The sequence below is a fragment of the Photobacterium arenosum genome, assembly GCF_014841115.1.
Taxonomy (GTDB): domain Bacteria; phylum Pseudomonadota; class Gammaproteobacteria; order Enterobacterales; family Vibrionaceae; genus Photobacterium; species Photobacterium arenosum.
Map to the genome: position 1 here is coordinate 57,672 of NZ_JACYTP010000004.1, position 115,343 is coordinate 173,014.

The window sequence follows — 115,343 nt, forward strand, 5'->3', positions numbered from 1 at the left end:
ATAACCTGGGTATGTCTCAGCCAGCGGTGAGTAATGCCGTCGCGCGACTGAAAACGACCTTTGACGATGAGCTGTTCATTCGCCATGGAAGGGGAATCCAGCCTACCACCAGAGCCAAGCAATTATTTGGTCCCGTGCGTCAGGCGCTACAGCTTATTAAAAATGAATTGCCGTCTTCGACTTTCCTGCCGGAAACATCGAACCGCTTGTTCCGCCTGGCGGTGTGTAATCCGCTGGATATCCGTTTCGCACCCCATATTCTGCGTCAGCTGGGCGATCTGGCCCCCAAGGCACAGGTGGCGCTGGAAGCGGGTATTGAAAGTGACATGGTGCAGAAATTGCGCTATCAGGAACTGGATTTCGTTATCGATTATCTTCGTTTCGATGATCAGGGCTTCACGTCTACTGAATTGTTTAAAGACGAGCTGGTGGTGGTCGCCGCCGGTAACCACCCGCGCATTCAGGGGACGCTGAGTGCCGGCGAGTTCGTGGCTGAAAAGCATGCTGTGCTTCAGCCAGTGCAGGGAGCGCGAGGGTTTGCAGAGGCCGTGTACCATCAGGCGCCGGGCTGTCACGCTGCCTATCAGGGCGGGAGCCTGAGCAATATGATGTACGTGGTCGGCCAGTCCGATCTGATTGCTGTGATGCCAAAATGGCTGGCGCAATCCATGGCGGATACCTTGTCGCTCCAGCTGATGACACTGCCGTTTGAAGGTAAAACCATCAGCGGTTATCTGAGCTGGCATGACTCATCGCAAAAAGATAAGGGCCACCAGTGGCTGCGCGATCAGCTACTGGCTATCTGTGATCAAGTCACCTGCTAAATCTCGCAGCGTCTACTGTGTTGAATACGGCTATTTCTCTTCGGGGAAACAGCCGTTTCTTTTTTTCGGGCTCAGGAATTGAGTGCGGATTGTCGCCGAATTGTTTTATGCCATCTTAAGGAGTGAGAGCCATGCAGCATTCTGCCTGTCACTCTGATGATCTCTGTTGCCTTTTGATGTCCGATCAGTAGACTCTCCGCTCCTTCAGCGAACAGCTGTAAGCTAATTTCATGACAGAGCCGTTTATGTCACAACTTGACTACCACATAGTTCACCGTATTCAGCACCAGATCGCCCGTTTGGGGAGCCGTATCGCGCTTCGCTATCATCATGATGGCCAGTGGCGGGACATCAGCTGGCAGACGCTGGGTGAGCAGATTCACCAGCTCTCACTGGCGTTGCTGGCTCAGGGCATCGGCGTTCAGGATAAAGTCGGGATTTTTTCGCCCAGCATGGCCCGCTGGACGGTCGCCGATCTGTCGACCTTGTACCTGCGCGGGGTGACGGTGCCGATTTATCCGACCAGTACCGCTCAGCAAGCGGCTTATATCATCAATAACGCCGACATCAAGGTACTGTTCGTGGGCGAAGCCGCCCAACTGGATGCGGTATTGCAGATAGCGGCAGAGTGCCCGCAGCTGGAACGTATCGTGCTGATGGATGGGCACAGTGACCATACCGATCATGCTTTGGTGTGTGATTACCAGCAGTTTGTCACTCAGGGTAGAAGCGGGGATGAAGAGGTGCTGCAGGCCCGTCTGGCAGATTGCCGGATGGATGATTTGCTGACGCTGATCTACACCTCTGGCACCACAGGTACGCCCAAAGGGGTGATGCTGGATTACGCCAATATAGCTGCGCAGCTGCAAGGCCATGATCAGAGACTGGCCCTGAGTGAAGGGGATGTCTCTTTGTGTTTCCTGCCATTGTCCCATGTGTTCGAACGCGCCTGGAGCTTCTATGTGTTGCACCGCGGTGGTATCAACTGTTATCTGACCGATACCAATGCCGTGCGTGAGGCGCTGGTGGAAGTGCGTCCGAATGTGATGTCAGCGGTGCCGCGTGTTTACGAGAAAATTTACGGTGCGGTGCAGGCCAAAGTGGCCAAAGCGCCTGTTCACCGCCGGGCGCTGTTTCACGCCGCGCTGGCCATTGGTCACCGTATGGCGGCATGCCGGCAGCAGAACCGGCGGCCGGCGGTCTGGTTAAACATCGCCCACAAAGCGGCAGACAAGCTGGTGCTGTCAAAGCTGCGTGATGTGCTGGGCGGACGCATTAAGTTCATGCCTTGCGGCGGCGCCAAGCTGGATGCCGGTATCGGACGTTTCTTTCATGCCATAGGCATCAACGTCAAGCTGGGCTACGGGATGACGGAAACCACGGCCACCGTCTCCTGCTGGGACGATATGGGTTTTAACGCCGATTCGATTGGTACCCTGATGCCCGGTGCGGAAGTGAAAATCGGTGAGAACAGTGAAATTCTGGTGCGCGGGCCCATGGTGATGCGCGGGTACTACAAGCTGGCGGAAGAAACCGCCGCGAACTTTACCCCGGACGGTTTCCTGAAAACCGGTGATGCCGGCGAATTCGATGCACAGGGGAATCTTTTCATCACCGACCGGATTAAGGAGCTGATGAAAACCTCAGGCGGTAAGTATATTGCGCCTCAGGTGATTGAAGGCGCGATCGGCAAGGATACGATGATCGAGCAAATCGCGGTGATTGCCGATGCCCGCAAGTTTGTTTCTGCCCTGGTGGTGCCTTGCTTCGACACCCTGGAAAATCACGCCCGCGAGTTGAATATCAAGTATCACAACCGTCTGGAGCTGCTCAGGCACAGCCAGATTATGGCCATGGTCGAGAAACGCATTGCCGAGTTGCAAAAAGATCTCGCCAAGTTTGAGCAGGTGAAAAAGTTTACGTTACTGCCCAAGGCATTCTCTATGAATGATGGAGAGCTGACACCGACGCAGAAGCTGCGCCGCAAGGTGATCCTTCAGCGCTATCATCAGCAGATTGAAGCCATGTATCACGAGAACCCGCGGCAGGAGCCACCGAAGCGTTAAGCGGCTACAGTCCGAAATCCTTTCCGCAACCAGCGGCCTGCCGACAGGCCGTTGTCTTACCTGTCATACTCTCGCCTGCCTTTTTCATGATTTTCTGTCAGCATTCCTGCTTTGTAACGGATAGAGATGGGTGTATATGCTGATTTTTTAATGTGATTTTGGTTCATTATCCCGCTCTGTGTTTATTCTCTGGCCGTTAATAAGGTTATTTATAGTCAGTACAGAAAATAACCACGAAATAGCTATGGGGAATGGACGCCAGCGGTTAAAAAACGTTAAGGTGGCGACTGGGTTACTGCTGGTGGGAATGTCCATTGGCAGTCACATAGTACGAAAACACACTGGATTTCTTTAGGCTAAAGATAAGCCCTAACTATGTTATACCCGTCTGTACCACTGACACTGTTGGTCTGCTCCCTACCGCTGTCTTGCTGACGGCGACGAATGTTAAGCAAACCCGTTCGGTATGCTGGCGTAACCCGGTATGACTGCCCTTCTGCTGCTGCGGCACAGAAAGACAGCCCCAGCTCGCCATTATACCTGGCACACAAGGTCAGATGCTCCGGTACAGATGCAGGTATACGCAACCTGGAGACAAGAATATGGAAATGTTGTCCGGCGCTGATATGATCGTCCGTTCGATGATCGACCAAGGCGTGAAGCATATCTTCGGTTACCCTGGCGGTTCTGTTCTGGATATTTATGATGCGCTGCATGAAAAGAGCGACATCGAGCACGTATTAGTGCGCCATGAGCAAGCAGCTGTTCACATGGCTGACGGCTATGCCCGCGCTACAGGTGACGTCGGCGTTGTACTGGTGACATCCGGTCCGGGTGCAACCAACGCCATCACAGGTATTGCCACCGCGTATATGGATTCAATCCCTATGGTGGTACTGTCCGGTCAGGTTATGAGCCACCTGATTGGTAACGATGCTTTCCAGGAATGCGACATGGTCGGTATTTCCCGTCCGGTTGTTAAACACAGTTTTCTGGTGCAGCGAACAGAAGATATTCCGGCCATCATCAAAAAAGCCTTTTACATCGCAGCCAGCGGCCGTCCCGGACCTGTGGTAGTTGATATCCCTAAAGACATGCTGGATCCGTCAAAAGCCTATCCGTACCAGTACCCGGAAGCGATCAGCATGCGCTCGTACAATCCCACCCTGCAGGGCCACAAAGGTCAGATCAAGCGTGGCGTGAAAGCCTTGCTGGCCGCTAAGAAGCCGGTGCTGTACGTGGGTGGCGGTGTCATCATGTCGAACAGTGAGCAGCAAGTGCTGGCACTGGCAGAAAGCCTGAATATTCCTGTGGTCAGTACCCTGATGGGGCTGGGCGCTTTCCCCGGCACGCACCATAACAGCGTGGGTATGCTGGGTATGCATGGTACCTATGAAGCGAATATGACCATGCACAATGCTGATCTGATTTTTGGTATCGGCGTCCGGTTTGATGACCGTACCACCAATAATCTGGAAAAATACTGTCCGAACGCCACCATCATGCATATTGATATCGACCCGTCGTCGATTTCGAAGACAGTTAAAGCCGACATTCCGATCGTCGGCTCGGCAGATGCGGTGCTCAACAGCATGCTGAAACTGCTGGAAGAGCAGCAGGACAGCAACGATAAAGCCGCGATGGATGAATGGTGGAGCGAAATAGAATCCTGGCGGGCACGCAAGTGTCTGAGCTACCAAACTGACAGTGACCGCATCAAGCCTCAGCAAGTCATTGAAACGGTTTATAAATTAACCAATGGCGATGCTTACGTGGCATCGGATGTGGGTCAGCACCAGATGTTTGCGGCCCTGTATTATCCGTTCGACAAGCCGCGGCGCTGGTTAAACTCCGGTGGTCTGGGCACCATGGGCTTTGGCCTGCCGGCGGCGATGGGCGTGAAGTTCGCCTTTCCTGATGCGGAAGTTCTCTGCGTGACCGGTGACGGCAGTATTCAGATGAATATCCAGGAATTGTCGACCGCCCTCCAGTACGACATTCCGGTGAAAATCATTAACCTGAATAACCGTTTTCTGGGCATGGTAAAACAATGGCAGGACATGATTTATCAGGGCCGCCACTCGCACTCCTACATGGATTCAGTGCCTGATTTTGCCGCTATTGCAGAAGCTTATGGCCATGTCGGTATCCGAATTTCGGATCCGGCGAAGCTGGAAAGTGAGCTGGAACGCGCTTTAGCAATGAAAGATAAGTTAGTCTTTGTCGATATCAGCGTGGATGAAACAGAGCACGTTTACCCAATGCTGATCCGAGGCGGATCCATGAGTGAAATGTGGCTGAGTAAAACGGAGAGAACCTAATGCGCAGGATTGTATCAGTATTATTAGAAAACGAACCAGGTGCACTTTCACGCGTGGTGGGGCTGTTCTCCCAGCGTGGTTACAACATTGAATCTTTGACTGTGGCACCGACGGATGACCCGACGTTGTCGCGGCTGAACATCACCACCAGTGTGGAAGATGCGGCGCTGGAGCAGATCGAGAAGCACTTGCACAAGCTGATCGATATTCTGAAAGTCAGTAATGTGACCGACTCTGAACATGTTGAGCGTGAACTGATGCTGGTGAAAGTTAAAGCCAGCGGTTATGCCCGTGCCGAAGTGAAGCGGACATCGGATATTTTCCGTGGTCAGATTGTGGATGTTACCAGCCAGATTTATACCGTTCAGCTGGCCGGCACCAGTGACAAACTGGATGCGTTTTTGGACGCGGTCAGCGAAGCGACTGAAATCATTGAAGTTGCCCGCAGCGGCGTGGTCGGCATTGCCCGCGGTGAGCGTTCACTGAAAGCCTGATCCTTCCAGCAAAATACCTTCCTTTTCAAGCCCGCCAGGCAATACCTGGCGGGCTTTTTCGTAGTGGCCTTTTTTGTCGATATTAGACTAAAGTCTAATAAGGAGTGCGGAGACATTTTCGGTTGACCGTGTGGCTGTGCCATTGGATTTCAGATGTTTTCTATCTGGCAGACAGCATGCGTGGAGGGCAGGTCGATGTTCAATACCGTTTTAGTTCGTTGTATGGCATTGTTGCTGTGTTGGCTCGGCTTTCACGTCAGTGCCTTGTATTTCCTGCTGGCTGTCTTGTTACTGAATACGCATCACAAGGAAATCTTTGGCTGGTGAACCTTTTGCCGGGTAACGCGAAACAGTCGGGCAGATAAACAAAACGGGAGCCGAAGCTCCCGTTTTCTATGCGCCTTGCTAAATGCAGCAATTGCCGTGACGGCTGAAATTACAGTACGTGTACCGAGGCAGTGTTAGTCGTGCCTGAAGGTACCAGCGCACCAGAGACCATGACCACGATATCGCCTTTTGCACCCAGACCAGACTCCAGCGCCAGCGCTTTACCGCGTGCGTAGAAGGCATCAGTGCTTTCGATGGCATCGACAACCACTGGCGTGACGCCTTTAGTCAGGCACAGCTGAGCGGCGGTTTTGGTGTTAGTGGTGATAGCCAGAATGTTGGCCGTCGGGAAGTACTTACGCACAGAGCGGGCAGACTTACCGGCTTCGGTCGCTACAACAATCAGTGGCGCATTCAGTTTCTCGGATGTGTCTACCGCACCTTTACAGACGGCTTCAGTAATACGCAGGCGAGGGCTGTCCAGGCGCGCACTCAGTGACGCACGCATTGCTGAGTCGGTACGGGCACAGATTTGCGCCATGATGGTCACGGCTTCAATCGGGTATTTACCTTTCGCGGACTCACCAGACAACATCACGGCATCCGTACCGTCCATGATGGCGTTGGCAACGTCACCGGCTTCCGCACGGGTCGGACGCGGGTTCTTGATCATAGAATCCAGCATCTGAGTGGCAGTGATGACCACTTTACGGGCGCGGTTACATTTCTCGATCATCATCTTCTGTGCGAAGATCACTTCTTCAACCGGGATTTCGACACCCAGGTCGCCACGGGCAACCATGATGCCGTCAGAAGCTTCCAGAATCGCGTCGAAGTTATCAACACCTTCCTGGTTTTCGATTTTAGAGATGATCTGGATCTTCTCGCCGCCGTTGGCGTTCAGCAGTTCGCGGATTTCATTAACGTCTTCTGCTTTACGGATGAAAGAAGCGGCAACGAAGTCAACGCCTTGCTCACAACCGAATTTCAGGTCGGCTTTGTCTTTCTCAGCCAGTGCCGGCAGTTTGACAGACACGCCAGGCAGGTTCACACCTTTGTTTTCGCCCAGATCGCCGTTGTTCAGTACACGGCATTTCACTTCTGTGTCGGTCGTCGCCAGCACTTCCATTTCGATCAGGCCATCGTCAACCAGGATAGTGTCGCCTGCGCTCAGATCGTTGGCAAAACCAGGGTAAGTCACGGCCACGCGGTCTTGGTTACCGACAACTGTGATATCAGTGGTGAAAGTAAAGTCCTGACCAGCTGTCAGTGAAACGTCTGCGCCGCCTTCCAGTTTGATGGTGCGGATTTCAGGCCCTTTGGTATCCAGCAAAATGGCTACAGGTTGACCGGTTTGCGCCATGACTTCACGAACGTTCTGGATACGCTGACCGTGCTCGGCGAAATCGCCGTGCGAGAAGTTCAGACGCATAACGTTCATACCGGCGTTAACCAGTTTGGTCAGCATTTCAACAGATTCTGTCTTAGGACCAATCGTGCAGACGATTTTGGTTTTTTTCATTGAGAATATTCTCCGAGAACTTGAAGGAAACTTCTGGCGCTTTTATACCTCAAAGGGGTGATCTGTTGATGTTGAATCATAGCTACAAAATGAGATCATGATCGTGTTTTTATCAACAAAGTCCTGAAAGGTATCACTGAGCCATACAAATTGTTTGGCAACATTACTTGCTTTATAAAAGCAGTTGCATTGCTTTGATAAAGCTGACGAAAAGGCTTACAGACTGACTGAATCGTCGACACAAGGGCTGTGGAGATCCGCTGCCAGTGCCACAAAGTGGCTGAATTAACAAGGTCGTAAGTATAGCAGAGTTTCTTTTCCTTACCAGCATGTGAGTTGTGTCAACTTTTTGACCCGACCAGATATCTATGCGTCTGATTCCTCGATAAAAGCCACAGACGATAAGGCATTGACCCACTCATCAGCAGGATTGGGGGCTCACCCGGCCGAAAAAAGATTTTTATCAAATAACCAATTCTGTTGAAGCAAGATGGCTGTTTCATGACAGGCGCTGAATTTTATGAGGTTTTGGCCTGCTTACCATGCTGTGGAGCAAATATCTGCTGAAAAAGCGCCGCCAGAGCAACCCGTTAAACCACAGCCTGACAAAACCGTGAAAGACGCTGAACCGACCGCGGCAGCACAACAGGCGGTGGCAACAGCGGCCAGTGCGCCAACAGGCGTGAAAGCCCAAGAGAAAGTCGAGGCGATCACAGCGCCTATGCATGGTCAGATCAGGCGCTGGTTAAACGGGCCGAGCCTCTGCCCAGGCCGCCGTCCGGTATGGCGGGTGAGCGCTTGACCTTTACCGTCCCGATCAGCTTTCGGCGCTCAGGGTAAGACGGAGGGGCGCTCGTTCGTGAAGTCTACAGCCAGCCGCTCTCGCAATAGACGAGATGGGCTTTGGGCTCAGCTGACAGTACGATAGAACGGCCTTGTAAAGCCTGTTGATAGTGTTGCTGCCGCTGTTCGTCTTCAGGTTGCCATTGCTCGGGAAAATCTGACTGAAACTGTGCCAGAGTGGTTAACGCCCGCTCGGGGTGGCCCAGTTCATAATGGGCCCGGGCGGTGTAAATTGCTTCAAGTCGGGTGATCGGCGTGACACTGCTCAATGCAATCACGGCAGCATAGTTGCCCTGTTCTAAATGAATCCGCATTTTGCTGTAGCGGATATAGCTCTGGGTCAGCGGGAGGTTCAGCGATTGTGCCAGGTGTCCGGCACGATCAAGATGTTCCATTGCCAACGATATCTGGTGTTGATCGGTTGCGATCCAGCCTTGAAATAAAGCGATATTGGCTTGCAGAAGAGGAGATACCCCTTTTGTCAGCAGTTGTGAAAAAGCTCTCTCAGCGCGTGCCAGTTGTTGGGGTTGTTGCCCGTGTTTGCCCAGCCACTGCAGATCCAACCCTTGATCCATGGTGGCAAAGGCCTGGTAGAACTCACTGTCAAGGAGCAAGCGTCGCGCACCGAGCTGTTCAGCCAAAGCCCTAGCTTCAGTGAAAAAAGTGTCCGCAGCTCGGCCCTGATGGGACTGCATTAAATAAAATCCCTGATAAATCAATGCCAGCGCCAGCTCATAAGGTTGGCCGAGATCACGGTACATTGCGATGGCTTCGCTCAAGGAAGATTCGCGGATCGGTGGCTCAATCTGATCATTTTGTGCGATGGCCAGTAATGTTGCAGCCTGACGTGGTTGATCAGCAAGCTGACGATAAAAATTCAGTGCCTTAAACAGGCGCTCTTTATTGGCCGCAAGGTCATTGTCTGGGCTTCTTTCCAGCCCGACGCTGGCGGGACGGCCGAGGTAAAACTGTTGATCGGCATCCTGACGCAGTGCCTGTCCTTTTCCTAACAGTGCAGTGATGTGTTGCGTGAGCTGGTTATGGGTTTCCCAGTCCATCTCATTCCACGCCAGCTGCGCCTGTAGTTGGTAAGCCATGATGCGCATCTGTGGATCACTCGACTGATCTGCGGCACGAACAGCCTCATCAGTCAAAGTGGCAGCATCCGAATCGCCCTGTCGGTAACTCAGTTCAGCCAGCCAGTAGCGCTGCGCCGCATACAAAGCCGGTTCCTTACGCACCAGTGCTTCCGGCAGGGTCTGAAGCCGAAGCGTTGCTTGCGGCCACTGCCCCAGCAGTACTTCTGTACCGGCCAGCTGGATCTGAGTCCACAGACTCTCGGGTTCCAGAATATGCGCCGCTTCGAAGTATTTCCTGGCCGCCTGAGCGCCTTGTGTTTGCAGCAATGATCGCCCTTGTGCCAGTGTCTGTACGGCAATCGCCGGAGCCTGTTGAGGTTCGGGCCGTATGTCGCCGGGGCTGAGCAGTCGGTTTAGCTGGTGACTGACTGAATGCATGGCTGATGCCAGTTGCGGATAGCTCATACTGCCTTGCTGAGTCCGGCCGTCCGCATAAATCACCTGAAATGTCAGCACCTGCTGCTTATTGTGCAGGCGGACGCTGGCAAACAATGCTGCCTCGTAGCCCCGCTGTTTGAGCAGCGTGCGTATCTGAGCCGGAAGTGCAGGCCAGCTTAGTTCCGCATCCAGAAGCCAGGCTTTAGCAAGGGCCGGCGGAATCACGCTCAGTGGTCCGTTTTGATTCAATTGCACTGACAGCATATCGGCCAGCCCGAGCTGAACCCAGTCGTACTCGGCTTTGCCTGTGTCATTGATCAAGGGAAACACGACCAGCCCGGTGCTGCGATGGGCATTGAGTGGCGGCGGGTTCTGAGCCGTCAGAAATACCGGGCGTTGCATCAGCCACAATCCGGAAATGAGAACCAGTAAAGTGAACAGGCCTGAGAGCAGAACGGGTCTGGATATCTGGCGGGTCCGTTTTTCAGGCCGCGCTTCCTGTCGTGTGGGTGATGGTACGTCCTGACGCCTCGGTTCGCTGATTGGACAGATCCACTGATATCCCCGCTGAGGATAGGTTCGGATGAACTGCGGATTCTGGGCACTGTCGCCCAGCGCTTTTCTCAGTTCACGAATGCTTTGTGTGAGTGAGTTTTCCCGGTATTCGCTGTGCTCCCAGAGAGCGTCCAACAGGGTGTCTTTGCTGATGAGCTGATCCGGATGGGTCAGTAAATAGGTCAGTAACTGTGACACTTTATGGCGCAGGTGGATGTCGGTTTGACCTGCGGACGTCTGCTGGCACAACTGTCCTGTTTCGGGATCAAACGTAAAGGCAGCAAACTGAAAGCAGGCCATAAATTGTCCGGTTGAGTGTTGATTTCTGATGCTTCATTTTACGGACAAACAACTTGAAATCAATCTGATAGTGGAAAATGCTCAAGCTTTAAGTTATTGATTATTTTTGTTTTATATTGATTTCATTTAGATTTTACCGCCATTTTAGGCCGATTTGAGAACTCAAACTGAGTTGTTCGATATAACCGTTGCATCTTTATTAACAAAGGATGCGACCTTCTATGGAAACCGCTATTCAGACCGCGCTTTTCAATCAGCAATTCGGGCTGTGGATTGTTGGCGCAGTATTTCTTACCGGGCTGCTGACCAGCCTGACTCCTTGCGTTTATCCCATGCTGCCTATCACTGTCTCTGTGGTTGGCAGCCATGCCAAAGGACGTTGGCAGTCCTTCGGCCTTTCCGTGAGTTATGTGATTGGCCTTGCTGTGATTTACGCCTTGCTGGGGGTTCTGGCGGCGACGACCGGGCAACTGTTTGGTGTTGTGGCCAGCCACCCGATCACCCTGATACTGGTGGGGGTGTTTTGTTTCGCCATGGCCGCCTGGATGCTCGGCTGGCTTCAGTTACCGGGCCTCTCGCTGGGTCTGCCTCTGCCTCAGTTTGTCCGTCAGCCCGTGATTGCCACATTTTTGGCCGGTGCCTGTTCAGGGCTGGTAATGGCGCCCTGTACTTCTCCGGTGTTGGGCATGCTGCTGATGTACGTCGCCTCCTCCGGTAATGCGTATTGGGCCGCTTTGCTGATGTTTGTGTTTGCGCTCGGAATGAGCGCGCTGCTGGTGCTGGCTGGCACTTTCGGTGGCCTGCTGACGTCGCTGCCGCGTTCTGGTCAGTGGATGAACCGGGTGAAATGGCTGATGGCCGCTCTGATGGCCGGCGCCGGGACCTTCTTTTTCTTTCAGGTAATGTAAACGGAGATGATATGAAAGCTTCTGTGTTAATCAACAAAGGGTGGCAAGTCATGGTACTGGCAGTTGCCGTGTCAATGTCTGCAGTCCAGGCCGCGGAGACGGATCAGACCGCACCGCTGTTTGAGGCTAAAACTCTGTCTGGCCAAGCATTCGATTTATCGGATTACCTTGGCAAACAACCTGTCTATCTCAAATTCTGGGCGACCTGGTGCAGCTTCTGCAAAGCTGAGATGCCGCATCTGAATGCCATTGAGCAGCAATTTGGTGATGAGATTAAAGTGATGTCGATCAATGTTGGTTTCAATGATTCGGTGGCAAATATTCAGCAGTTTTTCGGTCAGGAAGGGTATGACATTCCGACCATCTTTGATGCCAACGGGGAGATCACCCAGAAGTATCAGGTGGTGGGCACCCCGCACCATATTCTGATCGACAAAGACGGAAAAGTGGCCTACCGCACTTTTCTGGCCACTGACCAGCTGGATCAGATCATCGAGCAATGGGCTCAGCATTGAAGTGTTCTACGAACGAAAATGAGAGGATGAAAGCATGAAACGATCGGTTTTTTTATACACATTTTCTGTGCTGGCCTGCCTGCTGACACCGGCGGTGACTCAGGCTGAATCAGGCGTGGCATTACTGGAGCGGCAACAAACCCTGTCCGGCCAGCCGATAGATTTGTCTGATGAGACACGAACCCATCTGGTGTTTCTGGATATCTGGACCAGCTATGCCGGTGGGGGGACGGAGGCTTTTGTTGAACAGCTGCCAGCATCATTCCGGCAATCGACACATCAAATCTGGATACAGCCGGAATTTAATGTGACGCGTGCGCAATTGCAGGAATTTCAGAGCTATTATCCGCAAGTTGCACCACTGGTGCTCGACCATCAGCAGGCGCTGCTCAAGCAGTTCGGTTTCTGGCAAACCCCGGCACATGTGCTGATTGAGCACGGAAAAGTCGTGTTTTCGGGCGGGAATGACGCCCTGCTGGCTTACCTGAATCCAGCGGCCAAGGCTGAAGCGCCCCCGGCGCGGGATGCAGAAACCTACGCCTGGAAAGCGGTCCAGCCACCAGCTGAATCAGAAAGTATGACGCGTAAACAGCCTGCGTCTTATGTGGTGCCGAAGATAGGTGCTGAAGCGCCCCGGTTTGAGCGCCAGACTTTATCCGATCAGACGGTGTCGCTGGCGGGATTGCTGACGCAAAACAAAGGCAAGCAACCTGTGTCTCTGGTCTTTGTTGATGCCCTGTGCCCGATGCCGCACTTCCCGGATTGTGAGGACAAGCTGGCACAGTGGCAGCAGCAGGTCGAGTCGGATCAATCACGCCAGTGGGTTGGCGTGATCAGCGGGTATTACATTGATGCCGGCATCGCAGCAGGCTTTGCGGAAAAATTTGGACTGACGGCCCCGCTGATCTTTGATACGGACAATGCACTGTACAAAGCGTATGGCGTACATGCCACGCCCTATCAGGTCGATGTCGGGCCGCAAGGGCGCATTCAGTACCGCGGCGACCAGATACGTTGATCCCGGAGAGATTGTCCGTCATGGCTGGCTGTGGAACAGTGCAGCCAGGCGGGCAACCCGCGGTTCGATGTCTGCGGGAGCCACGTTGCCAAAGCCGAGCACTGCTCCGTGCCAGTCTCTGGCCTGGTGCTGCGGGTGTTCGTAATAACTCAGCGGCCGCAGCACTATGCTGGCGGCCGCTGCTTGCTCCGCCCAGTCATGCTCATTGCTCCCGCCCTGCCACCTGAGCGTAATGTGCAGTCCGGCAGGCTGGCTGATCACTTCAACCTGATCCCCGAAAAATCGGCTGATGGCATCCAGCATCAAGCGATGCTTTTCTTTGTACAGCCGACGCATTTTTCGGATATGGCGCAGCAGATCACCTTCCTGAATGAAATCGGCCAGTGCGGCCTGAGTGTGCGCCTGGGTGTCGCCGGTCAGGGCATCTTTGATCATCAGACAAGGTGATACCAACGAGGGCGGCACCACCAGATAACCCAGCCGCAGGCTGTTGAACATCACCTTGCTGAATGAGCCGGCATAGAGTATCTGATCATCACAGCCCATCTGGCCGGCCAGCCCCTGCAGACTGGTATAAGGGCGGTGGGCAAACTGAAATTCACTGTCGTAGTCATCTTCGATGATCCAGCGCTTGCCCTGTACAGCCCACTTAATCAGCTTCAGTCTTTGTTCTGTGTTCAGAGTCGTGCCCATCGGGTACTGATTACTGGGGGTTAAGTAGAGTGCCTCTGACTCACAGGCCAGCACGGATTCTACATCCAGCCCCTGATATGCCCGCACAGGAAGCGGTTGTAAGTGATAACCCTGCCAGTTGATGATCTTGCGCATCTGGGTGTAGCCCGGCTGCTCCATCAGTATCCGATCACCCCGGTTGAGTGTCGCCAGCAGGGCAAGAGACAGCGCCTGCTGTGCTCCGCTGGTAATGATGATTCGATCGGGATCACAATGAACCGAGCGACTGGAAGCCAGATAGTCAGACAGCGCCTGTCGCAGTACGGATAACCCTTGCAAATCCTGGTTACCCATCAGTGATTGCCGACCAGCGTGGCGCTGCAATAAGGTTTGCCATTTGGCCGCCGGAAATGCATCCAGATCCGGCACACCGGGCGCAAAAGGCGCATTCAGATGAAAGGTCTGCGCGGTGGCTGGCGGCTTGCTTTCGACTCGTGGTGATTGCGCCGTCAGATAGTGTTCCGGCAGCTCAACAGAGACATAAAATCCCGAGCCCAACCGGCTTTCGATATAGCCTTCCGCGACCAGTTGCTCATAAGCCGCCGTGACGGTATTGCGGCTCAGGGATAATTCATCAGCCAGTTTGCGCGTTGACGGTAATTTCCCGCCCATTGGCCACAAATTACCGACAATCTTTTCACGGATCGCGTGAAAAAGCCGATCCTGGCGCGTACCCGAACCACCAGTGATCGAAAGATCGCCGGTTTCTATGAGTGTAGGAGACAACAAAGCCACGTCCAGCTTACCTCTCAAAGCCCAATGATTATCAGAACCCTAACAGTTGCTCACTTGTCTTTCAGCAGATTGAGCAAACCGGGGTAGTTGAGATCCAGCTCTGCTTTGCGCAGTTTTGCTAAAGAGCAATTACCGCGGTCGACATGTGATATCAGACCGACGTCTTTCAGAATTTTAAAATGGTGAGACCTTGTTGCCTTGGATACGGTAAGTCCGAATGAGGTGCAATGCCGTTCCGCATTTTCTTCATCGTTTATCAGATCCACTATGATTTTCAGTCTGATGGGGTGAGCCAGGGCTTTGAGTATATCCAGCATGGATTCACGCTTAATGCTGCTGCTCTTTTCCTGTGTTGACACACTTATATTCCTCAGTCATTGGATATAAAACCATTGACATATCTGTCGGTCGCTCATAAGGTTCGATAATTTTCGAACGTATGAGTTTAATGATACGTACGTTTTGTAGCAAACCATTGTAATGGTAACCGTGGGTGAAGTCATGGATGACGTTAATCTGCAAAGAAAAGTGTTAAAGAGTCAGCAATAGAAAGGATCAATATGAGTGAAGTCAGTTTATCGGACAAGAAATACATTTTGTTAGCTGTGCTGTTGGCGGTGTTTGTGGTGCCCAGTTCAATTTCAGGTACTGCTATCGCATTGCCCTATATCAGCACCGACATGAATTCGGATGTTGCCAGCTTACAGTGGGTGGTGAATGCGTTTAACCTGACGTTTGCCTGCTTTACCCTGATGTGGGGGAAAATGTCAGATGTGATTGGCCGGAAACGCTCCTTTGTCACTGGCGCTTGTCTTTATGCGCTGGCGTCTGCCGGGTCGGCATGGGCAACGGATATTCTGTGGCTGGATGTCTTCCGGGCCATAGCCGGCGTGGGCGGTGCAGCCATTTTTTCCTGCGGCAGTGCGCTTTTCATTGATGTGTTTGACGGCAAGCAGCGCACTCAGGCGTTTGCTTTATTTGGTACAACGGCTGGTCTGGGGATCACTTTAGGTCCGACAATTTCCGGCATCTTGCTGGTGTTGTCAGGCTGGCAGGCGATCTTCATTCTGCATGCCGTGGTGTTGGTTTTCGTCCTGTGTCTCACGATTAAGCTGCCCGATACCAGAGTGGCAGGCAAGCCAGTCAGCGAGATTGATATAATCGGGAGTGGCCTGTTTATCAGTAGCATGTTTCTGCTGATGCTGACACTGTCAAAAGGCTATGACTGGGGTTGGAGCAGCACCCTCAGCCTGTTGTGTACCTCTGGTTCATTGTTGTTGTTCCTTGTGTTTGTCTGGCACATCAGAAGGGCGGAAAATCCAGTGCTTAGCTTGTCTCTGCTCAGTAATAACCGATTTATGGGGTACATTTTGGTGCCAGTGGTCGCTAGTTTTACCTTTGTCACCTTGTTGACCTACTTCCCCACTTATCTTACCGGGGCTATGCAGATGCCGGCATCTGCGGCAGGTTTGATGATGCTGTGTCTGACCCTTCCTGTGTTGTTGTTTCCTCTGATTGCGGGCCGTTTAGCGGCCAAGGGCGTCCCTTCTTCTTTTCTGATGTACCTGAGCCTTGTATGCATGCTGGCAGGTGCCGGCGGATTACTGCTTGGTATTGAAACGATGCAGACCGTTTGGGTGTCTGGTAGTTGCCTGTTTGTGGTGGGAACAGGCATGGGATTGTCAGCAGGACTGGTCGACGGAGAAGCATTAAGCTGTGTCGAGCCGGGTGATATTGGCATGGCGGCCGGGTTGCTCAACACTTTTCGTTTGGGCAGCGAGGCAATTGCTGTGGCCTTATACGGCTCTTTCATCAGCTCTGCGCTGACGACTCTGGTGGCTGAGCAACTGACTGACTTTACCCTTGCAGATCAGGGCGACTGGGTGACGGCCATGGCGTCCGGCAATGCATCCACTCTGATCGCTGAGTGGGCGGATGACAAAGCATCAATCCTGATGAACCAGGTGACTGAGATGCTCAAGATTGCATTTCTGACCACCAATGGCCTGCTGCTGACCATCGCTGCAGGTGTGTCGGTCGTGGCTGTGCTGAAGCTGCGAAGACGCCGAACAGTCAGGTCTGTTCAGGCATAACTGGTACTGTCATTTGGTTAAAACTGGCTCTGAAAATCATACCGGTTTGCCGGTATCTTTTCATGGTTATTTGAGTTGCAGTGGAATCAGGGACAGTTATGTTATCGACCAGCAAGAGAACCGACATTAAGAAAGGAGCCCACAAGGCGGTGTTTGAACAGGAAGCCTTGTATCAGATCATCGATGAAAGCCTGGTGGCGCATGTGGCGATACAGGAAGCACAGGGGCCAGTGGTGATCCCTATGCTGGCGTGGCGGGTGAGGGATTTTGTCTATATTCATGGCGCTAACAACAGCCGTTTGCTGCGCAAGCTCAGGCAGGAGGTGCAAACCTGTTTAACCTTCACCCTGTTTGATGGCTGGGTGCTGGCGCGGTCGGCGTTTAATCACAGCGCCCATTACCGCTCGGCTGTGGTGTTCGGCCAGTTTGAGGTGATTGAGGATAACGCTGAAAAAGACAGGGTGCTGAACCATTTTGTTGAGCAGATCGCCCCCGGACGGACGCAGGACATCCGGCTGAGTAATAGCAAGGAACTGGTAGCGACGACTGTGCTGCGGATGCCGCTTAACGAGGCCTCGGTGAAAATCAGCAATAAAGAAGTGGGCGACGATACGGCGGATCTGGATTTGCCGGTCTGGGCGGGTTTTATCCCGTATCGTACTGTGGTTGGCCCGCTCAAAGCGACGGCGGGTTTGCACGAAGCGATCCCGACGCCGGATTACCGCGCGGCCTACGGGAAGCGCTGGGAAAATTAAGCTAAGCCGCCCTCGCAGCGAGAGGGCGGCTTTGATTACTCTTTCGCCTGTTGCTGATCGTCGTTTTCCTCTTCTTCCATGTTCCACGGCAGGATGCCGGGCGACACATGCAAGAAGTGCAGGTAGTTTTCGAACTGATCCAGAATGTCGGAAATAATGTCCTGCTGCTCATAGCCGTAAACATCGTAGGCCCGGCCACCGCGGCGCAGGAAGACTTCCGCCCGGTAATAATGCTCCGGATCTTCCGGGTTATGATCAGTTTCAGGGAAGGCAAAATCAGGCATAAGGTAGCCCCGCAGTCTGACTTCGTACAGAAATTCCAGTTTGCCTTCCTGATAGACCTCGAATTTGGCTCTGCCTTGCTCTTCATCGTAAATCACTTCGGCCACCCAGCCCTGCTGCTCAAGCTCCTGCTCTACTTTCTCCATGCTTGGGTAGACGGTCTTCTGAATAAAGCCTGAGACTTCTTGGCGTCCCGGGAAATCGACAATATTTGCCAGACGTTTTTTCCAGTATCCCGGTCCGGTTTTCCCGCCACTCTGTCGCGATCGGGATTGCACGTGCTGCTCCAGACTCTGGCTGTGGTGGCTTTCAATCACCAGCGCCCGCCACATGCCAACTGCCGCGATCAGCATGATGATTGCAAAGGGCAGCGCACTGACAATCGATGCCGTTTGCAGAGCACCAAGGCCGCCGGCCAGCAGCAGTACAGCGGCGACCAGCCCTTCCATCGAAGCCCAGAATACCCGTTGCCAGGCCGGTGTATGGGCAACGCCGCCAGAGGCCAGCGAGTCGATAACCAGCGAGCCGGAGTCTGACGAGGTGACGAAGAAAGTGATGATCAGCAGGACAGTAATAAAGGACACGATCGAAGTCAGTGGTAGCTGTTCCAGCAATTTAAACAGCGCAATGGCCTGATCAGCCTGCACGTCTTCAATTAGCTGGGTGTAGCCATCGACCATGATCATATGAAGCGCGGTATCGCCGAATACCGAGAACCACAGAAAAGTGAAAATGGTCGGGACAACCATCACCCCGACCACGAACTGGCGAATGGTGCGGCCGCGGCTGATTTTCGCCACGAACAGGCCGACGAAAGGCGCCCAGGCAATAGTCCAGCCGAAGATAAATAATGTCCAGTTACCAATCCAGTCGCTGGCGGTATAAGCCTGTAAATTAAATGTACGCTCGACAATATTACTCAGGTAACTGCCGGTGTTTTGCATGAAAGTATTGAGGATGAAGATGGTAGGTCCGACGGCAAACACAAACAACATTAACGATATTGCCAGTACCATATTCAGGATCGACAGGCGCTTAACCCCTTTGTCCATGCCGGCGACCACAGAGAAAATCGCCAGTGCGGTGATCACCACAATCGCAATGATTTGTACTGTGGTATTCACAGGTATCGATGGCCAGAGATAATTCAGCCCGGCATTGATCTGTGCCACCGACAAGCCCAGCGTGGTCGCAATCCCGAACAGGGTGCCGAGGATGGCAAAGATATCCACGGTATGGCCAATCGGGCCGTGGATTTTTTCGCCGATGAGCGGATACAGCGTCGAACGCATCGATAGCGGCAGGCCATGACGAAAGGCGAAATAGGCCAGTGTCAGCCCGACCAGGCCGTAAATGGCCCAGATGTGAAACCCCCAGTGGAAAAAGGCAATTTGCATTGCCTGCCTGGCGGCATCCACTGTCATGGCCGGACCATCAGGCGGCGAGGCATAGTGCAGCACAGGCTCGGCGACGCCAAAGAACAGCAGGGCAATCCCGTAACCGGCCGAGAACAGCATGGCAAACCAGGCCGGAAAACTGTATTCCGGCTCGGCGTGGTCCGGACCGAGCTTGATCTCTCCCCATTTGGTCAGTGCGACGGCGACGACAAAAAACAGAAAGATGGCGACGGACAGCATATAGAACCAGCCAAAGCTCTGGGTAACGTAACTGAGGGTTTCCGAGAAAACTTTTCCGGCCAGAGTCGGATTACTGATGGTGCCTATCACCATGAGTAAAATGACCGCCACGGCGGGGATAAAGACGGGGATCAGGATTGTTGAACTGCGCTGCGTTTTTCCTTCTGACGGCTTATCTGCTGACATAGTCTCGCTCCACGATTCAAACCTTGCTCCCAAGTATGGCATACGCAACGGCATGCTTCAGAGTGAATTGTCCTGTTCAGACAAGACATTACCCGGCGGGTCCGATAATGAGACGGCTGCTGATTTAATCTGAGTGGAAAACATCCGCATTATGAGAGTAGTGCCTGACATTCGGGTGACCTCAAGGTACCGGCACCTGCACGGGCGAGTTTGAGATCATCCGGGTAGACCGATTTGGCTTTGGATCTTGAAGAGAGTACCGGATGCAAGAAAATAATATCGCGAACAATGATTTTTTATGGTCTAAGATCAAAAGCTTACTGGGAATGACTATTGCAACCATAGGTTGCTTTTTCTTTTGCCTGCAGGCATACCAGAACTTTTTAGCCTCCTTTCAATATACGTCAACCAGCACCAGCTACACCTATATTGCTATCTCCATCGGCTCGGGCCTGATCGCTATTCCCTTCTTTCTGGGCGCAGTGAAATCTTTGCTGGCTTTTCTGGGTCAGCGATAACAAAGGTTTGTGAAGCACCGCTAAACGCTGTTCCCAGTCCGTTCAGATCATGGCGGACTGGGATTTTTGAACTCTTGTCTTTTATCTGTCATCCAGTGTGTAACGACAGCGGCTTTTTCGTCTAACCTTCAAATAAACAACACACTTCTCACTCGCCAAGCACAAAAACGTCATCATGATGTGTAATACATCCGCTCACCCAGCCGGGCAGGCTTAAAGCCCGTATTGACCCCAAATCGCGTTCAACCTCTTGCTATGGCACATGTTCAATAATGTGTTCAAAGTATGCTCATACCATATACCATTTCACAAATGGGACATAACACAAGTTTTGAATAAATTTGTTGTCGTTATTTTATGTGTTTATGTCATTCCTTATCTACGCTTTCAATGCTCGTTTCAAATGTTCACATTTTTGTCATAACGCTGTGTAACGGCGCATAAGAACACAACAAAAGATGGAAAGATGATTATGGATAAAAAGCACTTGGCAATTGCAGTGGCAGCTGCATTTTATGGATCTCAGGCAGTCGCGGTTGAGTTATACAACGAAGGTGACACCGCGTTCTCCATTGGTGGTCATGTTTCTGTGGGTCTTGGCGGTTCTGAAGAGGGCGAAACGGAAGTGAAGCAAGTGTCGCCGCGTATCAACATTAATGTGGCACAAGATATCGGGAACGGTTTTACCGCCGATGCAAAAGGCGAATGGGCGCTGAACTATCTGGAAGGCGGCGAAGAGACGTTCTCCACCCGTCTGGGTTACATTGGTGTCTCACACAATGCTTATGGCCGCGGCGTGGTGGGCACGCAATGGTCACCTTACTATGATGGTGCAGGGATCGCCGATTTGCCTATCGCGTTTGCGAACGACTTCCTGTATGACGATCAAGGCCCGCTGGGTACGGCACGTGCCGAGCGTATGATCTCCTACCGCAATAGCCTCAGCTTAAATGATGCCGGCGATCTGTTGTTTGGTCTGGGCTGGCAGGGGGCAACAACGGGTGAGGAATTGGCAGGTACGGCAGCAGACTATGATGACCGCTTCCAGATTGCACTGAACTACTCGATCATGGGCTTCGGCCTGAACTATGCCTTCAACACCGGTGATGTTCAGATACCAAATACAACATTTGATGAAACCGCGCTTTCACACATGTTCAGTGCCAATTACGGCACCTATGGTGACGGCCTGTACGTGGCGGTTGTGTATGCGATGAACGAATACATGAACCGTGGTCTCGAAGAGTCAGTGGCGATTGAAGGCCTGCTGGCCTATGCCCTGCCAAGCAGCCTGAACCTGAGCGTGAACTACGAATCTGTTGAAGATGACAAGAACAGCAACACCATCTTCAGCCAGATGGCGCTGCAGGCGGAATATAACTTCACACCAACTTTCGTCGGCTTCGGTGGTTACCAGTTTGATCTGGGTAACGATATCGATAAGCCGGAAGATGACATGTGGATTATCGGTATGCGTTACTACCTGTAATCAATACCGAAATACCATTCAATATGGCGCTGCGGGGGCAACCTGCAGCGCTTTTTTGTGATTCAATGTGGCGCTTCGCTGCTAGCTTGTTCTTCAATACTAAGCCATTTCAAAGTGCTGGCTTAAAACCGCCCGGCCTTTTTCTGCCACTGTGACTTCTCTGTATCCCGGTACGTGTTCTCAGCGTGATATAGAAATCCTTTATGTGTCAGATTTCTCTGAACTTATGGCGCCTTGCTGAGGGGGGATACTGGCTTCTGTTGCTTCCTGCTTCTCTAACTTGATCCAAAAAACAAACAGTTCATACCAGATAGCCAGAATGACTGCGCCGAGGAACAGGCCGGTCATGCCGTAATACATCATGCCGCCAATTGCACCTATCAGTATGATGGGCATAGGTACAGCTACCCCGCGGCCCATCAACATAGGTTTGAGCACGTTGTCAGACAGCGAACCGATACCGACCCAGACGGTAAACAGTGTTGCTGTGGTGGCGTCCTGGGTCAGGTACATGTAAATGATCACGGGCAGAACGGCTATCAGAGCCGGCAACTGAGCGATACATAAAATGATCAGGAGTAACGTCAGCAGGCCAGCCGCCGGGACGCCAAAAACAAAGAAGCCGGCACCAATCAGTAGCGCCTGAATGGCTGCCACACCAACAACCCCAAGTAAGACGCTTTTGATCGTTGCGGCAATCAGTGAAGTCCAATGACTGGCGTTAGTACCTGCTGCGCGCACTGCAATGGTCTTTAACGAGGCGGTAATTTTTTCTGAGTAAGTCATAAAACCGGCAGCGATAGCCAGCGATAGGATGAATATCAGCATGTCGCCCAACGCACCGCCCAGCACACCAATTAAAGCGGACAGTGCAGACTTGATTTCCGGCAGGAAGGTTTGAATGGCTTTTTCCAGATTACTGGCGAACATACTCCACAGGTCGAACAGCTTATCGCCGATAACCGGAATGCAATCCTGCTGTCTGGCCCCGGAAGAGTCACCTGACCCTGTTGCAGCGTCTCCAGTACCTGGATTGATGCGTGGTAGACGGAAACCGAGATCATCACTAACGGCGTCACTAATAGCACAATACCCAACAGGGCAACGGTTGTGGCTGCTAATCCGCGGCGATTGCCATACCAGCGCTGGATTCTCAACGTCAGTGGCATCAACGCCACAGCGATAATCGCCCCCCAGATCACAGGAATGATAAATGGCCTGATGATGTCGTACGTGAAGATCAGCAGTACCAGCAGCAAGCCGATACGGATCGCGGACTCCACCATATTGCTGATGAAAACTTTGCTTTGATGCGGTTCCGGTTGTTTATCCATGTTGCTTCCTGATGTTCAATGTGAGTACTGATAGGGCTGGAAACTATGTTGCCTACAGTGGCCGTATTGTTTCATGCTCACGGCTGTGTTATCAGAAACCGATATCAGCACATATCAAATGCAGGCTCAGGCAGATGATAAACGTCAGTACTGGAAACGGTATTAGTTCAGACTAGATCTGATACTTTAATTTGAAAAGAAGAGAGAATTTTAAAAGAAGAAAGTTGGAGACTGCACGGTAATCTGCGTGTTTAGTTTAGAACGTTAGCCAAGCCAAAATACTGGCTGAAAGCCGCCTGGCCTTTTGCTGTCACTGTGACTTCCCTGTATCCCGGCACTTTTTCTATCCATCCTTGCTGCTCAAAGCACTGAAAAAGTGCCGCCCCGGCATGGCCGCCAAGGTGAAATTTTCGCTCACTCCAGTCTAAACATGCACAGCACTTTTTACGTTTGGTCTTTGCATCGAGCATGACACCTAATTGACTGAACTGCGCCTTACCTAAGGGAGTTAACGCATTGCCGTCGCTGGTAATCCATGCATTCGCGAAAAGGTAATCGTAAATACCGACGGCGATTTCGCCTGCCAGATGGTCGTAGCAGGTTCGTGCCCGTTGTAATTCGGCCGGCACCCGTGTTTTTGGTGGCTGCATCGCGCCAAACGAAACCCCCATCATATTTTCAAGCAAGGCGGCAATACTGGCACTGTAGAGGCGAAAATAACGGTGACGTCCTTGTGATAAACAAGTGACGAGATTGGCTTTCAGCAATCGGGACAGATGCGCACTGGTGGTTGACGGTGCGATATCAGACACAGCGCTTAATTCAGTGGCTGTCCAGGCGCGGCCATCCATGAGCGCACAAAGAATTTTCATGCGTGACGCATCAGACATAGCAGCCGCAAGGGCTGCCATGGATAACTCCTGCTGAAATTCTTCCTGTTCCTGCGGGACTTGTGGGTGAGGCTTCACAATCAGACCATCCAGTGACGGGTTACTGTTTCTGCAACCTTATAGTCATCAGTGATGAGGATCAAACGGTTTGCATGGTCGCTGTATTGGGTGATGATGTTGACGCCACTATCAGCCAGCACTCTGGCAATGGCCCCTAATTCGCCCGGCTGTTCCTGCCTGAGTTTCCGAATCAGCGGCCTGCAGATATTGATGACCTCAAAACCCTGTTCGATGAGTACCGCTCTGGCTTTTTCGCCATCTTCCACCAAAAAGTGAGCGTGACTATGCTGGTTGACGGAAAAGACGCCGCCACCTTCTAAGCCAATGTGATTCGCTCCGAGTGTTTCGCCTAACCGCGCAAGCTCTCCCGGTATATTCTTCAAAACGACATGAATGTCATACATAGCGATGGCTTCCTTGCTTACTGGGATGATGAGTATTCTCTGATCAGGCTGAGCACCTGAATGCGATAAAAAGAGAAAATGGACTCCTTTCCTTCCTGCTGAGATGACCGGTGCAGCATGTTGTGCTTCCATTGCAAAATGGCCTCCTCGTTCTCCCACCATGACAGCGAGAGAAATTTTTCTGGATGGGCCAGGCTTTGAAAGCGCTCAACAGAAATAAACCCCTCAGCATGGCTCAGCAGCGGCTTTAACTGTTCAGCCAGCTCGAAGTACCGAGCCTGCTTTTCAGGCACGGCTGTCGCTTCAAAAAGAACCGCGATCATTGTTTTATCCTTCTGAATGTCAGTGTGTCGGGCTCAATATAGCGTGGTGAAAAAAGGATACTTCGGTGATGGGCGAAATGTGGGGTTTATTGGGTGGTGTGATGAGGGACTCACAATCTCCGTACTCTAATTATGTGTGCAAGTAATTAGGGGAGGTACACTCACATTTCAGATCATCCCATGCTTGTTGGGTTTCTGCTTAATCGGGAAAAGGCTCGGTGAGTATGGCTTGGACTTGTTCTTTCAGGGTTGTGGTGATTGGTAGTGAGGATAGGTTTTCTAAAGGTGTAACTTTGATTATATTAAACTCCATGATTATCAGTATCATAGTGTTAATATGTGTTTAATTTTATACATGACTCAGGAGTGCGAGAGCTACTATGGATATGGCGGAGTTTTTCAGACAATACTTAGCTGAGTTGTCGGGACAGTTAAAAGTATCAAACTTGTATCTTACAATCTTTGCTGCTCTGCTAGGCGCTGTGGCTGGTGTACTTCTTACAGTCTTAGTATCTATTTTCTCCGGGTTCTTAAGGAAGTTGAGCTATAACAAGTCGACTAGAATACAGTTACATCAGCTAGCTGAGTCTAATATTATGCGGTGCCAAGTTAATATAGGTATTCTTCAGAATGAAATTGCCGGTTTATCTTCCCAAGGAAAATTCACTTTAAATGGCCTAGCTTTGCTTCAAGACTATGAACATACGTTACTTTATGCACCTGCCAATTTTAGACCGACAGAACTCTTTTTAATCCGCATGCAAATTACAGCCTTGAACTCTCATCATGCACAACTAACTGCAATATTAGAACAAAGAGCTAGACTCGATATAGAAATTAGAAAAGCGCCGTCAGGTCAACAAGAGATGGAGTTAACAGGATTAAGGCTTGAATATGATCGACACCTTAATAAGAGATTCTCGGATATACGGGAGTTCTCAGAAGCACTGAGAGACTATCTTGAGCTTGGAAGCTTCAAGAGATTTGTCATTAACTTTATCCCTTTAAAAGTAGTTCAAAATAAATCAATGGAAGCAGTTACAGAACCATTCACCAACAATTGACACCAACACACCACATTAAAATCCTAGATCGCTGGGTCGGTCACACCAGACTGGCCCCGTCACTACCACCCAGCCCTTACTCTGCCTGAATTACTGCATGGTTTGTTGAGTTTCCGTAATTGTCGCGACGGCGGCGGCGGTCCAGTCAGAGTCTTGTCTTTGGCTGCGATTTTAGGCGGTTTGCCGTCGTCATCGACGAACAAATTACATCAGAATTTTCGGTAATTTCATCACTATTAACTCAGCATAATAGAAGTGGACAGTTTGAAGGCATGACGGACCGGATATAGACCGGCCAAAACGAAAAAAGGCTCATGGATTTCTCCATAAGCCTTCTGGAATCTGGTGGCCCCTCCCAGACTTGAACTGGGGACCAAGCGATTATGAGTCGCCTGCTCTAACCACTGAGCTAAGGGGCCAAATGTGCCACCGATTATATGGGATGGGTGGGGCATTGTCTACCTGCTATGGGGCAAGTTTTGTTTGTTTCTTAGGCAGTTAAATGCAGGCAAGCCCTTGCGTGGCAAGGGGTGTGAGCGAGGTCGCATGTGCGGCGGGCAAAGAAAAAGCGGGCTGTTTAGCCCGCTTTGTGATGTGGTGTTTCTGGTGAGTGGCTTACTCGTCCAGGAAGCTGCGCAGCACGTCGGAACGGCTTGGGTGGCGCAGTTTACGCAGGGCTTTGGCTTCGATCTGACGGATACGCTCACGGGTAACGTCAAACTGTTTGCCCACTTCTTCCAGTGTATGGTCTGTGTTCATGTCGATACCAAAACGCATACGCAGTACTTTGGCTTCACGTGGGGTCAGGCCAGCCAGTACTTCGTTGGTGGCCGCACGCAGGTTAGTTGCCGTGGCAGAATCCATTGGCAGCTGCAGCGTGGTATCTTCAATGAAATCACCCAGATGTGAATCTTCATCATCACCGATTGGGGTTTCCATCGAGATTGGCTCTTTGGCAATCTTCAGCACTTTGCGGATTTTGTCTTCCGGCATTTGCATGCGTTCAGCCAGTTCTTCCGGCAGTGGTTCACGGCCCATCTCCTGAAGCATCTGGCGAGAGATACGGTTCAGTTTGTTGATGGTTTCGATCATGTGAACAGGGATACGAATCGTACGTGCCTGATCTGCGATTGAACGTGTGATTGCCTGACGGATCCACCAAGTGGCGTAAGTCGAGAACTTGTAACCGCGACGGTATTCAAATTTATCAACCGCTTTCATCAGACCAATGTTACCTTCCTGGATCAGATCCAGGAATTGCAGGCCACGGTTGGTGTATTTCTTGGCGATAGAAATAACCAGACGCAGGTTGGCCTCAACCATTTCTTTCTTGGCGCGGCGTGCTTTGGCTTCACCGATAGACATACGGCGGCTGATGTCTTTGATACGCTCAATCGACAGGCCGGTTTCATCTTCCAGTATGCGCAGCTTCAGCGAGGCACGACGCAGGTCTTCTTCGTAGTTTTTCAGGCGCTCGGCATACGGTTTGCCTGAGTTCAGTGCTTCGTCGATCCACGCAGAAGAAGATTCATTACCGCTGAACAGCTGTACGAAGGTCTTCTTCGGCATTTTGCTGTTGTCGACACACATACGCATGATCAGGCGCTCATTGGTACGCACCTTATCCATGGAATCACGCAGTGAGCTGACCAGACGGTCAAACTGTTTCGGGATCAGACGGAACTGCTTGAAAATTTCAGACAGCTCGGCAATAGCGACTTCAGTATCCGGGTGATGACGGCCATTGGTATCGATGGCTTTGGCCATATTTTCGTAAGAGATACGCAGTTCTTTGAACTTCTCGCGTGCCACTTCCGGATCGATGCTGCCGTCGTCTTCTTCTTCTGAATCGTCGTCATCGTCTTCAAGATCTTTGTCTTCATCTTCAAGATCAGTTTCACTTAACTCGGAACCGATGTGCGTGGCTGTCGGAGCGGCCGTCTCTTCTTCGTTAGGATCCACGAAGCCTGAAATGATATCAGTCAGACGCAGCTCTTCTGCTTCAACCTTGTCAAACTGCTCAAGCAGATGCGAGATTGCTGACGGGTACTCAGCAACAGAACACTGAACCTGATTGATACCATCTTCGATGCGTTTAGCGATGTCGATTTCGCCTTCGCGGGTCAACAGCTCAACTGTACCCATTTCGCGCATGTACATACGAACCGGGTCAGTGGTACGGCCGATTTCGCTTTCTACGCTCGATAATGCCTGAGCCGCCGCTTCAATGGCGTCTTCATCGGCGTTATCTTCAGTCATCATGAGTTCATCGGCATCAGGGGCGGTTTCCACCACCTTAATACCCATGTCGTTGATCATCTGAATAATGTCTTCAACCTGATCAGAGTCAACAATGTCTTCTGGCAGGTGGTCATTAACTTCGGCATAGGTCAGATAACCTTGCTCTTTGCCTTTGGCAACAAGCAACTTTAGCTGTGACTGCGGATTTTGCTCCATAGACGATATCCAACTTAGGGTCTGAGTGAGAAAAAAGGATGCAGAAATGCAAACCAGTAATTATAACAAATGTCAGAATTGTTGACTACTTTTTAGACGGGGCGATTTAACAGCAATAGCTGAAGCTCCCGCTTCTCTTCGACTGATAAGCCGACGGTGTTCGATTTAGCCTGCAACTTCTCAATTTGTTGTGTGACGCATTGATCGATAACTTTATCCATCGCGTCAAAAAATACAGTGTGTAAACTGTCTTCATCGCTGCCGAGCGGTATTTCCCAGCTGGCCAAACGGGCCATCAGCGATGCTTGCTCGGTCTCACGCCAATCTTCTAGCAACTGTCCAGTTGTGATATTGGGATGAAGTCGACATTTATCAACTATTTTCAATAATAATTTTAAGCCCGCCAGCTCTGTGCCGGCGAAGTCATGAGTGTTCAAGCCCAGTTCAGTGGCAAAACCCGGGTTTTGCAGCAGCAGCGCAATCGCGATGCGCATCGGCGTACGCTTGATGGCGGGCTGAACCATTCTTACCGGCTTGTTGTCTCCGTGTTCGCTGATCAGCTGTTTGAGCTGCTCTTCATCAGGAAGACCGAGTTTTTGTCCTAAAACTTTCCGTAAGTATAGTCTCAGGGTGCCGCCCGGCACTTTGTCAATCAGTGGCACAGCCAGCGTACTGAGCTTGGCTTTGCCTTCCCGGCTGCTGGTATCCACCTGTTGCAGCAGGGTGGTGAACAGGAAATCAGACAGGGTCATCGCCTGTGTGATGGCCTGCTCAAAGGCTTCTTTGCCATGCTGACGCACGAAACTGTCCGGGTCTTCACCGTCGGGCAGGAACATAAATTTCAGCTGGCGGCCGTCAGTCAGGTAGGGCAGTGCCTGCTCCATCGCCCGCCAGGCCGCATCGCGACCGGCGCGGTCACCGTCATAACAGCACACCACAGTACCGGTTTGCCGGAACAGGGTCTGAATGTGCTCCCCTGTGGTCGAGGTGCCCAGTGAGGCGACGGCATAGTCGACGCCGTATTGCGCCAGGGCCACTACATCCATATAGCCTTCGACGACCAGAACGCGTTCAGGTTCCCGGTAGGTTTGCATCACCTGATACAAACCGTAGAGCTCGCGGCCTTTGTGAAAAATCGGTGTTTCCGGTGAGTTGAGATACTTGGGCGTACCTTCGCCCAGTACCCGGCCACCAAACCCGATCACCCGGCCGCGGCGGTCGTGGATCGGAAACATAATCCGGCCACGGAAACGGTCATAGCGACGGCCTTGCTCGTTTTCGATCAGCATGCCGGCGCTGACTAAATCTTGCTGTGCCTGCTCGTTGCGGCCAAAACGGCTGCGCACCAGATCCCATTGGTCAGGCACATAGCCGATGCCGAACTGTTTGACGATCTCGCCAGACAGGCCGCGTCCTTTCAGGTAGTTAATCGCCACCTGCGCATCGCTCTGACGCAACAGCGACTGATAATATTGGGCGACCTGACCCATCAGGTCATAAAGGCTTTGTTTCTCTTGTCGCTTGATGCTGCTCTGGCCGCTGGTGCCTTGTTCGCGCGGAATTTCAAGGCCAAGCTGAGACGCCAGTTCTTCGATGGCATCCACAAAGTCCAGCCGGTCGAACTCCATCACAAAATCGAGTACGTTGCCTTTTGCACCGCACCCAAAGCAATAGTAGAACTGTTTATCGGGACTGACAGAAAAAGACGGGGTTTTCTCATTGTGGAAAGGGCAGCAGGCACCGTAGTTCTTGCCTTGCTTTTTGAGTTTCACCCGCGCATCAATTACATCGACTATGTCATGCCGTGAGATGAGGTCATCGATGAATGAACGAGGGATCTTTCCTGCCATACAATGAGTGTTACCTGAAATTAACTGGGAAGAGATACAAACAAGCCGCGCATTCCCGAGAGGATAGCACGGCTTGCTGTAGAGTTGGGGCAGTTTTAACCGAGTTTGGCTTTGACCAATTGGCTAACTTTCCCCATATCGGCGCGGCCCTGCAGCTGTGGTTTAAGCACAGCCATCAGTTTACCCATGTCTTGCATAGTGCTGGCACCGGTGCTGGCGATAGCGTCTTCCAGCAGAGCGGCAACTTCGTCGTCGCTCAGCGGCTGAGGCATAAATTCTTCCAGTACGGCGATTTCAGCATGCTCAACATCGGCCAGATCCTGACGGCCTGCGGCTTCATACTGAGCCACAGAGTCACGACGCTGTTTTACCATTTTCGTCAGTACTGCCACTATGTCGTCGTCGGTCAGAGTGATCTTCTCGTCGACTTCACGTTGTTTGATGGCAGCAAGAACAAGACGGATAGCACCCAGGCGAGCTTTGTCCTTCGCCTTCATGGCTGCTTTTTGTTCGTTCTTTATACTTTCGATTAGGGCCATTACGCTGTCCTTGTTATCTGTAAATTAGTACAGACGAACGCGACGTGCGTTTTCGCGAGCCAATTTTTTCAGGTGACGCTTAACAGCCGCTGCTTTAGCGCGCTTACGTACAGTTGTTGGCTTTTCGAAGTGCTCACGACGGCGAACTTCAGAAAGGATACCTGCTTTTTCGCAAGAGCGCTTAAAACGACGTAGAGCTACGTCGAACGGTTCGTTTTCACGTACTTTGACTACTGGCATGTAATACTCACCTCAGAGTGATTCGATTAACGCTGATGATCAAAATTATCAGCTGATTAAAAATGGTGCGAAATTCTAATCTGATCCGGGGTCATTTGTAAAGCATTCTGCAAGTCAGAACTGGTGAAATTCTGTCAACAGCGGTAACATGCCCCTCCGATGTTCCGCACCGGCTTCGGCTTTCGGTTTGTAAGTATATAAGTATAGAGGTTGATATGCGTATCCTGGGCATCGAAACGTCCTGTGATGAAACAGGCGTGGCGATTTACGATGATGAGAAAGGCCTGCTGGCTCATGAGTTGTACAGCCAAGTGAAGCTGCACGCCGATTATGGTGGCGTCGTACCTGAACTGGCCTCACGGGACCATGTCAAAAAAACCATCCCGCTGATCAAGCAGGCGCTGGCCGATGCGGGTTTAACCCCGGCGGATCTGGATGGCGTTGCTTATACCGCAGGCCCCGGCTTGGTCGGCGCCCTGTTAGTGGGAGCGACCATAGGCCGCAGCCTGGCGTATGCCTGGAATCTGCCTGCGGTGGCAGTACACCATATGGAAGGCCATTTGCTGGCGCCCATGCTGGAAGACAATCCCCCTGAGTTTCCGTTTGTGGCGCTGCTGGTTTCCGGCGGTCACACCATGATGGTGGAAGTCAAAGGGATTGGCGAATACCGCATTTTGGGTGAGTCGGTTGATGATGCCGCCGGTGAAGCCTTTGATAAAACGGCCAAACTGATGGGGCTGGATTATCCCGGCGGACCGCTGCTGTCAAAACTGGCCGATAAAGGCACGGCTGGCCGCTTTACTTTCCCGCGTCCGATGACAGATCGTCCGGGCATGGATTTCAGTTTTTCCGGCCTGAAAACCTTTGCGGCCAACACCATTCGTGGCAACGATGATGATGAGCAGACCCGGGCAGACATTGCTTATGCGTTTCAGGAAGCCGTGGTGGACACCCTGGCAATCAAATGTAAGCGCGCCCTGAAAGAAACCGGCTTTAAGCGTCTGGTGATTGCTGGTGGCGTGAGCGCCAACAAGCACTTGCGTGCCGAGCTGGCGACCCTGATGGAAAAACTGGGCGGCGAAGTCTTTTATCCGCGTACTGAGTTCTGTACCGATAACGGTGCCATGATTGCCTATGCCGGGATGCAGCGCCTGAAAAATCAGGAAATCATGGATTTGAGTGTCAAAGCCCATCCGCGCTGGCCGATCGATACACTCAAGCCATTGCGCTGAGGCGGCTCAAGCCGGTCAGGCAAGCGAGCACCGGATAACACTTAACCGCCAGGACGAATCAGGGTTTCGACTGGCGGTTAAATTTATGCCATATCTTATATTCTTTGCCGTCCAGCAAACGGCGGACATTCTCGTGATGGCGCAGAATGATCAGGCACGACAGCATAGCTACCGGCATGGTGTACTGAGGTTTGACCCACCAGGTAAACATGGGTGCTATTAGCGCGGTGATCATGGATGCCAGCGAAGAATAGCCACACAACACGGCCACCACTAACCAGCTTGCAATCAGCATCCCGCTTAAATCCCAGCCAATCGGGGCCAGCGCGCCAAGTGCCGTCGCTACGCCTTTACCGCCACGGAAGTGGAAAAACAGCGGGTAAATATGCCCCAGACAGGCGGCAATCCCTATGATCCCCAGCAGAAAGGGGTTAATCCCCAGAAAATAGCTGATCCAGACCGGCAGCATGCCTTTGAGGATATCGCATATCAGCACCAGTGCCGCGGCACCCCGGCCGCCGATACGCAGGACATTGGTTGCCCCCGGATTACCCGAACCGCTGTCTCTTGGATCTGGCAGGCGGAACAGACGGCAAATCAGCACCGCACTGGAAACAGAGCCCAGCAGGTAAGCAGCGATAATGATCAGCAGCACCAATGGTGTCATAGCATCTCCAGTAAGCCCCTGACGTTGTTGTCATCCGGGGAGCGGGTGTTTATGAGCCTGTACGCCACGGCCTTTTTGGTCGTCATGAAAGTGGTAAAAATGTGATTACTCAGCGCCCACGTCTGATGACATTATGCATAACAGCTGTGGTATAGTTCATCCACTTTCAGGAGGCTGGCGTGTTTGAAACGCTGGGAGCCTGTTTTCTGTCATCAATATGATGAACTCGTCCCGATAATACGCACTTTTGCTCACATTGGGTATCCGACCTCTACACAAAATTAGCGATGGAACATGGATTCAGTATTTATCGAACATCTTGACGTTATCGCCTCTATCGGGGTGTATGACTGGGAGCAGGAAATTAAGCAGAAACTGGTGCTGGACCTGGAAATGGCCCATGACAACCAGCCGGCCGCTCTGGCCGATGATGTGTCGCTGGCGCTCGATTATGCCGCCGTCAGCCAGACAGTCACCGAATTTGTGGAGCAGGGCCGCTTTCTGCTGGTCGAGCGGGTGGCAGAGGAAGTTGCCAGCCTGATCATGACACGTTTCAACGTACCCTGGATCAAAGTGACAGTGACCAAGCCGGGCGCAGTGCCGAATGCGCGCGGTGTTGGTGTGGTGATTCAGCGGGGACGCCGTGACTAAGGTTTACATCAGCATCGGCAGTAATATCGATCGTGAGCACTATGTGCGTGCGGCGGTGGCTGAGCTGAAGCAGTTAGGATCCCAGTGTCGCGTTTCCCGTATTTTTGAAGCGGAACCTGTCGGTTTTGACGGTCCCGTTTTTTTCAATGGTGTGGTGGCTCTGGAGACAGATTTGTCGCTGAATGCCCTGCAACACAGGCTGAAAGATCTGGAAGTGCAGTATGGCCGTCAGCCGGATGCGGTGAAGAATCAGAACAGAACGCTGGATTTGGATCTGTTGCTGTTCGGCGATCGGATCAGCCCTGAAGCGCCTGCGCTGCCGCGAGCGGATATCTACAAGTTTGCTTTCGTTTTACTGCCGCTGTATGAGCTGAGCCCGCTGCTGGTGATACCGGGAGATGGACGCACTGTGGCGCAAATCTGGCAGGCATTCGACAAGCAGCAGGTATTAAGGCCGGTCGCGCTGCATTTTGACACAGTTTGACAGCAATGCACTGAACTGTCAGGGAAACCAGAGGTCAATCCATTGGCGATACACTTTCTCGTATTATGTTTTCGAAGAGTTAAAGGTAAACAATGAGTCATTTTGAAGCGTTCATGTTGGCATTGATCCAGGGGCTGACTGAATTTTTGCCGATCTCCAGTTCGGCGCATCTGATCCTGCCATCGCAGGTATTTGGCTGGGCAGATCAGGGTCTGGCTTTTGATGTTGCTGTGCATGTGGGTACGCTGGCGGCGGTTGTGATGTATTTTCGCAAAGAAGTGGTGTCTTTGCTGGCGGCCTGGTTGGCATCTATCTTCAAAGGCCACCGCTGCCGTGAAGCCAGTCTGGCGTGGATGATAGTGCTGGCGACCATTCCGGCCTGTGTGTTCGGTTTCTTTATGGCCGATATCATAGAAGTGTATCTGCGCTCTGCCTGGGTAATTGCGGTCACCACCATAGTGTTTGGTCTGCTGTTGTGGTGGGTAGATCGCCGTGCGAATCAAACCCGCGATGAGTATGATGCCAACGCCAAGCGTTCACTGTTTATTGGTCTGGCGCAGGCGGCGGCCATGATTCCCGGTACATCACGTTCAGGCGCGACCATGACAGCAGCGCTCTATCTGGGTTTTACCCGCGAAGCCGCTGCCCGTTTTTCGTTTCTGATGTCGATCCCTATCATCCTGCTGGCTGGCACGTATCTGGGGACCAAGCTGGTTGAGAGCAATGCCCCGATTGATTTTGGCGGCTTAGGGATAGGTCTGGCGGTGTCTTTCATCAGTGCTTATGCCTGTATTCATGTGTTCCTGAAGCTGGTAACGCGCGTTGGTATGCTGCCATTTGTGATTTACCGGCTGCTGCTGGGCTTTGGCCTGATCGCGTTACTGCTGAGCCAGCAGTAATTCAGCCAGAGCGAAATGAAAGGAAGCCGGACTTTGCTCCGGCTTTCTTATGCGCTGAGATTGTGCCCTGAGCTTGTGTGTTGAGATTATGCACAGAGGCTGTGTGCTGAGGTGATAAGCTATTTTTTAACGCCCCAGCACCTGCGCCGCTGCCTCGGCGCGGCGGATAGCCAGTTGTTCCTTGATGGCTGCGCCCTGGTAGCCCGCCTCAATGATGGGTTTTACTTCGACGGTCTGTACGGCCGCGAAGACATCCTGCAGAATATCGGCCTGCGGGTAGGGGTCGTCTTCAAACCCGGTCCGGCCGCGAATATCCGCCCGGCAGCAAATGGCTAGCTGTTCAACACGCTCCGGCTTTCGCCAGGCGTCTATCTGATCAAAGAGTCTGATAAAAGTGGCGGGGCGCATCTCTTGCGCGCGGTGTACTTTGGTGTGCTGAGCGCAGACCATGAGCGCGGTATCGCGATAATGGTTCGGCACTCTCAGGCGCTGGCACAGCTGGCGGATCACATCCATCCCCAGCTGGCAGTGCAGTTTATGGCTGGGCAGTTCAGCTTTGGGCGACAAGGCTTTACCCAGATCATGCACCTGGGCACTAAAGCGGATCACAGGATCGTCACTCAGCAGTGCCGCCTGATAGGACACCATCAGGGTATGGATACCGGTATCGATTTCCGGGTGCCACTTCTCGGGCTGCGGAACACCAAACAGCGCGTCGATCTCTGGCATTACGATGCCCAGTGCGCCGCACTGGCGCAGCACGGTCAGGAAGATATCCGGGCGCTCGGTATGCAGGGCACGCTCCCATTCCTGCCACACACGCTCGGGCGTCAGGGCTTCCAGCTCACCGTCAGCTACCATCTCCTGCATCAGAGCCAGCGTTTCCGGTGCAACGGTGAAGCCCTGCGGGGCAAAACGGGCAGCGAAGCGGGCGACCCGCAAGACACGCAGCGGATCTTCAACAAAAGCCTGCGATACATGGCGCAACTGACGCTTTTCTATATCCTGCTGGCCCTGATAAGGGTCGAACAAGGTGCCATCCTGCGACTCGGCAATGGCGTTGATGGTCAGATCCCGCCGCATCAGATCCTGCTCCAGTGTCACATCCGGCGCGGCGTAGCATTCAAAGCCGGTATAGCCTTTGCCCGATTTTCGTTCGGTACGGGCCAGGGCATATTCTTCTTTGGTTTTGGGGTGCAGAAAGACAGGAAAATCGCTACCTACCTGGCTGAACCCTTGATCCAGCATGTGCTGAGGTGTGGTGCCGACGACCACCCAGTCTTTGTCTTTGACGGGTAATCCCAGCAGCCGATCCCGTACCGCGCCGCCAACCAGATAAATATCCACTTTTCTCTCCTCGTCTTTTGTCAGTCTTGCCCCCGAAGGGTATACAATCGGTGTCACGAACGCTAATGTATCTCAGTTATTTTACTTCATCCCGGACGAAGACATGTACAAGGCATTTTTTGGCCTGACCGAAGCCCCGTTTTCGATTGTGCCCAGCGCACGATTTCTTTATCTCAGCGATCGCCACCGTGAAGCGCTTAATCACATGCTTGCCGGACTGACTGATGGCGGGGGGTTTGGGCTGCTCACCGGCGAAGTCGGTACCGGCAAAACCACAGTGCTGCGCGCCTTGTTATCCAAGCTGGGCGAGGAAACCCAAGTTGCTGTGGTACTGAACCCGGCGTTATCGGCCCATGAGTTGCTGGAAAGCATTTGCGATGAGCTAGGGCTGCAGGCGTCACCGCAAGACAGCTATAAGATTTTGACCGACAGACTGTACGGCCACCTTAAAGCCAATGATCAGGCTGGCCGCCATACCCTTTTACTGGTCGATGAAGCGCAGCATCTGCTGCCGGATGTACTGGAGCAGCTGCGTTTGCTGACCAACCTGGAAAATGATCAGCGTAAACTGCTGAAAGTGGTACTGGCTGGCCAGCCTGAACTGCAGCAGTTACTGCAGCAGCCGGGATTGCGTCAGCTGGCTCAGCGCATTACCTCACGCTATCACTTGTTACCCTTAACCGAAGTAGAAGTGGCAGCTTACGTCCGTTTTCGTCTTGATCAGGTCGGTTGCGCTCACCAGATTTTCTCTCCTCAGGCACTGAAGACGCTGGCCCGGGTATGCGGCGGCATTCCGCGCCAGATCAACCTGGTGTGTGATAAAGCCTTGCAGCTTGCCTGCCGGGACAGCCGATATCAGATCAACCCTGAGCACATCAAGCAGGCCAGTGAGCTGGCACTGGGATGGGCGGTCGCCCAGCCCGCACAAGTTGCGGGGTCATCGCGCAACCGGCTGGGTTGGACCATTGCAGCGATACTGGCTCCGGCATTAATTGCGGCGGGCTACTGGGGCGGTGGCTGGGTAGCAGAAAATAAGCTGGGTGCAGTCGTGCAGGAAACGGCTGTGGTGTCTGCGCCTGCTGCTTCGGGCCATTCTCCTGAAACGGACCAAGCCCAGGCGCTGACGGCACTGGAAAAACGCTGGCAAGCTGTGCTGGCTCTGCAGCCGACGGAAAGGCAAGCCATGCAGACCCTGTACCAGCTGTGGGGCTATGAAGTCTCGCCCAGTCAGGCAAACTGTCTCAGCAGTACGCGTATCGGTCTGACCTGTCAGCAAAGCAAAGGCGATCTTGCACAGCTCAGCCTGATCAATCGTCCAGCCATCCTGCCTCTGACCAATGACGATGGCGACAGCTTTTATGCGGTACTGTACGCGCTCTGGCCGGGCGAAGCCGAGCTGATGCTGGGCGGAGAGCGGCTCAGAGTGAGCCGGGAGTGGCTGCAGGCGCACTGGCAGCAAGATTATACCCTGATGTGGCGTCCGCCGATGGGGGAGAGCACCAGCATCCGTTATGGTCAGCAAGGTAGCCGGGTGGCCTGGCTGGATCAGCAGCTTAACCGTTTACTGGGTGAGCCGGGCGTGGCCAGCAGAGACTTTGATCAAAGTGTGCTGGATAAGTTACGTCGTTTTCAACAGGCTCAGGGCTTGTATGCCGACGGCATTGCCGGGCCGATGACGCTGATGGTACTGGACACTGCATTGTCGCTGCCCGGGCCGACATTGCATCAAGAGTACCGCACCGATGGTGATACTGTTATTGGCGGACACCCTATGTCGTTTTTGCCGTTACCCAGGATAACTACCGAGGCCTTGCCGGCACCGGGTTTGCCCTTATACAGTAATGCAGAACGCAGTGCTTCTGAGGTCTGGCGGCCGTTAAACTCCTCTTCTGGCGAACAGCCCTTTGGCACAGCTGCCGGTAATACTGCTGTCATGGACACAACAGCAATGGACACCGCAGCCAGTGACAGCCAGATGAACTTTCTGGATTTGGATAAACTGGATTTGTCGGGCTTGTCGCCTGAGCTGGCCAATCGGCTGCATCAGGCAATTGCTGCCACCGATCAGGCCGATACACCGGCCTTGGTGGATCCCAGAACGGTCACCGCAGCGGTTGTGAAACAAAAACCCTACGTAGCAGAAAATGTCATGACGCTGGCAGACTTGCCTCAGGGCGTTCAGGCGCGTTTACCGGCCATCAACCTGCAGACTCATATCTATTCATCCAGTGCGGACAGTCGCTGGGTTAAGGTGAACAACCGTGAAGCTTACGAAGGGGATGAGGTTGCTCCTGGCGTGACGCTGGAGAAGATTGAGCCGCGTAAGGTGATTCTGGATTTTGAGCATATCCGGTTTGAAATGGCAGCATTGTCGCAGTGGCCGTCAGGGTAAGGCTCACTATCGGCTTCAGCCGGAAAGTGTCAACCTTATTTAGGACGGGACAACGGAGACAAAAAAGGCAGCTGAGCTGCCTTTTTTGTCTTTGGAACGGCTATTAGCGCATGGCCTGGCCATCAGGCCCAGCCATTATTACGCTTCTTGCGGCGTGGGATCAGGTGCGGCAGTACCAGACCAAACAGCAGTCCTCCGCCTGCGACCATGCCGCCGTAGGTAAACCATCTCATCAGCAGATCGTCTGCCTGGGTATCCAGTTTAGCGCGCAGTTCGCGGATTTCAGACTGGGAAGTCGACAGCTGATCATTCAGCTTGATGTTTCGCTCTTCCAGGTCGGTGATCTGCTCAGTGCGGTTCTCCAGTGATGACTGAAGAGTCGCATTGCGCTCATCGCTGGACTGCTTGGCGTTGGCCAGTGCTTTTTTCACTTCAGTCAGTTCTTTTTCTAATTTTGGCAGGCGTTCTTTCAGGCCAACCTGGTTAGAAATGAAATCACTCTTGACCCAGCCTGTGCGGCCACGGTCGTCAACCACCTTAGCGAAACCCGATTCTTTGTTGACTTCCAACAGGGTTACTTTTGTGCCAGCGTCTACGCTGCCCATAATTTTGAATTGCGTACTTGGCCCGCGATGCATGTAAGTAAACAGGTCATCGGAGATGTAACGCACCTGCTGAGCGTGTACCTGAGCTGTCATCAGAACGGTGATAGCGGCAAAAACTAAGCGGATAAGTTGCTTCACTCTGGGATCCTTGAAGGAGCTTGATTAATCGATGGAGCACAGATACTAAGAATTTTGCGGCGATGGCGCAAGAGGAGAGGGAGGCATAGCCTCCCTCTTTTGACCTTGTGCTACTTTTTTGTAAAGTTTACGGAAGACTGACAAAAATCAGCCAAAAGCCGCTTGCATTACATAGAAGAAAATGACTGCTAACAGGGCACCTGCTGGCAGGGTAACGATCCAAGACGCCACGATGTTACGAACAACACCCATGTTCAGGGCGGCAATACCGCGGGCAAAGCCTACACCCAGTACCGCACCTACCAGTGTTTGCGTGGTAGAGATAGGCAAACCTGTGCCCGACGCCAGTACGACGGTCGACGCGGTAGCCAGCTGTGCTGCAAAGCCGCGACTCGGTGTCAGCTCGGTAATGCCTGTACCCACAGTCGCCATGACTTTGTGACCCATGGTCGCCAGACCCACGACTATACCCAAACCACCCAGCGGCAGAATCCACCAGGCAATGGCGGTTTTCTCGGACAGCTCACCCATGTGTTCAACCGTCGATACCACAGCAGACAATGGGCCAATGGCGTTAGCCACATCGTTGGAGCCGTGTGCAAATGCCATCGCACAAGCGGTGACCACCATCAGCAGGCTGAATACGCGCTCAACGCCCGCATAGCCGTTATGGCCAACAGTCTGTTCGGCATCGGCATAGTTGCGACGGATATAGAGATAGCCAAATCCCATCACGATCAGTGAAACCGCGATCGAAGCCAGCCAGGCTTCACCTGTCGACAAGTGCAGGCCAACATGTTTCAGACCTTTCTTGATAGTCACCAGTGCGATGACCATAGTGGTAAGGAACATATAGACAGGGACAAAGCGCTTGGCGTTGATGAGCGGGGTATCGGTATCAAATATCAGCCTCTGTGCACTGATAAAGATGACATAGGCAAAGATACCTGAGATAAGTGGCGTAATAATCCAGCTGCCCACTATGCCCTGCACTGAGCCCCAATCAACGGCTTCCGTACCGACAGATACGCAGGCAAAACCTATGATGGCACCTATGATGGAGTGCGTAGTGGAGACAGGCCATCCCATGTAGGACGCCAGCAATAGCCATGAACCTGCCGCCAGCAACGATGCCATCATGCCGTAAACCAGTACTTCAGGCTGATTTACGTAGTAAGAGGTGTCAATTACCCCTTTACGTATGGTGTCTGTGACTTCGCCACCGGCCAGATAGGCGCCGGCAAATTCAAAGATCATGGCGATGATAATAGCCTGTTTGACTGTCAGCGCCTTGGAACCTACAGAGGTACCCATTGCGTTAGCCACATCATTGGCACCAATACCAATAGCCATTAGAAAGCCAAAGAGGGCCGCCACCATGATGATCATGGTGCCATAATTAGCCAGGATTTCCATTGTAAAACCTTGTTGTATTTACCTTGCTCGTTATGAGCGGGATAGCATGATTTCGAGTCGTGAACCGACACGCTGAGCCTGGTCGGCGATACCGCCAATCCATTCGAAGATCTTATACATAAACATCACATCGACTGGATTGTACTGGTCTTCGACCTTACGTAGTTGCTGGCGCAGGATAACCTGCATGCTGTCGGTATCATCTTCGATAACGTCAAGCTGATTGATCATTTCTGCTACCAGGGTAACTTCACGGCCCTTAAAGCCGGTTTCCAGCAGTTCATCCAGTTCATGGATGACACGGCTGGCCTGATTGGCAGCATCAAGGCAGCGTTGAACGTAGGCAAGAAAGTCTGGATAAAAGTGCTCAGGGATGTCTAACTGACGTCCGTAGACACGACCTGCAATATCTTTGGCCAGATTTGCGAGTTTGTCCTGCTGAGTGAGGAGATCCAGCATGTCAGTCCGGTCGACTGGCATGAAAAGACCACGAGGAAGCTTGAGACGGATTTCACGTTTGAGCACATCCGCATCTTTTTCAAGCTGCGAAATCTGTTCACGATACTGTCCGGCTTTTTCCCAATCTTTGGCGTGACACGCCTCGAAAAACGGAACAAGCAGTTCACAACATTCATTCACACGAGTGACATGGCGTTGCAATGGTTTGATTGGGGATTTAGCAAAGAGCCCCATAATTGTATTCACTGGCATAGCCGATCAACCTAAAGATACCTGTAATAAAGGCGAAATCTTGAGCGATGGATCAGAGCCTGTTGCCTTTGGAGTATCGACCCGAAAAGAGGCGAGTTCTATGCTTTAAAAAGGCAGGAATGGTATGGCGGAAAGAGAGCTAGAGAAAGAGGGTAACGTCACGAGCCAGAATTGTCCCCACCGCCCCATCAGGTTGAGGAGAACAAGCGCTTCTCTGCGTTACTCATCATTTATTTAGCGCACTAAACTCCATGATTCGTGCCTTGATTAGCGCTTTTTCAGCACTGGTTAGAGCAAATAGTCCAAAGGTCAACAGGCCCTATGGCGCGCATGTTAACGTATAACTTAGTACAGGGAAACACATTTTGTACGCCTATTTCTGGAGATTTCTTGCTTGCTACAGGCCGGATTAGCCAATATCCTTGGCTGGCTACCGTTTATAGGGACAATTATGGAAACCGAGATAGAACTGAAGTTTTTCGTCTCAGCGGATTTTTCGGGTCAGTTATTGCGGAAGATTGCTCAAGCCAAAATCTTGCAGCAAAGCAGTAAACGACTGGGTAACATTTACTTTGATACCCCTGAGCAAATTCTTCGTCAGCACGACATCGGCTTGCGGGTTCGCCGCATTGATGATGTTTATATTCAGACCCTTAAGACAGCCGGACGTGTTGTTGCAGGACTGCATCAGCGCCCCGAATACAATGCTGAACTCAACGGCCCGCAACCGGATTTAGCCTTACATCCGAGCGATGCCTGGCCTGAGCACTTTGATATTGCGGCTATTTCCAGCCAAATCTCGCCTTTATTCTCTACCGACTTTGAACGCCAGCAGTGGTTGATTGCTATGCCGGATGGTAGCCAGATCGAACTAGCATTCGATCAGGGTGAAGTGCGTGCCAATGACAGCAGTGAGCCGATATGCGAAGTGGAACTGGAGCTGAAATCCGGCCAGACCGATGCCTTGTTCACTCTGGCTCGCGAACTGTGTGAAGAAGGTGGCATGCGTCTGGGGAACCTGAGTAAAGCGGCAAGAGGCTATCGTCTTGCTGCCGGGCATCAGGGGGATGACGTGTTGCCTCTATCTTATGTGCCTCTTGCTGCGGATGTCTCATCAGAAAATGCGTTAGTGATTGCCATGGAGCATGCGCTGGCGCACTGGCATTATCACGAGCAGATCTATGTTGAGCGTCAGGCATTGCCGGCACTGACTGAGATCAGCCATTCGATTTCCCTGATCCGCCAGACCCTGGTGGTGTATGGCAGCATGATACCTCGCCGGGCCAGCGCGCAGCTTCGTCAGGAACTGACCTGGCTTGAAGGTGAGCTGATCTGGCTGCAAGAAGCGGACGCGATACAACGCTGGCTGGCCGAAAAAGGCCATGCGCTGAAAAAGCTCAATGCCAGAAAATCTCTGGTCAAACAGCTCAAAGAACGTCAGGAAGAACTGCCGGAGCCGGATGATATTCTGCGTCTGTTCAAATCGGCGCGTTACTGTAATTTGCTGCTTAACCTGAGCAGCTGGCTGCTGAGCCGCGGATGGCAACCTTTCCTGGACGAAAAAGCCAGAGAGCGGCTGGCGGCATCGGCGAAGTCATTTGCCGATTCGGCCTTGTCGAAAGCCTGGGAAGAGCTGGCAGAGGCCTTCAGTGAGAAGCGAGCGCTCAGCCGGGCAGATTATCTCGACCAGCAGGCAAGACTGCTGCGTAATCTGGTGGGCGGCCTGTGTTTTGCTTCTTTATATGAAGATGAGCGCCGCGAAGTGTTCCGCAGCCCGTGGCTGGATATTCTGCAGGGCATGGAAGACTTGCGTCAGCTTGAGCCGATTCGCTCCCTTCAGCCTGACTACGAAGATGAAGAAGATCGCAAGCAGATCGATAAATGGCTGCACCGCAAGGAAGACTCCCTGCTGCATGCGATGGATCAAAGCCGTCAGATAGGTCTGGCACAGCCGCCTTACTGGCCATAATCTTTATCCCATACGCCATTGCCGCCGTTAACGCCTTCTGACTCAGAAGGCGTTTTTTGTTGTTTCCCCTCAACCACTGCCTTTGGTGGCTGTGTTATTTTTCGTTTTCTTTTCCGCTGTGCTGAGTTGATTCAGTCAGGCGCTGCTCAAGATCATCAATACGCTTGAGCAGCAGATTCTGGTTATCAAGAATTTTGTCCCAGTGCTTTTGATCATGGTGGTGGATGGCGGGCTTGTGTCTGTCGGGGTCTGACACAAACGAGCTGATCAAACCTGCCACCATACCGAACAGGCCAACACCGCAGGTAATAATCACGGTTGCCAGTATTTTACCCAGTGTCGTCACCGGATAGTGATCCCCGTAGCCCACAGTGGAGATAGTGACAAAGACCCACCAGATAGCATCATCGGCCGAGTGAATATTGGCATTGGGATCGTGGCTTTCAATGATAAGGATCAAGGAGGAGCCGACGGTAACCAGTACAGTGAGAAGCAAAACAATAGTGGCTATGGTGGCTTCGCGCCGGTAATCCAGAATATGCTGCAAAAGCTGCTGGCCGGAGCGAATCAGACGTAACACCCGGAAGATCTGCACCAGGCGCATAAAGCGTAACGGCTCGATGATAGGTATGCTGGCAAGGTAATCGGGCCAGTGTGTTTTCAGGAAGGCTTTTTTGTTCTGGCTTCGCAGCAGATCACCGGTGAGCTGGAGCCAGAAAACCAGACAGATTAGCGTATCTATGGTGATAAACAGTGAATAGACCCTGTCTTCACGCGGAATAAAGAACAGGCTGGTGACCAGAGCCAGTGACACGAATGACAATACGAGTGCCACCAGACTCATGGGATTCAGTTCATGTTTGACACCATCGATCTTTTTCATCATTCAATTTCAGATATTTAATACAGACATATATGATACTTGGTACCGCTGGCAAGTTGAATTTACTGGTGTTGTTGAGTCAATTGCAAGCCTGTTCTGAGCGCAGACGGCGTTTTTGTCAGTTTGCAGACAACTTATTCAATACTGGCTCCTTGCAGCCAGGCCGATGATTCGAAGCGTTCGAGGACTGAACCGCTTTAGGATCAACAGATCCTAGGACAAAGGAGAGATAATAATTATGGCTGACATGGCTTTCAAACCCTGGGAAAAAGGGCTGAGTAATATCAGGTTAGTGCCCAAACTCATCGTACTGATGGTATTCAGTACCTTATTACTGGTAGGGAAACAATTGTGGGACGCCAGTATTTTCTATCAGTCAGTCATTGATATTCAGAAAGAGCAAGTCAGAGAGCAGGCACAAAAACAAGCGGCTATGTTTAGCAGCCTCTTGTCTCAGGGGGAGCAGGGACAGGCGATGGCTCTGGCTGCGGTACAGGCGCAAAAAAGTGTGGACGGTGCGTATTACTATCTGGTTAACACAGAAAACGGCCGGGTGCTGGGTCATCCGGATGCTGAGCAGATCAAGGCGCTGAGCCGCTCTGCCGAAGATGGCCAGCCGCTCGGCACTGTGCTGTCTCAGTTAAGCAGTGAGCGCGCACTTACCCTGGACGGCGGCAAGCGATTTGAATTTGCCGTGCCTCTGGCCGGCAGCGCTCACTGGTTAGTGATCGCTTCACAGTCTGCCGATTATGCGGACAGTTACTACAGTGCCTATATGGTGCAGATAGCCTGGCAGACGGCCTTGATGATCCTGGCTTTTATGGTGTTGCTGTTAGGGGCTGCCAGCCTGATGCTGCGTCAGACCGGCTATCTGGCCGATGCCATTAAGCGTCTGGCCAACCGTGATCTTTCTCAGCCGATAGTGATGAACTGTCAGGATGAATACGGGGATTTGGCGCGCGAGCTGGAACGTACCCGCATTCAGCTCAAAGCGGTGATTCAGAATCAACGCAGCGTTTCGGGTGAACTGCATGAGCTGGCGGATGTGATGTCAATGAGCATGCAGGAAACCAAAGAGTCGGCGCAGGAAGAGTTTCATGAGATTGACCAGCTGGCTTCTGCCATGAGCGAAATGACCTCTACGGTGCAAACCGTGGCCGAGCATGCACGTGAAGCCTCCGGTGCCACCGAGGGGACGGCGAAACAGGCCCATCAGGGGCAGGAATTTGTGGTGAAAACGATCGCCACCATAGATCAGCTGTCCACCGATATCCGTGCCTCTGCTGAGGCCGTGACTCAGGTTGAAAGCCGGGTTGAAAAAATTGGCAGCGTGATTGTCACCATTCAGGGTATTTCCGAGCAAACTAACCTGCTGGCACTCAATGCCGCCATTGAAGCCGCACGGGCCGGTGATGCCGGACGAGGATTTGCCGTGGTGGCTGATGAAGTGCGTAACCTGGCGCAACGTACCCAGGTGGCCACTGTCGAAATTCAGGACATGATTGGTCAGCTGCAAGACAGTGCCAAGCAGGCTGTTGGTCTGATGGAGCAAAGTGTGGTTGAGGCCGCTGAAGGGGTGGATCTGGTGACCAGCGCAGGCGGGGAGCTGGATAAGATTGTCCAGCAGGTTCAGCGCATCAATGACATGAACTTCCAGATTGCGACTGCCTCTGAACAGCAAAGCGCGGTGGCGGAAGAGATGAACCAAAATCTGAATAATGTAAGGGAATTAGTGGAAGCTTCTGTGGTGGTAGTCACTGAACTGACAGAAACGGCGGATACGATGAAAGGCCAGTCAGCCGATTTGGAACAGAAAATTCAGGCCTTCCGCATCTGACAGATCCCAGACTGTTCTTCGCGCCATTTTTAGACTCACACGCCCACCGACAGGTGGCGTTGTTGTCGTAATCCGTTATCTTATTGCTTATACCTGAGAAACCTGACCAGGCTCGGGTGGTTGACTGCGATGCTGGGCGGACAGCCCCGACTGATTGCCAAGGAATTGATATGACACACGCACTCTTGCAACACGCTGCTGAACAGGCTCTGGAAAAGTTGCAGCAGGCTCACCCGAATGCATTGGCCCAGTGGCCATCGGATTTGAACGACGAACTGAGTGCCGTGCTCGGTCTCAGTGATTTCATACAGACCTCTCTGGTGCAGGATGGTGATTTACTGTCCTGGCTGCCCCAAGCCCTGACTGTCGGGGAGCGCGCCGAGCAATACCGTTCTGAGCTCAGGGAAGCCCTGTCAGCAGTGGTTGACGAAACCGTGTTGTTAAGGGAGCTGCGCGCCTTTCGTCGCCGTGAAATGGTGTGGATTGCCTGGCGCGATTTTACCGGCCGCGCCACCCTGAGCCAAAGCTTGTCGCACCTGTCCTGCCTTGCCGAAGCGCTGATCATGGAAGCTTATAACTGGCTTTACGCGCAGTGTTGCCAAGAATATGGCACCCCAGTCAATGCTGACGGTGAGCCCCAGCCTATGCTGATCCTGGGCATGGGTAAACTGGGTGGCGGTGAGCTGAATTTCTCTTCAGATATCGATTTGATTTTTACTTATCCGGAAAACGGCGAAACTCAGGGCGGACGGCGCAGCATTGCCAACGCCCAGTTTTTTACCCGTCTGGGACAAAGACTGATCAAGGCGCTGGATCAACAGACAGTTGACGGCTTTTGCTATCGGGTCGACATGCGTCTGCGTCCGTTTGGCGACAGTGGCCCTCTGGTCATGAGCTACGCCGCACTGGAAGATTACTATCAGGAACAGGGCAGGGAGTGGGAACGATACGCCATGATCAAAGCCAAAGTCATGGGTAACGAAAGCGCTGGCCATTATCAGGCTCTGCGGCAGATGCTGCGTCCTTTTGTCTTTCGCCGCTATATTGATTTCAGTGCGATACAGTCACTGCGCCGGATGAAATCCATGATCAGCTCAGAGGTTCGCCGTCGCGGTCTGAGCAATAACATCAAACTCGGCGCGGGCGGGATCCGCGAAGTCGAATTTATCGCACAATCCTTCCAGTTAATCCGTGGCGGGCGAGAGCCCAGCCTGCGGCACCGTGGCCTGCGGGAAACGCTGGATGCCGTCAATGCTCTGGGGTTATTGCCGGCAGAGCAGGTACAGCATCTGGAGCAGGGGTATGCTTTTTTGCGCCGTCTGGAAAACCTGTTACAGGCCATCAATGACAAACAGACGCAGACGCTGCCGGATACCGAGCTGGACAGAATACGGCTCGCCACCGCGATGGGATGCGCCGACTGGCACGGACTGCAACAGCAGATTCAGCAGCACATGGCTGAGATCCATCAAGTGTTCGACGAGATTATCGGGGCCGATGAGGAAGACAGTCATGACGCCGCGGCGCAGCCTTATCATGAAATGTGGACCATGATTGAGGATGAAGAACTGGTAACAGCGATTCTGAATGATGTGGCCGCCCCGGATGCCGCCCGTCAGGCTGAAGTGCTGAGCCATATGAAAGCGGAGCTGGCCAAGCGCACTATAGGGCCGAGAGGCCGTGAAGTACTGGCCCGCCTGATGCCCGAAGTGCTGGTGCGTATTGTCACCCGTGCAGATGCACCTGTGGTGCTGGATCGTGTCTCCCGCCTGATTGTCCGCATTGCCACCCGGACCACCTATCTGGAATTGCTGAGCGAACATCCCGGCGCGCTGGATCACCTGGTTAGGCTCTGTGCGGCCAGCTCTATGGTGGCAGAGCAGCTGGCTCAGTATCCCATTCTACTCGATGAATTACTCGATCCTCAGCACTTGTACAATCCTGTGCCTCTGGATCAGTACCAGTCTGAGTTGCAAGAGTACCTGGCACGAATCCCGGAAGAAGACATGGAGCAGCAGATGGAAGCCATCCGCCAGTTTAAGCAGGCGCAGTTACTGCGTATTGCGGCGGCGGACATTGCTGATGTGCTGCCTCTGATGAAAGTCAGTGATCACCTGACCTATCTGGCGGAAGCGATTATCGCTGCTGTAGTCAAGCAGGCCTGGTTACAGATGGTGGCTAAGTATGGTGAGCCGTCACATCTGGCTGAGCGTAACAGTACCGGTTTTGGTGTGATCGGCTACGGCAAGCTGGGGGGGCTGGAGCTGGGCTACGGTTCCGATCTGGATCTGGTCTTCCTGCATGACTGCCCGACAGAGGTGTACACCAATGGCGATAAAGCCATTGACGGTCGTCAGTTCTACCTGCGGCTGACGCAGAGAATCGTCCACTTGTTCTCTACCCGTACCTCATCCGGCGTCTTGTATGAGGTTGATGTCCGTTTGCGTCCGTCTGGCGCATCCGGGTTGCTGGTCAGCCCGCTGGACGCCTTTGCGGCCTATCAGGCACAGGAAGCCTGGACCTGGGAGCATCAGGCGCTGGTGCGTGCGCGTATAGTGTATGGCGATCCGGTACTCAGGGCCGGTTTTGATCAGGTCAGAGCCGACATATTATCACGCCCGCGTGACGCCGGTGCGCTGCGTCAGGAGGTGATGGAGATGCGCGAGAAAATGCGCCAGCACCTCGGCACGAAAAAACCGGGGCAGTTTGGCCTGAAACAGGATCCCGGCGGCATTACGGACATTGAATTTATTACTCAGTATCTGGTGTTACGCCATTGCGCCGGTCAGCCGGCATTAACCCGCTGGTCCGATAATATTCGCTTGTTTGAAACCATGGCAGCCAAAGGGGTACTGGAAGAGGAGCAGGTGATGGCGCTGATTCAGGCATATTGCACGCTGCGTGATGAAATTCACCGCCTGAATTTGCTCGGTCACGATGCCTATGTCGATGACAGCCAGTTTACGGCAGAGCGACACCTGGTGACACAACTGTGGCAAACCATTTTTCGGCCAGAACCCAACGCAGCCCCTGAGTGTTAACCCGATGCCAGTGACATGCCCTGCCTGTATGCAGTACAGGCTTTTATGATAATATTCCGCTGTTTTTACCGTTCCGGAGAGAAGAATGAAACTGACACTGCCTGATTATGACCAAGCCAGTGTGCTGGTTGTGGGTGATGTAATGCTGGACCGCTACTGGACTGGCCCGACTGGACGGATTTCCCCGGAAGCGCCGGTACCCGTTGTGAAAGTGGACCAGATTGAAGAGCGTCCCGGCGGTGCTGCCAACGTAGCCATGAATATTGCCGCCCTGGGCGGGCACGCTCGCCTGGTTGGCCTGACAGGCATTGATGATGCTGCGCGGGCGCTCAATGAAAAGTTGGCATCGCTCAAAGTGCGTTGTGATTTTGTCTCCCTGCCGGATTATCCCACCATCACTAAGCTGCGCGTGATGAGCCGCGGGCAGCAACTGATCCGCCTGGATTTTGAAGAAGGTTTCCACGATGTGGATGTCGACCTGATTCTGCCACGGCTTGAACAGGCGTTGCCGAACGTGAAAGCAATGATACTGTCCGATTATGCCAAAGGGGCGCTGGAACATGTCCGCGCAATGATCGAACTGGGACGCCGCTTCGGTGTGGCAGTGCTGATCGACCCGAAAGGGACAGATTTCGAGCGTTATCGCGGCGCGACTATGTTAACGCCCAACCTGACTGAATTCGAAGCGGTTGCCGGTAAAGCGAAAACCGATGAAGAGCTGGTGGAAAAAGGGCTGGCGTTGATCGAGAAATTTGATCTGGAGGCCTTGCTGATCACGCGTAGCGAGCATGGTATGACCTTGCTGCAGAAAGGCCAGGAGCCGCTGCACATGCCTACACAGGCTAAAGAGGTGTACGATGTCACCGGTGCCGGCGATACAGTGATTTCGGTACTGGCAGCTTCGCTGTCGGCCGGTAAATCCCTGTCTGATGCCTGCAAGCTGGCCAATGCCGCCGCTGGCGTAGTGGTTGGTAAACTGGGTACTTCAACCCTGTCGACTATTGAGCTGACCAATGCGGTGCATGGCAGCCAGGACAGTGGTTTTGGGGTGATGGCCGAAAGCCAGCTTAAACAAGCGGTACTGGCGGCCAAGGCCCGTGGCGAAAAAGTGGTGATGACCAATGGTTGCTTTGACATCCTGCATGCCGGGCACGTGGCTTATCTGAATGAAGCCGCCAAGTTGGGTGATCGCCTGATTGTAGCGGTGAATGCCGACAGTTCAGTGCGGGCTCTGAAAGGGGCGGGACGTCCGGTGAACCCTGAAGATCGCCGTATGGCCGTACTGGCCGGTCTGGCTGCGGTAGACTGGGTCGTGCCGTTCAAAGAAGATACGCCTCAGCGCCTGATCAGCGAGATCCTGCCGGATCTGCTGGTGAAAGGCGGTGATTATAAACCTGAGCAAATTGCCGGTGGCCAGGAAGTGATTGCCAACGGCGGTGCAGTACGTGTACTGAACTTTGAAGACGGCTGTTCAACCACAGAAATTATCGAAGCGATTCGCGGCGGTAAAGGCTGACAGGCTGTTCGGTGCAGGCCGCAGCACAGCGATTGAGTGTCTGCGGCCACTGTGACTGAGGCCATTGTTACCAAGACCACAGTTACCAAGGCCACAGTTACTGAGGCCACAGCTACCGAGGCGATGGCACTGAAACTATGGCTACAGAGTGAGCTGAACCTACAAAAAAAGCGCCATTGCAGGCGCTTTTTTTGTTTCAGGGCATAATTGCGTCTTTTTTTGCGATCTTATTTTTTGACCGGGATAAGACCTGTGTTGACATCCAGAATGTCCTGCTCATTGAGCGAACCGACAGCCTGCTTGAGCTGCAACTGGCTGATAATGTAATCGTAGCGGGCAGTAGCCAGCTGACGGTTGGCATCATACAAACGGCGGGTTGCGTCCAGAACGTCAACAATAGTACGGGTACCGACATCAAAACCGGCTTCGGTGGCTTCCAGTGCTGAACGGGCCGAGATCACCGACTGCTGGTAAGCCTTCAGAGCGCCAATAGATGCGTTGATGTTGTTATAGAAAGCCCGCACATTCTTGACTACGCCGCGGTAGGTTTCTTCCAGAGTCTCACTGGAGGAGACGTAAGCGTATTGGGCTTGTTTCACTTCAGAGGTTACCCGACCACCCGTGTAAACCGGCAGATTCAGGTTAATGCCTGCAGAAATGGTTCCTTCATCGCTGCTCAGGCCTTGCTGCATGTCGTTGTAGCTGTAGCCGGCATCAAAGCTCAGTGTTGGCAAATGCCCTGACTCAGCCAGTGCAATACGGTCGCGCGAGACGTCCTGAGCAATACGGGCACTTAGCAGTGTCAGGTTTTCGCTTTCTGCGTTTTCAAGCAGGGTGCGAACAGTATTGTTCGGGCTGCTGGCGGAGAAGCGCTGGGTATCCAGGACAGAAAGATCTTTATGCGCCTGACCCGTGATTTCACGCAGTTCTTCATAGCTGTTGGTCAGGGCGTTTTCTTTCAGGATTTCATCAGCCAGAACGCTGTCATACTGAGCCTGTGCATCGTGTACGTCAGTGATGGCAGACAAGCCGACTTCAAAGCGCTGTTTGGTCTGCTCCAGCTGACGGCCAACGGCCGCTTTTTCGGCACGTACGAACTCTAAATCGTCCATTGCACGTAATACTGAGAAGTAGGCGGTGGATACACGCAAAATCAGGTTTTGCTGAGCCACGGCATAGCTGGCATCGCTTTGACGGGCTTGTTTTTCGCTGATATCAAGGTTGACCCAGCTGGCGCGATTATACAGCGACTGACTCAGACTCAGACCGCCGTTAAATCCTTCATCATCGATGTCCAGGCGGGAGGCCTGCAATCCGGCAGTCAGATTGATTTGAGGCAATAGCGTACTGCGGGATGAATTAATCGCTTCGAAAGCGGTATCTTTATCAGCCGCGGCCCGTAGCAGCTGAGGGTCGTTCTGTTTGGCTTGTTCATAGATATCGGCAAGATCGTCAGCCATGGCAAATGGGCTGAGGCTACCCAGTGCTAAGCCTAGATAAAGCGGAAGCAATTTTTTCATGAATGCTTTTTCCTGGTCCTGACAAAATAATGTGCAATGTTCAGTTTACCTGATGATAGCTTGCTTGAAACTGATCAATTGTGATTTTTTTGTGCAAATTTAACAAAAGAACATGCTGTTTATTGAAGGAAATTGCAATCTTTTTGTACAGGTGTCGCAACGGTAGTGGTTGATTCCCATCATTGACCAGCAAAAATTTACTTGTAAGAAAGTAATATTGTACCAGTTTAACATTAGTCGCCAGATCACGGGTGTTCATTTTTGAGTTGAGTTAAATATAACTGCAACATTTATTAAAAAAGTTGAGCTCAGCCATTGCGTCATAATAGCGATGAATGAAAAAATGCCGTTTTGGTTTACTGTGGCCCCAAGTGAGCCTGAGCGATAATTGTGAAAGGCCCATGACATGGAGATTACCGATGTCTGACTCGTCCAGAAATAACCCGGGAGCGCTCGGCGCGATGGATGTCGAAGTGGAGCATGAAGAAACGCTTTATCAGGGTTTCTTCAGCCTGAAAGCATTCCGTTTTCGCCATCGCTTGTTTGCCGGCGGCTGGAGCCAGACTCTGACCCGTGAACTGCTGGAGCGTGGCCATGCGGCGGCCTTGCTGCCGTACGATCCTGTGCGTGATCAGGTGGTACTGGTGGAGCAGTTCCGAATTGGCGCCCTGGCTGGCGATTGCCAGCCCTGGCAACTGGAAATTGTGGCTGGAATCATTGAGCCTGGCGAAAACGCGGAAGAGGTGGTCAGCCGGGAAGCGGTGGAAGAAGCGGGCATCCAGGTAGATCAACTTGCCCATATTACCCGCTATCTGTCTAGCTCAGGCGGGTGCTCGGAAACCCTGAGTGTCTATGCCGGTTGTGTCGATAGCCGCCTGGCAGCCGGTATTCACGGGCTTGAAGACGAAGGTGAGGATATCAAGGTGCATGTGGTCAGCCGTGAAGAAGCGTATGATTGGGTGGTGTCTGGTAAAATAGAAAATGCGGCCAGCATCATTGCGCTACAATGGTTGCAATTACACTATCACCAACTGCAGGCCGATTGGGTTAAGGACAAGTTGTGAACAGAAGGTACACGGTCGATCTCGCGGGTATCATGCGTTTATATGAAACCAACTATGCGAAGTTGCTTCCATTACTGCCAAAAAGTGAAGCGGTAGGGGAGGAGTGTGCCTATCAGGTCGGCGGCCATGATTATAAGCTCAGGATATTGGAATCAACCCGCTACACCACGCTGATTCAGCTGCAAATGGAAACCGATACAGGCTTGCCTGAATACCTGGTACCCACCTTTAAAGTGCGGCTTTATCATGACGCCAGGGTGGCAGAAGTGTGTTCTATTCAGCAGATTTCACGTTTGAAGCCAAGGTATGATTACCCCAATATGCGGATGCACCAAAAAGATGAAAAACATCAGGTTAATCGCTTTTTGGGAGATTGGCTGGCTTACTGCCTGAAGAACGGTCTCAGTAAGCAATCGGTTTATTAACGATTTCATTCAACAAGGTTTTGACGTTTTGCAGACCTATTCTCTGCCGCAGGATAATTCAGATAGTGTACTTTTGCTGCAACTGACCGACACCCATTTGTTTGCGGATGCCAAGGGCAGCCTGCTGGGCGTGGCAACAAAAGACAGCTTTCATGCCGTACTCGACGAAGTGGCGGCTCAGCTACGCCCGTTTCACGCCATTATTGCAACGGGTGATATCTCGCAGGATCACACACCAGCCTCTTATCAGCGCTTTGCCGATGGGATCGGACGCTGGGTGCAACCCTGTTTCTGGCTGCCCGGTAACCACGACTATCAACCCAGCATGAAAAGCGTGCTGCCCTCACCGCAGATCAAGGCCTGTGATCAGGTACTGGCCGGTGAGCGCTGGCAGGTGATTCTGCTCGACAGTCAGGTGGTGGGCGTACCACACGGTGAATTAAGCCAGGCGCAGCTTCAGATGCTTGATCAGGCTCTGGCTGCCCACCCGGACCGCCATGCACTGGTGCTGCTGCACCATCATCCACTGGCTGCCGGCAGCCGCTGGCTGGATCAGCATCAGCTGAAAAATCATCAGGCCTTTTGGCAAGTGGTCTCTGAGTATCCTCAGGTGAAAGCCGTATTATGCGGACATATCCATCAGGAACTGGATGTGCTGCATCAGGGAGTTCGGGTGTTGGCCACGCCGTCGACCTGTATTCAGTTTAAACCTGACTCCAATGATTTTGCTCTGGATCAGTCCAACCCCGGATGGCGTTGGCTGAGTCTGCAAGCGAACGGCGACATTGATACCAAAGTCGAACGGGTGCGCCAGCGCACCTTCTCGCCCCAGTTTGACGCCGCAGGTTACTGATGGAATCTTTACTGCTTTATCTGCACGGTTTTAATAGCTCGCCGCAATCGATGAAAGCCCGGCTCATGGCACAATACTGCCAGGCGAACCGGCCTGATATCCGGCTCGAGATCCCACAATTACCGTCTTACCCGAGCCAGGCGGCGCACGCTATTGATACATTAGTGACTGACTTAAAGTCGGCGTATCGCATTGGCCTGGTCGGCAGCTCGCTGGGCGGCTATCTGGCCACCTGGCTGAGCCAGCGGCATCATTTGCCTGCTGTGCTGGTCAATCCGGCCGTGAAGCCTTTTGAGCTGCTGACAGATTATCTGGGAGAGCAGGTAAATCCGTATACGCAAGAGAAGTACGCTTTGTCGCCGCCTCATATGGATGAGCTGAAGGTGCTGGAGATTCCAGAGCTGAATCAGCCGGATTTACTGTGGTTGTTGCAGCAGGAAGGTGATGAAGTGCTGGACTACCGTCAGGCGGTGGAAAAGTATGCAGCCTGTCGTCAGACGGTAGAACCGAACGGCGATCACAGTTTCATTGGATTTAATCGTTATCCCGCCGATATTGTCCGCTTTTTAGGTTTATAACTGTTTCGCAGCGTGCTTTCGGGCATGGCATTGTTTATTGACTCGTATTAGCCTCAGCTTGACATCAAGGCTGAGGTTACTGACTATTGTGGCAACATTTTCTCGTAACTTTCCGAATCTATGACAGACCAAAGCTATAACGCTGGAGCCATTGAGGTTCTGAACGGCCTAGAGCCGGTTCGACGTCGCCCTGGCATGTATACCGACACGGCGCGGCCAAACCACCTGGGTCAGGAAGTCATCGACAACAGTGTCGATGAAGCCCTGGCTGGCCATGCCAGGAAAGTCGAAGTGATCCTGCACGATGATCAATCGCTTGAGGTGATTGATGACGGCCGGGGTATGCCTGTGGATATTCACCCGGAAGAAGGGGTATCCGGGGTCGAGCTGATCCTGTGTAAACTCCACGCAGGCGGCAAATTCTCCAATAAAAACTATCAATTCTCAGGCGGTTTACACGGGGTCGGTATCTCCGTAGTGAATGCACTCTCTAAGCGCGTCGAAGTCACGGTCAAGCGTGACGGACAGGTGTATCAGATTGCTTTTGAAAACGGCGATAAAGTCAGTGAACTCGAAGTCATTGATACCTGTGGCCGCCGCGCCAAGGGGACGCGTGTTCATTTCTGGCCGGATGGTAAGTATTTCGACAGCCCGAAGTTTTCAGTCAGCCGCCTGAAAAGCGTGCTGAAAGCCAAGGCGGTATTGTGCCCTGGCCTGGAAATTGTATTCACTGACAAACTAGCCAACGAAACCCTACGCTGGTGCTACGAAGATGGCCTGAAAGATTACCTGTTTGAAGGTGTCAAGGGCTATACCCTGCTCCCTGAATCCCCCTTTACGGGTGTCTTTACCGGACAGACCGAAGCGGCAGACTGGGCCGTGGTCTGGTTGCCGGAAGGCGGTGAATTAATCACTGAAAGCTATGTGAACCTGATTCCAACAGCGCAGGGCGGTACGCATGTTAACGGCCTGCGTCAGGGCTTGCTGGATGCGATGCGGGAATTTTGTGAATTTCGTAATCTGCTGCCGCGCGGTGTGAAACTGACGGCTGAGGATATCTGGGAGCGCTGTGCCTATGTGCTGTCGGTGAAAATGCAGGATCCGCAGTTTGCCGGTCAGACCAAAGAACGCCTGTCATCCCGCCAGTGTGCGGCCTTTGTCTCGGGCGTGGTCAAAGATGCATTCAGCCTGTGGCTCAATGAGCGTCCGCAAATAGCCGAACAGCTGGCGGAATTATGTATTGCCAATGCCCATCGCCGGATGCGTGCCAGCAAGAAAGTGGTGCGTAAGAAAATCACCAGCGGGCCGGCATTACCGGGCAAACTGGCCGACTGTTCGATGCAGGATCTCAATAGAACCGAGCTTTTCCTGGTGGAAGGTGACTCAGCAGGCGGTTCCGCCAAACAGGCTCGTGATCGTGTGTTTCAGGCGATCATGCCGTTGCGCGGTAAGATTTTGAACACCTGGGAAGTGTCAGCGGATCAGGTACTGGCCTCACAGGAAGTCCATGATATTTCAGTGGCGCTGGGGATTGACCCGGACAGTGATGATCTGAGCGGCCTGCGCTACGGTAAGATTTGTGTGCTGGCCGACGCCGACTCGGATGGTCTGCATATCGCCACCTTGTTATGTGCGCTGTTCATGAAGCATTTTGAAGCCTTGGTGCGAGCCGGTCATGTGTATATCGCCATGCCGCCTTTGTACCGTATCGATCTGGGGAAAGAAGTGTATTACGCCCTGGACGAGGCGGAGAAAGAAGGCATTCTCGATCGCCTCAGCGGCAAACGCGGCAAAGTGAATGTGCAGCGCTTTAAAGGTCTGGGTGAGATGAACCCCTTACAGCTGCGTGAAACCACTATGGATCCCAATACGCGCCGTTTGGTGCAACTGACAGTGGATGATGACGAGCAGACTATCCTGATGATGGATATGCTGCTGGGTAAAAAGCGCGCTGAAGATCGCCGTAGCTGGCTGCAGAGTAAGGGTGATCTGGCCGACGTGGAAGTCTGAGCCTCGCCAATTGATGATTTCCGCCTGCCGGTCAGACTGGCAGGTATCAGGACAACACGGATTTAGCCACCATGACTGATGTCTCAATGGAAGGTATCGAGCAGCTGCCGCTGCGCAAGTTTACTGAAGATGCCTATCTGAATTACTCCATGTACGTAATCATGGACCGGGCCCTGCCGTTTATCGGCGATGGCCTGAAACCGGTACAACGCCGGATTATTTACGCTATGTCAGAGCTGGGCCTGAGCGCCACAGCCAAATATAAGAAATCGGCCCGTACTGTCGGTGACGTTCTGGGTAAATACCACCCGCACGGCGACTCGGCCTGCTACGAAGCCATGGTACTGATGGCGCAGCCCTTCTCATACCGCTACCCGCTGGTAGACGGTCAGGGGAACTGGGGTGCCCCGGATGATCCGAAATCGTTCGCTGCGATGCGTTACACCGAATCGCGTCTGTCCCGTTTTTCTGAAATCCTGCTGAGCGAGCTGGGCCAGGGCACGGTGGAATGGGGGCTGAACTTTGACGGCACCATGAAAGAGCCGACTATGCTGCCAGCCCGGCTGCCGCATATTTTACTCAATGGGGTGACAGGCATTGCCGTGGGTATGGCGACGGATATTCCGCCGCATAACGCCCGTGAAGTGGCCAATGCCGTGGTGCATCTGATTGAGCATCCGCAGGCGGATCTGGATGCCTTGATGGAATTCGTCAAAGGCCCGGATTACCCGACGGAAGCGGAAATCACCTCTTCCAGCGAGGATCTGAAAAGAATTTACCGTACCGGTAAAGGCAGCGTGAAGATGCGTGCTGTGTGGTCGAAGGACAACGGCGAAATCATTATCACCGCTCTGCCGCATCAGGTGTCCGGTTCTAAGTTGCTGGAGCAGATTGCCGGCATGATGCGCGCGAAGAAGCTGCCGCTGGTGGAAGACTTGCGTGATGAATCGGATCACGAGAACCCGACCCGCATTGTGATCGTACCGCGTTCAAACCGGATCGACGCCGAGCAGCTGATGGAGCACCTCTTTGCGTCGACAGATTTAGAAAAGAGTTTCCGGGTTAACCTCAACATGCTGGGGCTGGATGGCCGTCCTCAGGTGAAAGGTCTGGTAACTATCTTGTCAGAATGGCTGGTGTATCGCCGCGAAACCGTGCGCCGCCGTTTGCAGCACCGTCTGGATAAAGTGCTGGCGCGCCTGCACATTCTCGAAGGTTTACTGGCGGCTTATCTCAATATCGACGAAGTGATTGAGATTATCCGCACGGAAGACGATCCGAAAGCTGAGCTGATCAGCCGCTTCGGGCTGAGTGCGACGCAGGCCGAAGCCATTCTTGAGATCAAATTACGCCAGTTAGCCAAGCTGGAAGAGATCAAGATCCGCGGCGAGCAGGATGAGCTGAGCAAAGAGCGTGAGAAGCTGGAACTGCTGCTGGGCTCTGAACGACGCATGAACACTTTGCTGAAGAAAGAAATTCTGGCCGATGCCGAGACATACGGTGATGATCGCCGTTCGCCGCTGGTTGAGCGTGCTGAAGCCAAGGCGATGACTGAACGTGACTTGCTGCCCAGTGAAGCTATCACTGTGGTGCTGTCCGACAAAGGCTGGATCCGCCACGCCAAAGGGCATGAGGTGGATCCGAGCAGCCTGAACTTTAAGTCTGGCGACAGTTACCTGAGCCATGCCCGCGGTAAGAGTAACCAGCCTGCGATCTTTATTGGCAGCGATGGCCGCAGCTATGCGCTGGAGTCCCATACACTGCCCTCGGCGCGGAGTCAGGGTGAACCTGTGACCGGCCGTCTCAATATTACGGCCGGCAGCAGCGTGCGTCAGGTGCTGATGTCTGAAGAAGAGCAATACTGGCTGATGGCCTCTGATGCCGGTTATGGCTTTGTCTGCAAGGCCAGCGATATGATCTCCAAGAACCGCAATGGTAAGGCCTTGTTGTCCGTTCCGGCGGAATGTGAGGTGATGCCGCCCCAGCCGATCTCAGATCTGAGCAAAGATCAGGTGCTGGCGATTACTAATGAAGGCCGCATGCTGATCTTCCCGATTCAGGATCTGCCGCAACTGGGTAAAGGCAAGGGCAACAAGATTATCAACATTCCTTCGGCCAGAGCCAAAGCCAGGGAAGAGTTTCTGTCTCACTTGCTGGTCTTACCGGCAGGCAGCGAACTGACCCTGTACGCAGGGAAACGTAAGCTGGGCCTGAAAGTCTCGGATCTGGAGAATTTCTATGGTGAGCGCGGCAGAAGAGGCGCTATGCTGCCTCGCGGTCTGCAGCGGGTCACCAGTTATGAAATTGCTTATCCTGATCATAATCAAGACAGCTGATTGCCATTCACCGCAGCGTGTTAGACAAAATAAGCCTCGTTCAGAGGCTTATTTTATTTGCGCTTTACCGAACGGAAATGGCGTCAGGATCAAACAAAAAAGCCGTGATAAGGGTGTAATTTCCCTTTGACTGAGTATACTAGCGCACGCTTGTACGCTGAGGAGAATCTGATGATTGCTGTATTACGACTGTTGGCACTTACGCTGTTTGCCATCGTCATGTTTGTGTTTGGCTGTGGTTACTGCCTGTTAAGCCCGCGTAACCCGAAACACGTCCACACTATTGCGCTGTATTTCGCGAAAATGGCCCGCTTTCTGGGCATTAAACTGGAATTACGGGTTGCGGACGCCGCGCGGGAAGTGGGTCCGAGCGTGCATGTTGGCAATCATCAGAATAACTATGATCTGTTTACGATTTCAGGTGCTGTGCTGCCGCGTACAGTGACTGTCGGCAAGAAAAGCCTGCTGTGGATGCCGTTATTTGGTCAGTTATATTGGCTGACAGGCAACATTCTGATTGATCGCGCCAACCGCAGTAAAGCAATGGGGACTATCGGTCAGGTGGTGGCTAAAATTAAAGAGCGTAAGGTCTCGGTATGGATGTTCCCGGAAGGTACCCGCTCTCGTGGCCGGGGTTTGTTGCCTTTTAAAACCGGTGCTTTTCATGCTGCCATCGGGGCTGGTGTGCCTGTGGTGCCTATTGTGTGCAGCTCCACCGACAAGGTGAAGTTTAACCGTTGGAATAACGGCGTGGTAATTGTAGAAGTGATGCCGCCTGTCTCAACGGAAGGCATGACCAAAGAAGATGTCCGCGAGCTGTCAGAGCACTGTCGCAATCTGATGGCGGCTAAGCTGGATGATCTGAACGCCGAAGCGCAGGCCCGTTCAGCGAAATAACCGTCTCGGATCGCGTCGAATTATCAGGAAGGCAGGCCGTTAGGGCCTGTCTTTGTTTTCAGGGCAGTATGACCTTTTAGCCGTCAGAGGGGTGAGAGATGAGCCGGGAATATGTGATATTGGTGAATCAGGCTGGTGAGCACCTGGGCCTGGCGGAAAAAATGCAGGCTCACCGTGACGGCAGGCTGCATCTGGCGTTTTCCGTTCTGCTGTACCGCCAGACGGCGTCAGGTAAAGAATATCTGCTGCAACAGCGAGCATTAACTAAGTATCACAGCGGTGGTTTATGGACCAATACCTGCTGCTCGCATCCCCGCGACGGTGAGAGTCTGCAGCAGGCGGCAATACGCCGGCTGGGCGAGGAAATGGGGATACGCGAAGTGGCGCAGTTTGAACAGGTCGCCCGTTTTATTTACCGGGCTGAACTGGATAACGACCTGACAGAACACGAACTGGATTATGTTCTGGTGGCGGAAACTTCAGATCTGCACATAGTACCGAACCCGGAGGAGGTCATGGCCTGTCGCTGGTGGCCGCAAGCGGAGTTAACCGCTTGTCTGGACAGCCAGCCTGAACAGTTTACGGCCTGGTTCAGTCAGGTGTATCACAAGGTGCTGGCAGCACTTAAATAACAAAAAGACGGGCTTAACCCGTCTTTATTGGTACTGTGCACTATGCAGGGAAGCCTCAGGCTTTGCGTACCGCAATGGCTTCAATTTCTATTTTGACATCTTTTGGCAGACGAGCGACTTCCACACAAGAGCGCGCCGGGTAGGAAGCGTGGTTTTCATCAAAGAAACTGCCGTACACTTCATTGACTGTGCCAAAATCGTTCAGATCCTTCACAAATACCGTCATTTTCACGATATCCGCCACTTTCAGCCCTGAAGATTCGACGACCGCTTTGACGTTCTCCAGCGACTGGCGAGCCTGAGCGGCGATATCTTCCGGTACTTCTCCCGTTACCGGGTTAACCGGGATCTGGCCCGAGGTCAGAACCATGTTACCGAGATCAACACCCTGAACGTATGGGCCGATAGCGGCAGGTGCTTTGTCTGTGTGCAGTACTTGAGTCATGTTTGATCCTTTTTGGCTTCAACAGAAATGCTTACGGCCTCTAGTGTGCAATGCCTTGACGAACAGGTCAAAAGGTTTGCTAGCGGAACGTGGGATCATTGCTCAGGTTCTGGATGACCTCGGCCGGCGAACGGCTGGTATCGGGTTTCTCTTCCTGATAGATAGTCGCTGCACTGTGCTGCAGGGCAACATCATTACTGTTTTCATCCGGCGGCGGGAAGGAGCCGGACACTGGCGTTGCATAGCTGGTGAGCGGGGAGGCCGCTGCCGCATTGTGAGGGGCGACAAGCGGTGTCAGGCCGTTGCTGCTGTGATTCTGGTTATCGGGCAGACCCAGAGAATCGGGCACGTCTGTGCTGCGGTTGAGGCGATTGACATAAGGCGAGACCTGAGCGCTGGCCAGTGCCGGGCTGGCTGATACAGGGCGTATGCCCAGTTCCTGCAGCCAGTCAAAAATCAGTGTGGCAGGGACAAACTGGCTGTATCGTGCGGCCGGGCGCAGGTTGGCGAGATCTTCCGGGTTATCGACAATGGCAACCGTGATGCCGACGATTTCTCCGGCCTCATTGAACACAGGGCCACCGCTCATGCCAGACATCACAGGCGCATCGCTCAGGGAATACAGGCAATTATTGTTGGTATCTATCACATCCTGCAGGTACTTGCCTTTACCTTCAATGCTGTTTCCGAGCAGAGAGTGGCCCTGATGGACCACAGGCTGATCAGGAAAAATTAATCCCCAGGTGGGCACCTGGGCAGAGTCCGTGCGGATCAATGCCAGATCACACAGCGGGTGATAGATAACGTCACGGTTCCAGGAATAGCGCGCAACATGTTTGGCCGTGACCTGCAAATTCGGTGTGACAGGAACGGCTGAACCAAATCCGCCCAGCAAAATGGGCACCCCGATAATCACTTGCTGGTTGGCCATATTTTTTGGCGCATCAAAGACGTCACCGTTGGTCATGACACAACCAGACAGGATCAGACCGGCCAGAATGGCAGGCCGTACGGGTAACTGAGGCCAGAGATAACGATGACAAAACCGCGCACAGATATTCATGCTATGTACTCGTTGTTGGTCACACTTGCTCTTACAGAACGGGTTGATAACCGTTCTGTGCTGATTTCGGCTCAGCGCGGCACTTTGACTGTGAAAGGAGCCAAAAGTGGCACTTTCCCTGAGTCTAGAAACGGAATTAGCGAAACAATGTTGTTGAACTGAGAATGGCTGAACTGAGGCAGAAAAGGGGCGGGAAACTGAAAAGCCGGCTCAGGGCTGAGTCGGCTTTCTTATTTTTGTCACAGGCGGTTTTTCAGGCATGAGTGCCGGAATGTCAGTGGTAATCTGTCACTATGTCGCGAGCGAACACTTTTTCACAGTATTTGCACTTCAGGCGGACTTCGTCATGCTTGGTCACCACTTTAAAGCTGCTGTCGACCGGCTCGTTGTGGGTAATGCAGTTTGAATTCGGGCACTTAAAGACAGCGTTGATCTGTGAAGGCAGCGACAGGGTCAGCTTCTTGACCACTTTGTAGTCTTCAATCTGGTTCACTGTCGCCTTGGGGGCGTAGAGCGCCAGCTGGTTAGCCAGCTCCTCATTGAGGAACACATTTTCGATTTTGATCAAATCTTTGGTTCCCTGTGCTGAGGAAGGCAGATTGAGACCAATCGTGACTTTTTCTTCAGCCTGATGCAGTTGGAACAAGCGCAGCACTTTGATACCGACATTGGCAGGGATGTGGTCAATGACAGTACCGTTCTTAATGGCTTCGACCTGAAGTTGGGACTCTTTTGTCATGCGATATTCTCCTGCTTAAATGTCTTGATTGAGCACCAGTGCCAGCAGCGCCTGGCGGGCATAGACGCCATTTTCCGCCTGCTGGAAATAATAAGCGTGCGGGGTTTTGTCTACATCTGTCGTGATTTCATCAACACGTGGCAGCGGGTGCAGTACTTTGAGGTTGTCACGGGCATCGGTCAGCATGTCAGCACTCAGGATATAGGCGGCTTTCATGTGCGCATACTCGGATTCATCAAAGCGCTCTTTTTGTACCCGGGTCATATACAGGACATCCAGCTCAGGGATCACTTCTTCCATCTGGGTGTGCAGGCTGTACGCAATACCGGCCTCATCCAGCTCTTCGCAGATGTAATCCGGCATCGCCAGCGCTTCAGGGGCGATGAAGTAAAAGCGGATGTTATTGAACTTCGACAGCGCCTGAGTCAGCGAGTGCACCGTGCGGCCGTATTTCAGATCGCCGACAAAGGCAACATTGAGGTTGTCCAGGCGGCCTTGCGTTTCGGCAATACTGAATAAATCCAGCAGGGTTTGGGTCGGGTGCTGGTTGGCACCGTCACCGGCATTGATCACCGGCACTTTGCCTGAGAATTCTGATGCCAGACGGGCGGCCCCTTCTTGCGGATGGCGCATCACGAACGCATCCACGTAAGACGTAATGACCTGAACCGAGTCGATCAGCGTCTCGCCTTTTTTCGCCAGTGAGGTATTGCCACCATTATCGAAGCCAATCACGCTGCCGCCTAAACGCTGAATCGCCGTTTCAAAAGAAAGGCGGGTGCGGGTAGATGGCTCAAAGAAACAACTGGCAATCACTTTGTGCTTGAGCAGTTCAGGATTCGGCTGTTTCTTCAGCTGGGCCGCGGTGTCAACGATCAGCTCGAGTTCGCTGCGGCTAAGCTCGGGGATGGAAATAATGTGCTTATGATATAGCGAATTCGCCATGGCGCTTTTCCCTCTTTTAGTCTGGAACGGGTGGCTTTGGGTCTGTCTTGGCTATCGTACAGGCAAAAAAAAGCCCCCTGAGATCAGGAGGCTTTCGGATGACGATCCGGAGTAACAAAAACGGCATGGCACACCGTTAACCGGCGGCGTCGCTGCACAACTGTGATCGCGGATTGGGCCATTTTTGGTACTCGCTAGACAAATTGCGGAGGATTATACCGCCATTTCTCTATGGCGCAAGCGTTTGCCTGCACCGAACCTGACCCTGACGGTTGCGCACATGCCAGTGCTATTGACCTAAAGTCGCTACCATCACGGCTTTAATGGTGTGCATTCGGTTTTCGGCCTGATCGAAGACGATAGAGTGGGCCGACTCGAAGACCTCTTCGGTCACTTCCAGGCCAGACAGACCATACTTTTCAGCCACCTCTTTACCTACTGTGGTTTCATCGTTGTGAAACGCTGGCAGGCAGTGCATAAATTTCACATTGGGATTGCCGGTTGCCTTGAGTGTCGACGCGTTAACCTGGTATGGCAGCATGGTTTTAACCCGTTCGTCCCAGGCCGACTGTGCTTCACCCATTGAAACCCAGACGTCGGTATACAGATAATCACAGCCTTGCACGCCTTCCTGTACCGACTCGGTCAGAGTAATGCGGGCACCTGTCTCACTGGCAATCTCCAGACACTGGGTGACCAGATCCTCTTCCGGCCAGTAGTCTTTGGGGGCAACCAGCCGGATGTCCATTCCCATCTTGGCCGCACCGACCATCAGGGAATTGCCCATGTTGTTACGGGCATCACCCAGATAGGCAAATTTTATGTCCTGTAACTGCTTGCCCGGGCTGTGTTCCTGCATGGTCAGAAAATCGGCCAGAATCTGAGTGGGATGGAATTCATCGGTCAGACCGTTCCAGACCGGCACACCGGCATATTGTCCCAACTCTTCAACCACAGACTGACCGAAACCCCGGTACTGGATACCGTCGTACATACGGCCCAGCACACGCGCCGTGTCTTTCATTGATTCTTTGTGGCCGATCTGGCTGCCGGACGGGCCTAAATAAGATACACGGGCACCTTGATCAAAGGCGGCGACTTCAAAAGCGCAGCGGGTACGGGTTGAGGACTTTTCAAAAATCAGGGCAATGTTCTTACCGCTCAGGCGCGGCTGTTCATAACCGCCGTATTTGGCTTTTTTCAGTTCTGCGGAAAGCGACAACAGGTGCCCGATTTCGCGTGGGGTGAAATCCAGCAGCTTGAGAAAATTCCGGTTGCGCAGATTAAATGCCATATCTCGTCCTCGTGTTCATGACTTCAGCGAACACTGATCGCTGCGTTATGTGTGAAAATTGATGTTTTGTGAATAATTACCCATAAAATATGAAATTATATATACCTGTGTCAATCGCAAAACCCGAGAGAAACGCGGGAAAAATCGTCTGCTGCATCAGAAAGGCGATTGTGCGACTTTCGCTGAACAGAGAATGGGGCGGGAAATCACGACAGAGGATGGAAATTCGCGGGGATCCGTGCCATATTGGCGGCCAATTTTATACATACTAGTGTGGCTGGTGCCCCTATTTGGAGAGACCTTATGTCTTACGCAGAATTGATTGAAGAGCAGAAGGAAGAGACTCGCGAAATCATTGAGTCCCTGCTGGAAGATGGCAGTGATCCGGATGCGCTGTATTCGATTGAACACCATTTTTCTGCTGATACATTTGCTCAGCTGGAAGGTGCCGCTGCTGAAGCCTTCAAGATGGGCTTTGAAGTAATGGATGCCGAAGAGCTGGAGCTGGATGAAGAAGACGGTGGCGGTACAGTCGTTTGCTTCGATGCGGTCATGGAGTCAGCCCTGGACGCTGAGCTGATCGATGAGCAGGTGCTCAAGCTGGTAGAGCTGGCTCAGAAGTACAATATCGATTACGACGGCTGGGGAACTTACTTTGAGTCTGGTGAAGACGACGAAGAGTAATACCATTCAGTGCTCAGGAAAAAAGCTGGCTTGCCAGCTTTTTTCTTACCTGTCGTTTGCTAAACCGCGGATGCTCAGAACCACTTTACCATCCGGATCTCACAGGCGTCGTGGCCTGTGTTGCCCATAGGTTCTTTGGTGTGTTCAAAACCTAACGATGCATACAGCGCGATGGCTTCTGTCAGATTGGCTGTGGTTTCCAGATAGCAGGCCCGGTAGCCCTGTTCACGGGCAAATTGCAGGGCTTTTACCGCGAGCTTACGCGCCAGACCCAAACCGCGTAACTCAGGCAGGAAGTACATCTTCTGCAGCTCGCAGATATTTTCTTCGCCTGCCAGCCTGGCGATACCGCCGCCTCCGAGCACCCGGTGGCGGTGCTCAATAACCCAGTAAGCGTGCCCTTCGGGCTGGTAAACCTCACTCATGCTTTCTAAGGTGGGATCGGCTACGCCATATCCCTTGTCTGCTGTCAGTCCGTATTCAGCAGAGACTTTTCGGATCACGGCCGCAATCGACGCATTGTCCAGTGGCGTCAGCGGACGAATCTCGTAGCTGTGCTGTCTGCCCGCCATCACCATGGCTTTGCGGTACCGCTCCAGACTTTTGCCTAATTGTTCGATTTCATCTGCGTCCATTTGCGCCAGAAAGCCGTCGACTTGCTGATTCAGTCTCTGGTGCAGTTCAGCCAGCCTGGACTGGCCTGCCGCGGTAAGGCTGGCAATCTGGCTGCGTTTGTCATCAGGGTGCGGATGGCTGACGATCAGCCCGCTGTTGCTCAGCACCGCCAGTGTGCGGCTGGCGTTGGATTTATCCACATTGAGCAGGGCGGCCATGTCGTTGACCGTGCAGGGATTCGCCTCCAGTTCAATCAGGGCATGGGCCTGAACCGGGGTGAGATCCATGTTGCCACACTGGTTGTCGAGCATGCCGAGTTGACGCACAAGCTGACGGGATAACTGGCGGAGTGTCTGGGCATCCATGTTGCTTTATCCATATTGTTGTGATTTGCAACTAAATATAATTGCGAGCCACAACTATGTCAACAGAGTACAAGTTAATGCAAATTAATGGATGAGCGACTGATGCTGGCAGGATGAGAAAGCGGCGTGGTGCCGGCGCTGCTCTTTGCGCTGCCAGAAGGTTTCATGTACCAGATAAGCCAGCGTATTGATCGACGGTTCGATCAGTGCCATAACACCGCCTATCATCCAGCTGCCGCTCAGTAAATACGCCACGCTGAAGGCCACACTGAAGTGGATCACCGCAAAACTCAGGGTTTTATTGGCGGGTTTGCCAAAGCGGGACTGTTTCAGCATATGCCATTGCCAGGCTTTCTCGTGAAAATAAAAAGCCACAGTGTTGACCATAGGCTCAATCATGGCGATCAGGCTGCCGAGGATCACATCACCCGTCAGCAAATAGGCGATGCTGAAGGCAACGGTAAAGTGGATAGCAGCAAAGCTGAGTGTCTTTTTCATGGTAAAACCCTCTGTAGATGTTCTCAGTATGGGCGTGACCAGGTAATCAGTAAAAGCGTTTGATTCTATCCAATCAATAGTTAAATTCTATGATTTGATATTAATAAACATGAATAATGACTTATCGTCGCTTTATGATTGGGAGCGCTGTTTCAGAACCAAACAGTGCGCAAAAACTTTATGCTGTTGGTTGCATTTGGTTGGTTTATATTGAAGATATACTTTTCCAGCAATGAGGCTGGATTGTTCACATTTTTTGCGAAGACTTAGGATAAAAACAATGGAAAACAAGGTTAGGTTTCACGGCCAGGGGGGCGAATTTTTCGGTATCTGGATCGTGAATATTCTGCTCTCTGTCGTCACTCTTGGGATTTATTCTGCCTGGGCGAAAGTCCGCACCAAGAAATATTTTTACGGTAACACTGAGCTGGCGGGAGATAGGTTTGATTATCATGCCACACCGAAACAGATCCTGATTGGCCGTGTTATTGCCTCTGTCTGTGTGCTGGTGTGGTTTACCGCCAGCCATTTCATGCCGCTTTTCGCCCTGTTTCTGATGCTGGCCTTTTTTGGCATTTATCCATTGCTGGCCCGCAATAATGCCCGCTTTGATGCCCGCATGAGCAGCTACCGCAATGTGCGTTTTAACTTTAACGGCTCGGTGAAAGGGGCGTATTGGGCCATGTTGGGATGTGGTTTGGTTTCCATGATTCCGCTGGTGATCCTGTTTGTGATCACTGCCATGGTATTTGATAAATCGCTGTTAGTCGGCGCGCTGTTTGCGTTACTGGCTGTTGCCGCTTATATCTATGTATTTGCTAATATCACGGCCACCATCACCCGCTATTTTGCCAATGGTTACCAGTATGGTGACCGTCAGTTTAGCGCTGAGATAGGGACAGGTTTCTTCGTGAAAACCACAGCGCTGGCGTCTTTGCTCGGATTAGGGCTGTTTGTGGCGCTGATCGGCGTGTTTGTGCTGGTGGCTGGCGTGGGGGCGGTGTCATCCATTGCCAGCGGGCAATTGGATAACCTGCAAGGCGGTTCGCTCTGGCCTTTCCTGGCAATATTTATCGTTTATATAGGTATGTTGCTGGTGATGGTTGCCGTATCGGCATTTGTGAAAGCCCGCACCCGCAATTACACCTTTGCTCAGCTGAAAGCGGCCGGTGAGCCAGAGTATGGCTTTTCCTCTTCACTGAGAACGCCAGCTTTTGTCTGGCTGATTGTGTCGAATATCCTGATGCAACTGCTGACACTGGGACTGGCCCGTCCCTGGGCCATGGTGCGTACTCAGCGTTACCTGGCCGATAACACGGCTGTCATCGGTGATTTGTCTCTGCTTAACGTGACGGGCGAAGCCTTCGAGGGCGGTGCGGCCATTGCCGACGAAGTGGCTCAGGCCTTTGATGTCGGAGTAGGAATTGGATGATCATCAAAGGCTTCTGCCACCCGCCGCTCAGTTCTGAGCGGCGGGAAGCTGAGCTGGACTGCGGTCAGACGGGTCAGGTGACATTGCGCTGCGGCGAGCATATTGTCATGGCTGCCGTGGCCGAGCTGAAGATATCGCCGCCTTTGGGATCTTTGCCTGCCAGCATTGATTTTGCGGATGGCTGGCAGTTTAAAGCTGCTCAGGAGAATGAGCTGGCTGACTGGGTTCGCCACAACGCGGTTCAGCCTCAGCGCTGGGTACACAGGCTGGAGCGAAACTGGCTGGCGATAGCGGCCAGCGCGGCGCTGGTGGCCGTATTGTGTCTGGGCGCTTATCGTTACGGTATTCCGGCCGCCAGTCATATGCTCACGCGTCTGCTGCCGCAAGCCGTGCCTGTGTATCTGGGTGAGCATGTCCTGGAGACGCTGGACGATCATATGCTGGCACCTTCTCAGCTTGATGCCCAGGAACAGTGGCAAATACAGGACAGGTTTGCCTTATTACAGGATAACCTGCCGCCGTTACCTTTTGAGCTGAAGATAGTGTTTCGATCCTGGCCGCATGGCCCGAATGCCTTTGCCCTGAGCGATGGCACAGTGATCGTGCTGGACTCACTGGTGGAAATGGCCACCACACCCGCCGAGCTGGACAGTATTTTGTTGCATGAAGTCGGGCATGTGTATCATCAGCATGTGATGGAGTCTGTGGTGCAATCGGCGCTGATTTCTGTGGCCACCGCACTGATTGTCGGTGACAGCTCTGGGATGGCGGATATGCTGACCAGCACAGGCGTATTTGTTGCTTCCAGCGGATACTCGCGGGATGCCGAGCGCGAAGCGGATCAGTTTGCGGCCGAGCAGATGCGGAAAAACTATGGCACCACAGAACCGATGGCCGCCATGTTCAACCGTTTTATGGAACACTATGGCGACAGCGATTTACCTGAGTGGCTACAAAGTCACCCTGAGCTGGAGCAACGGGTTCAGGCCTTGAAATAGTATCCATCCGATTCAGGCCGGAGATTCGGTTTAAAATTGTGGCATAAAAAAGCGACCGATATCGGTCGCTTTTTTTTTTGTCTGAAGCAATGGACATCGCTTACAGCGCTGCGATGGTCGCTTTCTGCTCTTCCAGTTTGATCAGGGTTTCTTTGTAACCTTCCAGCTTCTCGCGCTCTTTGGCCACCACGGCTTCCGGGGCTTTCGCCACGAAACCTTCATTGCCCAGTTTGCCCGCGATGCGTTTGATTTCGCCCTGTGTCTTGGCCATTTCTTTGTCCAGACGCGCCAGCTCGGCGTCTTTGTCGATCAGGCCAGCCATCGGGATCATCAGGGTAGACTTGCCGACCAGTGCCGTGGCACAGGCTGGGGTTGCTTCGCCGTCTGCCAGCACCTGCAGGCTGTCCAGCTTCGCCAGCGCAACCAGTACGGCCTGATTTTGCTGCAGGCGGGCCGCGTCTTTGTCATCAGCGGCTTTGAGCATCACATTCAAACCTTTACTTGGTGCGATGTCGTACTCGGCGCGCAGGTTACGGATGCTGGTGATGAATTGCTTCACCCACTCGATGTCAGCCAGTGCGTCCGCATTGAAGTTTGCGTCATCATACTGAGGCAGCGCCTGAGTCATGATGGTGTCGCCTTCTACGCCTTTCACCAGTGGTTTCACGCTCTGCCAGATGGTTTCCGTGATGTACGGGATCACCGGATGGGCCAGACGCAGAGTCTTCTCCAGCACAGTGATCAGAGTACGGCGGGTCGCACGTTGCTGGGCTTCGCTGCCTTTCCACAGCACTGGCTTGGTCAGCTCCAGATACCAGTCACAGAACTGGTTCCAGATGAACTCGTAGATCGTGTTGGCAGCCATGTCCAGACGGAAGTTTTCAATGTGGGCATTGAACTCTTTCGCGGCCAGCTCGAACTGCGACTCGATCCACTTGTCAGCCAGTGAGTATTCCAGCTCGGCACCGTCGGCAAAACCGCAATCCTGATCTTCGGTGTTCATCAGCACGTAGCGGCTGGCGTTCCACAGCTTGTTACAGAAGTTACGGTAACCTTCCAGGCGTTTCATGTCCCAGTTGATGTCACGGCCGGTGGACGCCATGGCGGCCAGGGTGAAACGCAGGGCATCGGTGCCGTAAGGTTCAATGCCGTTTTCGAACGTCTTGCGGGTATTCTTCTCGATCTTCGCCGCCAGCTGTGGCTGCATCATGTTGCCGGTACGTTTCTGTACCAGAGACTCCAGATCAATACCGTCGATCATGTCGATCGGGTCCAGCACGTTACCTTTCGATTTCGACATTTTGTCGCCGTTCTCATCACGGATCAGACCGGTGACATAAACGGTTTTGAACGGTACCTGGGCTTTGCCGTCTTCGTCTTTACAGAAGTGCATGGTCATCATGATCATGCGGGCAACCCAGAAGAAGATGATGTCGAAACCTGTCACCAGCACATCTGACGGGTGGAAGACTTTCAGATCGTCCGTCTGCTCCGGCCAGCCCTGGGTGCCGAAGGTCCACAGGGCAGAGGAGAACCAGGTGTCCAGCACGTCATTGTCTTGTTTCAGCACCACGACAGGGGCCAGGCTGTACTTCTCACGTACTTCTTCTTCGGTGCGGCCCACATAGACCTTACCGTCGTTGTCGTACCAGGCCGGGATGCGGTGACCCCACCACAGCTGACGGGAAATACACCAGTCCTGTACGTCGCGCATCCAGGAGAAGTACATGTTCTCGTACTGCTTAGGTACGAATTTGATATCGCCGTCTTCAACCGCTTTCACCGCCGGTGCAGCCAGCGGGGCAGTGCGCACGTACCACTGGTCGGTCAGCATGGGTTCGATCACCACGCCACCACGGTCGCCGTAAGGGACGGTCAGGTCGTGATCTTTGACTTCATCCAGCAGACCCAGCTGATCGAACTCGGCCACGATGGCTTTACGCGCTTCGAATCGTTCCATGCCCTGGTAGGCAGCCGGAAGGTCGGTGCTGTAAGCATCTGTGGGTTCGCCATTACTGTTAAAGACTTCAGCTTCGTTGCGGATGTTGGCATCGAAGGTCAGGATGTTGATCATCGGCAGGCTGTGGCGTTTACCGACTTCGTAGTCGTTGAAATCGTGCGCCGGGGTGATTTTTACACAACCCGTGCCTTTTTCCATGTCGGCGTGTTCGTCACCGACAATAGGGATGCGACGATTAATGATTGGCAGCAGAATGTGCTGGCCGATCAGATCTTTGTAACGTGGATCTTCAGGGTTAACTGCAACGCCTGAATCACCCAGCATGGTTTCAGGACGGGTGGTAGCAACCACAATGTAGTCTTTACCGTCTGCGGTTTTGACACCGTCGGCCAGCGGGTAGCGGAAGTGCCACATGTGGCCTTTCTTGTCTTTGTTCTCGACTTCCAGATCCGAAATGGCGGTGTGCAGCTTAGGATCCCAGTTTACCAGGCGCTTGCCACGGTAAATCAGATCGTCTTCATACAGACGCACGAAGACTTCACGCACGGCGTTAGACAGCCCTTCGTCCATAGTGAAGCGTTCGCGATCCCAGTCAACAGAAGCACCCAGGCGGCGCAGCTGTTTGGTGATGGTGCCGCCGGATTCGCCTTTCCATTCCCAGATCTTGTCGATGAAGGCATCACGACCGTAATCGTGCTTGGTTTTGCCTTCTTCTGCTGCGATCTTACGCTCCACAACCATTTGAGTCGCGATACCAGCGTGGTCAGTACCGACCTGCCACAGGGTGTTTTTGCCTTTCATGCGCTCACAGCGGATCAGGGTATCCATGATGGAATCCTGGAACGCGTGGCCCATGTGCAGGCTGCCCGTGACGTTTGGCGGTGGGATCATGATGCTGTAGGCATCTTTCGTCGTGTCACCGTGAGGCTTGAAGTAACCTGCCTCTTCCCAGCGCTTATACAGCGCTTGTTCAATCGATTGTGGGTTGTATGTCTTTTCCATAGCGCTCTTGATGGATCTAGGTGGAATTAGGGCGATTCAGGCGCAGGTGTGGTCTGCAATTGAATGCCTGCCAACCGGTACGCTTTATAGCGTTCGCGGGCCTGCTGCTTGAGTTTTTCATCGCAAGGCACGAAGTCTACCACTTGTGCAAAGGTCACGGCAAAATTTGGTGCATCCTGACTGAGATTGATCAGTATTGCCCGGCGACCGCTGTGTCGCAGGCCGGGCCAGCCGATTTCAACCGGAGAACCCTGTCTGGGGCCTTCTCCAATCAGGTTGTGGGGCACGAAGTTGTCGGGATCTTGCTGCCAGAGGTATTCGTCCAGCCATTCGGCCTGCTCACGGGTTTCCGCCAGCAGGAACACAGACTGGCCTTGCTGATACCACCATGCTGCTTGCTGACCGGCCAGTTTCAGCCTCGCCTCAGGTTCGGCGTCGTCAATGATATAAAAGGTAGCATGGCTCATAATGTCTTATCCGAAAAAAGGGGCCGGCTGGCCCCTCTGTCGATGATGGTTAATCGAGGTTTTCCAGCCCGGCCCGGTTGAGCAGGAACTGGACCAGCAAAGGTACCGGACGTCCGGTGGCGCCTTTGTTTTTACCGCCTGTCCAGGCGGTCCCTGCGATGTCGAGGTGCGCCCAGTTATATTTCTTGGTGAAGCGCGACAGGAAGCACCCTGCGGTAATTGTGCCAGCGCCCGGTGTACCTATGTTGGCCAGATCCGCAAACGGGCTGGCCAGCTGTTCATGGTATTCATCGTTCATTGGCAGGCGCCATGCGCGGTCGCCGGCCTGCTCAGAGGCGTTGACCAGCTCATGCGCCAGCGGGTTATGGTTAGCCATCAGACCGCTGATGTGATTGCCCAGGGCCACTACGCAGGCGCCGGTCAGAGTGGCGACGTCAATCACGCACTCAGGCTCAAAGCGCTCAACGTAAGTCAGTGCGTCACACAATACCAGGCGGCCTTCGGCATCGGTATTGAGCACTTCCACGGTTTGCCCTGACATAGTGGTCAGGATGTCACCCGGACGGTAGGCATTGCCGCCCGGCATGTTTTCACAGCCTGCCAGCACGCCTATCACATTGATGGGCAGATTCAGTTTCGCCAGTGAACGCATGGCACCGAATACGGTAGCCGCGCCACACATGTCGTATTTCATCTCGTCCATGTTGGCTGACGGCTTGATGGAAATACCGCCTGAGTCAAACGTCAGACCTTTACCGACCAGCACCAGCGGCTTGGCATTAGGATCAGGGTGACCTTTGTACTCAATGATCGACATCATGGCTTCATTTTTCGAGCCCTGGCCCACGGCCAGATACGAGGTCATGCCCAGCTCTTTCATTTCCTGCTCGCCAATGATTTTGGTGCTGACGGTGTCGAAGTCGTCTGCCAGCCGGCGGGCCTGAGAGGCCAGGTAGGCCGGATTCGCCACGTTAGGCGGCATATTGCCCAGATCTTTCGCTGCGCGGACACCTGAAGCGATCGCCAGACCATGGCTGATAGCACGTTCACCCAGTGACAGCTCGCGGCGTGTCGGGACATTGAAAACCAGCTTGCGCAGCGGGCGGCGGGTTTCCGGCTTGGTGCTCTTGAACTGGTTAAAGGTGTAGAGGCTGTCTTTGGTGGTCTCAACCGCCTGACGGACTTTCCAGTAAGTATCACGGCCTTTAACGTGCAGTTCAGTCAGGAAGCAGACGGCTTCCATTGACCCGGTTTCATTCAGCGTGCTAATAGTTTGCTTAATAATTTGTTTGTACTGGCGTTCATCCAGCTCGCGCTCTTTACCACAGCCAACGAGTAAAACGCGCTCGGAAAGAACGTTCGGGACATGGTGAAGCAACAGCATCTGGCCAGGCTTTCCTTCCAGATCACCACGACGCAGCAGGGAACTTATGTAACCCTCGCTGATCTTATCCAGTTGTTCAGCAATTGGAGAGAGGCGGCGTGGTTCAAAGACGCCAACGACGATACAGGCACTGCGCTGTTTCTCGGGGCTACCACTTTTTACACTGAACTCCATGCGTACTCCTACATCCTATAAAGACAATTAGGGCTAAATGTTAGATAATACCGCACTTACTTGTTGGTTCTTGAATTCAGGTTAAGATCAAAGTGCAGGCTGACAGTTAGCCGAAAGATAAAAAAATAACTGATTTACCGGAAAATTATAGTGATTCCAGCAAAAAAACAAGTTTTCTATGGGTATATAACGCGTGATTATTGTTCGTTATTTGACACGTGAGACAATCAAGAGCCAGGTAGCGGTCCTTTTTGTATTGTTTCTTATCTTTATCAGTCAGAAGTTTATCCGCATTCTGGCTGATGCGACAGACGGATCCATTCCTGGTGATCTGGTGCTGACTCTGATGGGGCTTTATATGCCCTCAATGGCGATGCTGATGCTGCCGTTGAGTTTATATATTGGGATCCTGCTCACTTTCGGACGATTATATGCCGAAAGTGAAATCACGGTAATGAATGCAACCGGTATCGGGAACACCTTCCTGATCCGGGCGGCATTGTGGCTGGCGATTATCACAGGGGCCATTGCGGCGTTCAATGCGCTGTGGCTGGCTCCCTGGAGTGCCGAAAAAGAAACTCAGGTCATGGAGAAAGTGGAAGCAGACTCAGGTCTGGATCTGCTGGTGAAAGGCCAGTTTCAGGGCGCGCCGGATGGCCGTGGCGTGGTGTTCGTCGATGATATTTCTGACAAGGGCAGCAAGCTGCACCGGGTATTCGTCGCACAGCCGACCGCCAGTGACACATTGCGTCCCAGTGTGATGTTTGCCAACAGCGGTACTGTGGATGTACTCAAAGATGGCCGCCAGGTTCTCGATCTGCAGGATGGCGTCCGCTATGAGGGACTGCCGACCCGTTTGGACTATTCCATCACGGCTTTTGATAATTATCAGGCGGTGATTGGCCAGCGTGCAGTCAAAGAAAAAGATCGTGACTGGGATGCATTGCCAACCCTGGCCCTGATGCAGCGGCCAGAACTGGCGGCCCAGGCCGAATTCCAGTGGCGGATGTCCCTGGTGATCTGTATCCCGCTGCTGACCATGGTGGTGGTGCCTTTATCGGCAGTGAATCCGCGGCAGGGGCGCTTTGCCAAACTGGTGCCTGCGGTGCTGATCTATCTTTGTTATTTCCTGGCGATCAGCGCGGCGAAATCGGCGGTGGAAGATGGTGGGCTGCCGGTCGGTGTCGGATTGTGGAGTATTAATATTGTCATGCTGTTAGTGGCGATTGGGCTCAACAGCTGGGACTCGCTGCCAATGCGACAATTCAGAGACAAATTCCGGAGACGCGGCTGATGTTTAAAATTCTCGACTGGTACATTGGCCGTACCATTATTGCCACTTCTGCTCTGACGCTGTCGACCCTGGTGGGTCTGTCAGCCATCATCAAATACGTGGAACAGCTGCGTAAAGTGGGCGACGGGACGTACGATTTATGGAAAGCATTACTCTTTGTGCTGCTCAGCGCACCACGTGATATCGAAATGTTCTTCCCAATGGCTGTATTGCTGGGAGCGCTGATAGGTCTGGGCACACTGGCGTCCAGTTCAGAGCTGGTGGTTATGCAGGCGGCAGGCTTCTCTAAGCTGGATATCGGCCTGTCGGTGCTGAAAACCGCTGTGCCACTGATGTTGCTGGTGATGGTGCTGGGGCAGTGGGGAGCCCCGGAAGCGCAGAAAGCAGCGCGGGAATTACGTGCGATCTGGACTTCTGGCGGTAATGTGTTTTCGGTACAGCGCGGGGTCTGGGCCAAAGATGATAACGACTTTATTTACATTGGCCGAATTCATGAACAAACCAATCTTAACGCGATAAACATCTGGGAATTTGATGAAAAAGACGCGCTGAAAGACAGTTTGTTTGCCCGCTCTGCGACTTTTCTCGACGGAAAAGGCTGGGAGCTGAAAGATGTCACTGTGACCCACATTGGCGAAGAAAAGCAGGAAAATACCCATTTCGACACCAAAATCTGGCAGACCAGTCTGACCCCGGATAAGCTGGCCGTGGTCACAGTCAAGCCGGAAGAACTGGCACTTTCAGGTGTATACGATTATGTGCAGTATTTAAAAGACACCAAGCAGGATGCCTCCCGCTATGAGCTGGCATTCTGGCGTAAAGCCCTGCAGCCGTTCTCAATAGCCGTCATGATGCTGCTGGCTCTGTCTTTCGTTTTCGGGCCGTTACGTTCCGTAACTATGGGTGCACGGGTACTGTCCGGGGTGATCTTCGGGTTTGCTTTCTACATTTCTAATGAAGTGTTCGGCCCGCTGAGTATGGTGTACCGTTTGCACCCTGTTATAGGTGCGTTGGGGCCAAGTCTGGTTTTCCTCTTTATTACCCTCTATCTGCTCCGACGCAAACTCTGAGTCTGATGACAGGCTCCGATGACAGATAGACAAAAGGCGCCGTTCAGGCGCCTTTTTTGTACGTTCGATCTGCCGATCAGTTGGGTTTTGGCAGCAGCACCATTTCACATTCTGCCATTAAATCCTGCAGCGATTGTTTGGTGTGGCTGAAAGGCACCAGCAAATTGCCCAGGCCAAAGGCCGATGTCGCCATGCGGATAAGGGCTTGGGTAAAACGGATATTTGAACCATCGGCATTTTGAATTCGCAGCTTCCAGGCGCGCATTCCCAGTGTCTGGCCAGCCTTGCACCAGAAATAGCCAAAGAAGGCGACTATGGTGGCACCCAGATACACAGAGTATATCGGCGCAGCAACCGGATGCCGGGTGAGATATTCACTGGCATCAGCATAGTTGCCCAGGCTCAGTGCGCCGCTGCTGAGCAGCAGAGCAATAATGGCCATGGCAAGACCGCCTGCCAGCATCAGTACCGCTGCGACGACCAGAGCGTCATAAATCCAGGCCCCGATCCGGCGAAATAGCCCCGGATATTGTTTGGTTTGCGTCATGTCCTTTTTCACTGTTGTTGTCATGGTTCCACCAGAAAGAGTAAAGAGGGCAGGCAAACCTACCTGCCCTAAAAAAACTGCGGCACAGTGTAGCAATAGTTCCGGGCTCAGGGTACTCAAGTCGCGAGTTACCGTGCCATTGCACCTCATAGTGTCGACTGGATTGGTAACATTATGCATGGGAAAAAGCCGCAGTGATGAAAAATACAGCAAACGGTGTATCACTCTTCATAAAGTTGCTTGCACATCAACACCGTATACGTATAATGACCGCCATTGCCCGGGTGGCGAAATTGGTAGACGCAGCGGATTCAAAATCCGCCGGTGGTAACACTGTGCCGGTTCAAGTCCGGCCCCGGGCACCAACTTCAACGACAAAGCCTCGACGAAAGTCGGGGCTTTGTCGTTTCTGCCGCTCAAAAACTTACGCTCGCTTTTTTCTTGTCATCAACCTGCGAGAGGCGAGCTTAAGCCTTTTTATCCTCATTCAATTGTGCATGAAAATGTCAGTGGCGGGATTTAGTGTACAGAGCCATACCTTGCCACAAACATCTTCACTGTTTCTTCGATCACGCTTTGCTCGTCGGCATTCTCTAGTGCGCTGAACCCATAGAGTTTCGGGTAAAACGTAAAGGCTTTCAGCTGGTAGACAAACTGCCGCGCTGCGAAGTCGCAATCTTCCACCATCAGCACACCGGCTGAATTGGCATCCTGTAAAAATTGCACCAGCGCAGCCATACAGCCGATGTCTGTATTATCAAGCGACTGCATCAGTTCGGGTTGCTGCAACATTTGCATAAAGGCAATTTTGGCGATGCGTAACAGCTGCGGTGAGGTCAGTAGGGCGACCTCCTGCCCGGCAATTTCTGTCAGCTGCTCTGCAATGTCCCGACTGGCATCAAAGGGTTTGTCCACTCCCTGGCTCAACTGCTCAAACATGCGTGCCAGGATAGCTTCAAACAGTACCTGCTTGGTGGCGAAGTGGTTATACACGGTGCGCTTTGAGACGCCGGCCTCACTAGAGACCTGATCCATACTTGTCTGTTCGACTCCCTGCTGATGAAACAGGGTTTCAGCGGCGTCCAGAATCGCCAGCCTCTTTTTCTCTGATAACGTCATGCCAGTCCTCACTATTCACCCCGGCATTGTAGCCAAACGCAAAAAAACTTGCACTACAGAGTTTACTTTTCTTTGTTTGAGTGTAAAACTACACCGTATAGTTTACTTCATTGGGTGGGGAAACATGCGTATCTGTCGATGGGCATTAACCTGTGCCGTGGGTATAGCAGTCGGAGTGATGATCGTGAATAACAACTTATCTGCCGAGATGACGGAAACCGCCGCTCAGTCTGAGCGCTTTTATGAAGGGACCTTTCATAATGCCGAACACCGCGAGCAGCCGGGCTTGATGAAGACACTGGGTATCCTGACTCGCTATATCACAGAGAAGCGGGTGGATGTATCGCCCAGCAGTGCAGTACCTGTCCAGGCGTTGAGCAGAGGGCAGTTGGATGCGCTGAGCACAGATGCCATTCATGTCGTTAAATTAGGCCACTCTTCCATCTTACTCAAAGTGAAGAGTGAGTACTGGCTGCTTGATCCTGTGTTTTCTGAGCGCGCCTCGCCTTTTTCTTTTTTAGGGCCTAAGCGCTTTCATCCTGCGCCTATCAGCATAGATGCATTGCCGCCTATAGATAAAGTGCTGATTTCTCATAATCATTATGACCATTTAGATAAAGCGGCGATAAAACAACTGGCCGCGAAAACCTCGCAGTTTCTGGTGCCTCTGGGGGTGGAAGGTGATTTGAAAGACTGGGGCGTTGATGAAGCGAAAATCCTGACATTTGGCTGGTGGCAGGAACACCAGAGCAGGGATGCCATGATAGCGTTTACGCCGACCCAGCATTTTTCAGGACGCGGACTGACGGACGCGAATCAGACCTTATGGGGATCATGGGTGATCAAAACGGAGGACACCGGTTTGTATTTCAGTGGCGATTCCGGTTATTTCGACGGTTTTAAGGCCATCGGGCACAAATACGGCCCTTTTGATCTGACTATGATCGAAACCGGCGCTTATGATAAAGACTGGGCCAGCGTGCATATGACGCCGGAAGAATCGGCACAGGCCCACCTGGACTTACAGGGCAACATCATGATGCCCATCCACAACGGGACTTTTGATCTGGCGTTTCATGCCTGGTACGAACCGTTGGAACGTATCCGCTCGGTCTCCAAAGAGCGCGGTATCACTCTCACAACCCCTGTATTTGGCCAGCCAATGGCGCTGACACAACTTCCTGTCACCACAGCCTGGTGGCGGGAGATCTGAGCCGTCAGAATTGAGCCCCGGATATAATGAAGCCCCTGCTTGTAAGAGCCGGGGCTTTTTACTTCATTGCAGGCCATTAACCTGTAGCGTTGGGGAAGAAATAAATACTGCATCTTGCTGATAAATGAATTGATTAGAGCGCTACAGTGCGCAAAATCTGAATCTCAGAAGGCATATTTATACAGATATCAGAGCCGGGCAGAAGAAAGCACACGCTTAAAATCTATGAAAAAGGCCCGATACTACCTTGCTGGTTTATTCCTGTCGCAGAGGAGAAGGGGTTTAACCTCGATATTGGCAACTGGGTGCTGAGGCAGGCAGTGTCAGATATTCATAGATTAAATGGCGAGCTGGGCACACAGCTGGCAGTGCCTATCAATATTTCCAGACGTCAGTTACAGGCTGAACATCTATATTCCTTGACTGATTATGATGACGAACACTCTGCAGGTCTCATTTAAATGACAAATTTAATATTTATATTCACTCATTTTGTACAGGTAAATTAACCAGAGGAAAAACTTCACATAGAGCATGTTTTATAAATATCAAATATTTATTTCGACATGTTTCACACTTTAACTTAATCCTTTTCTTTAGTGTGAGTGTTATTTTATTTTCGTTTTTATTCCCTTTAAAAACAATACGATATGTGTGTTTTTGCTGTGCGGGTGAAGCGGTTTCATTATCAGGTTTTCTTGACGAATATGTACTCGGGTATACACTCAATGAGTTCCCTGATTGAGCGATGGTTTTGTATTTAGCTTGGGAGCGAAATACGAAAGGATGTTTAATTGGAGTAAAAGATGGACTTAATTCACAATCTCTTCACCTCAACACCTCTTATTGCTTTATTTGTTACACTCGCTCTTGGTTATCTTGTTGGGAAAATATCAATAGGAAAGTTTGTATTAGGCGGCGTTGCTGGCACGCTTCTTATGGGGGTTCTGGTTGGTCAGTTTGGTGTCGAAATCGATGGCGATGTGAAAAGTGTTTTCTTTGCTTTATTCATTTATGCCGTGGGATTTCAGGGGGGACCACAATTTTTCAAAGCAATCAACTTTCGTACGGTCAATATATTGCTTTCTGCAGTAGTCATGACTTTAAGCGGATTGCTCGTTGTGCTCTGTACCGCGTGGCTATTTGATTTAGATCGTGGAACAGCGGCTGGCCTGGCTGCTGGCGGACTCACACAATCAGCCATTATTGGTACTGCCGGTGATGCAATAGCTAAGCTTCCTGGTATTTCTTCAGATGTTGTTCATACAATGCAAACCAATGTTGCTGTTGGGTATGCAGTCACATATATTTTTGGCTCTCTTGGACCTATTTTGATGGTTTCTATTATTCCGGCCATTATGGGATGGAATATTCGTCAGGAGGCACTGAAGTTAGCTGAAAAACAAAGCTCAGGAAAACCTGAGTTAGAACCTGGTCAGTTCAATGCATTAACGTTTTTGGTGTCGAGGGCCTATAAAGTGACGCCTGAGTCGTCCGTTTACGGTAGGACGATCTCTGATATTAATAACGATTTGCTAGATACAGCGATAGAGTTGGTTGAACGCGATGGGGAAACAATCAATCTGGATCAACTGAAAACGCTTAATGAAGGCGATATCGTCACTGTGACTGGACGACGTGATGCTATTAGCTCAGAGCAGCTTACATTTGGTCAAGAAATCAGCCTACCTGCCGATCAGGTTTTGGTCGAGGAAGACAGAGAACTTATTATTCAAGACCCAAGCTTAATCGGAAAAACGCTGCAGGAAATTAAACAAAATATCAATCGTGATGAATATCGTGGTGTCTACATTACTCATTATAAACGGGGTGGAGAAGCTGTTGAAATTACACCTGACTTGATAGTGAGAAAAAATGATGTGATCCAGCTCACTGGGGCACCCAAAGATATTAACCGTATTGAAAGTCGTATCGGTCGCCGTTTGGGGTCTGCATTTGTCACTGATTTTGTACTATTTGGTTCCGGTATGGTGCTTGGATTTCTTATCGGAATGATCCACTTTAAAATTGCAGGTATTCCCGTCACTATTGGATCGGGTGCCGGTTGTCTTGTCTCTGGGCTTATTGTTGGGTGGCTTCACAGTCGTCGCCCCAGTAATGCCTCTTTCCCGCTAGGAGCGTCAAATTTTGTTCGTGATATTGGCCTTGCTATATTTGTTGGAATTGTCGGTTTGGAGGCTGGTCCTCAGGCAGTAGAAACCATCAAGGAACATGGTATGGCACTGCTGTTCATGGGGGTCGGGGTTACCATTATTCCGCAGATTATCGGATTTTTGATTTCTTACTATATTTTGAGAATTAAAAATCCGGTTGAAGTGTTGGGTTGTCTAACGGGCGGACGAAGTGCAAATCCAGGTTTTGCTGCATTGCTTGAAAAAACAGAAAATGCGACTCCTGTTTTTACCTTCACTGTTACCTATGCTGTCGCCAATGTGCTTTTAACACTTTGGGGGCCGATTATTGTCGGTGTTATATCCGTAAATGCAGGTATGTGATGTTTATTTGATAGTGATTAATACACCTGATCAATGCATTGAAAAAGGAAAAGTATCATGACTGATAACAACATTTCACAGTTCGAAAACTTAAGTCCATTTGAGTTAAAAGACAAGCTTATTGATGCGGCAAAGTCTGTTCCTGATCGCCTGCTTCTTGATGCAGGGCGTGGTAATCCCAATTTTCTAGCGACACTTCCCCGTAGGGCTTTTCTGCGATTAGGAGATTTTGCCATAGAAGAGGCTGAGCGAGCTTATTCGTATCTGGATGCGGGCTTTGGTGGTATCCCTAATGGGCAAGGAATGGTGGAACGCTTTGATACATTTGCGCGTGATAACAGTAACACGGTAGGTATCAGTTTCCTGCAACGGGCCATGAGCTATGCACAAGATCGATTGGGTATTAATAAACAAGACTTTTTACATGAATTCGTATTAGCTTTTCTGGGGTGTAATTATCCTGTACCTCCTCGGATGCTGACGCATGCCGAAACAATAGTGAAAGAATATATCTGTCGCGAAATGTATGGCTCAATGCCGCTGTCTCAGGATTTTGACCTGTTTGCCACGGAAGGGGGGACGGCATCTATGACATACTCCTTCCATACATTATTTACGAATGGCTTATTGGCAAAAGGCGATAAAATCGCACTGATGACGCCAATATTCACCCCTTATCTAGAAATTCCTGAACTAGAAGAATATGAACTTGACGTTGTTGAAGTTCGCCTAAATGAAGAAACCTGGCAATTAGATGACAGCGAAGTTGACAAACTGGCAGATCCTGCTATTAAACTTCTGTGTGTCGTGAATCCGGCTAACCCTGCTTCAGTCCGACTATCAAATGAGTCTCTGGACAAAATTGCACGTTTAGTTGAAAACAAAAGACAGGATCTGTTTATTATTACAGACGATGTGTATGGCACTTTTTCCGATGACTTTATCTCATTGTTTGCTAAATGCTCATATAACACTATGTGCGTTTATTCGTTTTCAAAATATTTTGGCGCGACTGGATGGCGACTGGGTACCACTGCGATTCATCATAAAAATGTATTTGATGATGCGATTCAATCTTTACCTGAGAGTAAGCTAAAGTCTTTGGATCAACGTTATCAAACACTCCTTCCTAATCCAAGAGAGCTTCGTTTTATTGATCGTATGGTTGCCGATAGCCGAAATGTAGCTCTTAACCATACGGCTGGGCTTTCATTGCCTCAACAAGTTCAAATGGCATTGTTTTCCCTATCATGCCTGATGGATTCTGCAGAGGTTTACAAATCAGCTTGTAAGCGAATTATTCGTGAACGCTATAATACGCTTTATAAAAATATTGGTGTGATACCTGAACATTCAGATGAAAGTGTCGACTACTATACCTTACTGGATTTGGATATTTTAGGTGTCAAAATGTATGGCCAGGAGTTTGTCGACTGGTTTAAAACTAACAATAAAGGTAAGGGATTTCTCTTCCGACTGGCAGAGCAAACTGGCGTGATTCTGCTACCCGGAAAAGGTTTTGATGTTATTCATGGTTCTGCTCGTGTTTCATTGGCTAACTTGACTCATTATGAGTATGAGTTGATTGGTCGTGAAACCCGGAAAGTTCTTGATGAATATTACACAGATTATTTAGAAAGCAAAAAGTAGATTTATACGATCTGTATAAACAATCTTCTGGACAGGATAGCGATTTCATCAATCTTGTTAGCGATAAAAAAGCAGCGAAAGATATCATATCTTTCGCTGCTTTTGTCTGATCACATCACTATAGACTCAATAATCTGCTTTACAACCTCACTGACTATGGGCGAGACTTCTCCCTGTAAGTTTTATGGTCAATGTTTTGTGCTGTTTGCTACTGTGCAGGGCGCGATAATCTGCTAACAGGTTGAATGCTAACTATGTGGGATCCTTTATTGGAAAAAATTGAGCTGGTCATGATGTACTTTTTGACCCACAAACTCTTGCTCAGTCTGTGTGTCATACTGCTGGTGATCGTGATCCGTCGTGTCACCATCACGCGGATCCGTGGCGAGGTTAATTTTCTCAGTGAAGATCAGCGAAAATGGATCTCGCGCACCAAAAATGGTGCTTTTACCTTATTGCTGCTGACCCTTTTTCTATTATGGGAATCGGAAATCAGCAAGTTTGCCCTGTCGCTGACCGCCATTGCAGTGGCCCTGGTGGTGGCATCGAAAGAAATCATTCTCTGTATTACCGGCTCCCTGCAGCGTGCCAGTTCCCGTTCGTTCCGAATTGGTGACTGGATTGAAGTGGGACCAGTTTACGGCGAGGTTATCGAGCATAATCTGATGGCTACTGTGATTCAGGAAATTGCCCTGCAGCAAGGCCAGTACCATTACACGGGCAAAACCATTACTTTGCCGAACAGTATGTTTTTTACCGTGGCGGTAAAAAACCTGAATTTCATGAAACGCTATGTTTATCATGTGTTTACTGTCACAGTGAAAGAAACGGTGAACCTCTATCCTATGGTTCCTGTTCTGTTGGATAAAATTGACGAACATATCGCCGACTTTATCGATATAGCCAGACGCTATAACCATATGATTGAGCGCCATGCCGGGGTCGATTTACCGGGTTCAGATCCGCATATTTATATCACCACGACCGCCACGGGTGAGCAGCAGGTGCACTTTAAGCTGTTTTGTCCGACAGTGCAGGCAGCCGAACTGGAGGCGAGAATCCGGGAAGACTTTATGACCCTGTACTGTGAACAATACCTGCCTGTTGCCGCCAAGGCTGTCGAGCTGGAATACCAGTCGGCCTGACCCGCGCTGCATGAATTACAAAATCAATCGCAAAAAAGCAGCGCCCTGAGGCGCTGCTTGGCTTTTGCACAAACTGATTTTCATTGAACACAACACAGTTCGGGTGGTGAATGATCACCACTGTGATTGAAGCAAGTTGCAGGCCAGCATGCGTTCAGTTTCAAGTCTTTGAAAGTTAGAGCACTAAAATGGCTCTACTTGGGTTTTCGGTCTGGCAATTGCATTTTGCAGTTGCTTCTTGCAACCCCACTCAGAATTTGCAATTTGAAAAGGCACAAGGCATTGTGCTACCGGATGTATAAGTATTAAGGATGACACGTATGTTCAGTCAGATCGTTGATCAGGATATCGAACTGGTTCTGGTGCAGCCCTCTTTCGCTGCCCGTTATGTCGAGCTGGTGAATGCGCATTTTGATTATCTGGCCCAGTGGCTGGCCTGGCCGCCACACTGTAATACCGAGGCGGATTTCACCGATTTTATCCGTCGCTCCCTGCATGATTACGCAGAGGGGAAATCCATGGTGTGCGGTATTTTTTACCGGGGACAACTGGTTGGCAACTGCAGCTTTAATACTTTAGATCACAGCCTGAAAACGGCCGATATCGGTTACTGGCTGGCGGCTGATTTTCAAGGGCAGGGCATTATTACCCGGGTATGCCGTCATCTTTTCCGCCTGGCGTTTGACCACTTTGCTATGGAGAAAGTGGTGATTTCAGCCGCGGTTGACAATACGGCGAGCAGAGCGGTCGCAGAACGCCTGGGCATGACGCTGGAAGGGGTGATCACCCGCAGTGAGAACCTCAACGGCCGTATTCTTGATCATGCTATTTATGCACTCCATCGTGATTCAGAACATTAATGATTGTAAGGAGAGATAATGAGTGAAGTGACTTACCCTATTCACGGGGCCTGCCAGTGTGGCGGCGTGACCTACACATTGCTCGCACCGCCGGCCATGGTTGTGGCCTGCCACTGCAAAGAATGCCAGAAGCTCTCGACCAGTGCGTTCAGTATTACCGCTATGGTGGATGCCAAAGATGTGGTTTTTAAAGGCGTGATGGCTGACTGGTCTCGTCCTGCTGACAGCGGTAATACCAGCGCCGCGAAATTTTGCCCGACCTGCGGCAACCGTATTTATCATTTTAATCCCAAGCAGCCTGACGCCATTAAACTGAAACCCAGTAACCTGAGTGACACCCGCGTGATTCAGCCGACTGCTCATGTCTGGGTCAGTGAAAAACAGGACTGGGTTTCCATTCCGGCTGGCGTGAAGCAATTTGCCAGGCAGCCGTAAATCCAGCCCACTCTTCCCTGCTTAATCAGTGCCTACTGCCTAACCTCGCTTGATCGTCTACCCCTTAGCTATGGGATATAACTCCAATGGTATGAAAGGTTTGTGCAGACAAGAGATTACTAATCACGGTGCTTTTTTGTTCTACACTCAGAAAGGCAATGTCCGGCAACCTCAGCATGCACGCTGTAAAAGGGCCGGGTGTAAAGCATGACATGAATAAGAATAACAGGGTATCGCGATGAGCAATGTATTCAATATTGGGCCAGGAAAGGCCTGTGGGTGGTTAGGCTTAGGTTTGCTGCTGTTATCTGGCGGCATACAGGCAAAAACAGAAGAAGAGGCAAAAGCGCAGATCAAGCAGGATCTGATAGGCTTTTGTTCAGATTGTCATGGCAGAAACGGGGTGTCTGAGCTTAAGAATGTGCCTAACCTGCGTGCCCAGCCTCCTGAGTATCTGAAAGCGCAGTTGCTGGCTTTTCGCAGTCAGCAAAGAAGCAGCTCATTCATGGATGCATTTATCTATCAGATTAATGATGCACAGATTGAGCAGGCTGTGGCCCATTTCTCTGTCCAGCCTTCGGCACTGAAAGGCAAACCAGCCTGGCGCGGTGAGAAATGGCCCGGTGACATGGCCGCCGGCGAACAGCTTGCGTATGTGGGTAATGCGTCGGCCAATGTTCCCGCCTGTGTGGCCTGCCACGGCCCAAGTGGTATTGGGGTGGAACCGGGTTTTCCACGGTTGGAGGGGCAGAAACCTCAATACATGATCAACCAGCTTAAAGCATGGCAGGCCGGTAAACGTCCGCCAGGCCCCCTTGGTGTGATGAGTGCTATTGCCAAGTCAATGACGGATGATGAAATTGTCGCCGTTTCTCACTACTTTGCGCAACTGGGGGGCGAACAATGAAAACGCTAATGTTGTTCACTGTGTGTCTGATGAGCTCTGCGGTCTCGGCCACCACCGAGTATGAACAAGAGTATGTGCATTTAGGCGAAGTGGAGCCGGGCAAGCGATTGCCAGAGGGAGAAAACTACCACGCCCTGCCAGACTGGAATAACCTGCCTGAAGCGCATTTTGGCGAAGCGGTAAAGAAGGGCTATACCCTTTTTACAGATACCCAATCGCTTAAAGAGCAGGGAGTGATCAAAGGGGGGCTGAACTGTGTTAACTGCCATCTGAACGCTGGTCGTCTGGCCGGTGGCGCTCCGCTTTGGGCCGCTTATGTGGCGTATCCGGCCTACCGTTCCAAAAATGACAGAGTGAACACTTTTGAAGACAGGCTGCAGGGATGCTTTCGCTATTCGATGAACGGTGGCGATAAAGTACCGGCGCTGGACAGTGATGAAATCCGAGCCTTGACGGCGTATTCTTATTGGCTGGCAACCAATGCGCCTGTTAACAGCCAGTTACCTGGCCGCGGGTATTTCAGTGCAGACAAACCTGCACAGGCTCCTGATTTTGCACGTGGTAAAGCGGTTTATCAGGAACAATGCGCATTTTGCCATGCGCAGAACGGTGAGGGACGCAAAGCTGAAGGACGTTATGTTTTCCCGCCGCTTTGGGGAGAAGACAGTTATAACTGGGGCGCTGGTATGCACCAGATCAATACTGCGGCTGCTTTTATTAAAACCAACATGCCGCTGGGGATGGGCAATACGCTGACCGATCAGCAAGCCTGGGACGTCGCCCTGTACATCAACAGCCAGAACCGGCCCCAGGATCCGCGCTTTACCGGCAATGTAAAAGAAACCGCTGAAAAATATCATGCCCATCAGGGCATGTATGGTAAGCCTTCGCCGGCTGATAAGCACATTCTTGGTGATCCGGCTCAACAACCCAAATGACCCGGTGAGTTGAAATTAAGCGAGATAGCGAGTGACGGCTCGCTGCCTCGCTTATTACGGCCGATTAAATCATTACACCTTGAAGTGACCTGCCATTTTTTCCAGTTGGGCAGAGAGGGTGGACAGCTCTTCGCTGCTGGCTGATATCTGTTCGACCGCGCTGCTGGTGTCGCGCGACATAATATAAATATTGTTGATATTATTGCTGATTTCTTCTGACACTGCAGATTGCTGCTCAGAGGCTGCCGCGATCTGAGATGTCATGTCTGCGATATGTTCCACCGATTGCACCACTTGCTGAAGGCGCTGAGTGGCATTGGTGGCCTGTTCAGAGACGCCGTAAGTGTGCTCAATGCTTCTGGTCATTACATCGCTGACGTCACGGCCGTGGTTGAGCAGGGTTTCCAGCATGGTGGCGGTGTCGCTGGTGGCATCCTGAGTGTGTTGAGCCAGATGACGCACTTCTTCTGCAACAACGGCAAAGCCACGCCCATGTTCGCCTGCCCGGGCAGCTTCAATCGCGGCATTGAGGGCAAGCAGGTTAGTCTGGTCAGCAATATTGCGTATGGTGTCCAGTACCTTGGTGATCTCATCTGAGCTTTGACGAAGCAGGCCCAGTTTATCGTTGGCTTCACGCATGTCACTGGACATTTCATTTAGCCTTTCAGTACTTTGCATAAGTAGGCCAGCGCAATCTGTCACTTGGGTGTTGGCATCGTTGCTGACAGTGGCGACTGTCGCTATATTGCCTGAGATATCTTTGGCTGTGGCACTCATCTGATCGATCGCCACTGTCAGCTGTGTGGTTTCCTGTTCCTGCCGCGATACAGTCTCTGCCGTCTGCACCGCACTGGCAGCTAATGCCTCCGCTTCACTGCGCTGCTGACCGGCCGCGATTTTCAGTTGATGGATGATCTCACTCAGTTTACCGGACATGGTTTTCATCGAGGCATACACCCCGGTCGCCGGTTTGTCGTCAGCCATGTCCAGACGCAGATTGCCGTCGGCAATGGCGCTGGCAATGTGTTCCATGTGCTCAGGCTCTCCGCCTATCGGTCTGGTAATGCTGCGGCTGATCAGGAGGGCGGCAGGAATGATCAGTACCAGCATAGCCAGAATGACAAAAAAACCGCTGATATTGAGCTGGCTGATGGCTGCCAGCGCTTCAGCCTGGTCGATCTCTGCAACGATAACCCAGCGTATGGCCCCGAATTGAACCGGTGCAAACGCCGATAGCACGGCGTTTCCTTTGTAGTCACTGATGGCATCAATATTGGTTTCACCCGCCAGGGCGCGGCGCACGGCTTCGGTATCAATACTGCCTTTGTCAGGATGCAGGAAAGAAGCATGTACTGAGTGATTAACAGGGTCGATATACGAGTTGGAACGCATCAGCTTATCCGGCCCGACAAGGTAGGTTTCCCCGCTGTCACCCAGTCCGGCCCGGACGCCCATAATGGCCGTCAGACGATCGATCGGAAACTGAATAACTAATACACCAGCCAGACTTGCCCCCTGATAAACCGGGGCCGCTATGAAACCGGCCGGAGAGTGGTAAGAGGGCAGATAGAGGCTGAAATCTATCAACGCAGTCTGGCCTTTCGCCAGTGCCATTCCAGCCTGGTAAGCGTGACTGAGCAAGCTGGCACTGAAAGGGCCGTTATTCAGAGAGGTCGCAAAATCCACTTCCTTGTAGACGCTGTACACTACCTGTGATGTTTGCGCATCGATCAGAAAGAGATCGTAATAGCCTGAGGTTTCAATCAGCTCCCGAAAAAATGGGTGATAGGCAGCATGGGCCTGATCGTAGGCTGAATCACCGCTCTCATCGAGCCGTTGCTTCTCACCCAAAGGATAAGGACTGTTCGCCAGGTAGCTGGCTTGCAGTGAAATAGCTGCAGGAGAAAGCTGGCTAAATAGCGAGTCTGCGGATATCTGAAGATCCGGCGCGTTAGCCTTCAGCTTGGGGATGAACTGCTCGGTGTAAAACTGTTTGACCTGGTGACGCGCAGTCTCATCGACCGGCGGCAGTTCAGCGATTCCCTGACGCAAAGCCTTCAGTGCCTGCGCCGTGAACGGGTTGTTGGCTTCCAGTGTAATTTGCTGATTGAGTGCGGAAAAGTAACGCTCTACCGCATCCAGTTTTACTTCGCGTAATGATTCCAGCTGGTTATAGGCTTGCAGTTTTAGCGAGTCTCCGGCCTGATAAGTGGCAATGATCATCATAGCCAGTGCCGGAACCAGTCCTGACAGGAGCAAAGCGGTGAGTATTTTTTGCTGCAGTTTCATGGTTTGCCTCGTAGAAGCGACGCTGCTGTAATTCGAAATTAGTTCACGTTTTGTGCGACGACGTCAGTTAAACGCGATCAAGAGTGCGTTTTGTGATGTGAATCAAGTGTAATAATGTGAGTGTTGAATAAGCGCATTCAGGGCAGGGGCACGGATGAAGAATCAGGACAATTGTCCCAAAAATAAATGAATTTGCAGTCAGTCTCGGTGCTGAGCAGGCGATTCTTTTTCTGATCGATAAGATTCCGTCGCCCTAACTAGCAGTAATGAACTTAGTCAGGAGACTGTTTTGATGGCAAAAGTGACAACGCTGAGTGCAGAAGAGAAGCAAAATCTGGTGAATGAACTGAAACAGCTCATTGCCCTGCGCATGGGAAAATCGGTCAGTGTGACGCATCAGTTCAATGATGAACAGGGCTTAGTCGTAGCCTTTGCTGTCGAAGGACAACGCTGTATGGAAGTGGCCTTTTAGCCGCCAGTTGCCCGTGCTGAGGTAGCGACGGGCCGCTGACAGATTACACAGGATCAAAAGTGGCCAGCGCCAGTATCTGCTCGATAGTCCGGGTAAAGTCGAGACCGATTTCGCGGCTGGCCATCGGAAAGACGCTGCGCTGGGTCATACCCGGTGACGTATTCATTTCAATAGGGTAGATCTTACCGTCGTCGCCGAGAATCACATCCAGCCGGCCCCAGCCGCGGCATCCTAGCGCCTGAAAAGCCGACAGTGAAAGTTGCTGAATAGCCCGTTCTGTCTCGGTGTTAAGGTCGCTGGGGCAATGGTAACTCGCAGTCTGGGCACCGAATTTGGCTGTCCAGTCAAAGAAAGTGTCAGAGCGAATTTGTACTACGGGCAGTGCGGTGTCACCCAGAATACCACAGGTGTATTCCCGGCCAGTGATGAAAGCCTCAAGCAGGATATCGTGGTCATATTCAAAGGCCTGCATCACTGCGGCCTCCAGCTGAGCTGAGGACTCTACTTTCGACACCCCTATGCTGCAACCCTGAGAGCTGGGTTTGACGACCAAAGGGTAGCCCAGATCGTCGGCTGCCGACTGAATCTCTTGCAGCGACTGCTGACGATGAACGGCGACCCAATTGGCATAGTGATAACCGTGTTGAGCCAATATCTGGCGTGTGCGCAGTTTATTGAGACACAGTGCCGATGTGGCCAGGCCGCTGCCGGTATAAGGGATTGTCAGCCAGTCCAGCAACCCCTGAATATGACCGCTTTCCCCCAGGCTGCCATGCAGGGCAATAAAGACCTTATCGACCGACTGCAATGCCTCCAGGGTACCGTACAGGCTGGAGGGATCAATCGCCACCACCTCATGCCCTAATTCACCAATGGCTTCGCAGACGGCCTGACCAGAACGCAGTGATACACTCCGCTCGCTCGATTCCCCGCCCATTAACACACCTACACGCATAATCAATCCCTTCCATAAGTCCGTAAGCTCATATAGTAACGAATTAGCCCTGTGATACAAAACTATTGATTTACAAAACAATAATGAAACATGACCTTGGTTCGGTAAATGACAGCTCAATCATTTACTTACCTTTAGATAAAAAAACGTGTCAGCGGATAACGAAATCAGATCGCATGAGGTGGCATTGTTGTGATGATCTTCAAAGACAGCCCTTCTTTTTCTCTGCTAGCATTTGTTATCAAAGTTACCGGTAACATAACAACTAACAGCCGGTCTTTAACGACAACGACGTGACTAATAACAATAGGACTGTACCTGATGAAAAAGCTCACCTGCACTCTGCTCGCTGCCTCACTGGCCGGCACTTTTACTGCTTCCGCGCTGGCGGCTGACTACACCTTTAAATTCCAGTCGTCTGACCCGGCTGGAGATAAAAACTTTCAGGTTCAGCAAGCCTGGGCGGAGCGTGTTGAAACCATGTCTGCCGGCCGTATCGACATTGACTTACTGCCTGTGGGCAGTGTGGTTAAACACACCGAAACCCTGAACGCGATTAAACTGGGGATCCTGGATGGTCACATCACAGCGACCAGCTACTTTTCCGGCAAAGATCCTGCGTTCGGCTTGATTGGTAACACGGTCGGTGCCTGGTCTGATACCACTCAGCTGTTGCAGTACGTGAATTACGGTGGCGGCTATCAGCTGATGACCGAGCTGTATGCACCTTACGGGGTGAAATTTGTCGGCGGCTCGACCACAGGTGTGGAGTCTTTTGTGTCTAAAGTACCGGTCAATGGTGTGGACGATCTGAAAGGCCTGAAACTGCGTGCCCCGGAAGGTCTGGTTCAGCAGGTGTTTGCGGCGGCGGGTGCCTCACCGGTTAACCTGCCGGGTTCAGAAGTGTTCACCGGCCTGAGCAAAGGTGTGATTGACGCCGCGGATTACACTGTCTTTTCCACTAACCAGAAAGCCGGTATGAACGATGTGGCCACACACCCGGTTCAGCCGGGCTTCCACTCACTGCCGCTGATCGACATTTCGATGAGCCAGAAAAAGTGGGACAAACTGCCTGCGGATCTGCAGGAGATCCTGACGACCTCTGTACGCGATTTTGCCTATGACATGACCACTCAGCTTAAGATCGCCGATCAGCAGGCGGTGAAAGAAGCCCAGGCGAACCCTAACATTACCATTCACAACTGGTCGGACGAAGAGCGTAAGAAATTCCGGGAAATCGCCCGCGAACAATGGAAAGTGTTTGCTCAAAAGTCGCCAAATGCAGAGAAAGTCTACCAATCTGTAACTAAGTTCCTGGAAGATAACGCACTGTTGTAATCCTCCGAACAGCTTGTCTGACACGCACCACTAATCCCCCTGTGAGAGGGCTGTAATCAGCCCTCTGTATCCGATGTAGTAAGAGTTGTGAACTGTCATGAATACCAATCCAACCCCCGCAGAGCATGATGAGGACAAGCCGAAGAATGGCTTGGATGCGGCCATCGTCCACATAGGCAATGCGCTGAGTCTGTTGTTTATTTTTACGGTGATCATTTCATTTTATGAAGTGCTGATGCGCTATGTGTTTGATTCACCGACTATCTGGGTGCATGAAACCGCGTCGTTTCTTGGTGGTTCTCTCTTTATTGTCGGCGGCCTGTATGCCATGGCGACCAACAAGCACGTGCGTGTGGTCCTGCTGTACGACATGGTGTCACCGCGCACGCGTCAGTACCTGAATGTATTCCATCATGTGATGGGGCTGCTGTTTTCTGTGCTGATGTCATGGGCCTCGTACACCATGGCTCGTGAAGCCTGGATCACCCCTTGGGGCGAAATGCGTCTGGAAACCTCAGGTTCTGCCTGGAACCCTCCTTTTCCCGCTTTGCTCAAAGGGATCATTTTTATCTGCCTGTGTGTATTGTCTGTGCAGTTTCTGTTGCACCTGATCGCTGAAATCCGTGGACTGAGGAAAAAAGATGTTTGAGTTATCGTCAATGGGGATCGGCTTCGGCAGCCTGCTGATGCTGGGGCTGATGATTGCCTTGTTGCTGACCGGGATGCAACTGGCGTTTGTCACCGGCCTGGTGGCACTGATCTTTACCCTGGGCTGGTTTGGTCCGGATGCCTTGCCGCTGGTCACCAGCCGGATGTATTCGTTTGTCGACGGCTATATTTTCCTCGCTGTACCTATGTTCGTGCTGATGGCAGCGCTGCTTGATCGCTCCGGCATCGCCCGTGATCTTTTCGACGCCATGAAATCCGTCGGCCGTCGTCTTCGTGGCGGCGTCGCGGTGCAGACCTTGCTGGTGGCCGTGGTGCTGGCGTCCATGTCGGGCGTGATCGGTGGTGAAACCGTGCTGCTGGGTATTCTGGCGTTGCCGCAAATGCTGCGCCTGGGGTATGACCGCAAGCTGGCAATCGGCACCACCTGTGCCGGCGGTGCGCTGGGCACTATGCTACCGCCGAGTATCGTGCTGATCATCTATGGTCTGACGGCCAGCGTGTCGATTGGCGATCTGTTCAAGGCGGCTTTCCTGCCTGCCTTGTTGCTGGCACTGATGTACATCGGCTATGTCCTGATCCGCTGCAAACTCAACCCTGCGCTGGCCCCTTTGCCAACCGAACAAGAGCTGGCGGAAGACGCCGCCAGGGATATCAGCTATTTCAAAGCTTTATTTTTCCCATTACTGTCGGTCGGGGTTGTGCTCGGCAGTATTTACACCGGTGTGGCTTCAGTCACGGAAGCCTCTGCGCTGGGTGTGGTCGGCATCATGATCAGCACTGTGATCCGGCGCGAAATGAGCTGGAGCATGCTCAAAGACAGTGCCATTGCGACCATGCGTACCTGCGGCATGATCATGTGGATTGGCATCGGCGCCAGTGCGCTGGTTGGTGTGTACAACCTGATGGGCGGCATTGATTTCGTTGAAGAAACCATTCTGGCCTTCAGTGGCGGCAGTCCGACCATGACCTTGCTGATTATGATGGTGATCCTGCTGGTACTGGGTATGTTCCTGGACTGGGTGGGAGTCGCGCTGCTGACTATGCCTATCTTTGTGCCCATTATTACCGGTCTGGGCATGGACCCGATCTGGTTCGGCGTGGTGTTCTGCCTCAACATGCAGGTTTCTTTCCTGTCTCCGCCTTTTGGCCCGGCGGCTTTCTATCTTAAATCGGTGGCACCCAAAGATATCAGTCTAGGTGAAATCTTCAGCTCTCTGCTGCCTTTTATCGGCCTTCAGCTGATTGCACTGACTCTGGTGATTGTTTTCCCGCAGCTTGCGCTGTGGTGGCGTTAAGAAAAGAACAATAACAATAACAATAACAATAAGGAACTGCCCTGCGCTGTGAGCAGGGCTGGGATAATGGCGATGAAACCAAAAAAGATAATTGTAATGGGCGTATCAGGGTGCGGTAAAAGCCTGATAGGCAGCACGCTGGCGACGGCACTGGGGCTGCGCTTTTTTGATGGCGATGATTTTCACTCGCCGGACAATGTTCGCAAAATGAGTGAAGGCGTGCCCCTCAATGATGAAGACAGAGCTGAGTGGCTGGCACGGCTCAACCAGTTGTTGCGGGATGCCCCCAATGCGGTGCTGGCTTGCTCTGCGCTGAAACCTGAATACCGCCGCCAATTGCGCGCCGGGATCGACGGGCTGGAAATTGTCTACCTTCAGGGGGATTTTGACACTATCTGGAACCGCCACCAGCAGCGTGCGGATCATTATTTTAACGGTCGCGCCATGCTGGAAAGCCAGTTTGCGACTCTGGTTGAGCCAGAGCAGGATGAAGCACTGTTTATCGATATCCGCCAGTCTCAGCATGAGGTATTGCAGGATATTCTCACGCGACTGTCGCCGGCCTGAATAAGGCAAAGCGATTTTGAGTCACTCATTGCAGTAAAGGAAAAAGGAATGACATCAACCCAGTGCAATATAGCCATGATTGGTTTAGGCGTGATGGGGCGAAACCTGACGCTGAATTTGCTGGAACACGGCTTTGCGGTGGCCGGTTATGATTTGCAGGCGTCTCTGGTGCAGCAAACCAAGCAGCAAGCGAAACAATTGGCCAAAGCGCCGTTTACGGCCTGTGAATCCTTACCACAGCTCCTGGCGGCGTTAGCGTCGCCACGGGTGATTGCTTTGTCTGTGCCGGCAGGAAAACCGGTCGATGCCGTAATTGCTGCGTTGCTGGCAGCCGGACTGGAGCCACAAGATACCGTGATTGATACCGGCAACAGCCTGTGGACGGATACCCTGGCACGCGATAAGCAGTTTCAGGGACAGTTTCAGTTTTTCAGTACCGCGGTCTCTGGCGGTGAAGAAGGTGCTCGTCATGGCCCGGCTCTGATGGCCAGCGGCAGTGCCGCGGCCTGGCATCAGGTCGGCCCGATGTGGACAGCCATCGCCGCACAGGTCGACAGTGCGGGTCAGCCGCTGCCGCCGTTGAGTCAGGGCGAGGCCTGCGCGGCTTACCTGGGACCGGACGGTGCCGGCCATTACGTGAAAATGGTGCATAACGGCATTGAATATGCCGACATGCAGTTGATCTGCGAGGTTTATCACTTTCTCAGCCTGCAGCTTACAATGTCTGCTGCCGAGATAGGTGAGATCTTTGCCAACTGGAACCAAGGGGTACTGAACAGCTATCTGATGGAAATCAGTGCCGATATTTTGCAGCAGCAGGATCCTGACTCCGACCGGCCGCTGGTGGAAATGATCCTGGATAAAGCCGGGCAGAAAGGCACAGGTTTGTGGACGGCCGTCAACAGCCTGGAAGTCGCCAGTCCGGCCCCGACTATTGCCCAGGCGGTGTTTGCCCGCGCGATGAGCGGGATGAAATCTCTGCGTGTGCAGGCGGCCAGCTCACTGCCACTGGTCGCGGATGACGCTCAGACTCTGAATAAAGCCGAACTGATCGCCCAGCTGCACGATGCACTCTACTGCGCCAAGCTGTGTACCTACGCACAGGGATTTGCGCTGATGAAAACCACAGCTGCCGGGCAGGGATGGCCGCTTGATTACGCCGTTATCGCCAGGATCTGGCGTGCTGGCTGTATTATTCGCGCTATTTTCCTGCAGGATATCAGTCGTGCCTTTGAGCAGCAGCCAGCGCTGGAAAATCTGCTGTTAGCCGATCACTTCCGCACTCAGCTTACCGAGCGTCAGTTAAACTGGCGTAAGGCCGTTGCGTCTGCCAGCCTGGCCGGTGTTGCCATGCCGGGGATCAGCTCAGCGCTGCAATACTTTGATACCCTGCGCAGTGAAGTGCTGCCGGCCAACTTGTTACAGGCCCAGCGCGATTACTTTGGTGCCCATAGCTATTCCCGCATTGATCAGCCAGAGGCTGACGCCTTCCATCTCAGCTGGGGTCAGTCCCCGCGCGTGCAACGCAAAGTGTAATGCAAACAGGCCGGAGGGCCTGTTTCTTTTTGCGCCAGGTTACAAATCACAACAGGCGCTTGTGGTAATCTTGGGCTTGTTTAGCCCAATCCGACACATGAAAAATACCATGACAACCAAAAATAAACGCCCGACTTTGCAGGATGTTGCGAACCTGGTCGGAGTGACTAAGATGACGGTCAGTCGTTACCTGCGCGATCCCAGTCAGGTTTCAGCGGCCTTGCAGAGCAAAATTGCCGCCGCTGTCGAGGAGCTGGGATACATTCCCAATCGCGCCCCCGATATTTTGTCCAATGCCAAAAGTTATGCCATCGGTGTGCTGGTACCTTCACTCACCAACCAGGTGTTTGCTGAAGTGATCCGGGGCATTGAAAAGGTCACCGGTCCTGCCGGTTATCAGACCATGCTGGCACACTATGGCTATAGCGCTGAAATAGAAGAGAAAAATATCGCCTCTCTGCTGTCCTACAATGTGGATGCCATTATTCTGTCGGAAAGCGTGCATACCGAACGGGCGCGAAAAATGCTCGATACTGCCGGGGTGCCTGTGGTGGAAATCATGGATTCGGTTTCCCCGGCCATCGCTCAGGCGGTGGGGTTTGATAATCAGGCCGCCGCTGAGGCGATGACAGAGCAGATGATCGCCCGCGGTCGCCGCCATATCGTGTATTTTGCCGCCCGTATGGATGCCCGAACCCACTTGCGTTTTACCGGATATCAGCAGGTGATGAGGAAATACGGGCTGGTGCCGCGCAGCATTCAGACCGAGGAAGCTTCCTCGTTCAGCTTAGGCGCCGGTTTACTGCGGCAGTCACTGGCAGAATATCCGGAGGCTGACGGTATTTTCTGCACCAATGATGACCTGGCTATCGGGGCGATTTATGAATGCCAGCGGTTAGGTATTCAGGTGCCGGAGCAAATGGCGGTGGCCGGTTTTCACGGTCATGATATCAGTCAGGTGATGGTGCCGCGCCTGGCCACTGTGGTTACCCCGCGTGAGCGGATTGGCTATGTTGCTGCCGAGCAGATTCTGCAGCGGTTGCGCGGCGAGCCGGCGACAGAGAAAGTGATCACCCTGGATGTGAAAATTGAGCTGGGCGAGAGTATTTAGCGGCCCTGAGTTTGGCTTGTTCACGCAACACTGAGCGAGTCATCCGGCCAGTGGCAGAGGTAAAAAAAAGGGGACCAGAGGTCCCCGAACTTATTGCCAACACAACCATATAGGATGTAAAAGACACTTCACGACACACGACAGAACCCACCCGCAGCTCACCACTGTGACCGGGCTCTGGACATGTTCTGTTAACCCTGGCGGTAGTTCAGTCCCACCCGGTCTAAATAGTTCAGCTGGCCATGGAGGCGGGCTTTGAAATCATCCCAGTCACGCTGATCCGGCGGACACCAGCAGACTTCACTGACCGCCAGCAGGCGGGGATAGAGCAGGTATTCAAACCTTGCCTGGCTGTAGACATGCTCACACCATAACGCGCACTGAATACCCATGATTTGATTCAGTTTGGGATCGTTTGGCTCCAGCTCGGCCAGCGGGCGATAGCTGTACACAGTTTCCAGCGGTAAGATCCCGGCCCAGTTTGCACCGGCTTCCTCGGCGGAATGTCCCTGCGCCAGATCCAGATAGGTGTACTGCGCGGGCTGCATGATGACCTGATAGCCTTTGCCTGCACACTCCAGTCCTGCCTGTTCATTTATCCATGGCATCACTATGGTGTTTTTACTGACTTTGTCGCCTTTGACCACTTCCTGCCAGCCGAGCATGCGCTTGCCTTTCTGAGCCAGATAATTTTCGACAAAGCGTAAAATATGGCCTTGCAGTTCAAACGGGTCTTCATAGCCCTCTGCGGCCATCAGTTCGCGACACGCGGGGCTGTCAGTCCAGACACCGTTTGGCACTTCGTCTGCCCCCACATGCAGGAAAGGCGCCGGGAACAACTCGCAGACTTCATCCAGCACAGTGGTCAGGAAGGTGTAAGTGCCTGCCAGCGCCGGTGACAAAATGTTGTCTGAGTAATTCTGGATGCTGCGGTACTGCGAGCGATCAGCTTCATCAACCAGCAGCTCCGGCAGCGATTTTATGGCTGCCCGGCAATGGCCGGGAATATCGATTTCCGGGATCACCTGAATACCGCGATCTGCCGCATAGGCGACGATATCCCGGATCTGCTGTTTGGTGTAAAAGCCGCCGTACCGGCGATCAACAGTCGAAAACTGCGGGACCAGCTGCTCTTGCGGCCCGCGCCAAGCTCCTATGTCAGTCAGGGCAGGGTAGGCTTCTATCTCGATGCGCCAGCCTTCATCGTCGGTCAGGTGCCAGTGGAACGTATTGAACTTATAACGGGCAAGCTGATCGAGCAGTTTTTTGATCCGGGCAACGGAATGAAAATGGCGCGCGCAATCCAGCATCATGCCGCGGTGGCCGTATTGCGGCTGATCGTTAATTTCCACCATAGGCACGCTGAGCGAGTGCTCAATCTGATGAGTCGGCTGAGCAGGCAGTAACTGCAGCAGGCTGGCAGTCGCATGGCTGAACCCGGCCGAGGAGCTGGCTTCGAGCCAGATGTGATCGGGTTCGACCAGCATATGGTAAGCGCCTTCAGCCAGATCGGCGCGCGCCTGATAGTGAATATTGCCGCCGGGACCGACCTGCAGAGGCGTGTCGAGCCAATGGGCCAACTCCTGCTGCAGCCAGTTCACACAGCCCTGTGCGGCGTCAGGAAACGCTGCCAGTGCGGTATCGCGGGTAAAACGGAACTCGCCCGGTAAGGTTTTCAGACTGGCGGGAGCCGGGATCAGGTTAATCGACTTGGGCGCAGGCAACTCGACAGTTTGTCTGTCCTGCACCGGGTGTTTCAGGTTCACCGGGGTCACAGTCACCGGCAGTGCTTCGCCTTGCTGACTGGCATACAGGCAGGCTTCGATCACGCCGTCACCATGCAGGGTGAGTGGCGGGGTCTTAATGGAAAATTCGGTATAGAAATGGCTGTTGGGTGCCAGGGCGGTAGCGTCTGAGGCTGACAAGGTGCAGTAGCTGCCAATCTGCTGCAACACGCCGCGAGAGACTGAAGCCGGTTCAATCCAGCGACTGAGGATAAAAGCCAGGGACCAGGCTTCCAGCGTCTGTTCACCCAGGTTGTGTAAGGTCAGCGCGAAGCGGGATTCCGTATCGGTTTGATTGATAACAGTTAAATCAAGGCGATAGCTCATGTTAGCCCCTTATAATGGATACAGGTTATGATCGCCCTGAGCGATCAGTATTGCGCCATCCATGGCATCTCCCTGCGGAGCAGCCAGTCGGCGTTGAATAGCGGGTGTCAGCCAGGGGGCGATGCGTTCGCCAATGCCGCCCATCAGACACACTTGGTCTGCACCGCGCGTCAGCAGAGCGTTCAGCCACATCTCAATATCTGTGGCGGTCTGCTGAAGCAATGCCACCGCCAGGCTGTCGTTTTGCTCTGACAGCCGGAAAATCTGCGGGGAAAACTGGCCATAATCGCAAGGACGGGCGGTTTTTGACCATTCGACAATGGCATCGACATCCTGTCCGAAGTGAGCCAGTACATGGCGGACCAGTTCGGTTTGAGGCACGATACCGTCAACGCTCAGTAACACTTGCTGAATGAGGCGCAGGCCCATAATGGCGCCGCTGCCCTGATCGGAAATCGGAAATTCCCGCCCACCCAGCACTGTGATCTCCTTGCCGCGGCGAAGAATACCGACAGAGCCGGTACCGGCGATGAAAATCGCGCCGTCCTGCCCGTTCCAGGCACCCAGACAGGCGCCATAGCCGTCTGTGTTGAGCGCCATCCGGCCATAGGGATGCGGCTGGGCCATGAAGTCGTACCAGGCTTTGCGATGTTCAGCGCCTGCCAGTGCCAGACCGACAGCCATGTGAGAAAAGTCGGCACCGGCCAGGCCGGCTTGTGCCGCGGCGGTTGCAATCGCATCCTGTATCGATGCCATGGCAACTTCCGCGCCGAGCAGAATATTGGCGCTGCCGGTTTTAGCTTCAGCCAGTAGCTGGCCGTTATGATCGCAAAGCCGTGCCCGGCAAGAGGTGCCGCCGCCGTCAATACCGACCAGAAAACGCAAATCATCAGCCATGATGGCGCTCCTTACATTGCATCACGATAGCTAACAGATACCAGGCGGCATGCGGGATCCATTGCTCCCCCCAGCGCCAGTTCTGCAGCATGTCATTCGCCTGGGCCGGTGGCGTAAAGGCAATATCCGCTTCATTATCAAAACCTGAGGTAATGCCATTGCAGATACCGCCTTTGGCATTGAAAAAACCTAACTCAGGCAGATAAAGCGGATTATTACGGCCGTGTCCGTCCAGCATACTCATATCAAAGGGGTTGAGGCCCAGCATCCAGTTCAGGAGCTGAGTGCCGTAATCTTTCAGCCTGCGGCTCAGTTCACTGCTGTGCACAACCGGGGCGGCCATGAAGGCCATAGCGGCGAGAGAGCCAAGTCTGGCATTTTCTCCCTGCCACCAATATCCGCTTTCATTATTGTGCGGAATAAAGAAAGCACTGTGCTTGTCGCCATCCACTGCTTTGACATACTGGCGCGGATAGCCAAAAGGATTACTGGCCGATTGCGTGATGTTCAATTCAAATTGCAGTGCATTGTCCAGTACCTCTTCCATCGCGTTCAGGCGGTGCTGATCCGATTCAATCTGTAAATACTGCAGCAAACTGATGACCGGCAGACCCGCTTCGGCGGCATGAAAATACGGCCGGCTGCCATCAGCGTTCGCGCTCCAGTAATGTTGCTGCTGGTTATCGGACTGCTGACGTGCAGCCAGTCGATCGGCCCAGTAACGGGCTTCGCTGAGATAGCGGGTTTGATCCGTCGCTTTACTCAGCTCGACCGCCGCCAGCAGCGCGCAATATTCATCAATGATGTTTTCTTCACCATTATCCAGATATTGGCTGTTGTGGGTTTTAAGGTGCCAGTATGCCGTCTGGGCCGATTCCAGATAGGCGTCGGTATGTTTCACCTTGCCCAGATCCAGTTTGCTCACCGCAGCACTGCGTACCAGCCTGGCCGCTGCGGCCAGGGCGGCAATCGCCATGCCGCCGCCCTGACGAAAAGCGGCCTGATAGCTGTCAGCTTTTATTCCCTCCTGAGTTGAATAGCTACAAATCTCCCGTTGCCCGGTGGACTTACTCCACTTATCGAACACTGTCATATAAAAATAACCCTGCGGTGCATGCATCCGCAGTAAAAAATCCGCGCCAAAAAGTGCCTCTTCAATCAGGCGGACGCGGGAAAAATCCGCAAAAGCGGGATCACCCTGCAGCGACTCAAAGGCGGTGAGCATATTCCACACCACCATAGGCGTCTGCTGCGGATTGAGGTAATTGGCATAGGACAGGTGACTCAGGTATTTACTGACATCGCCCGAGGCGTCGTACCAGCCGCCATGGGCGTCGACGACTGTGTCCTGATGGCCAAACAGCGGGACGGCATGATCATGCTGATCGAATTTGCCGCCGCAGCGCTGGGATTTGAAATAGTGCAGTACATCACTGAAAGTGCGCTGCATCAGCAAGCCGTCTGCGATCTCAAAGTCTGAAGACTCAAGATCACCAAAGCGGATCCGGTAGCGTCCTGCTTCCTGCCAGGCACTGAAATCAATGGGTGTTGCCGTGCCTGTGTGCCATTGATCTGTGCGCTGGCTTTGAGAGAGCGGCAGTTGCATCACAGCTTGTCGGTTGTCACTGCGGATCAGGGTCGCCTGCGTCAGGGATAAAGGGGCCTGATGCTGAACTATGGCAACCTTATTACCTGTACGTTCATAACCGAGATGGTTGATTAACAACTGCATAGCTTTCCTTTGTTGTTGTGAGTTATTGTCGGTTTTTCAGCGATGTTCGCTGCGATTAGTTACCTGAGCTGCCATCAGCTATTGAACAGATAGCAGCGGACAAAATGGTTTTCCGCCAGCTGCGTGACTTCCGGCAGGCGTTGACGGCATTGCTCGGTCGCGTGGACACAACGCCCTGCAAACGGACAGCCGACACTGTCTGGTGTCCACAGCGGAATATCCCCTTTGTTACCGGCTAACGGCTCATGGATCGACTTGCTCGGATCCGGCACGGCAGAGACCAGTAACTGGGTATAAGGGTGCTGCGGATGATGGATAATCTCTTCGGTATCACCCCATTCCACCATGTGACCGACGTACATTACGGCCAGATCTTCGGCGATATAACGCGCAGTGGCGATATCGTGAGTGATATAAAGCAGCGCCATCTCGCGCTCAAACTTCATTTCTTCCATCAGGTTAAGGACACCGGCACGAATAGAGACATCCAGCATGGAGGTCGGTTCATCGGCCAGGACCACTTCGGCACCAACCGCGATATTGCGGGCCAGGTTGACGCGCTGACGCTGCCCGCCGGATAACTGGTGCGGGTACTTTTCTGCTGTGGCTTTGGGCGGGATCAGGCCGACTTGCTCCAGCAGCTCATAGACTCTCTCTTCCAGCTCTTTTTTATTGCCCCGGCTGACTTTGTTGTGGATCAGCAGGGGACGGGCCAGGTGGTGAAAAATAGTATGGGTTGGGTTGAGCGATCCGAACGGATCCTGCCAGACCATCTGTACCCCCTGACGGTACTGCATCAGCTCGCTTTTTTTGGTGATGTCCTGAATATCACGACCGAAATATTCGATAGCCCCTGAAGTGGGCTCGTACATTTTGGCGATCATTTTCGCTGTGGTGGATTTACCGGAACCGGATTCTCCCACCACCGCCAGGCCACGACTTTTGTACATTTTAAACGACACCTGATTCAGTGCCCGCATCTTGGATTTTTTCAGCGAGTTACTGTTGACCGAAAAGTCTTTGACCAGGTTCTTCCCTTCGATAATGGGTGTTCCGACTGGATTGCTCATTTTGCCTCCGATCCTTCTTGTTATAACTTGTTGTACAGGTGGCAGTTGCTAAAACGGCCGGGTTCCAGTTGGCGAAGCTGTGTGCTTTGCGAGAAGCAGGCGTCGTGCGCTTGGCTACAGCGCGCCTGGAAACGGCAGCCCTGAGGCACTTCCAGCAGGTTGAGCGGATTGCCCGGAATGCCGGTCAGACGGGTTTTTGGCCCGGTCAGTGGCGGAAACGAGCTGCCCAAACCCTGGGTGTAAGGGTGGAACGGGGATTCCAGAATCTGCTTTGACGGCGCGACTTCGACCAGCTCACCGGAATACATGATGCCGATACGATCGGAGAACTCGACCATCAGAGACAGATCATGGGTGATGAACAAAATCGCGAAACCGAATTCTTCTTTCAGGGCATAGATCTTTTGCAGGATCTCGCGCTGTACCACCACATCCAACGCTGTTGTCGGTTCGTCCATGATGATCAGTTTGGGGTTCAGAGCCAGGGCAATGGCGATCACCAGGCGCTGGCGCATACCGCCGGAAAACTGGTGCGGGTAATCGCTCAGTCGGTTCGGGTGAATATCAACGATCTCCAGCAATCCCTGAGCGCGGTGCACGGCCTGCTCTCGGGTCATGTTGGTGTGACGCATGATCACATCACAGAACTGCTCTTCCATGGTCAGTACCGGGTTGAGGGCGTTCATCGCACTCTGGAAGACCATGGAAATCTCACTCCAGCGAAAGCTGTTCAGTTTCTGGTCGCTGAAAGTCAGTATGTCGCCGTGACCGTCGAACAGCACTTCACCGGCAGTAATAAACGCAGGCGGCTTGTGCAGACGCATCAGGGAAAAGGCAACGGTGGATTTACCACAGCCAGACTCACCAGCCAGCCCGAAGACTTCACCTTTACCAATGTCAAAGCTGACATCGTTGACGGCGCGGACATCACCGGCGTCGGTAATATAGTCGACGCACAGGTTGCGAATGGAAATTTGTGGAGTCGTCATTACTTCTCTCCTCCTTGCAGTGCAGGCTTAACGGTCGTCGCGGTGGCACGCTGTGCCTGTTGGTTTTTCTTTGCCATGTTCTGCCAGCGGCGCAAGCCTTTGTGCGAACGCAACTGCGGGTTGGCAATCTCATCCACGGCGAAGTTCAGCATCGCCAGTCCGATCGCAATCAGTGTCAGGGCCATGCAGGGTGCCAGCAGCTCCCACCAGGCGCCAACCAGCATGGAAGAAGAGGTCTGTACGTTGTACAGCATTACGCCCCAGCTGATAGAGTTCGGATCGCCCAGGCCGAGGAATGACAGGGTGGCTTCTGTCATGATGGCGAGCATTACTGAGCCGATGAAGCTGGCGCCGATAATCGAAATCAGGTTAGGCAGAATTTCGACAAAGATGATGCGCCAGGAAGATTCGCCCAGGACTTCAGCCGCTTTGACGAACTCTTTTTCGCGCAGCGACAGGGTTTGCGCCCGGACCACACGTGCGCCCCATGCCCAGGAGGTCAGGGCGATAACCACGGCAATCGTCAGCGGTCCGGCCTGGCCGATAAAGGCAGCGATGACGAACAGAATGGGGAGCTGAGGCATCACCAGCATGATATTCATCGCAGCAGTCAGGGTGTCGTCGATCCGTCCGCCAAAGTAACCGGCAGACACACCGATCACCGTTGCCAGGAAACAGACCATCAGACCGGCACCGAAACCGACCGCCAGAGACGTACGGGCGCCGTAAACCAGCTGTGACCAGATATCACGGCCCATACGAGAGGTGCCCAGTACATGGTCTGCTTTTTTTGATAACCGCAGGGTCCGGTTGTTATCAGCCAGATTCTGTGCCACCCAGCTGTCCGGGTTGCTCTGTGCCGCCTTGACGATAAAGGCCGGATACTCGTGCGGATTGCCGGTGCGGCGGTCAGGTTCATGCTTGGTGATCAAAGGTGCGAACACAGCGGCCAGAATAAATAAGCTGATAATGATTAAGCCAGCCAGTGCTTTATTGTTGTTGGACAATAGTTTGATTAAAGCTTTCATGATTATTTGCCTCCCTTACGCAGGCGAGGATCCAGTGCCACAATCAGCAGATCGGCCAGGAAGTTAAAGAACAGCATAAACAGCGTCATGATCAGCAGCTGGCCTTGCAGAACCTGATAGTCACGGGCGTGAATGGCATTGAGCATCACTGTGCCCAGGCCCGGATAGTTAAAGATGATTTCGACAATCAGCTGTCCGCCAATCGCCATCCCCAGCGCCATAGACAGTGCCGTTACGCTCGGCAGCATGGCATTACGGGCGGCATAGTTGAAAACCACGCGGTTTTCATTCAGCCCTTTGCCTTTGGCCATGGTGATATAGTCTTCGTTGAGCAGGTTGATCATGTTATTACGCATGCTGATCAAAAAGCCGCCGATTTGAATAGCTGTGGCACACAGCAGCGGCAGTACCGCGTGGTACAGGACGTCTTTATAGAAAGCCAGGCTGGTCCAGTCTGGCAAAGTGCCCGGTGTATAGGCATAGCTGGTCGGGAACCATTTCAGGCCCATGCCGAAAGTAAAGAGCACCAGCATGGCGATAACCACAGGCGGCACGGCCTGGATCACCAGCATACCGGGAGACACAAAGGCGTCATATTTACTGCCGCGTTTCCAGGCGGCGAAAATCCCCAGCACAGAGCCGATGCAGAAGGCCATGATGACAGCAGAACCGGCCAGGAACATTGACCAGCCGACCGCCCCGCCCAATATTTCGGTCACGGTTTGCGGATAAAATTTGATTGAAATACCCAGATCCCAGTTGAGGATACTTTTGATATAGGTGAAATATTGTTGGTACCAGACCTGGGCTTCATCAAAGCCAAGCAGTTTTTTCATCGCTTCGATACGTTCGGCAGTCACCTGAACGGAAGCATTGGCAAACATCATTGTCACCGGATCGCCGGGCATCGCCCGGGGAATTGCGAAGTTCAACGTGGCTGCAAACAGCAAGGCAACCAGGTAGAACGATAAACGACGTAGAAAAAATCCCATAACTCACACCTTTCCCAACCAGTGACTTACGACTCTGGGCTGAACTCTGGACGAAAAACCCCCTGACGCCAGGCGCCATACTTTACACAGTGTGGGGGAAGAGGCGGTGCGCAGAACACGCACCGCAAATTAAACAATAATTATGATTTTGGTTTCAGGTCAATGACTTGAAGTAAGCGCTCTGGAACGCCAGCCCAAACCATTGGACGACCGTTCGGGTGTTTCTCATTCCACCAGCCCGTGAAGCGGCTTGTGTTGTACTGGAACATATCAGCACTGGACATCACAGGAATGGTGATCTGATTTTCAGCAATGATTGCCTGAATCTGATAGGCCATTTTCTTCTGCTCGTCTTTGCTTGCTGTTTTGTAGAAACCATCCAGCAATTTGTCTAGCTCGGCATTCTTGAAGAAGTGCATGGCAAAACGTGGGTTTCCTTCGCCCTGCAGGCGGGAGTTGTAACCACTGTTCCAGTACAGATGCGGATCCGCACCGTGGAAGTAGTTGGTGTACGCCACGTCATACGTCCCTTTGATCATGCCTTCGTTATACACAGCGAAGTCAGGGGTGCGTGCGTTGGCCTTGATACCGGCTTCCTGCAGTTGCTCAACGGCCAGCTGTACTGTGTTGTTGAAGTCGGTCCAACCGTTCGGAGACTGAACGTCCAGCTCAATCTTTTTACCGCTTGGCGTTTCAACGAAACCGTCACCGTCGATGTCTTTAAAGCCGGCTTTTTTCAGCAGGGCTTTTGAGTTCTCAAGGTTGTAGGTGTTGAAATCTTTGTACTTGTTGTAAACCGCATTGTCAGACCAGGCTTTGAAACCCTCACCCAGACCAGACGCATAGTGGTTTGGTGTACCGCTGCCATAGAAGGCAATGTCGATAATGGTCTGACGGTCAATCGCCATAGAGAAAGCACGACGGAAGTCTACATTGTTGATAGCTTCGTTGTTACCTTCTTTTGGCGACTTGAAGTTCAGCATGAAGGCTTGGGTGCCAGACGCCGGATACCAGTATTTGTGGTTCGGGTTAGAGGCCGCGTACGTGCTGTCGATGTCCGGGATGAACGACGATGTCCAGTCCAGCTCAGAAGCAATAACTTTGCTCAGCAACTGGTCATTGTTGGCAATCTGAGGCATACGAAGACAGTCAACATCCAGATTATCATTATCCCAGTAGTGCGGGTTACGGCACTGAATGTACAACTGAGGTGTGAAAGTGTCGATTTCAGTAAACGGACCTGTACCAACCGGATTTTCGTTGGCAAAGGTTTCAGGCTCTTTCACTTTGCTCCAGATGTGCTCAGGTACGATAGAAACGAAAGACATTTCATAAGGTACGTTGGAGTTGGCTTCAGTCAGACCGAAAGTGATCTTATTGCCGTCAACTTTGACATCTTTCACCCACTTGATGATACCGCGCTGGTCAAGTGCAGGATGATTTTTCAGCAGCTCATAGGTGAAGGCCACGTCTTTGGCTGTGAAGGGTTTACCGTCTGACCACTGAACGCCGTCACGAATCACAAAAGTGACTTGCAGCAGGTCGTCAGACATATAGAAATCTTTCGCCAGACGCATGACAGGCTCGTTACCGTGCATCTGGTTGAAAATGACCAGTTGCTCATAAACGAAGTCTGTGGTGGTACGCAGGTTGGTTTGCAAATATGGGTTGAAGTTACGTACCAGAGTCGGATAAAAATCGGGCACTATGGTCAGCTCACTGCGTTCAGCACTCATCGCAGGAGAAGTCATGGCAGCGGCAGCCGCGGCCAGGATGGCAAGTGTTACCTTTGTTTTCTTTATGTTGGCAAGCATAGCTGTTCCTTACTCTTTGCTTTGTAGGGTTTACATTTCACTTAGGTTCCCCTCCATCTATGGTGGGGCTGGTAATCCACTCTGGACCGGTTGAGTAAAGCGACCTGGTTCAGATGGCCTGTGGACACTCAGTGCCCTAAGGAAACGACTTCGGGCGGGAATCGTCAATTGCATTGCACGTTAAAAACGTCAAAAACATTAAGCTTGCTGTCAAAAACGTAAAAATCGCCCGCTATTCTACGGGAAAATGCCAGCCATTCTAGCCTTAGAACGAATTGATAACTATCCGCATGTTGGTGCTTACTATCTAAATATTTCATTATTATTAATGATTTAGTTTTTATTTTAACAATGAGGATTACAGGCTTTGAACGTAAAAGCGCTTATTTTCAAACGGAAAATTTTTGTAAAGATTTTGTTGTGATTGGCGTCTCATATCATGAAATTTATCATTAGCTGCCCCTGGTTTGCTGTGGTTGAGGCGATTTTTTCATCACTACCTGGTGGCAGTTTGTACTTTATGTTGAGTGAAAACTAAGCTTATTTTTCGTCACGTGAATTTACTGACGGGCGATTTAGAGGCGAGGACTGTAGCATGAGCCGCGACCTGAAAAACGCACAGGATGCGCGCGTGGCTGAACGGCTGATGGCGGATGGGAGGCTGATGGCACGCGGGGAACTGATGGCGGATGAGAGACTGATGACGTGGCGTACGGAGGGCGACGGAATTGCTGTCCGGGCCGCAGAGTGACACAAACCAGTCTCTAATCAAATAGGGTTATTTAAGGCCATAGATGGCTGTCATTCATCCAGCAGCGGCGATCTTACACGGGGGAGCTGCCCTATTGTCCGGGATGAAACGGCTGAATTTACTGGCTGATCATACGCTGAAGACGATTGCGCATCTCAAGGATTGCTTCCCTGTCCCGGCTCTCTTTGGCACAGCGTTCCAGCACAAAATCCAGTGTGTTGAGAACGGTGCGCCAGCGCGGTGTTTTCGGCAGTGTTTCCAGCTGTAAATATTTGTCCAGGGTACGTGTTTGCAGTGTGCTTCTGTCGAGGTACACGCGCCACAAGCCACTTTCTTCTGCCAGGTCAAACTTGGTTTTTCCGGTAGAGGCTTCCCAGAACTGCAGACAGTCTTTCATTACATCTACCAGCATTTGTCTCAACTGATCGGCTTTATCCGGCTGAGAGTGATCCAGCCGGTCTGCCAACTGGCTGAACTCACCACCCATGTCGCGTAAACGCTGCAGGCTGTGCTTGTCGCCATCTGTCGCGAAACCGGAGAGCACATCGACGGCATTTTCCAGTAACGCAATGCGTTGTACTGAGCTGGGACCCTGACTGTCAAAGATAAACATCTGGCTGAGCCCGGACTCGGCGGGCAACTGGATAAGATCGGTCGCCAGAGTCTGCTTGCCATCCTGAATCCGATAGCTCAGTTCACCGCTGTAATGGCGGTTCTGTTCAATATCTTCAGGCAGTTGGGTCAGCAGCAGATCCTGAATCGACAAGCGTTCCAGCTGCTCCGGTGCGCGCTGAAAGAGCTGGCCGGCCGCATTGTTAGCATAGCGGATGCGGCCATCTTCGCGGGTGCACAGGATGGCCTCGCTGGTGGATTCCAGCAGACCCAGCAGGCGTGTCTGGGTATCAAGCAGGGCCAGCTGCACCTGTTCGCGGTGGCGAATTTCCTGCTGCAGCCATTGATTTTCAGTGCGCTGCCTTTCTGTCTGGGCGGCTTGCAGGTGGGCCCGGATCCGGGCGGTCAGCTCGTCTTTATTAAAGGGTTTGGTCAGGTAGTCGTTGGCACCGAATTCAAAGCCTTTTACCCTGTCCCGCACTTGCCCTAATGCAGACAGCATGATGATCGGCAGTTCTGTCAAACTATAGCGGGTACGTAATTGCTGACACACTTCATAGCCGCTCATGCCCGGCATCATGACATCAAGCAGGACCAGTGACGGTTGATGCGCTTCCATCAGACTGAGGGCTTGCTGACCGTTTTCTGCGGTGATCACCCGATAGCCGGCAATGCGTAAAAAGCTGGTGACGACCTGTAAGTTCACCGGTTCATCGTCGACGACCAGCAGGAGCTCGCCATCAGGATTATCAGGCAAGTCATCAATATTGACCGTGTTGGCATCCTGGCGAGGAGCCTGAAAATGGTCATGCTGCGGCGTGCTGAGCTGGCTGCGGGCAATGTCTTCTTTGGTGGCCAGTGGCAGGATGAAGCTGAAGGTCGTCCCTATCATTGGCTGGCTGCTGACATACAGGCTGCCGCCCATCAGCTCAATCAGCTGACGGCTGATGGACAGTCCCAGCCCGGCCCCCTGGTGGTAGTTCGCCGAGCCTGTGTTGGCCTGCACCAGGGGTTCAAAAATGTGTTCCAGTTGCTCAGCAGGTATGCCCTGACCGGTATCAACTACCTGAATGCGGACCTGACTTTCCAGCACAGTGGCGGAAAGAATAATTTTGCCCTCTGAGGTGTACTTAATGGCGTTGCCCACCAGATTGTACAATATCTGTTCCAGGCGTTGTTCGTCAGCGATCACCAGAGGTAAATCCGCAGGGATCTGATTGATGATACGCACCGGTTTGCCATCCAGCAGATGTGCCGACAGTTCAAGCACTAAGCGGTTGGCCGCCGCAAGATCGACCGCGTGGGGCTGGATATCGAGATCGCCATAGCGCATTTTGTGGTAGTCGAGCAAATCGTCGACCAGTTTGGTCAGGCGCTGACCACTGCTGATGATCATGTCCAGCTGGCGTTGCTGATCCGGCTGGATCGGTCCGTTGGCCCCGGCCAGCATGGCTTCGGCGATGCCGACCATACCGTGCAGCGGGGTACGCAGCTCATGGGAGGTGGTGGCAAGAAATTCGTCTTTGAGCTTGTCGGCGGTCTGCAATTCTTCGTTCTGTTGCTGGATAACGGCCAGATTGTGTTCCAGCTCGGTATTTTGCTCGCGGATCAGGGTGATTTTTTCGCGAATGGAGCGTTGCATTCTGGCAAAGCTGATCGCCAGACGGCCAATTTCATCACGGCGATCGGTCGAGGTGATCTTTTGATCCAGATCGCCGGCTGAGACTTGCTCGGCGGCCCAGGTTAAACGCAGCAGCGGGGCGGTGATGTAATTGGACAGCCAGTGCGCCGTGATGGTCACCAGTATGACGGCAGCCAAAATGGCCAGAAGGAAAAATTCCTCTAACTGGTGGATGCGGGAGAAAGCTTCCTGCTCCGGCAGTTCAACTACCAGGGCCCATTTGTTGCCGAGCACGTCAATGGGGGCATACGCACTAAGCACAGGAATCTTGTTGAAATTCAGTAAGCTGCCGACGCCTGCCTGGCCTGCCAGTGCATGATCAATACCGGCACTGGCCAGCTCTGCCGGTAAGTCACCGTCGTTGGGCAAGCGCAGGTTGTGGTCCTGCCCGATGAGCAGCGTCTGGACGTACTGATTAGCCTCACTGCTGCTGGACATGACGTCGGCAATGGTGCGGTTGCTCAGTTTAAAGAAAGCGTAACTGTGCAGGTAGCCATGCTGAATGATAGGAGCGGCGAACCAGGCGGTCGCTTCTCTGTTTTCGCCATCGGCGGCAAAATCGGTAAAGGCGATAGGCATCTGCTCTGGCTCGCGATCACCCAAGTTTTTTTGGCTGTTACGAGATTGCCGCTCTCTGAACTGAGTGGTCAGGTTTTTGATGGTGCTGTAAGTCTGGTTGAGTGCCGGATATTGCGCGCTGCCGGCCCCTAAACGGGCTGCAAACAAATCCGGGCTGCGAGAGGTGTACACCACATTACCATCCAGATCCACCAGCAGAAGGTCACTGAAATCAGAGCGTTTCAGATATTCCTCATAGGCCCAGTGATAGCGTTTGTAGATCAGGCGGTATCTTTCCTGAACGATATAATCAGGGGAGGTGTTATCCACTTCGCTGGACGGCGGCCGGGAGATCAGGGTACGACTGAAATATTCGCCGTTAGTAGAGCCTTTGCTGAGGCGGTTGATGTCCCCTAACTGGCGGAATGCGCCGACTATGCCATAAAAACGCCCGCCACTGGCGTTGGCCAGTTCGGAGCGAACAAAGCTCTGTATTTCAGATTCTTTCGCGGTAAAAAAGGCACTGATCTGCTGGCGTTTGTTATCGCGCAATGAAGCCAGGTGATTGGTACTCTGTTCAGCCAGATCCCGGGTGTGTGAATGCAGGAAAAACAAAGAAGACAGGGTGAGCGGGATCAGGCTCAGCAAAAGGAAAGCCAGCATCAGAGTATGCTGGAGACGTTTAAAACGGGTGGTATTTTGCATGTCCGGCTGACCTTTGATCTGCTGATACAAATCTGTCTGTGATGCTATCAAAAGCGCTCACTGGCATTTTTGCCAAAACGCAGCCAGCCGTTTTGACGGCGAACGGGCAGTTTACGCGGGGGCTTTTGCAGCTGAGTTACCGTTTATACTGAGTTTTTTTTTACAATCAAGGAAGTCATGGATGAAGCGTGTGCTATGACACAATTTTGACGGATTTGACGGACTTTGTCGCGAAATGCAGGGATTTCATTGCCTGCCATCACAAAAGACGGCAGGCAAACAGACTTATTTTTTTGCGTGATAAATGGAGAACTTATTGTTTTTTGCGCGAATATCATAGCCCCCCAGGCAACGTTCCAGCAAAGGCGGATATTGCAGAAAATTGTTGGCCACTATCAACAGCTCTCCACCAGCACTCAGGTGAGCCGGAGACTGTGCGATAAACTGCTCAGTGGCAGCATAGAAGGTTTTCAAACCGGCATGGAAGGGCGGGTTGCTGATGAGAAAGTCGTATTGTTCCGGTAGTGAATGATAAACATCGGTGGCAATAAAACCCCCTTCCAGATGGTTGACGCGGAAAGTCTCTCTGGCAGAGGCAATGGCCAGGGCGCTGATATCCGCCAGATCCAGTGTGATGTCCGGAAAACGGGTTTTCATCACCGCACCTATGACGCCGGCGCCGCAGCCAAAATCCAGCACGCGTCCGGACAGATCCGGCAGATTGTCAACCAGAAGGCGGGATCCCTGATCAAATTCGCCCAGGCTGAATACGCCCGGCAGTGAACGGATAGTCAGCGTTTGCTCACCGATAGTCAGGGTGTAATTGCGGAACCAGTCATCAAGCTTGAATTCTGGTGCCTGATCCTGACAGCGTCCCCAGTAAAAACTGCACCGGCGTGCGGTGTCGTATTTGTTGAGCGGGCCGTACGGGGCAAACATTTTTTCGGCACTGCGCACGCCACTGCGGTTTTCACCCACTATGCAGATCTCGGTTTCCGGTCCGCAATGCGCCAGCAGCATCGCCAGCAGATAGTCGGCTTCGGCTTTGGCTTTCGGCCAGTAGAGCAGGATCATGTCGACCCCTAGTGCATCATCGGCTGACAGCTCTGCGCCGAAATGGCTGCTGATCTTACTCGAACGGCTCAGGCTGAGATGCTGGCCATAGTGGGTGGTGAAAACCCGGACACTACTGGCGACTGCTGCCAGCTCTATCGGATAGAGATCGTCCAGTTCTCCGGCTACCAGCACATGGCGATCGGTAAAAAAGTCGATTTGACGGGCAACTACCTGGCTGGCAGCACTATAGGTCGACGCATTGGAAGACATGAGAGCCTCTGTGGTGATTCTGATTCCGGGCGCGAATTGTTCCACAATTCCGGCCGTATGGAAAGGCAGCCGTTGATTCGGCTGCCGACGGTTGACTAGCTATGATCCTGCTGGTCGAGAAAGTCTTTAAACTCAGTTTCATACAGTTTAAACAAGACTAGGGTGACTGCGAAAATGATCGGCCC

At 52.4% G+C, this 115,343-nt stretch carries 96 protein-coding genes, 2 tRNA genes and 2 pseudogenes (2 of these 100 cut by a window edge); 54 read left to right on the forward strand and 46 right to left on the reverse strand.

Annotated elements, in window-relative coordinates; genetic code table 11:
- From leuO to IFO68_RS21990, 5 genes are all read left to right on the forward strand, one after another.
- Window positions 1-824, forward strand: partial view of a transcriptional regulator LeuO gene (gene leuO / locus IFO68_RS08065; protein WP_192015431.1) — the 3' portion only. The gene continues 133 nt to the left of window position 1, outside the view; the window shows 824 of its 957 coding nt (coding positions 134-957); its start codon lies beyond the left edge, outside the window; its stop codon occupies window positions 822-824.
- Window positions 825-1,069: 245 nt separating this feature from the next.
- Window positions 1,070-2,890 carry an AMP-dependent synthetase/ligase gene (locus IFO68_RS08070; RefSeq protein WP_192015432.1) on the forward strand — a complete coding sequence of 607 codons (1,821 nt, stop codon included), beginning with the start codon at window positions 1,070-1,072 and terminating at the stop codon, window positions 2,888-2,890.
- Window positions 2,891-3,492: 602 nt separating this feature from the next.
- Entirely contained in the window at window positions 3,493-5,211 is a 1,719-nt protein-coding gene (locus IFO68_RS08075; RefSeq protein WP_192015433.1) for an acetolactate synthase 3 large subunit, read from the forward strand.
- Window positions 5,211-5,705 (forward strand): acetolactate synthase small subunit, encoded by a 495-nt coding sequence (ilvN, locus tag IFO68_RS08080; RefSeq protein ID WP_027251784.1) that lies wholly within the window; start codon window positions 5,211-5,213, stop codon window positions 5,703-5,705. Before IFO68_RS08075 ends, ilvN begins: the two co-directional genes overlap by 1 nt.
- Window positions 5,706-5,900: 195 nt before the next feature.
- Window positions 5,901-6,032 (forward strand): hypothetical protein, encoded by a 132-nt coding sequence (locus IFO68_RS21990; RefSeq protein ID WP_269093314.1) that lies wholly within the window; start codon window positions 5,901-5,903, stop codon window positions 6,030-6,032.
- 109 nt (window positions 6,033-6,141) lie between these two features.
- Here IFO68_RS21990 and pykF read toward each other — a convergent pair whose 3' ends face one another.
- Window positions 6,142-7,554, reverse strand: coding sequence for a pyruvate kinase PykF (gene pykF, locus IFO68_RS08085; RefSeq protein WP_192015434.1), 1,413 nt, complete (start codon window positions 7,552-7,554; stop codon window positions 6,142-6,144).
- Between the two features lie 520 nt (window positions 7,555-8,074).
- On the opposite strand from pykF, the gene IFO68_RS08090 reads away from it, so the two are divergent.
- A complete protein-coding gene (locus tag IFO68_RS08090; protein WP_192015435.1) occupies window positions 8,075-8,356 on the forward strand; it encodes a hypothetical protein in 282 nt (93 codons plus the stop codon).
- Window positions 8,357-8,420: 64 nt separating this feature from the next.
- Here IFO68_RS08090 and IFO68_RS08095 read toward each other — a convergent pair whose 3' ends face one another.
- Window positions 8,421-10,769, reverse strand: coding sequence for a winged helix-turn-helix domain-containing protein (locus IFO68_RS08095; RefSeq protein WP_192015436.1), 2,349 nt, complete (start codon window positions 10,767-10,769; stop codon window positions 8,421-8,423).
- A gap of 221 nt (window positions 10,770-10,990) precedes the next feature.
- Between IFO68_RS08095 and IFO68_RS08100 the strand changes: the two genes are divergently transcribed.
- Genes IFO68_RS08100 through IFO68_RS08110 form a run of 3 tightly spaced genes read left to right on the forward strand, consistent with a single transcriptional unit; the run spans window position 10,991 to window position 13,210 of the window.
- Entirely contained in the window at window positions 10,991-11,677 is a 687-nt protein-coding gene (locus IFO68_RS08100; RefSeq protein WP_192015437.1) for a cytochrome c biogenesis protein CcdA, read from the forward strand.
- An 11-nt stretch (window positions 11,678-11,688) separates the two neighbouring features.
- Entirely contained in the window at window positions 11,689-12,192 is a 504-nt protein-coding gene (locus IFO68_RS08105) for a TlpA family protein disulfide reductase (RefSeq protein ID WP_192015438.1), read from the forward strand.
- A 34-nt stretch (window positions 12,193-12,226) separates the two neighbouring features.
- Window positions 12,227-13,210 (forward strand): peroxiredoxin family protein, encoded by a 984-nt coding sequence (locus IFO68_RS08110; protein WP_192015439.1) that lies wholly within the window; start codon window positions 12,227-12,229, stop codon window positions 13,208-13,210.
- 18 nt (window positions 13,211-13,228) lie between these two features.
- Here the strand turns inward: IFO68_RS08110 and pdxR are convergent, their stop codons facing one another.
- Window positions 13,229-14,683, reverse strand: coding sequence for a MocR-like pyridoxine biosynthesis transcription factor PdxR (pdxR, locus tag IFO68_RS08115; protein ID WP_192015671.1), 1,455 nt, complete (start codon window positions 14,681-14,683; stop codon window positions 13,229-13,231).
- Window positions 14,684-14,727: 44 nt separating this feature from the next.
- Window positions 14,728-15,036: a helix-turn-helix domain-containing protein gene (locus IFO68_RS08120; protein ID WP_237793750.1), complete on the reverse strand. Its 309-nt coding sequence runs from the start codon at window positions 15,034-15,036 to the stop codon at window positions 14,728-14,730.
- 174 nt (window positions 15,037-15,210) lie between these two features.
- Here IFO68_RS08120 and IFO68_RS08125 point away from each other — a divergent pair.
- Together IFO68_RS08125 and IFO68_RS08130 are read left to right on the forward strand one after the other, a co-directional pair.
- A pseudogene (locus tag IFO68_RS08125) lies at window positions 15,211-16,770 on the forward strand (MFS transporter); the annotation flags it as partial.
- A 98-nt stretch (window positions 16,771-16,868) separates the two neighbouring features.
- On the forward strand, window positions 16,869-17,525 hold the full coding sequence (locus IFO68_RS08130; protein WP_192015441.1) for a pyridoxamine 5'-phosphate oxidase family protein: 657 nt from the start codon (window positions 16,869-16,871) through the stop codon (window positions 17,523-17,525).
- 35 nt (window positions 17,526-17,560) lie between these two features.
- Here IFO68_RS08130 and IFO68_RS08135 read toward each other — a convergent pair whose 3' ends face one another.
- Window positions 17,561-19,630: a BCCT family transporter gene (locus IFO68_RS08135; RefSeq protein WP_192015442.1), complete on the reverse strand. Its 2,070-nt coding sequence runs from the start codon at window positions 19,628-19,630 to the stop codon at window positions 17,561-17,563.
- Window positions 19,631-19,893: 263 nt separating this feature from the next.
- On the opposite strand from IFO68_RS08135, the gene IFO68_RS08140 reads away from it, so the two are divergent.
- On the forward strand, window positions 19,894-20,148 hold the full coding sequence (locus IFO68_RS08140; RefSeq protein WP_192015443.1) for a hypothetical protein: 255 nt from the start codon (window positions 19,894-19,896) through the stop codon (window positions 20,146-20,148).
- Window positions 20,149-20,620: 472 nt separating this feature from the next.
- Window positions 20,621-21,637 (forward strand): porin, encoded by a 1,017-nt coding sequence (locus IFO68_RS08145; protein WP_192015444.1) that lies wholly within the window; start codon window positions 20,621-20,623, stop codon window positions 21,635-21,637.
- A gap of 201 nt (window positions 21,638-21,838) precedes the next feature.
- On the opposite strand, the pseudogene IFO68_RS08150 reads toward IFO68_RS08145, so the two are convergent.
- The 4 genes and pseudogenes from IFO68_RS08150 to IFO68_RS08165 all read right to left on the reverse strand — a co-directional run bounded on the left by IFO68_RS08150 (window position 21,839) and on the right by IFO68_RS08165 (window position 24,648).
- Window positions 21,839-22,971 (reverse strand): annotated as a pseudogene (locus tag IFO68_RS08150) (AI-2E family transporter).
- 251 nt (window positions 22,972-23,222) lie between these two features.
- Window positions 23,223-23,882 (reverse strand): ArsR/SmtB family transcription factor, encoded by a 660-nt coding sequence (locus tag IFO68_RS08155; protein WP_192015445.1) that lies wholly within the window; start codon window positions 23,880-23,882, stop codon window positions 23,223-23,225.
- Between the two features lie 59 nt (window positions 23,883-23,941).
- Window positions 23,942-24,325, reverse strand: a complete 384-nt coding sequence (locus IFO68_RS08160) for an amino acid-binding protein (RefSeq protein ID WP_192015446.1) — start codon at window positions 24,323-24,325, stop codon at window positions 23,942-23,944.
- 17 nt (window positions 24,326-24,342) lie between these two features.
- On the reverse strand, window positions 24,343-24,648 hold the full coding sequence (locus IFO68_RS08165; protein ID WP_192015447.1) for an antibiotic biosynthesis monooxygenase family protein: 306 nt from the start codon (window positions 24,646-24,648) through the stop codon (window positions 24,343-24,345).
- Between the two features lie 380 nt (window positions 24,649-25,028).
- Between IFO68_RS08165 and IFO68_RS08170 the strand changes: the two genes are divergently transcribed.
- Window positions 25,029-25,712 carry a hypothetical protein gene (locus IFO68_RS08170; RefSeq protein ID WP_192015448.1) on the forward strand — a complete coding sequence of 228 codons (684 nt, stop codon included), beginning with the start codon at window positions 25,029-25,031 and terminating at the stop codon, window positions 25,710-25,712.
- Between the two features lie 343 nt (window positions 25,713-26,055).
- Here IFO68_RS08170 and IFO68_RS08175 read toward each other — a convergent pair.
- The 5 genes from IFO68_RS08175 to rpsU all read right to left on the reverse strand — a co-directional run bounded on the left by IFO68_RS08175 (window position 26,056) and on the right by rpsU (window position 30,798).
- Window positions 26,056-26,131, reverse strand: a tRNA-Ile gene (locus IFO68_RS08175).
- A 196-nt stretch (window positions 26,132-26,327) separates the two neighbouring features.
- The gene (rpoD, locus tag IFO68_RS08180) at window positions 26,328-28,169 is read right to left on the reverse strand and encodes an RNA polymerase sigma factor RpoD (RefSeq protein WP_192015449.1); all 1,842 of its coding nucleotides are present in this window, start codon (window positions 28,167-28,169) and stop codon (window positions 26,328-26,330) included.
- 92 nt (window positions 28,170-28,261) lie between these two features.
- Entirely contained in the window at window positions 28,262-30,019 is a 1,758-nt protein-coding gene (dnaG, locus tag IFO68_RS08185) for a DNA primase (RefSeq protein WP_192015450.1), read from the reverse strand.
- Window positions 30,020-30,114: 95 nt separating this feature from the next.
- Window positions 30,115-30,558, reverse strand: a complete 444-nt coding sequence (locus IFO68_RS08190) for a GatB/YqeY domain-containing protein (protein WP_027251933.1) — start codon at window positions 30,556-30,558, stop codon at window positions 30,115-30,117.
- Between the two features lie 24 nt (window positions 30,559-30,582).
- The gene (rpsU, locus tag IFO68_RS08195) at window positions 30,583-30,798 is read right to left on the reverse strand and encodes a 30S ribosomal protein S21 (RefSeq protein ID WP_002537656.1); all 216 of its coding nucleotides are present in this window, start codon (window positions 30,796-30,798) and stop codon (window positions 30,583-30,585) included.
- 215 nt (window positions 30,799-31,013) lie between these two features.
- Here rpsU and tsaD point away from each other — a divergent pair, with 215 nt between their 5' ends.
- The gene (gene tsaD, locus IFO68_RS08200) at window positions 31,014-32,030 is read left to right on the forward strand and encodes a tRNA (adenosine(37)-N6)-threonylcarbamoyltransferase complex transferase subunit TsaD (protein ID WP_192015451.1); all 1,017 of its coding nucleotides are present in this window, start codon (window positions 31,014-31,016) and stop codon (window positions 32,028-32,030) included.
- Window positions 32,031-32,088: 58 nt separating this feature from the next.
- Here the strand turns inward: tsaD and plsY are convergent, their stop codons facing one another.
- On the reverse strand, window positions 32,089-32,697 hold the full coding sequence (gene plsY / locus IFO68_RS08205; protein WP_192015452.1) for a glycerol-3-phosphate 1-O-acyltransferase PlsY: 609 nt from the start codon (window positions 32,695-32,697) through the stop codon (window positions 32,089-32,091).
- Between the two features lie 294 nt (window positions 32,698-32,991).
- Here plsY and folB point away from each other — a divergent pair, with 294 nt between their 5' ends.
- The 3 genes from folB to IFO68_RS08220 all read left to right on the forward strand — a co-directional run bounded on the left by folB (window position 32,992) and on the right by IFO68_RS08220 (window position 34,731).
- The gene (folB, locus tag IFO68_RS08210) at window positions 32,992-33,348 is read left to right on the forward strand and encodes a dihydroneopterin aldolase (protein ID WP_046222375.1); all 357 of its coding nucleotides are present in this window, start codon (window positions 32,992-32,994) and stop codon (window positions 33,346-33,348) included.
- Window positions 33,341-33,832, forward strand: coding sequence for a 2-amino-4-hydroxy-6-hydroxymethyldihydropteridine diphosphokinase (folK, locus tag IFO68_RS08215; RefSeq protein WP_192015453.1), 492 nt, complete (start codon window positions 33,341-33,343; stop codon window positions 33,830-33,832). The genes folB and folK overlap by 8 nt, the downstream gene beginning before the upstream one ends.
- A 92-nt stretch (window positions 33,833-33,924) precedes the next feature.
- Window positions 33,925-34,731: an undecaprenyl-diphosphate phosphatase gene (locus IFO68_RS08220; RefSeq protein ID WP_192015454.1), complete on the forward strand. Its 807-nt coding sequence runs from the start codon at window positions 33,925-33,927 to the stop codon at window positions 34,729-34,731.
- Between the two features lie 126 nt (window positions 34,732-34,857).
- Here the strand turns inward: IFO68_RS08220 and IFO68_RS08225 are convergent, their stop codons facing one another.
- A complete protein-coding gene (locus tag IFO68_RS08225) occupies window positions 34,858-36,078 on the reverse strand; it encodes a multifunctional CCA addition/repair protein (protein WP_192015455.1) in 1,221 nt (406 codons plus the stop codon).
- Window positions 36,079-36,181: 103 nt separating this feature from the next.
- Here IFO68_RS08225 and IFO68_RS08230 point away from each other — a divergent pair, with 103 nt between their 5' ends.
- Entirely contained in the window at window positions 36,182-38,470 is a 2,289-nt protein-coding gene (locus IFO68_RS08230; RefSeq protein ID WP_192015456.1) for an AAA family ATPase, read from the forward strand.
- A gap of 122 nt (window positions 38,471-38,592) precedes the next feature.
- Here IFO68_RS08230 and IFO68_RS08235 read toward each other — a convergent pair whose 3' ends face one another.
- From IFO68_RS08235 to IFO68_RS08245, 3 genes are all read right to left on the reverse strand, one after another.
- Window positions 38,593-39,168 carry a TIGR04211 family SH3 domain-containing protein gene (locus IFO68_RS08235; protein WP_237028859.1) on the reverse strand — a complete coding sequence of 192 codons (576 nt, stop codon included), beginning with the start codon at window positions 39,166-39,168 and terminating at the stop codon, window positions 38,593-38,595.
- 192 nt (window positions 39,169-39,360) lie between these two features.
- A complete protein-coding gene (locus IFO68_RS08240) occupies window positions 39,361-40,629 on the reverse strand; it encodes an inorganic phosphate transporter (protein WP_192015458.1) in 1,269 nt (422 codons plus the stop codon).
- A 30-nt stretch (window positions 40,630-40,659) separates the two neighbouring features.
- Window positions 40,660-41,340 carry a TIGR00153 family protein gene (locus IFO68_RS08245; protein ID WP_192015459.1) on the reverse strand — a complete coding sequence of 227 codons (681 nt, stop codon included), beginning with the start codon at window positions 41,338-41,340 and terminating at the stop codon, window positions 40,660-40,662.
- A gap of 451 nt (window positions 41,341-41,791) precedes the next feature.
- Here IFO68_RS08245 and IFO68_RS08250 point away from each other — a divergent pair, with 451 nt between their 5' ends.
- Entirely contained in the window at window positions 41,792-43,309 is a 1,518-nt protein-coding gene (locus tag IFO68_RS08250) for a CYTH and CHAD domain-containing protein (RefSeq protein WP_192015460.1), read from the forward strand.
- A gap of 94 nt (window positions 43,310-43,403) precedes the next feature.
- On the opposite strand, the gene IFO68_RS08255 is transcribed toward IFO68_RS08250, so the two are convergent.
- Window positions 43,404-44,192, reverse strand: coding sequence for a potassium channel family protein (locus IFO68_RS08255; RefSeq protein WP_192015673.1), 789 nt, complete (start codon window positions 44,190-44,192; stop codon window positions 43,404-43,406).
- Between the two features lie 238 nt (window positions 44,193-44,430).
- Between IFO68_RS08255 and IFO68_RS08260 the strand changes: the two genes are divergently transcribed.
- From IFO68_RS08260 to hldE, 3 genes are all read left to right on the forward strand, one after another.
- Entirely contained in the window at window positions 44,431-46,029 is a 1,599-nt protein-coding gene (locus IFO68_RS08260; protein WP_192015461.1) for a methyl-accepting chemotaxis protein, read from the forward strand.
- A 170-nt stretch (window positions 46,030-46,199) separates the two neighbouring features.
- Window positions 46,200-49,070 (forward strand): bifunctional [glutamate--ammonia ligase]-adenylyl-L-tyrosine phosphorylase/[glutamate--ammonia-ligase] adenylyltransferase, encoded by a 2,871-nt coding sequence (gene glnE, locus IFO68_RS08265; RefSeq protein ID WP_192015462.1) that lies wholly within the window; start codon window positions 46,200-46,202, stop codon window positions 49,068-49,070.
- 85 nt (window positions 49,071-49,155) lie between these two features.
- A complete protein-coding gene (hldE, locus tag IFO68_RS08270; RefSeq protein WP_192015463.1) occupies window positions 49,156-50,586 on the forward strand; it encodes a bifunctional D-glycero-beta-D-manno-heptose-7-phosphate kinase/D-glycero-beta-D-manno-heptose 1-phosphate adenylyltransferase HldE in 1,431 nt (476 codons plus the stop codon).
- A gap of 227 nt (window positions 50,587-50,813) precedes the next feature.
- Here the strand turns inward: hldE and tolC are convergent, their stop codons facing one another.
- Complete coding sequence (gene tolC, locus IFO68_RS08275) at window positions 50,814-52,106, reverse strand: outer membrane channel protein TolC (protein ID WP_192015464.1); 1,293 nt, start codon at window positions 52,104-52,106, stop codon at window positions 50,814-50,816.
- A 419-nt stretch (window positions 52,107-52,525) separates the two neighbouring features.
- Between tolC and nudF the strand changes: the two genes are divergently transcribed.
- The 8 genes from nudF (at window position 52,526) to idi (ending at window position 60,901) form a co-directional block, all read left to right on the forward strand.
- The gene (gene nudF, locus IFO68_RS08280; RefSeq protein ID WP_225445134.1) at window positions 52,526-53,170 is read left to right on the forward strand and encodes an ADP-ribose diphosphatase; all 645 of its coding nucleotides are present in this window, start codon (window positions 52,526-52,528) and stop codon (window positions 53,168-53,170) included.
- A complete protein-coding gene (locus IFO68_RS08285; RefSeq protein ID WP_192015466.1) occupies window positions 53,167-53,595 on the forward strand; it encodes a DUF1249 family protein in 429 nt (142 codons plus the stop codon). Before nudF ends, IFO68_RS08285 begins: the two co-directional genes overlap by 4 nt.
- 28 nt (window positions 53,596-53,623) lie before the next feature.
- Complete coding sequence (gene cpdA / locus IFO68_RS08290; protein WP_192015467.1) at window positions 53,624-54,448, forward strand: 3',5'-cyclic-AMP phosphodiesterase; 825 nt, start codon at window positions 53,624-53,626, stop codon at window positions 54,446-54,448.
- Entirely contained in the window at window positions 54,448-55,026 is a 579-nt protein-coding gene (gene yqiA / locus IFO68_RS08295) for an esterase YqiA (RefSeq protein WP_192015468.1), read from the forward strand. The genes cpdA and yqiA overlap by 1 nt, the downstream gene beginning before the upstream one ends.
- A 120-nt stretch (window positions 55,027-55,146) precedes the next feature.
- Window positions 55,147-57,036, forward strand: a complete 1,890-nt coding sequence (parE, locus tag IFO68_RS08300; RefSeq protein ID WP_192015469.1) for a DNA topoisomerase IV subunit B — start codon at window positions 55,147-55,149, stop codon at window positions 57,034-57,036.
- A gap of 71 nt (window positions 57,037-57,107) precedes the next feature.
- Window positions 57,108-59,372, forward strand: coding sequence for a DNA topoisomerase IV subunit A (gene parC / locus IFO68_RS08305; protein ID WP_192015470.1), 2,265 nt, complete (start codon window positions 57,108-57,110; stop codon window positions 59,370-59,372).
- A gap of 171 nt (window positions 59,373-59,543) precedes the next feature.
- Window positions 59,544-60,269 carry a 1-acylglycerol-3-phosphate O-acyltransferase gene (locus tag IFO68_RS08310; protein WP_192015471.1) on the forward strand — a complete coding sequence of 242 codons (726 nt, stop codon included), beginning with the start codon at window positions 59,544-59,546 and terminating at the stop codon, window positions 60,267-60,269.
- 98 nt (window positions 60,270-60,367) lie between these two features.
- The gene (gene idi / locus IFO68_RS08315; protein WP_192015472.1) at window positions 60,368-60,901 is read left to right on the forward strand and encodes an isopentenyl-diphosphate Delta-isomerase; all 534 of its coding nucleotides are present in this window, start codon (window positions 60,368-60,370) and stop codon (window positions 60,899-60,901) included.
- 55 nt (window positions 60,902-60,956) lie between these two features.
- Here idi and IFO68_RS08320 read toward each other — a convergent pair whose 3' ends face one another.
- From IFO68_RS08320 to argF, 5 genes are all read right to left on the reverse strand, one after another.
- Window positions 60,957-61,346 carry a Rid family detoxifying hydrolase gene (locus tag IFO68_RS08320; protein ID WP_192015473.1) on the reverse strand — a complete coding sequence of 130 codons (390 nt, stop codon included), beginning with the start codon at window positions 61,344-61,346 and terminating at the stop codon, window positions 60,957-60,959.
- Window positions 61,347-61,425: 79 nt separating this feature from the next.
- Window positions 61,426-62,409: a S1 family peptidase gene (locus IFO68_RS08325; RefSeq protein ID WP_192015474.1), complete on the reverse strand. Its 984-nt coding sequence runs from the start codon at window positions 62,407-62,409 to the stop codon at window positions 61,426-61,428.
- Window positions 62,410-62,683: 274 nt separating this feature from the next.
- Window positions 62,684-63,148, reverse strand: a complete 465-nt coding sequence (pyrI, locus tag IFO68_RS08330; RefSeq protein ID WP_192015475.1) for an aspartate carbamoyltransferase regulatory subunit — start codon at window positions 63,146-63,148, stop codon at window positions 62,684-62,686.
- 15 nt (window positions 63,149-63,163) lie between these two features.
- Complete coding sequence (gene pyrB, locus IFO68_RS08335) at window positions 63,164-64,093, reverse strand: aspartate carbamoyltransferase (protein ID WP_027251907.1); 930 nt, start codon at window positions 64,091-64,093, stop codon at window positions 63,164-63,166.
- Window positions 64,094-64,382: 289 nt separating this feature from the next.
- Entirely contained in the window at window positions 64,383-65,387 is a 1,005-nt protein-coding gene (gene argF / locus IFO68_RS08340; RefSeq protein WP_192015476.1) for an ornithine carbamoyltransferase, read from the reverse strand.
- A gap of 303 nt (window positions 65,388-65,690) precedes the next feature.
- On the opposite strand from argF, the gene rraB reads away from it, so the two are divergent.
- Entirely contained in the window at window positions 65,691-66,071 is a 381-nt protein-coding gene (gene rraB / locus IFO68_RS08345) for a ribonuclease E inhibitor RraB (protein ID WP_161459565.1), read from the forward strand.
- 74 nt (window positions 66,072-66,145) lie between these two features.
- Here rraB and IFO68_RS08350 read toward each other — a convergent pair whose 3' ends face one another.
- Complete coding sequence (locus tag IFO68_RS08350) at window positions 66,146-67,051, reverse strand: bifunctional helix-turn-helix transcriptional regulator/GNAT family N-acetyltransferase (protein WP_192015477.1); 906 nt, start codon at window positions 67,049-67,051, stop codon at window positions 66,146-66,148.
- An 84-nt stretch (window positions 67,052-67,135) separates the two neighbouring features.
- The gene (locus IFO68_RS08355) at window positions 67,136-67,549 is read right to left on the reverse strand and encodes a DUF2061 domain-containing protein (RefSeq protein WP_192015478.1); all 414 of its coding nucleotides are present in this window, start codon (window positions 67,547-67,549) and stop codon (window positions 67,136-67,138) included.
- A 280-nt stretch (window positions 67,550-67,829) separates the two neighbouring features.
- Here IFO68_RS08355 and IFO68_RS08360 point away from each other — a divergent pair, with 280 nt between their 5' ends.
- A complete protein-coding gene (locus IFO68_RS08360) occupies window positions 67,830-68,981 on the forward strand; it encodes a YjgN family protein (RefSeq protein ID WP_192015479.1) in 1,152 nt (383 codons plus the stop codon).
- Window positions 68,978-69,979: a M48 family metallopeptidase gene (locus IFO68_RS08365; RefSeq protein WP_192015480.1), complete on the forward strand. Its 1,002-nt coding sequence runs from the start codon at window positions 68,978-68,980 to the stop codon at window positions 69,977-69,979. The genes IFO68_RS08360 and IFO68_RS08365 overlap by 4 nt, the downstream gene beginning before the upstream one ends.
- A 100-nt stretch (window positions 69,980-70,079) precedes the next feature.
- Here IFO68_RS08365 and IFO68_RS08370 read toward each other — a convergent pair whose 3' ends face one another.
- From IFO68_RS08370 to pepA, 3 genes are read right to left on the reverse strand one after another with little or no spacing between them, the layout of a single operon-like run.
- A complete protein-coding gene (locus IFO68_RS08370; protein WP_192015481.1) occupies window positions 70,080-72,941 on the reverse strand; it encodes a valine--tRNA ligase in 2,862 nt (953 codons plus the stop codon).
- Between the two features lie 26 nt (window positions 72,942-72,967).
- On the reverse strand, window positions 72,968-73,408 hold the full coding sequence (locus IFO68_RS08375; RefSeq protein ID WP_192015482.1) for a DNA polymerase III subunit chi: 441 nt from the start codon (window positions 73,406-73,408) through the stop codon (window positions 72,968-72,970).
- A 49-nt stretch (window positions 73,409-73,457) separates the two neighbouring features.
- Window positions 73,458-74,966, reverse strand: a complete 1,509-nt coding sequence (pepA, locus tag IFO68_RS08380; protein WP_192015483.1) for a leucyl aminopeptidase — start codon at window positions 74,964-74,966, stop codon at window positions 73,458-73,460.
- A 193-nt stretch (window positions 74,967-75,159) separates the two neighbouring features.
- Here pepA and lptF point away from each other — a divergent pair, with 193 nt between their 5' ends.
- Window positions 75,160-76,260: an LPS export ABC transporter permease LptF gene (lptF, locus tag IFO68_RS08385; protein WP_192015484.1), complete on the forward strand. Its 1,101-nt coding sequence runs from the start codon at window positions 75,160-75,162 to the stop codon at window positions 76,258-76,260.
- Window positions 76,260-77,330 carry an LPS export ABC transporter permease LptG gene (gene lptG / locus IFO68_RS08390; protein ID WP_192015485.1) on the forward strand — a complete coding sequence of 357 codons (1,071 nt, stop codon included), beginning with the start codon at window positions 76,260-76,262 and terminating at the stop codon, window positions 77,328-77,330. The genes lptF and lptG overlap by 1 nt, the downstream gene beginning before the upstream one ends.
- 76 nt (window positions 77,331-77,406) lie before the next feature.
- Here lptG and IFO68_RS08395 read toward each other — a convergent pair whose 3' ends face one another.
- On the reverse strand, window positions 77,407-77,901 hold the full coding sequence (locus IFO68_RS08395; RefSeq protein WP_225445135.1) for an RDD family protein: 495 nt from the start codon (window positions 77,899-77,901) through the stop codon (window positions 77,407-77,409).
- Window positions 77,902-78,155: 254 nt separating this feature from the next.
- Between IFO68_RS08395 and IFO68_RS08400 the strand changes: the two genes are divergently transcribed.
- A tRNA-Leu gene (locus IFO68_RS08400) sits at window positions 78,156-78,242 on the forward strand.
- A gap of 154 nt (window positions 78,243-78,396) precedes the next feature.
- On the opposite strand, the gene IFO68_RS08405 is transcribed toward IFO68_RS08400, so the two are convergent.
- The gene (locus IFO68_RS08405) at window positions 78,397-78,996 is read right to left on the reverse strand and encodes a TetR/AcrR family transcriptional regulator (protein WP_192015486.1); all 600 of its coding nucleotides are present in this window, start codon (window positions 78,994-78,996) and stop codon (window positions 78,397-78,399) included.
- Between the two features lie 124 nt (window positions 78,997-79,120).
- Between IFO68_RS08405 and IFO68_RS08410 the strand changes: the two genes are divergently transcribed.
- The 9 genes from IFO68_RS08410 to IFO68_RS08450 all read left to right on the forward strand — a co-directional run bounded on the left by IFO68_RS08410 (window position 79,121) and on the right by IFO68_RS08450 (window position 88,660).
- The gene (locus IFO68_RS08410; RefSeq protein ID WP_192015487.1) at window positions 79,121-80,209 is read left to right on the forward strand and encodes an MBL fold metallo-hydrolase; all 1,089 of its coding nucleotides are present in this window, start codon (window positions 79,121-79,123) and stop codon (window positions 80,207-80,209) included.
- A gap of 239 nt (window positions 80,210-80,448) precedes the next feature.
- A complete protein-coding gene (locus IFO68_RS22135; RefSeq protein ID WP_419555439.1) occupies window positions 80,449-80,670 on the forward strand; it encodes a hypothetical protein in 222 nt (73 codons plus the stop codon).
- 345 nt (window positions 80,671-81,015) lie between these two features.
- Entirely contained in the window at window positions 81,016-82,725 is a 1,710-nt protein-coding gene (gene aspT / locus IFO68_RS08420; RefSeq protein ID WP_192015488.1) for an aspartate-alanine antiporter, read from the forward strand.
- Window positions 82,726-82,782: 57 nt separating this feature from the next.
- Window positions 82,783-84,375, forward strand: a complete 1,593-nt coding sequence (locus tag IFO68_RS08425; protein ID WP_192015489.1) for a bifunctional aspartate transaminase/aspartate 4-decarboxylase — start codon at window positions 82,783-82,785, stop codon at window positions 84,373-84,375.
- 290 nt (window positions 84,376-84,665) lie between these two features.
- On the forward strand, window positions 84,666-85,520 hold the full coding sequence (locus IFO68_RS08430) for a mechanosensitive ion channel family protein (protein ID WP_419555437.1): 855 nt from the start codon (window positions 84,666-84,668) through the stop codon (window positions 85,518-85,520).
- Window positions 85,521-85,840: 320 nt separating this feature from the next.
- Complete coding sequence (locus IFO68_RS08435; RefSeq protein WP_192015490.1) at window positions 85,841-86,380, forward strand: GNAT family N-acetyltransferase; 540 nt, start codon at window positions 85,841-85,843, stop codon at window positions 86,378-86,380.
- 27 nt (window positions 86,381-86,407) lie between these two features.
- On the forward strand, window positions 86,408-86,815 hold the full coding sequence (locus IFO68_RS08440; RefSeq protein ID WP_336510269.1) for a GFA family protein: 408 nt from the start codon (window positions 86,408-86,410) through the stop codon (window positions 86,813-86,815).
- 238 nt (window positions 86,816-87,053) lie between these two features.
- Window positions 87,054-87,722: a c-type cytochrome gene (locus tag IFO68_RS08445; protein WP_192015492.1), complete on the forward strand. Its 669-nt coding sequence runs from the start codon at window positions 87,054-87,056 to the stop codon at window positions 87,720-87,722.
- Window positions 87,719-88,660, forward strand: a complete 942-nt coding sequence (locus IFO68_RS08450; protein ID WP_192015493.1) for a c-type cytochrome — start codon at window positions 87,719-87,721, stop codon at window positions 88,658-88,660. Before IFO68_RS08445 ends, IFO68_RS08450 begins: the two co-directional genes overlap by 4 nt.
- 72 nt (window positions 88,661-88,732) lie before the next feature.
- Here the strand turns inward: IFO68_RS08450 and IFO68_RS08455 are convergent, their stop codons facing one another.
- Complete coding sequence (locus IFO68_RS08455) at window positions 88,733-90,949, reverse strand: methyl-accepting chemotaxis protein (RefSeq protein WP_192015494.1); 2,217 nt, start codon at window positions 90,947-90,949, stop codon at window positions 88,733-88,735.
- Between the two features lie 292 nt (window positions 90,950-91,241).
- On the opposite strand from IFO68_RS08455, the gene IFO68_RS08460 reads away from it, so the two are divergent.
- Window positions 91,242-91,421, forward strand: a complete 180-nt coding sequence (locus IFO68_RS08460) for a hypothetical protein (RefSeq protein WP_192015495.1) — start codon at window positions 91,242-91,244, stop codon at window positions 91,419-91,421.
- Window positions 91,422-91,464: 43 nt separating this feature from the next.
- On the opposite strand, the gene IFO68_RS08465 is transcribed toward IFO68_RS08460, so the two are convergent.
- Window positions 91,465-92,376, reverse strand: coding sequence for a D-alanine--D-alanine ligase (locus tag IFO68_RS08465; RefSeq protein WP_192015496.1), 912 nt, complete (start codon window positions 92,374-92,376; stop codon window positions 91,465-91,467).
- Window positions 92,377-92,697: 321 nt separating this feature from the next.
- On the opposite strand from IFO68_RS08465, the gene IFO68_RS08470 reads away from it, so the two are divergent.
- The 6 genes from IFO68_RS08470 (at window position 92,698) to gntR (ending at window position 98,892) form a co-directional block, all read left to right on the forward strand.
- On the forward strand, window positions 92,698-93,714 hold the full coding sequence (locus tag IFO68_RS08470) for a TRAP transporter substrate-binding protein (protein WP_192015497.1): 1,017 nt from the start codon (window positions 92,698-92,700) through the stop codon (window positions 93,712-93,714).
- A 97-nt stretch (window positions 93,715-93,811) separates the two neighbouring features.
- Complete coding sequence (locus tag IFO68_RS08475) at window positions 93,812-94,363, forward strand: TRAP transporter small permease subunit (RefSeq protein ID WP_192015498.1); 552 nt, start codon at window positions 93,812-93,814, stop codon at window positions 94,361-94,363.
- Complete coding sequence (locus IFO68_RS08480) at window positions 94,356-95,678, forward strand: TRAP transporter large permease (protein WP_192015499.1); 1,323 nt, start codon at window positions 94,356-94,358, stop codon at window positions 95,676-95,678. Before IFO68_RS08475 ends, IFO68_RS08480 begins: the two co-directional genes overlap by 8 nt.
- A gap of 72 nt (window positions 95,679-95,750) precedes the next feature.
- Window positions 95,751-96,245, forward strand: a complete 495-nt coding sequence (locus tag IFO68_RS08485; protein WP_027253165.1) for a gluconokinase — start codon at window positions 95,751-95,753, stop codon at window positions 96,243-96,245.
- 48 nt (window positions 96,246-96,293) lie between these two features.
- Window positions 96,294-97,781 carry an NADP-dependent phosphogluconate dehydrogenase gene (gndA, locus tag IFO68_RS08490; protein ID WP_192015500.1) on the forward strand — a complete coding sequence of 496 codons (1,488 nt, stop codon included), beginning with the start codon at window positions 96,294-96,296 and terminating at the stop codon, window positions 97,779-97,781.
- Between the two features lie 109 nt (window positions 97,782-97,890).
- The gene (gntR, locus tag IFO68_RS08495) at window positions 97,891-98,892 is read left to right on the forward strand and encodes a gluconate operon transcriptional repressor GntR (protein ID WP_192015501.1); all 1,002 of its coding nucleotides are present in this window, start codon (window positions 97,891-97,893) and stop codon (window positions 98,890-98,892) included.
- Between the two features lie 191 nt (window positions 98,893-99,083).
- On the opposite strand, the gene IFO68_RS08500 is transcribed toward gntR, so the two are convergent.
- The 8 genes from IFO68_RS08500 to IFO68_RS08535 all read right to left on the reverse strand — a co-directional run bounded on the left by IFO68_RS08500 (window position 99,084) and on the right by IFO68_RS08535 (window position 109,525).
- Window positions 99,084-101,003 carry a beta-N-acetylhexosaminidase gene (locus IFO68_RS08500; RefSeq protein ID WP_192015502.1) on the reverse strand — a complete coding sequence of 640 codons (1,920 nt, stop codon included), beginning with the start codon at window positions 101,001-101,003 and terminating at the stop codon, window positions 99,084-99,086.
- Between the two features lie 9 nt (window positions 101,004-101,012).
- A complete protein-coding gene (locus tag IFO68_RS08505; RefSeq protein WP_192015503.1) occupies window positions 101,013-101,900 on the reverse strand; it encodes a glucosamine kinase nucleotide-binding domain-containing protein in 888 nt (295 codons plus the stop codon).
- Window positions 101,893-103,632, reverse strand: a complete 1,740-nt coding sequence (locus IFO68_RS08510; protein ID WP_192015504.1) for a glycoside hydrolase family 9 protein — start codon at window positions 103,630-103,632, stop codon at window positions 101,893-101,895. Before IFO68_RS08510 ends, IFO68_RS08505 begins: the two co-directional genes overlap by 8 nt.
- 74 nt (window positions 103,633-103,706) lie before the next feature.
- On the reverse strand, window positions 103,707-104,702 hold the full coding sequence (locus tag IFO68_RS08515; RefSeq protein WP_192015505.1) for an ABC transporter ATP-binding protein: 996 nt from the start codon (window positions 104,700-104,702) through the stop codon (window positions 103,707-103,709).
- 20 nt (window positions 104,703-104,722) lie between these two features.
- Window positions 104,723-105,691, reverse strand: a complete 969-nt coding sequence (locus IFO68_RS08520) for an ABC transporter ATP-binding protein (RefSeq protein WP_192015506.1) — start codon at window positions 105,689-105,691, stop codon at window positions 104,723-104,725.
- Window positions 105,691-106,719 (reverse strand): ABC transporter permease, encoded by a 1,029-nt coding sequence (locus IFO68_RS08525; RefSeq protein ID WP_192015507.1) that lies wholly within the window; start codon window positions 106,717-106,719, stop codon window positions 105,691-105,693. Before IFO68_RS08525 ends, IFO68_RS08520 begins: the two co-directional genes overlap by 1 nt.
- Before the next feature lie 2 nt (window positions 106,720-106,721).
- Window positions 106,722-107,711 carry an ABC transporter permease gene (locus IFO68_RS08530; protein ID WP_192015508.1) on the reverse strand — a complete coding sequence of 330 codons (990 nt, stop codon included), beginning with the start codon at window positions 107,709-107,711 and terminating at the stop codon, window positions 106,722-106,724.
- A gap of 140 nt (window positions 107,712-107,851) precedes the next feature.
- Window positions 107,852-109,525, reverse strand: coding sequence for an ABC transporter substrate-binding protein (locus IFO68_RS08535; RefSeq protein ID WP_192015509.1), 1,674 nt, complete (start codon window positions 109,523-109,525; stop codon window positions 107,852-107,854).
- Window positions 109,526-110,120: 595 nt separating this feature from the next.
- Here IFO68_RS08535 and IFO68_RS08540 point away from each other — a divergent pair.
- Entirely contained in the window at window positions 110,121-110,276 is a 156-nt protein-coding gene (locus IFO68_RS08540; RefSeq protein ID WP_192015510.1) for a hypothetical protein, read from the forward strand.
- 118 nt (window positions 110,277-110,394) lie between these two features.
- Here IFO68_RS08540 and IFO68_RS08545 read toward each other — a convergent pair whose 3' ends face one another.
- The 3 genes from IFO68_RS08545 to IFO68_RS08555 all read right to left on the reverse strand — a co-directional run.
- The gene (locus tag IFO68_RS08545; RefSeq protein ID WP_192015677.1) at window positions 110,395-113,832 is read right to left on the reverse strand and encodes a hybrid sensor histidine kinase/response regulator; all 3,438 of its coding nucleotides are present in this window, start codon (window positions 113,830-113,832) and stop codon (window positions 110,395-110,397) included.
- Window positions 113,833-114,117: 285 nt separating this feature from the next.
- Window positions 114,118-115,158: a 16S rRNA (guanine(1207)-N(2))-methyltransferase RsmC gene (rsmC, locus tag IFO68_RS08550; protein WP_192015511.1), complete on the reverse strand. Its 1,041-nt coding sequence runs from the start codon at window positions 115,156-115,158 to the stop codon at window positions 114,118-114,120.
- Between the two features lie 95 nt (window positions 115,159-115,253).
- Window positions 115,254-115,343, reverse strand: the end of a protein-coding gene (locus IFO68_RS08555; RefSeq protein WP_375713907.1) for an AI-2E family transporter. The gene runs 993 nt beyond the window's last position; the window shows 90 of its 1,083 coding nt (coding positions 994-1,083); its start codon lies beyond the right edge, outside the window — the gene reads right to left on this strand; its stop codon occupies window positions 115,254-115,256.

What these genes read in the sequence shown, in the direction of transcription:
- IFO68_RS08070 (WP_192015432.1), top strand. Translation starts at nt 1,070, where the DNA reads ATGTCACAACTTGACTACCACATAGTTCACCGTATTCAGCACCAGATC.
- IFO68_RS08075 (WP_192015433.1), top strand. Translation starts at nt 3,493, where the DNA reads ATGGAAATGTTGTCCGGCGCTGATATGATCGTCCGTTCGATGATCGAC.
- ilvN (WP_027251784.1), top strand. Translation starts at nt 5,211, where the DNA reads ATGCGCAGGATTGTATCAGTATTATTAGAAAACGAACCAGGTGCACTT.
- IFO68_RS21990 (WP_269093314.1), top strand. Translation starts at nt 5,901, where the DNA reads ATGTTCAATACCGTTTTAGTTCGTTGTATGGCATTGTTGCTGTGTTGG.
- pykF (WP_192015434.1), bottom strand. Translation starts at nt 7,554, where the DNA reads ATGAAAAAAACCAAAATCGTCTGCACGATTGGTCCTAAGACAGAATCT.
- IFO68_RS08090 (WP_192015435.1), top strand. Translation starts at nt 8,075, where the DNA reads ATGAGGTTTTGGCCTGCTTACCATGCTGTGGAGCAAATATCTGCTGAA.
- IFO68_RS08095 (WP_192015436.1), bottom strand. Translation starts at nt 10,769, where the DNA reads ATGGCCTGCTTTCAGTTTGCTGCCTTTACGTTTGATCCCGAAACAGGA.
- IFO68_RS08100 (WP_192015437.1), top strand. Translation starts at nt 10,991, where the DNA reads ATGGAAACCGCTATTCAGACCGCGCTTTTCAATCAGCAATTCGGGCTG.
- IFO68_RS08105 (WP_192015438.1), top strand. Translation starts at nt 11,689, where the DNA reads ATGAAAGCTTCTGTGTTAATCAACAAAGGGTGGCAAGTCATGGTACTG.
- IFO68_RS08110 (WP_192015439.1), top strand. Translation starts at nt 12,227, where the DNA reads ATGAAACGATCGGTTTTTTTATACACATTTTCTGTGCTGGCCTGCCTG.
- IFO68_RS08130 (WP_192015441.1), top strand. Translation starts at nt 16,869, where the DNA reads ATGTTATCGACCAGCAAGAGAACCGACATTAAGAAAGGAGCCCACAAG.
- IFO68_RS08135 (WP_192015442.1), bottom strand. Translation starts at nt 19,630, where the DNA reads ATGTCAGCAGATAAGCCGTCAGAAGGAAAAACGCAGCGCAGTTCAACA.
- IFO68_RS08140 (WP_192015443.1), top strand. Translation starts at nt 19,894, where the DNA reads ATGCAAGAAAATAATATCGCGAACAATGATTTTTTATGGTCTAAGATC.
- IFO68_RS08145 (WP_192015444.1), top strand. Translation starts at nt 20,621, where the DNA reads ATGGATAAAAAGCACTTGGCAATTGCAGTGGCAGCTGCATTTTATGGA.
- IFO68_RS08155 (WP_192015445.1), bottom strand. Translation starts at nt 23,882, where the DNA reads ATGGCAGCCCTTGCGGCTGCTATGTCTGATGCGTCACGCATGAAAATT.
- IFO68_RS08160 (WP_192015446.1), bottom strand. Translation starts at nt 24,325, where the DNA reads ATGTATGACATTCATGTCGTTTTGAAGAATATACCGGGAGAGCTTGCG.
- IFO68_RS08165 (WP_192015447.1), bottom strand. Translation starts at nt 24,648, where the DNA reads ATGATCGCGGTTCTTTTTGAAGCGACAGCCGTGCCTGAAAAGCAGGCT.
- IFO68_RS08170 (WP_192015448.1), top strand. Translation starts at nt 25,029, where the DNA reads ATGGATATGGCGGAGTTTTTCAGACAATACTTAGCTGAGTTGTCGGGA.
- rpoD (WP_192015449.1), bottom strand. Translation starts at nt 28,169, where the DNA reads ATGGAGCAAAATCCGCAGTCACAGCTAAAGTTGCTTGTTGCCAAAGGC.
- dnaG (WP_192015450.1), bottom strand. Translation starts at nt 30,019, where the DNA reads ATGGCAGGAAAGATCCCTCGTTCATTCATCGATGACCTCATCTCACGG.
- IFO68_RS08190 (WP_027251933.1), bottom strand. Translation starts at nt 30,558, where the DNA reads ATGGCCCTAATCGAAAGTATAAAGAACGAACAAAAAGCAGCCATGAAG.
- rpsU (WP_002537656.1), bottom strand. Translation starts at nt 30,798, where the DNA reads ATGCCAGTAGTCAAAGTACGTGAAAACGAACCGTTCGACGTAGCTCTA.
- tsaD (WP_192015451.1), top strand. Translation starts at nt 31,014, where the DNA reads ATGCGTATCCTGGGCATCGAAACGTCCTGTGATGAAACAGGCGTGGCG.
- plsY (WP_192015452.1), bottom strand. Translation starts at nt 32,697, where the DNA reads ATGACACCATTGGTGCTGCTGATCATTATCGCTGCTTACCTGCTGGGC.
- folB (WP_046222375.1), top strand. Translation starts at nt 32,992, where the DNA reads ATGGATTCAGTATTTATCGAACATCTTGACGTTATCGCCTCTATCGGG.
- IFO68_RS08220 (WP_192015454.1), top strand. Translation starts at nt 33,925, where the DNA reads ATGAGTCATTTTGAAGCGTTCATGTTGGCATTGATCCAGGGGCTGACT.
- IFO68_RS08230 (WP_192015456.1), top strand. Translation starts at nt 36,182, where the DNA reads ATGTACAAGGCATTTTTTGGCCTGACCGAAGCCCCGTTTTCGATTGTG.
- IFO68_RS08235 (WP_237028859.1), bottom strand. Translation starts at nt 39,168, where the DNA reads ATGACAGCTCAGGTACACGCTCAGCAGGTGCGTTACATCTCCGATGAC.
- IFO68_RS08240 (WP_192015458.1), bottom strand. Translation starts at nt 40,629, where the DNA reads ATGGAAATCCTGGCTAATTATGGCACCATGATCATCATGGTGGCGGCC.
- IFO68_RS08245 (WP_192015459.1), bottom strand. Translation starts at nt 41,340, where the DNA reads ATGCCAGTGAATACAATTATGGGGCTCTTTGCTAAATCCCCAATCAAA.
- IFO68_RS08250 (WP_192015460.1), top strand. Translation starts at nt 41,792, where the DNA reads ATGGAAACCGAGATAGAACTGAAGTTTTTCGTCTCAGCGGATTTTTCG.
- IFO68_RS08255 (WP_192015673.1), bottom strand. Translation starts at nt 44,192, where the DNA reads ATGAAAAAGATCGATGGTGTCAAACATGAACTGAATCCCATGAGTCTG.
- IFO68_RS08260 (WP_192015461.1), top strand. Translation starts at nt 44,431, where the DNA reads ATGGCTGACATGGCTTTCAAACCCTGGGAAAAAGGGCTGAGTAATATC.
- glnE (WP_192015462.1), top strand. Translation starts at nt 46,200, where the DNA reads ATGACACACGCACTCTTGCAACACGCTGCTGAACAGGCTCTGGAAAAG.
- hldE (WP_192015463.1), top strand. Translation starts at nt 49,156, where the DNA reads ATGAAACTGACACTGCCTGATTATGACCAAGCCAGTGTGCTGGTTGTG.
- tolC (WP_192015464.1), bottom strand. Translation starts at nt 52,106, where the DNA reads ATGAAAAAATTGCTTCCGCTTTATCTAGGCTTAGCACTGGGTAGCCTC.
- nudF (WP_225445134.1), top strand. Translation starts at nt 52,526, where the DNA reads ATGTCTGACTCGTCCAGAAATAACCCGGGAGCGCTCGGCGCGATGGAT.
- yqiA (WP_192015468.1), top strand. Translation starts at nt 54,448, where the DNA reads ATGGAATCTTTACTGCTTTATCTGCACGGTTTTAATAGCTCGCCGCAA.
- parE (WP_192015469.1), top strand. Translation starts at nt 55,147, where the DNA reads ATGACAGACCAAAGCTATAACGCTGGAGCCATTGAGGTTCTGAACGGC.
- parC (WP_192015470.1), top strand. Translation starts at nt 57,108, where the DNA reads ATGACTGATGTCTCAATGGAAGGTATCGAGCAGCTGCCGCTGCGCAAG.
- IFO68_RS08310 (WP_192015471.1), top strand. Translation starts at nt 59,544, where the DNA reads ATGATTGCTGTATTACGACTGTTGGCACTTACGCTGTTTGCCATCGTC.
- idi (WP_192015472.1), top strand. Translation starts at nt 60,368, where the DNA reads ATGAGCCGGGAATATGTGATATTGGTGAATCAGGCTGGTGAGCACCTG.
- IFO68_RS08320 (WP_192015473.1), bottom strand. Translation starts at nt 61,346, where the DNA reads ATGACTCAAGTACTGCACACAGACAAAGCACCTGCCGCTATCGGCCCA.
- IFO68_RS08325 (WP_192015474.1), bottom strand. Translation starts at nt 62,409, where the DNA reads ATGAATATCTGTGCGCGGTTTTGTCATCGTTATCTCTGGCCTCAGTTA.
- pyrI (WP_192015475.1), bottom strand. Translation starts at nt 63,148, where the DNA reads ATGACAAAAGAGTCCCAACTTCAGGTCGAAGCCATTAAGAACGGTACT.
- pyrB (WP_027251907.1), bottom strand. Translation starts at nt 64,093, where the DNA reads ATGGCGAATTCGCTATATCATAAGCACATTATTTCCATCCCCGAGCTT.
- argF (WP_192015476.1), bottom strand. Translation starts at nt 65,387, where the DNA reads ATGGCATTTAATCTGCGCAACCGGAATTTTCTCAAGCTGCTGGATTTC.
- rraB (WP_161459565.1), top strand. Translation starts at nt 65,691, where the DNA reads ATGTCTTACGCAGAATTGATTGAAGAGCAGAAGGAAGAGACTCGCGAA.
- IFO68_RS08350 (WP_192015477.1), bottom strand. Translation starts at nt 67,051, where the DNA reads ATGGATGCCCAGACACTCCGCCAGTTATCCCGTCAGCTTGTGCGTCAA.
- IFO68_RS08355 (WP_192015478.1), bottom strand. Translation starts at nt 67,549, where the DNA reads ATGAAAAAGACACTCAGCTTTGCTGCTATCCACTTTACCGTTGCCTTC.
- IFO68_RS08360 (WP_192015479.1), top strand. Translation starts at nt 67,830, where the DNA reads ATGGAAAACAAGGTTAGGTTTCACGGCCAGGGGGGCGAATTTTTCGGT.
- IFO68_RS08365 (WP_192015480.1), top strand. Translation starts at nt 68,978, where the DNA reads ATGATCATCAAAGGCTTCTGCCACCCGCCGCTCAGTTCTGAGCGGCGG.
- IFO68_RS08370 (WP_192015481.1), bottom strand. Translation starts at nt 72,941, where the DNA reads ATGGAAAAGACATACAACCCACAATCGATTGAACAAGCGCTGTATAAG.
- IFO68_RS08375 (WP_192015482.1), bottom strand. Translation starts at nt 73,408, where the DNA reads ATGAGCCATGCTACCTTTTATATCATTGACGACGCCGAACCTGAGGCG.
- pepA (WP_192015483.1), bottom strand. Translation starts at nt 74,966, where the DNA reads ATGGAGTTCAGTGTAAAAAGTGGTAGCCCCGAGAAACAGCGCAGTGCC.
- lptG (WP_192015485.1), top strand. Translation starts at nt 76,260, where the DNA reads ATGTTTAAAATTCTCGACTGGTACATTGGCCGTACCATTATTGCCACT.
- IFO68_RS08395 (WP_225445135.1), bottom strand. Translation starts at nt 77,901, where the DNA reads ATGACAACAACAGTGAAAAAGGACATGACGCAAACCAAACAATATCCG.
- IFO68_RS08405 (WP_192015486.1), bottom strand. Translation starts at nt 78,996, where the DNA reads ATGACGTTATCAGAGAAAAAGAGGCTGGCGATTCTGGACGCCGCTGAA.
- IFO68_RS08410 (WP_192015487.1), top strand. Translation starts at nt 79,121, where the DNA reads ATGCGTATCTGTCGATGGGCATTAACCTGTGCCGTGGGTATAGCAGTC.
- aspT (WP_192015488.1), top strand. Translation starts at nt 81,016, where the DNA reads ATGGACTTAATTCACAATCTCTTCACCTCAACACCTCTTATTGCTTTA.
- IFO68_RS08425 (WP_192015489.1), top strand. Translation starts at nt 82,783, where the DNA reads ATGACTGATAACAACATTTCACAGTTCGAAAACTTAAGTCCATTTGAG.
- IFO68_RS08430 (WP_419555437.1), top strand. Translation starts at nt 84,666, where the DNA reads ATGATGTACTTTTTGACCCACAAACTCTTGCTCAGTCTGTGTGTCATA.
- IFO68_RS08435 (WP_192015490.1), top strand. Translation starts at nt 85,841, where the DNA reads ATGTTCAGTCAGATCGTTGATCAGGATATCGAACTGGTTCTGGTGCAG.
- IFO68_RS08445 (WP_192015492.1), top strand. Translation starts at nt 87,054, where the DNA reads ATGAGCAATGTATTCAATATTGGGCCAGGAAAGGCCTGTGGGTGGTTA.
- IFO68_RS08450 (WP_192015493.1), top strand. Translation starts at nt 87,719, where the DNA reads ATGAAAACGCTAATGTTGTTCACTGTGTGTCTGATGAGCTCTGCGGTC.
- IFO68_RS08455 (WP_192015494.1), bottom strand. Translation starts at nt 90,949, where the DNA reads ATGAAACTGCAGCAAAAAATACTCACCGCTTTGCTCCTGTCAGGACTG.
- IFO68_RS08460 (WP_192015495.1), top strand. Translation starts at nt 91,242, where the DNA reads ATGGCAAAAGTGACAACGCTGAGTGCAGAAGAGAAGCAAAATCTGGTG.
- IFO68_RS08465 (WP_192015496.1), bottom strand. Translation starts at nt 92,376, where the DNA reads ATGCGTGTAGGTGTGTTAATGGGCGGGGAATCGAGCGAGCGGAGTGTA.
- IFO68_RS08470 (WP_192015497.1), top strand. Translation starts at nt 92,698, where the DNA reads ATGAAAAAGCTCACCTGCACTCTGCTCGCTGCCTCACTGGCCGGCACT.
- IFO68_RS08475 (WP_192015498.1), top strand. Translation starts at nt 93,812, where the DNA reads ATGAATACCAATCCAACCCCCGCAGAGCATGATGAGGACAAGCCGAAG.
- IFO68_RS08480 (WP_192015499.1), top strand. Translation starts at nt 94,356, where the DNA reads ATGTTTGAGTTATCGTCAATGGGGATCGGCTTCGGCAGCCTGCTGATG.
- IFO68_RS08485 (WP_027253165.1), top strand. Translation starts at nt 95,751, where the DNA reads ATGAAACCAAAAAAGATAATTGTAATGGGCGTATCAGGGTGCGGTAAA.
- gndA (WP_192015500.1), top strand. Translation starts at nt 96,294, where the DNA reads ATGACATCAACCCAGTGCAATATAGCCATGATTGGTTTAGGCGTGATG.
- gntR (WP_192015501.1), top strand. Translation starts at nt 97,891, where the DNA reads ATGACAACCAAAAATAAACGCCCGACTTTGCAGGATGTTGCGAACCTG.
- IFO68_RS08500 (WP_192015502.1), bottom strand. Translation starts at nt 101,003, where the DNA reads ATGAGCTATCGCCTTGATTTAACTGTTATCAATCAAACCGATACGGAA.
- IFO68_RS08505 (WP_192015503.1), bottom strand. Translation starts at nt 101,900, where the DNA reads ATGGCTGATGATTTGCGTTTTCTGGTCGGTATTGACGGCGGCGGCACC.
- IFO68_RS08510 (WP_192015504.1), bottom strand. Translation starts at nt 103,632, where the DNA reads ATGCAGTTGTTAATCAACCATCTCGGTTATGAACGTACAGGTAATAAG.
- IFO68_RS08515 (WP_192015505.1), bottom strand. Translation starts at nt 104,702, where the DNA reads ATGAGCAATCCAGTCGGAACACCCATTATCGAAGGGAAGAACCTGGTC.
- IFO68_RS08520 (WP_192015506.1), bottom strand. Translation starts at nt 105,691, where the DNA reads ATGACGACTCCACAAATTTCCATTCGCAACCTGTGCGTCGACTATATT.
- IFO68_RS08525 (WP_192015507.1), bottom strand. Translation starts at nt 106,719, where the DNA reads ATGAAAGCTTTAATCAAACTATTGTCCAACAACAATAAAGCACTGGCT.
- IFO68_RS08530 (WP_192015508.1), bottom strand. Translation starts at nt 107,711, where the DNA reads ATGGGATTTTTTCTACGTCGTTTATCGTTCTACCTGGTTGCCTTGCTG.
- IFO68_RS08535 (WP_192015509.1), bottom strand. Translation starts at nt 109,525, where the DNA reads ATGCTTGCCAACATAAAGAAAACAAAGGTAACACTTGCCATCCTGGCC.
- IFO68_RS08540 (WP_192015510.1), top strand. Translation starts at nt 110,121, where the DNA reads ATGAGCCGCGACCTGAAAAACGCACAGGATGCGCGCGTGGCTGAACGG.
- IFO68_RS08545 (WP_192015677.1), bottom strand. Translation starts at nt 113,832, where the DNA reads ATGCAAAATACCACCCGTTTTAAACGTCTCCAGCATACTCTGATGCTG.
- rsmC (WP_192015511.1), bottom strand. Translation starts at nt 115,158, where the DNA reads ATGTCTTCCAATGCGTCGACCTATAGTGCTGCCAGCCAGGTAGTTGCC.